Source organism: Shewanella schlegeliana (assembly GCF_016765635.1).
In the GTDB taxonomy this organism is placed as follows: domain Bacteria; phylum Pseudomonadota; class Gammaproteobacteria; order Enterobacterales; family Shewanellaceae; genus Shewanella; species Shewanella schlegeliana.
The window spans coordinates 57,672-173,014 of the sequence record NZ_JAESVD010000001.1 but is presented as its reverse complement, the minus strand read 5'-3'; the positions used below and the strand labels follow the sequence as shown (position 1 = coordinate 173,014).

The window sequence follows — 115,343 nt, the reverse complement described above, 5'->3', positions numbered from 1 at the left end:
CAATCACGTATCAGATCCGTAAATCTTACCCAGATCACACTATTGTTTGTGAAGAAAGCGGCGAGAACAAAGGAACAAATAAAGATTACGTTTGGATTGTTGACCCTCTGGATGGCACTAATAACTTCGTAAGAGGCATTCCTCATTTTGCTGTCTCAATTGCGATGCAATTCAAAGGCAAAACAGAAGTCGCTGTTGTTTACGATCCTATCCGTGACGAGCTATTCTCTGCAGTGCGCGGTAAATTCGCTAAGCTTAACGATTTCCGCATCCGTGTAGCGAACAAAGATCTAGGCGAAACTATCATTGCGACTGGATTCCCATTCAAGGCTAAGCAACACACTGAAACTTACATGAAGTTGTTCGCAACTGCATTCACTCAGTCTGCCGACGTACGTCGTGCCGGTTCTGCTGCACTTGATTTAGCATACCTTGCTGCTGGCCGTGTAGATGGTTTCTTCGAAATTGGTCTAAAGCCATGGGATATCGCTGCTGGCGATCTAATCGTGCGCGAAGCTGGCGGTACAGTAACTGACTTTACAGGTAACCATAACTACCTAGCATCAGGCAACATCGTTGCAGGCTCGCCAAAGGTTACTACTGCATTAGTTAAATCTTTCCGCCCATTATTGAGCGAAGCACTTAAGCGTTAATCTCGCTTAGTTGACTAAGAAACCGCCTTTTAGGCGGTTTTTTTATGCCTAAAATTCAAAACTGGCCAAAATGCTCTAAACTCTTAAAACCTAATTCAATTTTCTTAGGTATTACAAAGACAAATATCAAACACAATTGTGAATAGCGTCACACGGATAATGTCACAATTCTTCGATTTACTGGTACCATTTATCAAACGACTGCATTAGGGAGCATCATGGATAAAATGTATCGCAAATATGGCATTACCAGCATCAAAGCCATTGAACATCTAGTACTCATTATTATCGCAATCGCCACTGTAGTAGCGATTGGCCAAGAGATTAAACATATTTTTGAAGTTGGTGCAGTGGCCCTTGCGGATCTACTGTTACTATTTATCTATTTAGAAGTGCTGGCAATGGTGTCGCATTATGCCGAATCAGGCAAGCTGCCTATTCGCATGCCACTTTACATTGCTATCGTCGCTCTTGCGCGATATTTGATTTTAGATATGAAGGCGATGGATGACTGGCGAATTGTTGCGATTTCAATCTCTACGCTTGTCCTCGCTGCCACGGTTATTATAATTCGCTGGGGACAGCTAAAATTACCTTATCCCCGTCCCAAAGAAGACGAGCTATAAGATTTATCTAAAATAGCAAATGATAAGCACTCTGAGTGATACCTTCGAGTGCTTAGCTTCTCAGTATCATCTTCAGTTTATCCTTTGCCTTTAATACCCTATTAAAATCAACCAATCCCAGCCTAGGTCTTTAATTGCGGGCACAAGTGGTTTAAGCTCATATCTGTTTATGCAAAATAACTTGATATAATAGCGATCACATTAAATATGTGATCAACCAGCGGGAGTTCTGAGCCTTTAGACAATGCAGAGGATCGAAGCTAATCGTTATTCGATATCAAGAGCAACTTGCGCAGTATACAGGGCTTTGACCTGCTCACATGTTTAATATGATTGTATAAGGATAATCGGTATGGAAACCTCGCAACAAGAAAGGCGTAGCTCCCAAAGAGTCGATATGGAAGATGAGTCTGTTACTATCGCGATTCACAGTAATGCAGGCATACATTCGAAATCAGCCATCTGCTTGGATCTTTCTCGCCGAGGCGCACTACTAGAATACAATCAAGCATTAGCACTAGGCACCTTAATCGAGATAACCTTTAATCAAGGTTATGATAACGAGAATACCATCAAGGGCCAGGTTTGCCGTTGTACTAGCATCAGCGATACTCGTTGTCACATCGCATTACAACTCATTTAGTCATGCTATAAGCTGCATAAAAAAGCCTAACATCGTTAGGCTTTAATATATTCTTAGATGCTGTTAGTGGTTACAGATCCGATCAGCAGCGGTCTCTATACCGTTCTGCGAATGGATAAACTTCCCTTTTTTCTCAAGAAAAGCGATTAGCTCATCTGCATCCATCTCTTGTGCAGAGCAAGTGTGGTAACGTGCCTGCTCACCAAACTCTTTATGCATTAATGATTTTAACGCCTCTTTAGTTAAAGATTGCCCGTGCGCTAACATAAGCTCCATCACCTGATGGCCGTGAATAGAATCTGACATATTGCCTCTAATATTAAGCTGTATATATAAGGCACTTTATACGCTATCCCTATATTCAAAACTTTGATCTACTTTGCACTCGTATTAATAGTCATAAATTTTTGTATGAAATTAGTGTCAATGCACACTATATTAAGCATTTGATTTTGCTTAAACAGCCTAAGCTAAGCCACTCTTTCAAAGTGAGTCTTCCATGTCACTAATATTATTACTAACACAACAGATGAGCCTCTATATGATGATTGTCTACCTTGTTAGTAAAACCCCCCTTTTTAAAGTTTTTACCGAGGCCGCGACTCGCCTTCCCCACAAGGTTTATATCTACTTTATCTTCTCAGGCTTTTGCATTATGGCCACCTATTTTGGTGAACAGACCAATGATGCCATCGCCAATACTCGAGCCATGGGCGCCGTACTTGGAGGCTTACTCGGCGGGCCAGTTACGGGTTTCTTAGTCGGGCTCACAGGCGGGCTACACAGATACAGCATGGGCGGATTTACCGATCTGGCCTGCGCTATCTCGACTACCTTGGAGGGCTTATCTGCTGGAATGGTGAGTTATTACCTACGCCGTATCGGCCAACAAGAAATGCTCTATTCACCATTACTGGTGTGCGTGGTGACCTTTACAGCTGAAGTGATGCAGATGCTAATTATTCTAGCCGTTGCTAAACCTTTTGCTGATGCCTTTGCACTCGTGGAACAAATAGCGCTGCCAATGTTGTTGATCAACTCTATCGGTGCCGCACTATTTATGAGTATCATACGCGACCAAAAAGCCATGTATGACAAGATGTCGTCGGTATTCTCAACTCAGTCGTTAAGGATTGCTGAGCGCAGTGTAGGAATTTTGTCGACAGGTTTTAATGAAGAAACCAGTAAGCAGGTAGCACAAATTATCAAAGAGGAAACGCAGGTTGGCGCGGTAGCTATTACCGATACTGAAAAACTGCTGGCCTTTATCGGCATCGGCGATGACCACCATATTTCGGGTACGCCGATCTCTTCTAAAATAACTCAAGATGCTATAGATCAAGATAGAGTGATGTTCGCCGATGGCGTCAATGTGCCCTATGCATGCTCAATATCAGACAATTGTCAGCTGGGTTCCAGCTTAGTGATCCCGCTTAGATCTGATGCCGAAGTTATCGGAACCATCAAACTGTACGAGCCGAAGAAAAAGCTGTTTCTCAATATCAATAAAACCCTAGGCGAAGGTTTAGGACGACTGCTATCGAACCAAATTCTTTATGGTCGCTTTGCCGTTCAGCAAAACTTATTAGTTCAGTCTGAACTGAAGTTGTTACAAGCCCAAGTCAATCCACACTTTTTGTTTAATGCGCTAAATACCATCGCAGCGATTATCCGCCGCGACCCTAATACTGCACGGCAACTCATTCAAAACCTATCGCAGTTTTTACGGATCAACTTAAAACGCACCACGGGACTGGTCACTCTCGCCGATGAACTTGAACATATTGACTCATATCTGACTATCGAAAAGGCACGCTTTATCGATAAATTAACGGTCAATATTGATATTCCAGAGTCATTATTGCATTGCAAACTGCCCGCCTTTACCCTGCAGCCAATCATTGAGAATGCGGTGAAACACGGCACTTCAAACATGCTAAGTTCCGGCGTCATCACGGTTAAAGGCGAGCTATTGGCAGACGAGACACTACTACTGTCTGTCACCGACAATGCTGGCCTTTATAAGCCAAAAACCGACAGCGAAGGCTTAGGCATGAATATCGTCGACAAGCGGATCCAAAACATATTTGGCGCACAGTTTGGTATTGCAATAAACTTTGAACCAAACCAATACACTACAATTAGCATTCACCTACCAACAAAGGGATCTTAAGCCTTGATTAGCTGTATCATAATTGACGATGAACCTTATGCCAGAGACGAGCTTGCTATCTTGCTTGAGAACGACCCTGATTTTGAAGTGGTAGCCCAATGCAGTAACGCCGTTGAAGCGATGCAAGCCATCGCAAAGTATAAACCTGAGCTGATCTTCCTTGATATTCAGATGCCCAAAATATCCGGCCTTGAACTCGCGTCTATGTTAGACCCGGATAATCTCCCTAGGATCGTGTTTGTGACAGCATTTGATGAATACGCCATCACTGCATTTGAAAAACAGGCATTCGATTACCTATTGAAGCCGATTGATGACAATCGTTTCGCCTCGACATTAAACCGATTACGCAAAGACCTGACACCTAAGCAACTCGGCCCCATCGCCACTGAAAAGCTTGAGCATATCCCCTGCTTTTGCGGCAATAGGTTAAAGGTGGTGGCCACTGATGCCGTACAATTTATCTATAGTGATATGAGCGGCGTGCATGTTGCGACCGCCAACGAGCTTGTGCATACCCATATGACATTAAGAGTACTAGAGGAAAAAACCTCGCTTATCTATTGCCATCGGCAGTACTTAATCGCTCCTAAGGCCATTGCCGAAATCGAACTGCAAGAAGCGGGTGCAGAGGTCACAACTCGCTCTGGCGCTAAGGTGCCAGTATCTAGGCGCTACTTAAAGCAACTCAAACAACTTTTTGGGTTCCAATAGCAATAAAAAGTTCAACCGCTAAGGTCGCCATATTACCGCTGACCTTAGCTATCTGACCGCTTAGCTATTTGGAACTTTCTGACTCTATAAATAAGTTTACACTCCCAGCCATTCTATGTTTGGAGAGTTAATTAATATGACGTGGTTCTTGCTTTGCGTCGGTCTGTTGATCGGTGGCTATTTTATTTATGGTGCATTTGTCGAAAAGGTTTTTGGCATCAATACAAATCGTCAAACCCCTGCATTTACCAAGACTGACGGTGTCGATTATGTACCTATGTCTAAAGGTAAAGTTTACCTTATTCAGTTACTCAATATTGCTGGTGTAGGCCCAATCTTTGGTCCTATCCTCGGTGCACTTTATGGCCCAGCGGCCATGTTATGGATTGTGCTTGGCTGTGTATTTGCAGGTGCAGTACACGATTATTTCTCTGGCATGTTATCTGTTCGCAACAATGGTGAGTCGGTACCTAACCTTGCAGGTAAATACCTAGGCAAAGGTGCTAAGCACTTTATGAACGTGTTTGCCATCATTCTTCTGCTTCTAGTTGGGGTGGTATTTATCTCGGCTCCTGCTGGCCTTTTGGCTAAGCTAACAGGTTTGGACTTGAGCATTTTCGTTGGTATCATCTTCGTATACTACTTGATCGCAACCATCGTGCCTGTCGATAAGATTATCGGCCGCCTCTATCCGTTCTTCGGCGCTCTGCTAGTGTTTATGTCTGTTGGTCTGACTATCGCGTTAATCATCTCTAGTGAGCACACTTTATTACCAGGCGTTGAAGTCGGTGACTTCCTAACGAACTTAAACCCGAATGACATGCCTCTATGGCCTGCCCTATTCATCACGATTGCTTGTGGTGCTGTCTCAGGTTTCCACGCAACTCAGTCACCACTAATGGCGCGCTGTGTTGAGAATGAATCAAATGGTCGCTTTGTATTCTACGGCGCTATGATCGGTGAAGGTATTATTGCCCTTATCTGGTGTGCTATCGCACTGTCTTTCTTCGGCGGTGTTGAAGGGCTAAATGCGGGTATGGCGGGTAACCCTGCGAACGTCGTTTATGAAGCTTCAACAGGTCTTCTAGGCGCGGTAGGTGGTTTCCTAGCGGTACTAGGGGTTATCGTACTGCCTATCACCTCAGGTGATACAGCGTTCCGAAGCGCCCGTCTGATTTTAGCTGAGTTCTTCAAAATGCCACAAACAGAGCTGCCAAAGCGTCTAATGTTTGCTATCCCATTATTTGTTGCTGGTGCGGTATTAACTCAGGTTGATTTTGGTGTCATTTGGCGCTACTTCGGTGTTGCTAACCAGACAACTGCAGTAATGATGTTATGGACAGCATCTGCGTACCTTTTACGTCACAACAAACTGCATTGGATCTGTACGGTTCCGGCCATGTTTATGACAACGGTTGTAATTAGTTTCCTATTGAGCTCACACACGCTAGGAGCAGGCCTACCAATGACAATCTCAACAATTGCAGGCGTAGTATCGACCTTAGTGATCACTGGCCTAGTTATTGTTAAGACTAAAGGTAAAGGCGAAATTGAAATGGTAGCGGAAGAGTCTTAGTACTTCTGCGGTTCCGCCACAAAAAAGCCAGTCAAACGACTGGCTTTTTTACGTGCTAAAACTTCACTCTATACAAACAGTAACACCTTATCTGTCACCCTTGAGCAATTCAGGTTCAACCAACACGCTATTATCGTTATCAGAGATCCAGATCTGGCCTTCACAAATATTAAACTGCAAAGACATGTTGCGACCAACCAGCTGCCCCATCGCTTTCACAGCTTCTTCTGGAATATTCCAAATCGTTAAATTGCCGTAGCGCTCAAGCGTCGCTTCATTTTGCTTCCACCAAATAGGCACACTACGACCGCCGTAGGTAATGAGCTGTACTTGTTTAGCACGCCCACACGCTTTACGTAACCATTTCTCGTCACTCTGCCCAAACTCCACCCATAGGTTGATTTCATCGGACAATGACTTATCCCAAAGCTCAGGCTCATCATCGACACATAGTCCTTTGCTAAACGCCAAACTGTCACTGGCATTCATGGCAAAGGCAAGCAGTCTTACCATCATACGTTCATCGGTTTCTGAAGGATGCTGGGCTAGCGTTAACTGGTGATCTTGATAATAACCACGATCCATATCGGCGATTTGGATTGCGACTTTAAATACGGTTGCTTTAAGTGCCATGGGAGTATTCACAAATAAATTTGCGCCAAGTTTACCTCAAATTAAACAGCCAGCACACGATCAAGGCATTAAAAACAACACTGTTCTAGCCTCCTTGGTTAACGAATGTAAAACTTATCTATCTGATGAACTAAAAGGTGATGAGCTAAAAGCTGCCCGGTCTTAAATATCTGGCATCGACAAACTGCTCAGATAAACGCTGCATTTCAGCGGGGTCACCATAGACAAGGCATGACTCTCCGGTGGTTAACTGTTGCTCAATCATGTCATCATCGAACTCAGCCAAAAAACTAGCGTCTCGCCTTAACAACTCATTAAGTTCAAAAGGCACAGGAGAAGTGGCATAAGTCACTTCGATCTTTTGCAGGTAAGGCATGGCGCCAATAGGTAATAAGTCGGCTGGTGTTGAGGTATCGATCAACAACAACTCGCCTCTCGTTGTTTGCAGTGAAAAACAGGCCTGGTAATGTTCAGGCGTGTTTTCGTCAAAACGCTCAGCATTGCGCTTAAAAAAATGCTCCCAAAATACTCTTCTTTGTTTAAATACAGGCAAACGTTGCTGAACCTCTTTGCGGTGCTCGGCAATAAAATCAAATAAAGGATTGATCGAAAGAGGTAACCAAGACTCCAGTCGCGCTCTGAGTTCTCGTGCGTATACGGGTGCAGCACCAGCTGTGCTTATCGCAATCTGTAAGCGACCTCTATCGACAATGGAAGGAGTGATAAAGCGGCAATGCTTTGGATTATCTACCACATTAGCCCAAATCCCTTGCCGCTTGGCGATACTCGCTAGACGTTCATTGAGCTGCTTATCTGCGGTGCAAAGATAAATAAGATCGTAACCTGTGATATCAGAGTCACTAACTGGTCGTTGTTCAAGGGTTATGCGATTTTGATTGACATAGTTGAGGGTGTCTTGGCAAACATCAATTGCGATAACGCGAACACTCGCCTCAGTGCGACAAAGTAGGTCCAACTTGCGACTGGCGACATCGCCAGCCCCAATAATAAGCACCCTAAGAGCTTGGGTATCAACAAACAGCGGAAAGTATTGCATTTATGAGCTGCACCTATGCGATAGTTTACGACTTCTTTAGTCGTGTTCTATCGGCAATTGTCGCTCAAGCCAGGCTTTATAACCACCCGCTAACGATACCACTTTCGAATAACCCATAACCTGAAGATTATTTGCAGCCAGTGCAGAACGATAGCCGCCGCCACAATACAAAACCAATGGGCTTTGTTTATCGGGAAAACGTGTCTCGATATCTCTCTCAATAATACCTCTGCCTAAATGCTGCGCGTTAGGTAGGTGTCCCTGCAGCCACTCAGAGTCTTCTCTGACATCGAGTAAGTTCCAGTCTGTCATAGATTGGTACTGCTCAACTGTCACTTCGGTGATCTTAGGTAAAATACTTTCTACTAATGCTAAAAATGCAGGATTATGTTTCATTAACTGTACTTCTCACTTCGCTCAGCACTGCAATTCCAGCAGAGCTCAAAGCTGGATTCATTGATTTCATGGCAGTTAACACACTTCCATTGTGGACACTGTGCGTTTAACGATGCCATCTGTTTTTTTGCGATTTCGTATTGGCTTTCTGCCACCCAAAGTTCGACATTTTGAATGCCTGTTGGTAGCTCACCTACACCACCTAACAGTGCCTCACCTTTTAACTCAACCTGTATACCACTGGACTCCAGCATACCTTTCCAAGTATGAGCCTCTAGCAGATTCCCTGCTGCAACCAAACGTGTCTGCTCTTCCATGTTATTTCCTACTGCTATTGCTCTGTCGGCAAATTAAGGGACAAAACTTCAATAAGCTCACTTTAAAATAGGTTTACATGCTACAGCGAAATCGACAAGTCTGTCGAGTGCTCTGTTTTTAAACAACACAAAACACTTAGCCTAGGGGGAATAGGTGGGATTTATACTCACCTTTACAAAAATTAAAGATAATTATCATCGAATAGCGCATAAAAAAGCCACCTCAAGGGTGGCTTTTCTGTACTTATACCTATTAAGGCATTAGTGCATCTTGATCTGCACCTTCTTTCTCAACTTCAACAGGCATCATGTGTTCACGATTAATGCCTAGCTTGATAGCCAAGAAGCTCGCCACGTAGATTGACGAGAAGGTACCCACAAAAATACCCATCAACAATGCTGTCGCAAAGCCATGGATCATTGTGCCACCTTTGAGGAACAGAGCCACAACTACAACCAATGTTGTACCAGTCGTAATAATGGTACGACTCATGGTCTGAGTGATTGAAATATTCACCACTTCTTCAGGCGTACTCTTACGCAACTTTAGGAAGTTTTCACGAATACGGTCAAATACCACGATGGTATCGTTCAACGAGTAACCAACAACGGTCAGCAAACCTGCGAGTACAGTTAGGTCAAACTCAAGCTGTAGCAGCGAAAACACGCCTAAAGTAACGATAATATCGTGCGCAAGTGCCGCTACTGAACCCAGTGCTAAACGCCATTCAAATCGGAATGACACATAGATAAGAATACAGATTAGCGCGACTAAAACCGCTAATCCCCCCTGCTCTGCAAGTTCTTTACCTACCTGTGGTCCCACAAATTCGACACGCTTTTGAACAACCGATGAATCCAGTTTGGTTACGGCATCCATCACGTCGTTAACTTGATCTTCGCTCTTAAAGTCATCTTTCACAGGAAGGCGAATAAGCACGTCGCGGCTAGAACCAAAGTTCTGAACCACTGCGCCACCAACAGCCTCAGTAGAAAGATTTGTGCGAATCGCATTTAAGTCAGCTGGCTTAGAAAATTCAAGCTCTACAACTGTACCGCCGGTAAAGTCTAGGCCCCAGTTAATACCTTTTGTCGCTAAGGTAACAATTGAACCTAGCACTAACACAGCAGAGAAGATGCTGATTGGCAGTGCATGGCGCAGGAAGTTGACTGTGCCTTTAACATTTAAAATCTGTAACATTATCAACTTCCCCTTAAATAGACAGTTTCTTCACGCGTTTACCACCCCAAATCGCGTTCACGATTGAGCGTGTACCCACGATAGAAGTAAACATAGAAGTAGCGATACCGATCATTAGGGTTACCGCGAAGCCCTTCACCGCACCTGTACCCACGGCAAATAGAATAAGCGCCGTCATAAAGGTAGTGATGTTAGCATCGGCGATAGTTGAGAATGCGTTACCGTATCCTTCATGAATCGCTTGCTGTACGCTGCGGCCATTACGTAATTCTTCACGAATACGCTCGTAAATCAATACGTTACCATCAACTGCCATACCGACTGTTAACACCATACCGGCAATACCCGGCAGTGTTAGCACTGCTCCTGGGATCATAGACATCACGCCCACAACCATTACCAAGTTAGCCGTTAGTGCAAGGTTTGCGATTAGACCGAAACCACGGTAGTAAACCAACATGAAGATTAAGACGACAGCCATCCCCCAGATCATCGCTTGCATACCGTTTTGGATATTTTCAGCACCTAGGCTCGGACCAATGGTACGTTCCTCAACGATATAAACAGGAGCGATTAGCGCACCAGCACGTAGCAATAGCGCTAAGTTCTGTGCTTCTGCATGCTCAAGGCCTGTGATAACAAAGTTACGGCCAAGACGTGCTTGAATGGTAGCAACCGAAATCACTTCTTCAATCTTCTTCATCTTAACGCTACCGTCGGCATTCTTTTCACCGGTATCTTTATACTCGATAAATAGCGTTGCCATCGGGTTGCCGATGTTGTCTTTAGTGACATTCGAGAAGATTGAACCACCTTTAGCATCAAGGTTAATTGATACTTGTGGACGACTATATTCGTCGAAGCTTGGCTGCGCACCTTGAATATGATCACCGGTCAACATAACCGCTTTTTTCAAGACGACTGGACCACCGCTGCGGCGCTGATAAAGCTCAGAACCCGCTGGTACACGGCCACTCATTGCAGCTTGAACATCGGCTTTTTGGTCAACCATATGGAATTCAATCGATGCCGTCGCACTCAAAATTTCTTTTGCGCGAGCGGTATCTTGAACGCCTGGTAGCTCAACAATAATACGTTCAGCACCTTGACGTTGCACAACAGGCTCCGCCACACCTAACTCGTTTACACGGTTACGCAGTGTGGTGATGTTTTGCTGTAGTGCTTCTTCTTTAACCTGTTTTAAATAAGCTTCACTTGGATTAGCAACAAGGACATAGTCATCGCCAACAGTCTTGTCGACGAAGACCATGTCATTGCTGCGAGACTTAAGAAAGTTTTCGGCTTTCGCTAAAGTCTCTGCATCGCGAAACTTAATCTCGATGCCTTTGGCGCCATTACGAATACCCGCGTAGCGAATTTTCTCAGCTCGTAAATCAGTTCTGAAGTCTGCAACCTTGGCTTCGCTCATCTTACGAAGCGCTTCGCCCATATCCACTTCCATCAAGAAGTGAACACCACCACGCAAATCTAAACCTAGCTTCATAGGCGATCCGCCCATGGCCTCTAACCACTTTGGTGTAGCTGGTGCTAAGTTTAATGCTACGGTGTACTTGTCGCCTAACGCATCGCTAATGATTTCTTTAGCAACTAACTGCTCTTCACCATTATTTAAGCGTACTAACAACTGACCATTTTCAAGCTCGGAACGCTTAACAGCGATACCTTTGCTCTTTAATACTTCATTTACTGTCGACAGAGTCGACGCTGAGACCTCTGCTCCTCGAGTTGCAACCACTTGAACTGCGTGGTCTTCTCCGAAAAGGTTTGGTATCGCATAGAATCCACCTATGGCGATAATCAATATCACCATTAGGTTTTTCCACATCGGGTATTTATTTAACACGCCATCGCCCTCTTGGCTTAAAGTGACTTAATAGAGCCTTTTGGCAATACGGCCGCGATATAATCCTTCTTAATCGTGATTTCGCTTGTTTCGTTGATAGTCAACAAAACGTAGTCGTTTTCATCACTGATCTTAGCGATTTTACCTAGAATACCGCCACTTGTTAGCACTTCATCACCCTTGCTCAAAGAGCTCATCAGGTTCTTGTGCTCTTTAACGCGCTTAGATTGTGGACGGAAAATCATGAAGTAAAAAATTAGGCCAAAAATGACCAACATGAAAATCAATTCCATCGTGCCACCAGCGCCGCCAACAGGTGCATCAGCTGCATATGCGTTTGAAATAAACATAGTATTCTCTTCTTCTTGTCTGAGTTAAAATTAATCGGTTAATTCAGGTACTTCAGGTACTTCTCGACCTTGGCTGGTATAGAATTCCGTAACAAAGGCGTCTAATGTACCTGTCTCGATAGCGCCACGCAAACCTTCCATCAATCTTTGGTAATAACGAAGGTTATGAATGGTGTTTAATCGAGCACCCAAAATCTCATTACAACGATCTAAGTGGTATAGATATGCCCGAGAGTAGTTCTTACAGGTATAACAATCACACTTATCATCGAGTGGTGAAGTATCATCGCGATGACGCGCATTACGGATCTTGATAACACCTTCACTAGTAAACAGATGACCGTTTCGAGCATTTCGCGTTGGCATAACACAGTCAAACATGTCTACACCGCGACGTACGCCTTCAACTAAATCCTCAGGTTTACCTACTCCCATCAAATAACGTGGTTTATCAGCTGGAATTTTTGGACAAACATGCTCAAGAATACGGTGCATGTCTTCCTTTGGCTCGCCAACTGCTAAACCACCAACAGCGTACCCATCAAAACCAATATCGACTAGGCCGTTTAAGCTTTCGTCGCGTAGGTCCTCATAGACACCGCCTTGAATAATACCAAACAGAGAGTTCGGATTTTCAAGTCTGTCAAACTCATCGCGTGAACGCTGCGCCCAACGCAGTGACATCTGCATCGATTTACGTGCTTCATCTTCGGTTGCTGGGTACGGAGTACATTCGTCAAAAATCATTACCACATCGCTGCCTAATGAATCTTGAATTTGCATCGACTTCTCAGGATCTAAGAAAATCTTTTCACCGTTGATCGGTGAACGAAAATGCACACCTTCCTCAGTGATCTTACGGATATCACCCAAGCTAAACACTTGGAACCCGCCCGAATCAGTCAGGATTGGTCGTTGCCAGTTCATAAAGTCGTGTAGATCACCATGCTTACGCATGATCTCTTCACCTGGACGTAACCATAGGTGGAATGTATTACCAAGCAGGATATCGGCACCAGTAGCACGCACTTCTTCAGGTGTCATACCTTTAACGGTGCCGTAAGTACCTACAGGCATAAAAGCAGGTGTTTCAACCGTACCACGTTCAAAAATCAAACGACCACGACGAGCACGGCCTTGAGTTGTATCTAATTCAAATTTCATTTTTCACCTCGCCAGAGAAACAGTCTGACCTGAGTCGACTCAACCATTGAGCCTAAGATTATGACAAACATAAGGGCGAACAATTCAGTATCAACCCTAACTGCCAAAATATGCATTAAAAGTGCAGATAAAAAAATACCCACTTCATCTGAACTGGGTATTTTAAAGCAATTTGGATAATTAGTTCGCTTTTTTGGTCACAAACATGGCGTCGCCATAGCTAAAGAAGCGGTATTTTTGAGCGATCGCGTGCTGATAGGCGTTTTTTACCTCATCGAAGCCGGCAAAAGCACTTAGCAACATGATAAGGGTCGACTCCGGCAGGTGAAAGTTTGTCACCATGGCATCGACCACTTGGAACTGATATCCAGGATAAATAAAGATATCAGTATCACCACTAAATGCTTGTAACTGCTCAGGCGATGCTTTGGCTGCACTTTCGAGTGAACGAACCGATGTGGTACCAACGGCAATAACGCGATTGCCTCTGCTCTTTGTCTCGGCAATTAAATCAACCACATCTTGTGGTACTTCGGCCCATTCAGAATGCATTTTATGGTCGAGGATATTATCGACTCGTACAGGCTGGAAGGTACCAGCACCAACATGCAGAGTTACAAATGCAGTGTTGACGCCTTTTTCTTTTAATTTAGCAAGCATGGCATCATCAAAATGTAAGCCTGCAGTCGGTGCAGCGACAGCGCCTGGGTTTTGGTTGTAAACCGTTTGATAGCGCTCTTTATCCGCGTCTTCATCGGGTCTATCGATATAAGGCGGCAATGGCATATGCCCAACCTCTTCCAGCACTTCAAGTACGGTTTTGTCGCTCTGCAGTTCAAGCTCAAACAGTGCGTCGTGTCTTGCAACCATCTTCATCTCGTAGCCACCATCTAAACAGATAATCGCATCGACCTTCGGAGATTTAGAACAACGAACATGAGCTAAGACTCGCTTGTCATCAAGCATACGCTCAACCAAGATCTCGAGTTTACCGCCAGACTGCTTTTTACCGAACATACGCGCAGGAATGACTCGGGTATTGTTAAATACCATCAAATCACCAGGACTGACTTGCTCTAGAATATCGGTAAATTGCAGATCAGCTAGCTGACCACTATTACCGTCAAGCGATAACAGTCGGGATGCTGTCCGCTGAGCCGTTGGATAACGGGCAATTAACTCATCTGGGAGTTCAAAAGAAAAATCTGCAACGCGCATGGAAAGTCTCTACTGTATCTAAATCGGCCGCTAGTCTATGGCTAGAGCTACAGAAGATCAACAATCCAATCCTAAAAAACAGCCAAAACTGCCCGTTTAAGACAATAAACCGGAATATTAATTGAACGACTTAAACTTGCTAGACTGCTGTCTCGCCGCGTTATCGGGAGTTTTGCTATCCAAGTCTTCTATGCGATAGCGGTGTTGTTCGTAAGGAATATCAATTTCGACTTTTTTTCGTCTGACTTGAACGCCTCTGCCCAACTTTTGGGTTAACCAGTTCCACATCATCCTTGATCCTCAAACCGTTTAATTGATGGGTAAATTACAAATTATACGATGCACATCCTTTTAGAAGCCCTAGATCTTGAATTATTTCAAGAAAGAATTTCCTTCGCACCGTCCTGCATGATAACGTGAAGTACGCGAATCACCAAGTATAAAATATGAACTTTCTTGCACACCTGCACTTAGCAGATAATAGCCAAACCTCTCTGGCTGCCAATATTGCTGGCGATTTTGCTAAAGGCAGTATTGAACATTTCCCTAAACACCTTCAGCAAGGAATATGGCTCCACCGCCAAATAGATCAGCTCACTGACAGCCACGAGATCACCAAAGAGCTGTTGACAATATTTCCCAAGTCATTAACTCGTGCAGCCCCAATTATCATCGATCTGAGCTTTGATCATATGCTGGCAAAATACTGGGACGAATATCATCAGCAAAGCCTCGAAGATTTTGCTACCAAAGCCTATGACGCCATTGATGACTGTGAAGGACTTCCTGAGCAACTGGTATCGATAGCGCCTAAGATGCGTCAAGAAAACTGGCTAGTAGCGTATCAAACTCGTGAAGGCCTCAATCAAGCACTCGCCTCAGTTGCGAAACGCGTCTCTAAGCCAGAGATTTTTATTGGAGCACAAGAGTGTGTCAAAAAGCTGGATACTGAAATCGAAATTGCGTTTCGCACTTTTTATCCGCAGCTAATGGCCTATAGCCGCTTATGGACCCGCAATACCCCACCTGAATATCTGTAGTCGCTGTTGACTCAGTGAAACTTGCGCAAGGGATTAGCATCCCAAATAATTTGAGTCATTTTTTAACTTAAGATTAAGTCATCATGCTAAGTATTTGCTAGAATTGCGCCGCAATAGGAGAATTCATGCAAATATTTAGCTATCAGCCCCCCTGTATTCCTTGGTTAGATATCCGTTATATCGACCGAGATATTATCGTTATCAATAAGCCATCAGGCTTACTCTCTAATCCCGGTATCGCTGAATATACTCACGATTGTGCGTTGACGCGTCTACAGCAACGTTTTAAAGATTGTATTCTCGTACACCGCTTAGACTGCGCGACCTCAGGCATTATGGTATTTGCCCGCAACAAAAAGGCGGAGTCTAGCCTTAAAACCCAGTTTCAAAACAGGCAAACACAAAAAACTTATATCGCAGAAGTGGACGGTATACTGACACAACAAAGTGGTGTCATTGAGCTCGCCATTGGGGCTGATAAACTTAACCCTCCTAAACAGATGGTCAGCGAGTCAGGAAAGGCTGCTATAACCCATTTTAAAGTGTTACAGCAAAAAACTCACAGCACTCTAGTTGAACTAAAACCTGTCACAGGTAGGACGCACCAACTAAGGGTACATATGCTAGCGCTAGGGCACATTATTTTGGGCGATGATTTTTATGGTGATGAAAAAACTCTAAAAGCCGCTAAACGATTGCAGCTGCACGCCCAAGAGTTAAGCTTCACTCACCCCTATTCAGGTAAAACAATGCACTTTAAAAGCGCTCATTCGTTCTAATCAAAGCTTAAGTTTCAAGATCGAAAAAAGGGGCATCGGCCCCTTTTATACTTTAAGCGATTACAGCTAGCCCTTACTGGCAATGCAATGGGTATTAAGCCGCCTCAACATTTCTCTTTGCCGTGTAATAACAGTTAGTTGAGTTACAGAATTTAAGCTCATTCCCCGTAGTCAACATAAAGTATTCACCAAAAATATTACCGCCCTTATCTTCAAGCTTGATGCCCTCTTCAGTTTCCTCTGAAAGCATCTCATCTAGGCTATGGCAGCCGTCTAGGTACCAAGTTTCTAAATAATATTTACCCGCTTGTTTATAAAGGGTGATTTTATCACCGAGCAGCGGTCTTTCATCTGTCCAGCGACCCACGATTTCACGAGAGTTAAGCTCATCCTCTCGCCAAGACAGACGTCTACGCTTTTCAACTACTGACATTTCCATCTCCTTGAGTTTTGCTTCTCGCTCAATTTGAATAACTTCATTTGTCTTATCGCGCACAACTACCATCTGCTCGTTCCCTCTATTAAAAAGTATTTGTAATATTTTTGTTAACCAAACCAACTGTAAACAAAGAAAGCAATCACAACGATACCGCTACCTTTTACTAAAAAGTGTATCGCAATATAAAATTTAAAACGCGATATAAATCACTTTCTATGCATTACTTTAGTAAATCCGCATAAAAACACAAGCGCAACAAGCCAACATACCGTTTTTTAACCTTTATCTTATTAGATTTGATATAACTCTATGGCTGTTAAACTATTCTAATAATATAACGTGGGACTCTCGATGAAACTCAATCGCCGACACTTTTTAAAAACCGCCGGAATCTCAGCCGCAGGAATACTCACCTCACAGCTGCCGCTATCGTCCGCCGAAGCAGTACCGAGAAAGCCCGCTACAGGCCAATCGGTAATGGGCTTGATCGTGCCAAAAATGGAAACGGTGCGAGTCGGTTTTATCGGCGTTGGCCAGAGAGGCTCAGGACACGTAAAACATTTCTGTCACTTAGAGGGTGTCGAGATCAAGGCGATCTGCGATACCGACACGCAAGTTTTAGATAGATCGATTGATTTTGTTACCGCGCAAGGTCTAGCAAAACCAGCTCGATACACAGGTAGTGACCAAGCATACAAAGAATTACTTGAACGTGATGATATCGATATTGTGATTATCTCCACTCCTTGGGAGTGGCATGCGCCCATGGCTATCCATACAATGGAAAGTGGCAAACACGCCTTTGTCGAAGTGCCATTGGCTCTGACAGTCGAAGAGTGTTGGCAGATTGTCGACACCGCCGAGCGGACACAGAAGAACTGTATGATGATGGAGAACGTCAACTATGGTCGTGATGAGCTAATGGTGCTCAATATGGTTCGCCAAGGCTTATTGGGTGAGCTGTTACATGGGGAGGCAGCCTATATTCATGAGCTTCGCTGGCAGATGAAAGAGCTCGACAGTAAAACTGGCTCATGGCGTACCTACTGGCATACTAAACGAAATGGTAATCTGTACCCAACTCACGGTTTAGGCCCAGTGTCCCAATATATGAATATTAATCGTGGTGACAGATTCGATTACCTAACTTCAATGAGCTCCCCTGCTCTTGGGCGCGCCTTATACGCTAAACGTGAATTCCCGGCGGATCATGAGCGCAACCAGCTCAACTACATAAACGGCGATATCAATACCTCCCTTATAAAAACCGTAAAGGGTCGCACCATCATGGTTCAACACGATACCACTACGCCACGCCCCTATAGCCGTCATAACTTAATTCAAGGGACTAACGGCGTGTTTGCAGGTTTCCCAAACCGAATTGCCATCGAGCACGGCGGCTCAGGTAATTACCATCAATGGGATAGAGACATGCAAAAATGGTACGCTAAATACGATCATCCACTCTGGCTAAGGATGGGAGAAGAAGCTGAGCGTAATGGGGGGCACGGCGGTATGGACTTCTTGATGCTGTGGCGCATGGTCTATTGCTTAAGAAATGCCGAACCACTCGATCAAGACGTCTATGATGGCGCGGCGTGGTCTGTGGTGAATATTCTCAGTGAAGAATCGGTCAATAACCGCAGTAACTCGGTTAACTTCCCTGATTTTACTCGAGGTGCATGGAAAACCGGTAGGCCGCTAGGGATTGTTGGCGCCTAAAAGCATCAAGATTATCGGGTACAATAAACAAAAAACCCCGCTAATGATATTTAGCGGGGCTTTTATGCTAACGAGTATCTCAGTACCTTATTTCAAGGTCGCAATGATAGACTTAAGCGTTCTCTTTTCTTTCTGCCGCTTCACATGCCGCCGCAGTAAAGATAACGTCTGTAGAGCTATTTAAACCTGTTTCGGCTGAGTCTTGAATCACACCGATAATAAATCCAACCGCAACAACCTGCATCGCCACATCATTTGAAATACCAAACAAGCTACATGCTAATGGGATAAGTAGCAGTGAACCACCTGCGACACCCGACGCGCCACAAGCAGAAATACCAGCAACAACACTTAATAGAATCGCGGTAAGCATATCCACTTGGATGCCCATAGAGTTAGCTGCTGCAAGCGTTAAGATTGTAATCGTAATTGCCGCGCCGCCCATGTTAATGGTCGCACCTAATGGAATAGAAACTGAGTACGTGTCTTCATGTAGCTTTAACTTTTCACATAACGCCATATTCACCGGAATATTCGCAGCACTTGAGCGAGTGAAGAAGGCTGTGACACCACTTTCACGAAGACAAGTAAACACTAACGGATATGGATTGCGACGTATTTTAAAGTAAACAATCGCAGGGTTAATGATCAGTGCCATAATCGCCATTGCGCCAAGAAGCACCAATAATAGATGCATATAGCCAGCAATAGCACTAAAACCAGTGCTTGCGAATGTAGATGAAACTAGACCAAAAATACCAATCGGTGCCAAACGGATAATAAAGCGAACCATCTGAGATACGCCATGACTCACATCGGCGAATACTAGCTTAGTTGAATCGGTAGCATGATGTAGCGCTAAACCGAGACCGACACCCCAAGCTAAAATACCGATATAGTTGCCTGTCATAACCGCGTTAACTGGGTTATCAACTAACTGGAACAACAAGGTATGAACAACTTCGCCGATACCTTCTGGCGGGTTAGCCTGAGCCGCATCTAGCGTTAATGCTAGTGTGGTCGGAAACGCAAAACTCATCAATACAGCGGTAACCGCCGCAGAAAACGTACCAAATAGATATAGAATAACGATTGGACGCATATTGGTCTTGGCATTCTTCTTTTGGTTCGCTATCGATGCAGCAACAAGGATGAACACTAATATTGGTGCGATTGCTTTTAGGGCACCAACAAACAGTTCACCTAAGAAAGCCACACTCTCAGCACCGGTTTTTGATACGGTTGCTAATACAATACCAGCAATAATACCTACGAGAATTTGTAACACTAAACTGCCGTCTGCCAATCGGGCAAACAAAGATGGTTTTTGATTCATTTCTTAACCTGTCGTTTTTATAGTATGCAACTATTCTATTTAAGTTCACTATTAGGTGAACCTTAAATAAAATTAATCTCCCTTCGACACAGGTTGTATCGGATGTGGCAACTATTGTCTACCTTTACCAGACAAATAAGCTCGGTTATTACTCATGGTTAACATATTGCTAATAATGCCCTAAAAATTAGCCATCTCTGTTGCTTTTTCAGCCCCGCGTAACATAGCTTCAATCAACTCATGGGCATCAAATTTTGTCAGTGCTTCATTGGCACCAACTTGGTGAGCCTGACTAACACTGATCTCGCTGGAAAGAGAAGTATGCAGAATGATATAAGCAGAGGCGATTGCTGGGTTATTCTTAACTTCGAATGCCAGCTCATAACCATCTAACCCTGGCATTTCGATATCACTGACTAAAATATCAATCGCACGATGCTCCCGCTCAGCCTGCTCCATGATTGACAATGCTTCTTTGCCATCGGCGGTAACTTGATAAGGTATATTGATACTGTCCAGCGCATCACTCAGTTGTTTACGTGCAACCTTTGAGTCATCAACCAGCAGGATATTGAGTGGCTTTAGATATTCACGCTGCACATCGGTCAAGATGGCACGAGTGGTTTCAGGGCTAGCAGGGAACACTTTAGAAAGTAGTAACTCCACATCGAGTAGCTGTACCAATTTACCGTCGATTTTGGTCACGCCAGTAAGGTAAGCGTTCTTGCCCAAATTAGTCGGTGGTTTCTCAATATCACGCCAATTACATTCAATAATCTTATCGATAGCTCGTACTAGAAAGCCAATGACCATTCTTTGACAGTCAGTGATAATGATATAGCTATCTTTAAGCTCCTCATCGCTTATCGGTCGATAGCCAACTGCGGCAGCCATATCAACTATTGGGATCGTTGCGCCACGTATGCTTGCCGCCCCTAATATAGTGGGGTGAGAATGCGGTATGGCGCTCAATGGGGTATAGGGAACCAATTCGCGTATTTTTAGGGTGCCCAGTGCGAATAACTGTGTCAGAGAGAGTTTAAACAAGAGTAAACCTTGAGACTGGCTTGCCTTACTCTTCATCTTATTACCACTTATTGCATTCATCTTAATGGGCCGCTTACTACAAATATATTTGAGCAAACTCTAACTCAATCATACTAAGCAAACAATTAAAGCTGAGACTCAATCGGCAATAATGCGATGCAATCGACGAGAAATTTACGCCAAAGCCCTGCATCGGGTTCGCTATAGATAGTTCGTTGATGAAGATCATCGAACCAGACAAGTTCTCCCTCCTCTATGGCTAATCGATATGTATTTTTTGCTAAGCTGGCCTCGATTCCTTCGACCACTTCACTGGCCAATTCTTGATTATCAATAATCAAGCCCATCTCGGTATTTAACCACGCCGAACGAGGATCGAAATTAAAAGACCCAACAAAGATTGACTGCTTGTCAGTGACAAAGGTTTTAGCGTGTAAGCTACTCTTAGAGCTCCCTGTCCAGCTGCTGGTTTTCTTCTGCTCGGGGTTAGCTTTTACTTCATAGATCTTTACCCCTGCTTCCAATAGTGGCTGTCGGTACTGGCGGTATCCAGCATGAACGGCCAGCACATCGGTTGCGGCTAAACTATTAGTTAAAATGGTAATATCAATTCCAGCATTAGCGGTTTTTATAATATTCTGTGTCCCTTCCCGAGTTGGCACAAAATAGGGTGAAACAATAAAAACCTCTTTTTCCGCTTGTTGCAGAAATTCGCCAAGATCGGCCAAAATATTGTCGCTATCTAGCTGATGATTTTGTTTGTCAGGTTGATCATAAACCAGTTTTGCACTGCCCCAATACCAGTGCAAATCATGGTTTTGCATCTGCGTAATCAGCTCACTACTCATTAAGCGCGTTATATAGGGGTTCGTTTGATATGCAGCCTTCTCGGCCTCAACTAGTGCCAATGCCGTGTCGATTTCCTCCGCTGTCACACTATGAGAGGTCAGCTCTGCAACCTCAACGGTTAAAGGCGAATTCCAATAGAGATCAAATTGATCTGAAACTTCATCGACAGCATGACCTATTGTCATGAGATCAAAATCACCAAACTCAACATTGGTGTCATTTGAAAAGTACTCATTACCTATATTGCGCCCGCCCACAACGCTAATAGTATTATCTACGGTTAGTGACTTATTGTGCATGCGATGATTCAGCCGAGAAAAACCAGCAACAAAAGCAAGATTGCGAAAGTCTCTCTCAAATGATGGGTTATACAAGCGAACCTGAATATTTTTGTGTTCAGCTAACATCACTAGCGCTTCATCAGCATCTTTAACAGCCATATCATCGAGCAGAATACGAACTCTGACACCGCGCTGGGCAGCGTCGATTAAATGCCAGGTTAAAAGTCTACCGGTATCATCACCACGATAGATGTAATACTGCAGATCGATACTGGCGCTAGCCGCATTGACCAATGCTAAACGAGCGATAAAGGCATCTAGGCCATCGGTGAGAGGTAGCACACCAGTTTGCAGAGGGTGTGCCTTTACATCAGCCTGAACATATTGCACCAATGGCCAATCAGGCTGCACGGCCAATTTTGTCGTAATGACTTTATCGGGGTAGACGGGAGAGGATTGGCAGCCAACTAACGTTGTTATGACTGCCCAAAGCAAAACGATTCTTAAAAAGGTAAGTGACTGCAATCCATTTGCATTCATTATATTATTCTATTGCTGAGTCTTAGCTATTCTTGTAACGCATAAAGTACATCAAATGCAAATTGATCCCAACCTTCGGCGCTAAACGCGATATCGCGGATGGCCCTCACCTGACTCACCGCGTGCAGAGGTGCTGCGCCATTATCCATAAGGTAGTAAGCCATTATCAGGCCCGTTCTATCCTTACCCGAACGGCAATGAATAAGCACGGTTTTATTCTGCGCTTCACACTGTCGAATAAAGGCTAATGCTTGTGGTACTTGTTCTACGCAATATGCTAAATCTTCCGGCTTAGGGGGAATATTACGAGAAAAAGGCACGCATAAATAATCTAAACCAGCATCGGTGATTTCCGCTTCGATACAATCTTCACCGTTATTTACAGATAAGACGGCTTCGATCCCTGCACTCTTTAACTCCTGCAGATCCCAAGGATCTTTATTTGGCCCACTGCGTCCTGCAATTTGTCCCTCAACTAACCAAAATAGGTGCTGCATAGTATTTCCTAAAATAAATTTTGAGTTTCAAATAATCGCCAAGAGAATACATAAAGCCTAGATTCTGTGCTATCGCTTTATTGTTAGTAAGAGCAATACATGATGAAAAAAGGCGCTACCCCACAAAAATCGTATTAATTTGTACAAAAAAGGGCTCATTAAGAGCCCTGTTCATATTATTTCTCAGTACAAATTTATGCGTTTGAGATTAAGATTTCTTGCCCCAAACTTCAGCATTGACCTTTTTACGGTGCTTCTTGCCAGTACCAGCAGGTTTTGCCATCGGCTTTACCTCACGTGATGGGCAGTCTGCAGGCGCTTCAAGATCGGCTTCAAATCCTGGGATCTGTTCACGCTCTAATCTCAGTTTGTTTTTCTTCTCAATTAGCTTAAAGTGCTGATATTCATCGTGAGAAATCAAACTCATTGCTAAACCTGCCTCGCCAGCACGGCCGCTTCGGCCAATACGATGCATATAATCAGCTGGACTTCTTGGCAGCTCAAAGTTAATCACGATAGGTAACTTTTCAATATCGATACCACGAGCGGCAATATCCGTTGCAATTAATACACTGATCTCGCCTGACTTAAACCCTTCTAATACGCGATTACGTGCGCCTTGACCTTTATCGCTGTGGAATACTTCAGCGGTAATGCCTGCGTTCTCTAGCTTTTGAGCCAAACGATTACAGCTGTATTTAGCACTGGCAAAGATCAGCACCTGTTGCCATTGATTTTGTTTAATCAACTCGGCTAACAATGCGGTCTTGCGGTTACGGTTAACCGTAATAACACGCTGAACCAGTGTGCTTTCTTCACTACTTTGCAACTGAACTTCGACGGGATTGCTTAGCAGTGACTGGGTAAGTTCACGCACTTCTTCCGGAAACGTCGCCGAAAACAGTAATGTCTGCTTGGTCTTAGGCAGCTTTGCTAATAGCGCATTAAGCTCGTCAGTAAAGCCAAGACTTAGCATGCGATCGGCTTCATCCAATACTAACGTTGTGGTTTTATCCAGCTTCAGCGCATTGCTTGAGATCAGGTCGATTAAACGCCCTGGAGTTGCAACAACAATGTCTGCACCGCCGCGTAGACTTTGCATTTGCACGTTAGTAGACACACCGCCATATACCGCCAGTGTTTTAAGATTAGGTTTAATTAACTGTGAATAACGCATAAAGCTATCGCTAACTTGCTGCGCCAACTCACGGGTGGGTACCAGTACTAAACATGACACAAAGTTACTACCAGCTTTACGAGGCTCAGCTTGTGCCAACTTTTGGATAATAGGTAACGCAAACGCAGCCGTTTTACCCGAGCCCGTTTTTGCACCACCTAGAACATCACGACCTTCTAATACCGCTGGTATGATATGCGATTGAATCGCGGTTGGCGTGGTATAACTCAGCAGTTTTAGCGTCTCAAGCAACTCTGGAATTAACCCTAGTTGAGTAAAGTCACTGTGAGTTGTTGTAGTAGCTACAGCTTGCGTTGCAGCGTTGTCGGTTGAAGATACTGACTGAGTCATAATTTACAGGTAAACGCCTAATCAAAAATAAGGCGTATATTCTACGCTAATATCCGTTTAAATGCTTATCTTTGATCGGATTTAACACTCACTGAGCAAAACATTTTACTTAGCGCCACTACACAAGAATTCAGAAGTTGTTCCAACCTTCAAGTTTAAGCAGTTTCTGCTTAAGCATTATGCCGAATGCGTAACCAGTGAGCGTACCATTTTTACCTATGACCCTATGGCAAGGAACGATTATTGCGATAGGGTTAGCTCCATTAGCAGTCCCTACCGCCCTCACCGCTTTAGGCCGATTGATACGCTCTGCAATTTGAGCATAACTACAGCTAACGCCATAATCGAGTTCGGATAATGCCTGCCACACTTGACGTTGAAACTCGGTGCCGTTAGGGGCCAGCTTAACTTCGAACTGCCGTCTTAGGCCATTAAAGTATTCCTCTAACTCTCGACGAGCTTGCAACAGGTGTCGATTCGCCGTATCTAGAGCAAGGTTATCGTCAGCCGTTAAAATTGCTGCATCACTCACTTCTCTAGACAACCATTCGTCACCACTTTGGGGGATAATATTAAGGTGGCTTAAGCCGCTTTCGTTCGCGCACAAAGACAGCTCCCCAATCTCTGAAACAAAGTTTAACTTTGCTATTGGCTGTAAAGCTTTAGGTTTTAAACTCTTTTTCATGAAAGATTCCACAATTGAAACGTAAGGTAACTGCCCCAGGGAGCGACTTGCTCGGCAAGTGACTGAGTTAAACACTCATAGTCATCACTTTTAACCGCACCATTTGCTTGGTATAAACCCAACATCCGCTTTTTTACAACAAAGTCGCTACACAACAAGATATCAGGCTGACTCAAACCGCGCATTTTTGCATATGCCACGGTCCAAGGGCCTATTCCTTTTATCGATAGCCACTGTTCGAGTTCTGCATCAGGGTTATCCCGAACAAACTGCCCCAGCGCATTCAGTGCTCTTTTACGGACCCCGGGCATCTTAAGCTCGGTAAATTCGGCCTTTGCTATCACCTCGGGCGTTGGAAACAGAGTGACCTGTTTTGTACCAATTAAGCGCTTCTCACCGTAGGTAAGGACTAACTGATTAAGCAGCTTTGACGCTTGAATGATACTCACTTGCTGACCCAAGACAGCTCTACACCCAGCTTCAAATGTTGACCATACACCAGGCAACCGTAGCCCAGGGAGCATCGAGGGCGCCAAAGGCTCTATCAACGACAGCACATTGTCGATTTGGCAAATATTCGCATCGAGATCCAGCACTCGTCTTATGTTACTAATGATTGCATTTAACTGGCTGAGATCAGTATCCTTTTCCAAAACAATATCGACGTCAAACACATTTCTTGCCCCATTCAGCTTTGCATCGAAGTAACCACTTACCCCATTGAGGCTAAAACTACGACCATAACTTAGCTTGTTATCGAGCCACTCCATCGCATTTACAGCACGAACTTGATAAAAATCGAATTGTTGCGTCCAAGCAAAGGGAGGCCTGAAGCTAAGTTGCACCCTCAATGTAACTTGACCATATTGACTTAAGGGTTGAGGGCGGCTTAATTCAGAATCTCTAGGTTGATGCCTGTTTTTTCTCAAGGCTGTTGGTGTTAACTGCAGTTGTGCCTTAAACACTTCATTAAAACGCCGTATGCTGTTAAACCCTGAAGCAAAAGCTACCTGGGTGATGCTCAAATTTGTTTGATGTAATAATTGCTTGGCAAACATAAGTTGCCTGTATTGCGCATAGTGTTTAACTGAGGTACCCAGCTTTTGCGAAAACAACTTTCTTAAGTAACGGCTCGAGATCCCCAATCGAGTTGAAAGAGCCTCAATATTCTGCCCTTCCTGACCAGAAAGGGCTCCTGCATCGATTAATGCCTTTGCTCGTTCTAAAGTTGTCTGCGTCCCCTTCCAAGCATAAGAGAGGGGTGCACAGTCTGGTCGGCAACGCAGGCACGGTCTTAGTCCTGCATTTGCAGCCTGTATTGCAGTATCAAAATAGCGAACATTCGCTTCTTTAGGACTAACCGCAGGGCAAATTGGTCTGCAAAATATTTTAGTCGTATATACCCCGATAAAAAACTGGCCGTCAAATCTTGAGTCGCGAGCAAGCCTTGCCTTACGACAGGCCTCTTTCGAAATATGACACTCATGCTCAACCATTCAACTTACCAAATTACCTTTCTATGACCGCCATATTACGTAACTAACGACATAGTCACTAGCGGAAAACGGAACTGAATAGCTCTATCGATACAGTGTTTACACTTAAGCCGCTGTTTCCTATATGCTAGTGATTAATTACATTTTCCCAACATTAATAAAAACTGAGTAAATAGATGTTCAAACGATTTGAATCTTGGGTCAATCCTCTACCCGACGAGGAGCCTCAGCAACCACCTAAAGGGCTCTACGTATTTTGTCGCCATTATACCCGTGGCTTTGAAGTGCCTTTGATCATCATGTCAATTTTAACCGCCCTACTGGCCATCTTAGAAGTTTCGCTATTTGGTTTTATGGGTGATCTTGTTGACCTATTAGTAAACCATGAGCCAAAGACGCTATTTGAACAAGAAGGCATGCGGCTCTTAGGGATGACTCTACTCGTGTTAATTGTCATCCCCCTACTTACGCTACTGCATGCGCTAATTGTTTATCAAGGCCTACTCGGCAATTACCCAATGTCAATTCGATGGTTGGCTCACCGCTACCTGCTTAAACAAAGTGTGTCATTCTATCAAAATGACTTTGCAGGACGTGTGGCGACAAAAGTGATGCAAACCTCATTAGCCGTGCGTGAAACTGTTACTAAGCTATTAGATGTGCTGGTTTATATCTTGGTTTACTTCACTTCTATGGTGGTGATGATAGCGAAAGCCGATCTAAGGTTAATGTTGCCGATGCTAGTCTGGCTCACTATTTATGTTGCCTTACAGTTCAAGTTCTTACCTAAACTCAAGAAGGTTTCAACTGAGCAAGCCGATGCAAGATCTACCATGACAGGCCGCATAGTAGATAGCTACACCAACATCGCAACCGTTAAGCTGTTTTCACATACTCAACAAGAAGCTGAGTACGCAAAAGGCAGCATGAAAACCTTTCTCAGCACTGTCTATAAACAGATGCGTTTAGTGACTTGGATTAATGTGAGTGTGCAAGTGCTCAACTACATACTTGCTTTTTCAATTGCAGCGGTATCGATTTGGTTATGGCAGGCAGATGCTATTACAGTCGGTGCAATAGCTATCGCTATCAGTCTAGCACTGAGACTCAATGGTATGTCACAGTGGATTATGTGGGAGATAAGTTCGCTGTTTGAAAACATAGGTACCGTCGCTGATGGCATGAATACACTCTCAAAACCCACAGATATTGAGGATATTAAAGATGCGCCGCCGTTAGTCGTAACCGAAGGCGGAATTGACTTTAACGATATCAGTTTTCACTATGGAGAAAAGAGCGGCGTAATCGATGATCTTAAGCTACATATTAAACCGGGTGAAAAAGTGGGCTTAGTGGGCCGTTCTGGAGCGGGAAAATCTACCCTAGTAAACTTATTAATGCGCTTTCACGACGTTGAGTCGGGTAACATTACTATCGATCAGCAAGACATTGCTCGAGTTTTGCAAGACTCACTGCGAGCACATATTGGTATGGTGACCCAAGATACCTCGCTACTGCATCGTTCTATTCGAGAAAACATACTATATGGTAATCCTAATGCTAGCGATATCGAGCTAGAACAAGCCATACACAGTGCCCAAGCCCACGAGTTCATTCAAGGGCTAAGTGATGCTGAAGGTAATCATGGTTTAGATGCACAAGTTGGCGAGCGCGGTGTAAAGCTCTCTGGGGGGCAGCGTCAACGAATTGCGATTGCACGTGTTCTGCTCAAGAACGCTCCGATCCTTCTGTTGGACGAAGCTACATCTGCGCTCGATTCCGAAGTTGAAGCCGCAATTCAAGAAAGTCTGTATCAGTTGATGGAAGGCAAAACCGTTATTGCCATCGCACACAGACTATCAACCATTGCTGCAATGGATAGGTTGATTGTACTCGATGAGGGCAAAATCGTTGAGCAAGGGACCCATCAGCAGTTAATCAGCTCAGGTGGGATCTATGCACAGCTTTGGGCGCACCAAACTGGCGGCTTCCTTGGAGTAGACTAGTGATCTAATACCAATCAGTATAAGAAGTTGATCTACTCAGAGCGTTTTTTTGCAAACTCATTCAAGGCGAATAGCTGAAAGAATGGTTATTCCCTTGTGAAGCTTTTCAACGCAGAAGTAGGCAGCCAAAAACGCTCCAGAATGGCGAGTTTTAGCGGCTCTGATACTGCGTTAACGAGCTTAACCGTAGAATAACTATGCTATTACACTCGTTGCAAACCACATGGATGTGGTGAATGTCATTAATGCAGGAGCATTTAATGACCTTGTCTCAGTGCCGCTAAACTCTCGCTGAGCGACCAAATCTTTATACTGATTGATATAATATCCATGTTTACCGACAAACACTCAATATGCTCAAGCCACCTTTCTGCTGATTGGTATAACGATGGCTTTTTTGTTCATGCTATTAAGCAAATATTTCATACCTAATTAGCCCAATTAAATAGCCTGAAGAGTAAACTCTCCACCCTACTCACTTTAAACCAGCCTTAGTGTATTCGTCTCAACACTCAGGATCTTTATGCTCCACAACTCAAAACAATAGGTAAATTACAGGCATAAAAAAACCACCCTAAGGTGGTTTAATTACTTACCGCTATAAAGCGATAAAATGGTGGAGCCTAGCGGGATCGAACCGCTGACCTCAACACTGCCAGTGTTGCGCTCTCCCAGCTGAGCTAAGGCCCCATTTCTGGTAAACATTCACGTTATTTAGAACATGAATTTTTAAATAGTGGTATCCCCTAGGGGATTCGAACCCCTGTTACCGCCGTGAAAGGGCGGTGTCCTAGGCCTCTAGACGAAGGGGACCCGGACATATTGTTTTACTTCCAATATAACGAAGACCTATAAGTCACACTTTAGAAGGCTATTAAAGTGAAACCGCCGTGCTGCTTTTTAATAAAAATAGCGCGGTGTCCTAGGCGCTCTCTTCTTGGCGAAGGGGACCCGGGCTTACGTTTAGACTCCGTAAGGGAGTGAATACTCATTAAGTTCTGTAGGCTAAAACTTAACGCTTTATAAAATAGTGGTATCCCCTAGGGGATTCGAACCCCTGTTACCGCCGTGAAAGGGCGGTGTCCTAGGCCTCTAGACGAAGGGGACCCGGACTGGCGTTATACTCTACCAAAGAGTGAATACTCATTGAGTTCTGTAGGCTAAAACTCAACGCTTTATAAAATAGTGGTATCCCCTAGGGGATTCGAACCCCTGTTACCGCCGTGAAAGGGCGGTGTCCTAGGCCTCTAGACGAAGGGGACCCGGACTGGCGTTATACTCTACCAAAGAGTGAATACTCATTGAGTTCTGTAGGCTAAAACTCAACGCTTTATAAAATAGTGGTATCCCCTAGGGGATTCGAACCCCTGTTACCGCCGTGAAAGGGCGGTGTCCTAGGCCTCTAGACGAAGGGGACCCGGACTGGCGTTATACTCTACCAAAGAGTGAATACTCATTGAGTTCTGTAGGCTAAAACTCAACGCTTTATAAAATAGTGGTATCCCCTAGGGGATTCGAACCCCTGTTACCGCCGTGAAAGGGCGGTGTCCTAGGCCTCTAGACGAAGGGGACCCGGACTTACGTTTAGACTCCGTAAGGGAGTGAATACTCATTAAGTTCTGTAGGCTAAAACTTAACGCTTACTTTCAGTTAGATGGTGGAGCCTAGCGGGATCGAACCGCTGACCTCAACACTGCCAGTGTTGCGCTCTCCCAGCTGAGCTAAGGCCCCTCACTAACTAAATCACTTTTGAGTGCACCGCGAACTATTCGTTGCCTGTGTCTCAACTGCGTGGCGCATTCTATGCAGCGCACCCAAAAGAGTCAACCCGTTTTTTATGAATTTATTCTATTTGCTACAAATTCAATCGCTTTGGAGATTCTTTGCTCTGTACGGGCCTTTCCAACCAAGAATATGGTTAAATCAACAGCAGGAGACATACCCGCGCCAGTAACAGCTACGCGTAATGGCATACCAACTTTCCCCATACCGACTTCTAATTCAGCTGCTGTATCTTCAATTGCTTGATGAATAGCTTCTAAAGTCCACTCATTTAATCCAGCTAATTTAGTCTGGAACAAAGTTAGTGGCTCAAGAGCAACACCCCTTAGGTGCTTTTTAGCTGCAGTTTCATCAAACTCTTCGAAATCTTCAAAGAAGTAACGGCTAGATGCAGCAAGTTCTTTTAATGTCTTTGCTCGTTCAGACAATGCAGAAACCACTTCAGACAGTTTTGGACCATTGCTTGTATCAATGTTTTGATCAGCCATGTGCCACTCAAGGTGAGAAGCGACATATTCTGGATCAGATTCTTTAATATAGTGCTGGTTTAACCAAATCAGTTTATCAGTATTAAATGCTGAAGCCGCTTTGTTGATATCATCTAGGCTAAAGAACTGCTTCATCTCATCGATAGAGAACACTTCTTGATCGCCGTGAGACCAGCCTAGGCGAACTAGGTAGTTAAGTAGCGCTTCAGGTAAATAACCGTCATCACGATACTGCATCACCCCTACCGCACCATGACGTTTAGATAGCTTAGCGCCATCATCACCTAAGATCATCGATACGTGAGCATATTCTGGTACTGGTGCACCTAACGCTTTAAGGATGTTGATCTGACGTGGTGTATTGTTGATATGGTCTTCACCACGAACAACACAGGTAATTCCCATATCCCAATCGTCAACAACGACACAGAAGTTATAAGTAGGCGTACCTTCAGTACGTGCGATGATCAAATCATCTAATGTACTGTTAGCAAATTCAATGCGGCCACGTACGTGGTCGTCAAATACAACGCTACCTTCAGTTGGGTTTTTGAAACGCACAACAAATGGCTCATCTGTATCACGTGGTGCTTTATCGCGGCAGCAACCATCATACTTTTGTTGCTCACCTTTCGCAGCTTGCTCTTCACGCATTGTTTCAATGCGTTCACGGCTACAGTAACACTTATATGCAGTGCCCTGCTCTAGCATCTGTGCAATGATTTCGTTATAACGGTCAAATCGCTTGGTTTGGTAGTAAGGACCTTCGTCCCAATTCAAGTTAAGCCATTCCATGCCTTCTAAAATTGCGGCGCATGCTTCAGGAGTAGAGCGTTCAATATCGGTATCTTCAATACGTAGAACAAACTCACCTTGGTTTGCGCGTGCATGTAACCATGAATAAAGTGCTGTACGAGCACCACCAACGTGCAAAAAGCCAGTAGGGCTTGGAGCGAAACGCGTCTTAATTGTCATAATGGGACACTGACCTATGTAGAAAGTCTAAATAATAGACTGTACTAATGAATGTGGCGCATATTCTAACAGCCAAAAGAGCTAGGGAAAATAGATCTACTACTATATGGCACATTTTATAAGGGAAATCTGCCTTTCTTCAGTTTAGTCTCCCCTCATGTGCAAAATCAGGCTTATTGATGCCCCCCTGCTTCTTTAAAAAGATGCACCATAAACACAACAACTCAATGCATAGAGATGTTAGTAATATAATGAGGATGACAAATCGTTACATATAGATGGCGATGCTCATTGAAATCGTACATTCCAAGTGTATAGACCCACCTTAATTTCCTCTGGGCTTTAGATTGGCATTACCTAAAATGGAAGCTATCAAATCAAACTAAAACAACTTAGCTACCCATATAAAGAGCAAATAAACAGATAAAATTGAATAAATGCACTATAAAAAGAAATACACTAACTAATGTGAACACCTATCGCGTTAGAGTCAGTGTATATTTCTAAGCTAATTTTTAACCATTTTTTGCTATATCCGCTCAGCTCTGATTAACTATGCACCAACACGCGCAAAATTGAACCGTAGTCTTTATTTTATCTAAAAAAAGCGTTGACAGTGGATCGTTCCTCCCTATAATACGGCCCCACACAGCGAGGTCGATTAGCTCAGCTGGGAGAGCACCTCCCTTACAAGGAGGGGGTCACTGGTTCGAGCCCAGTATCGACCACCATTCTTTTCATAAAGAATTAAAACATTATGTAAATCCCAGGTCGATTAGCTCAGCTGGGAGAGCACCTCCCTTACAAGGAGGGGGTCACTGGTTCGAGCCCAGTATCGACCACCATTCTTTTCATAAAGAATTAAAACATTATGTAAATCCCAGGTCGATTAGCTCAGCTGGGAGAGCACCTCCCTTACAAGGAGGGGGTCACTGGTTCGAGCCCAGTATCGACCACCATTCTCTAAGTTCAAAACTCTCTCATTTTAAAAATACCCTAAATTAATTTTCCGTATCTTTGTCACTCAAGAACGTTCTCTACTATTCTTTTAGAATCACCTTTAGTTGGACAAATCTCATGGCAGATGTCAGTCAATCAGCTTCATTAGCAAGTATTGCGGCCTATTTAAAACTGACTTACCAATACGATCAAGACACCGCACTTGTGGAAGCAAAATCAGTTATGAAAAACCTAGTCAAAATGCGTCAGAAGGGTTTTATTACCGGTTGGTATTTTGATGAGAACGGTCATCTTGAGCTGTTACCTAGCGATCAAATTCTGCAACAGATAAACCCTAATAAATAGAAATAAGCTCAGAGAAAAAGGTCGGGCTCACGCCCTTCCCTAATACTGACTTACTTGTACAGCTATGACTCCATCACTAACGGTCCTGACGCTGATTTAGGCTGGATCAGTTTTAATACCACTAAGGCAAGCACAGACAACCCTAGCACCGAACCTAATACCACTCCTTGCCAGCCCCATAACAGCCAAAAAGGTAATAAGTAGGGGCCGCCTATAGCCGCACCTAAATAGTAGCTACATAGATAAAGCGCCGTCGCTTTTGCTCTGTGCTCCTTTGCACGATAGGCAACCCAAGCATTACAACTACTGTGAATCAGGAAAAAACCAAACGCCGAGAGTAAAAATCCAGCAAAGATAGTCGCTAAACTATCGAATAGGGTGAGCAAGGTTCCTGAAAATAACGCGAGTACAGAATAGATAAATACCCGCTTTAGCCCTAGCCCCCCAACCCATTTAGCCGAACGATAAGAGGCATAAGTTCCACTCAGGTAGCAAAGGAAAATAAGCGTGACTTCAAAACGTCCTAGGTTAAACGGACTTTCCATCAAATGAAGCTGAATATAGCTAAATTGATTTACCATCACCATAAAAGCCAACCCGCCGACAAGGTATATAAGCCGTAGCTTGGGATCGGCTAAATGGTGACAAAAGCCATTAAAGTCTGATCGTTTTAACGGCCACTTTCCTAATTCTATATCTGGCTTAACGAAGTGACTCTTTGGCAAAAGGTAGCTCACAATAAGTGTGCCGAACAAAGAAACTGCAGTTAATAAAGCCATCGCTTGCTGCCAGTCTAGATACTGTGCCATCCCCCCGCCTAGCAAACGTCCGGCTATACCTCCAACACTATTAGCCGCAATATAGATTGCGCCAGCTTTTAACAGTGCATTGTTCCCTAACTCATCTTTAAAGTAAGCCATTGCCATTGCTGGCACAGAAGCCAACAGTGCCCCCTGCAACATTCTCAGTAATATCAGCTGATTGAACTCAGTAATAAACAGAGCGCAAAAATCTAAGGCTACCAAGAGATAAAGACTAACTAAGATAGGTTTTTTCCGACCAACCCGATCAGAAAGCACAGCAAACAACAGCAGTGAAAAAGCCATGGTAAAGCTGGTTACCGACAGCAATAACGTTGCGTGGCTCTTAGTTACAGAAAAGGAGTCTGCGATCAGTGGCAACATGCCTTGGACTAGATATAAGTTGATAAAAATAATCATAGAAGCGAGAGATAAACTGATGATTAGGCGGATCTCGCTAGTATCTTGCCTCTGTTGACTGAGGGTGTTCATGGGTAAGTAACTCAAAGTATTTCATTACTAAATAGCATAGCAACGGTCTCACCATAAGAATAACAACTAAAAAATACAATAGTTATTGATTTTTGTTATGTCCATATTGGAGTATGCTCCTTATCAACGGTCCGGCATCCATGCTTTGTTAGTACAGGAAAGCCGCTCATCAAAAAATAGAAAGAGTCGACATGGACATTAGGCAATTAAAGTACTTAGATGCATTAATTACTGCTGGTAGCTTCACTAAAGCTGCCGAGCAGCTCAATATGGCCCAGCCAGCATTGAGCCAAAGTATTAAACGACTCGAGCAGGAGCTTGGTGTCACGCTAGTTGATAGAGGGGCTAACAAAAGCAGTAAATCACTTTCACTAACGGCCGAAGGTGACGCCCTGCACCAACATGCTAAGTTGATCATCAAGAAAATGGCGCAAGCTGAAGCACATATTAAATCGATGGCAAACCTCACTATGGGCGAAGTCAGGGTTGCCGTTCCAGGCATGCTAGGCTCATATTATCTTCCTAGGCGTTTAATGGCATTTCGTCATCAGCATTCGCAGCTTAAATTATCCCTGTTCGAAGGCGGAACCCGCGATACCCTCAGAATGCTACAAAATGAAGATGTCGATATCGCCATAATTACCGGCAACGATCTTACCGACGAATTTGACAGTCATCTGTTACTACAGGAGCAGATGGTGGTTGCTGTGGGAAAAGAGCACCCTTTAGCGGAATCAGACAGCGTTTCTCTTGAGGCATTTTTTCAGCATGAATTGGTATTCTTTAAACCCGGTTACTTCCACCGTGATTGGATGCTTGAGCAAGCGGAGAAATTAGGACTTAAGGCGAATATTGCATTTGAAACTAACCTGATTAATCTCATCAAACAGGTGGTAGCACAGGAATACGGTATCACCAGTGTGCTAGAGATGGTGATAGAAAAACATGACAATATTTGTGCAAAACCCTTCAATCCACCTATTTTTTTAGACTTGCATATCGCTTGGAAAAAGCAACGCCCTATAAGTCAGGCTGACAAAGCGTTCGTAGAGTTTCTAATGCATAACCGTTAGCAACACTATGGAATGCACATATACGCGTTCTCTATGTTAGCCAAGCTGACAAGGCATTCGTAGAGTTTCTCATGCATAACCGTTAGCAGCTCTATGCAATGCACATATACGCGTTCTCTATATTAGCCAAGCTGACAAGGCATTCGTAGAGTTTCTCATGCATAACCGTTAGCAGCTCTATGCAATGCACATATACGCGTTCTCTATGTTAGCCAAGCTGACAAGGCATTCATAGAGTTTCTCATGCATAACAGTTAGCAGCTCTATGCAATGCACATATACGCGTTCTCTATGTTAGCCAAGCTGACAAAGCGTTAGTAGAGTAGCTCATGCAAAATAGTTAGCTAGCATCCAACTGGTTCTCAGGTATGGCATCAATAAATGCTTGCTGAGTTAAGCAATGCGCGTTAATTCGATTAATATTTGGGTATGGTCTCATATCAAGCTTAAAGCGCTTCGCGTTATACACCTGAGGCACTAAACAGATGTCGGCAAGGGTTGGACTATCACCAAAGCAGAAAAGCCCACTATGTTGCGCTAATTGCTTTTCTAATGCGGTAAAGCCCTCTTTAACCCAATGATGATACCAAGCAGTTTTGCTTTCATCGGCAATATCAAGCTCACTTGCCAAATACTGCAAAACTTTTAAGTTATTTAACGGGTGAATTTCACAAGCTACTGTTAACGCCATAGCTCGAACGATAGACTTATCGAACGGGGCATTAGGCAGTAGCGCTGCCTTTGGATAAACCTCATCAAGATATTCAATAATAGCGAGTGATTGCGTTAATACGCGCTGCTGGCCATTGTCTTCAATCACTAGACTGGGCACTAACTCTTGGGCATTTAACTGTTGGTATTCATCCTGATGCTGCTCACCACCATCTTTAACCAGATGCACTGATATCTGCTCTGCTACTAGTGACTTTAGGTTCATCGCGATACGCACGCGATAAGCAGCGCTTGAGCGCCAATAACCATATAGTTTCATCTGAGTACTATCCTTCTCTATAAAAAAGGCTAACTCCTAAGAATTAGCCTTCTAAACAATATATTCAGCAACAGCCCTATCAGGCCTTATATTCCACCACTTGCTGATCAATTGAACCGAAGATGCTGTTATTGTCTTCGTCAAGCATTTCAATGCGCACGCGATCACCAAAGCCCATAAATGAAGTCGAAGGCTTACCCTCTGCTATGGTTTCAAGCATACGAGTCTCGGCAAGACAGCTAGAGCCTGCACTGCGGTCATAATTTGAGATAGTGCCAGAGCCGATAATGGCTCCCGCACCAATAGGACGGGTTTTAGCGACATGAGACACAAGTTGACTAAAGTTGAATGTCATATCCACACCAGCATTGGGACGACCAAATAATTCACCATTAAGATGAGTAATTAACGGCAGGTGGATCTTAGACTCCCGCCACTTATCTTCTAGTTCGTCAGGTGTAACTGCCACAGGTGAAAAACTACTCGATGGTTTTGACTGGAAGAAACCAAAACCCTTTGCAAGCTCACCCGGAATAAGGTTTCTTAGCGAAACGTCGTTGACTAGCATCAGCAATTTAATATGCTGTTCTGCATTTTCAGCTGATACGCCCATGGGGACATCATCGGTGATCACCGCGATTTCAGACTCGAAATCTATGCCCCACTCCTCGCTTGCTAGCGGGATATCAGCCTTAGGCGCAATAAAACAGTCTGAGCCCCCTTGGTATACTAAAGGATCTGTCCAGAATGTTTCTGGCATCTGGGCACCACGGGCTTTACGCACTAATTCAACATGGTTAACGTAGGCACTGCCATCGGCCCACTGATAGGCTCGTGGCAGTGGCGACAAACACTTAGACTGATCAAAATCTACCGCGTTATCCATCATGCCTTTGTTTAATGCATCGTATAGCTCTACTAACTGTGGATTCAGCAACTCCCATGCGTCCAGCAGTTGCTGCATCGTATGAGCAATAGCAGGTACGGCAACAGCTTTCGTCAAATCTTTACTAACCAACATCAGTTGACCGTCACGGCGTCCATTATCATAACTTGCTAACTTCATCCTCACTCCTAATAAATTGTAGCTTAGCTGCGATACGAGTTTTTGTTCTTTTGCGTTAACAGCGAGCTTTTACCTAAATCGAAACTTGCTCATAAATCGGAAACTTGGTCATAGAATGACATCAACTCACTAGTCAGTGGAATAGTGTGAACAAAATCACACTTAACCACTTTAACCTCGCCAATGTAAACTTATTGATACAATCCTTAAATATTAGGTTAATAGCGCTTGTTCTCGTCGGCCACTGCCTATCTACGCATTAGCCGACGGCAAACTATTTTTACACCTACCTCGGCTTGTTGATCTTATATTCCCGCAGCTTATTAGCGATTGCCGTATGTGAAACACCTAACTTCTTAGCCAACTGTCGTGTACTTGGATAGGCAGGGTAAAGCCTACGTAAAAGGCTTGCTTCAAACTGTTTCATCGCCTGCTCAAGACTCCCCTCAAATTGATGATCGAAATAACCAAAACCTTCTGCATACGAAGGTAACTTTAGTTGTTCAACGGTTAGCTCGGCATTGCCATCCCACATAGACACAGCCCTAAAGATCGCGTTTTTAAGTTGGCGAACATTACCCGGCCATGCGTACCCGAGCAAATGCTCTCTGCACTGTCCTGATATACGACGAATAGGTATAGAGAGTTGCTGACTATAATGCTCTAGGAACATCTCTGTAAGCGGAATAATATCGACTTTGCGCTCACGTAAAGCAGGCACGTGGAAGCTTAGTACATGGATGCGGTAATAAAGATCTTCTCTAAACTCGCCACTTTGACATAATTCAGCAAGATTCTTCTGAGTGGAGCAGATGATGCGCACATCGCTACGGATCTCTTCATCACCGCCTACTCGCCTAAAGGTGCCATCTTGTATAAATCGTAACAGCTTAACCTGTGCCGACTTTGACATCTCGGCGATCTCATCGAGAAAGATTGTTCCCCCCTTAGCCTCCTCGATAAAGCCACGCTTAACGATGTTGCCATTGCTAACAAAGCCAAAAAGCTCCTCTTCGGCCGCACTGTCAGGCATAGCAGCACAGTTAATGGCGATGAAAGGATGCTCGCGGCGCATACTGGCGTCGTGGCAGGCTCGAGACATCAACTCTTTACCTGTGCCAGTCTCTCCGGTGATCAATAAAGGCGCATCAAGCTGTGCCATGCGACGAGCTTGAACCAACACCTCTTTCATCTTATCGCTGGTCGCCAATACATTTTCAAAGCCACTCGATTGGTTCTGTAATGCATTAAACTGCTTACCTAATCGCGCAGGGGATTTTAGCGATACCACAGCCCCAGCTAAAATCGGGATTTCACTGCCGCTATCAGGTAGGTAGATTGGTAACATTTCAGCTAGGTATTCATTTTCACCTATGTTCACCCGTGTCGCCTGAGCTAGCACGGTCGACTCACTCAACCACCGGCTAAAGCTAAAACCGTGAACCCAATGATTTATCGGTTCATCGATCACTTCATGCTCGGCCATTCCCACCGTATGCAGCGCCGATTCATTCACAATACGGATCCGCCCTTTTACATCGAGAGAAAACACCGAATCTGGTAGGGTTTTTAATAGGGTTTTTAAGGCGTAGTGCTCCTGCTCTGACGGCATAAAGGATACTGTACGCACATCATGTACACCTTCAACTTTTCGAATTAGGGGTAATAATTCACTGAGTGTATCAAAACTGACTTCAGCAAATTGTAGATAAAGAAAACCTTGGTTACTTGCATCAATCGCAAACAAGTTGATCCCATAGTCTTCCATGATCAATAAGATATCTTTGGCAAGACCGACACGGTCCAAACAGCTGACTTCCAAGCGCATATTATTGCAGTTCCCTTTTAAAATACTCGTTATTGGGATAACACTACTATCAGAAGTGAATAGGCTCGGTCTGTGAAGCAGCCTTATAGCAACATGCACTCCTGTAATCGTTCTATACGTTAGAAGTTTATCTGTGCTGTGGCAAGACTTGTTTACAGCGGATTTGTAACATTCTACAAATAACAGCCAATAAGCTCTCGACACTGGATTATCAAACACTTCACTGTTAGGTCATGGCTTGCCACAGAGGATGGGCTTCGCCCTTCTTCACAATCAAAATCAAAAGGTAACGAGGGCTGGAGCGAAGTGACGCTCTATCGATGACAGCGTCACAGCTCGTCTTTGCTATATGCTGCTAAGTAAGCCAGTCACGGACGGTTTGGCTTATGATGTTAAGCATTATTCAGAAGCAGCGCATCGGTCTTAGCCGCCATGATAAAGTCATTCTTATGTAGGCCCTTTATTGAATGGGACCACCAAGTGACAGTCACCTTCCCCCACTCAGTCAAAATACCTGGATGATGAAAATCGGCTTCGGCTAAATCGGCCAATTTATTGGTAAACTCCATCGCCAACTTAAAATTCTTAAACTTGTAAACGCGTTCTAATTGCATGATACCGTCACGAACCTCAACACCCCAGTCAGGGATTTTTGCGATCAACTGTGCGAGCTCTTCATCTGTTACTTTAGGTGCATCGGCTTGGCAGGCTTCACACTTCATTTGCGCTAATTCAGTCATTTTACTTCCTTAATCAATTCATTATTTTCTTATTCAGCATTCAATATTTTAAGGACACTCTTTTACTTAACCCGCTTTAGCCGGGAATGTCGGTTTAAACAGCCCTAATTGTTGTGCCTTTTTAACTGCAGCCATAATATCCATCTCGGCTATCACACCTAAATCACTGATATTCTCGATGGCGTAATAAATTGGCTGCATAATATCAATACGGTAAGGGGTGCGTAGTACATCGACTAGATCAAACGGCCTGATCTCAGGCTGCCCGCCCATAACGTATATGGTCTCACCAGGAGAGCTTAAAATCCCTCCACCGTAGATCCGCAGCTCATCGCTCTTAGAGCGTAATAGTCCAAACTCAACCGTAAACCAGTAAAGCCTCGCTAAGAAAACACGTTCCTCTTTACTCGCAGCAAGCCCTAATTGTCCGTATTGGTGAGAGAAATGGGCAAAAGAAGAATTCGTGAGTAACGGACAATGTCCAAAAACCTCATGAAAAATATCCGGCTCTTGCAAGTAATCAAATTCCTCTCGGCTACGAATAAAGGTCGCCACTGGAAATGACTTATTCGCCAAAAGCTCGAAGAACTTACCAAATGAAATCAGTGCAGGCACTGCAGCCGTTTTCCAGCCTGTCGCTTGCTGTAAGACTGTGTCAATTTCTGCTAACTGCGGGATCCTATCTATAGCGAGCCCGAGCGTATCTAAACCCTCTAGGTATTCTTTACAGGCTCGTCCAGGCAGATTGATGCTTTGCCTTTGATATAGCTCAGACCAAATCTCATGTTCTGTTTGAGGGTAATCAATATATCCATTCGCATCTGGTAAGCGCGCAGTATAATTTTGCTGTTTACTCATAGTTATTTACTCATTTTGCTAGCCACAAGCTAAAACAAATCGTTCCTGCTTGTGCTTAACTAGCTGATGATAGAGTGCCTACCTCATATTTAACTAAAGTTGAATTTTTGTTAACCCGTTCACTATTTATTCTTCACTGACAAAGCCCTGTCCAGTGTAACAATAATGTTACACGCAGAGCCGTTACCGACTCAAAATATCAGTCTATTCGCACGAGATCCGTATATAAAAATTGACAACCAAGTTAACCCCCCTTCAGGAAAACGGTGAATTCCGCCAAAATCACATCACCAATTTTGCTGCCAAGCTTTAACTGCTTACCCCCTATTAACGGTACAACTTTTATGGCCATACAGCCCACAAAACGATCAACACATCCACTAATATAGTAAATAAATTTAATATATTGCTCACTTTCAGCAATTCTTCACCAATCACTTTTTATTTCGGTATAGAATGTAGGTTTGTATGGCAACTCCTGATTTAGAATAGATAGGACTAGAATGAAACAACATCAAATTCGCAAGGCAGTCATCCCTGTAGCAGGTCTTGGAACGCGTATGCTTCCAGCCACTAAAGCTATTCCGAAAGAGATGCTGCCGGTTATGGACAAACCACTGATCCAGTATGTTGTCAACGAAGCTATTGCCGCAGGCATAAAAGAAATTGTCCTAGTGACCCATGCCAGTAAAAACTCCATTGAGAACCATTTCGATACCAGTTTTGAGTTAGAGACTCAGCTTGAGCGCCGCGTAAAACGTCAACTTCTTGCCGAAGTACAAGCTATTTGCCCAAGTGATGTCACCATTATCAGTGTGCGCCAGTCACAAGCGAAAGGCTTAGGACACGCGATTTTATGTGCCAAGAGTATTATCGGTGATGCACCATTTGCCGTACTATTACCCGATGTACTTATCGATGACGCAAGTAGTGACTTAAGCAAAGAAAACCTCGCCGACATGGTTGCTCTTTATAATAAAACTGAAGTTGGTCAAATCATGGTTGAAGGCGTGCCTCATGAGCTGGTTAACCAGTATGGTATTGCAGATATCAATGGCGAAAAGCTTCAGCCAGGTCAGTCACTGCCGCTAACTCAACTGGTAGAGAAACCAAGTGTAGAAGATGCACCATCTAACCTAGCTGTTGTTGGCCGTTATGTATTACCTGCTGAGATCTGGACTTATCTAGCTAAGACTCCTGCAGGGGCTGGTGATGAAATTCAGCTAACTGACGCCATTGCAATGCTGATGGAAAAGCAAACGGTTAACGCTTATTACATGCAAGGTAAGAGTCATGACTGCGGTAATAAACTGGGCTATATGCAAGCCAACGTAGAGCATGCGCTGCGTCACAAGGAAATTGGCTCTGAGTTCGCTGAGTATTTAAAGGCTATCGTTAAGACACTTTAGTAATAGATGTTTTGAACTAGCTATTTAACTAACATTGAACATCAGCCAAGATGAAAGGATTTTAAATAATGACAATTTTAGTGACCGGCGGTGCCGGTTATATTGGTACTCATACCGTTGTTGAGCTACTCAATAGCGGCAATAACGTTGTTATCTTAGATAACCTCAGCAACTCGAGTGTTACCGCACTTGAGCGAGTTGAGCAGATCACTGGAAAAGCGGTGACATTTTATCAAGGCGATGTTCTCAACAGAGCTTTCTTACAAAAACTGTTTACAGACCATGATATTAAGTCGGTGATTCACTTTGCAGGTCTAAAGGCGGTAGGAGAGTCAGTGGCGCAGCCACTACGTTACTATGAAAATAACGTCACAGGCACAATTGTGTTATGTGAAGTGATGGCTGAGTTTAACGTTAAAAACCTCGTATTTAGTTCATCGGCTACCGTGTATGGTGACCCTGCGAGTTTACCTATCACCGAGGACTTCCCTACTGGGGCGACCAACCCCTACGGTCAATCTAAACTGATGGTTGAGCATATACTTGCCGATCTTTATCACTCAGATAACAGTTGGAATATCGCCTTATTAAGATACTTCAATCCAGTTGGCGCCCATGAAAGCGGCTTAATTGGTGAAGATCCCAATGACATTCCTAATAACTTGATGCCGTTTATCACTCAAGTTGCAGTCGGTAAACGTGAGCAATTAAGCGTATTCGGTAGCGATTACGATACTGTCGATGGCACAGGTGTACGTGATTACATCCATGTTGTTGATCTCGCTATCGGCCACTTACGAGCTCTTGATAAGCTACAAACCCAATCTGGATTAGTTACCTACAACTTAGGTACAGGGCAAGGCTACAGTGTACTAGAGATGGTTAAAGCGTTCGAGAAAGCAAGTGGCACAAGGATAAAATATCAGCTAGTAGAACGTAGACCTGGTGACATTGCTGCTTGCTATGCCAACCCAGATAAGGCTCATCAAGAGTTAAACTGGCAAGCTACTCATAGTATCGATGATATGGCGCAAAGCAGCTGGCACTGGCAGTCGACGAATCCTAATGGGTATGCGACTGAAGGGTAAGAAGGTTCTAGGTTCTAGGTTCTAGGTTCTAGGTTCTAGGTTCTAGGTTCTAGGTTCTAGGTTCTAGGTTTGGTAAAATAGATAGAAAGCTAAACTGATACTAGCTTTTGATTTAGCTTTTCCTAGGATCTTGAAGCGCAGCGGCCTCGCAGTGAGCCTGCGAACGTCCTAGAGCCTAAAGTCCCTGTAAGCCAACAAACGTACAATCTTAATACCTTCTAAAAATGAGCCAATAGATGAGCAGCATTAACCAAAGCAGAAGAAGACTTTTCAGCCGGAAAAAGACCGATGCCGTTCGTCCTCCTTGGGTAAAGCAGACTATCGAGTTTACAGATGAATGTACCCGCTGTGATAAGTGTATTCCCGTTTGTGAAACTCAAATTATTGTCAAAGGCGAAGGCGGCTTCCCTGAGATAGACTTTAAAATTGATGAGTGCACATTTTGCCAACAATGTGTCAATGCCTGCCCTGAAGCCATTTTTGAAAATACAGACATCACTCCTTGGCAAATAAAAGCCACTATTCAAGATAGCTGTATGGCTTATCAAGGGATTTGGTGTCAAAGCTGCAAAGATGCCTGTGATCAGCGTGCGATCAGCTTCTCCTTGGCCATCGGAAAAGCCCCACTTCCAAAAATCGATATAGAAGCATGCACCGGCTGCGGCGCTTGCGTAGCCCCCTGCCCATCGACAGCAATTCTGGTTCGCCACGTGTAAAAACAGCCAAAAATATGACGTATAAGCGCCAAATTTAAGTGGTTTTGTTTCCTCAAATTTCAAGGTAACATCTAAGCAACTTAGACTGACTGTGGCATGATTATGTTTAGAAAAAAAAGAAGCGGCGGGTTAACATTTATCGCTCAAGGAACCCAGTTTACCGGTGAAACTGAGTTTGCAGCCGAGGCTCTTATTGCGGGTGAAATCTTCGGAAAGGTACGCTCCAGTGGCAATATCACCATTGAACAAGGTGGACTAGTCGATGGAAAACTTCACTGCTCAGAACTGAGAGTATCGGGCACCTTTCGAGGCAAGTTAACCTGTGAAAAACTGAATATAACCAGCACAGGCCTAGTTGATGGTGAAGTTAACTGCCAGTCGATGGAAATTTTTGAAGGTGGCCAATTTATCGGTATGCGCGTAAGAGACGATATAGCCTTCCTACCTTCTAAATCAACGCCAAAGCAAGATCACAATAAACCTCCCCAAGAAGAGACCATTGAAGATGCAGAGTTAAGTATTAACTAAGCATTCATTAAATCTTTGCCTGCTTCCCTGCTCATTAAACATACTCAAAGCTCTGCGCTACAAAAGCTCAGAGCTTTTCTGCTTATAGTCTCTGAGTAGCCTAAGAAACTCATCTGCAGGCCTGTCTATCGTATCTGTTGAGATGAATAGATGATAACCCAAGTGTGAATCTAATATCCGGCAGCGATGGCCAAACATCGCTAACACGCCTTTATAACGATCATTATTTTCAATAAAAGGCGTAAACTCAGCACACATCTGACTCTCTAATGCCGATAGATCTTCATCTTGAGCAGAAGCCGTGATCAATAGAGGCCGCTGCTCGGTTAATAACCCAGCTGCCAACCGTAATGAAATACACTCTAAAATCGGACTGACCTGTTTAAGCTTGATTCCAATATAGGGTAAAGTCAGAGTATCGAGTCCCTGTGAAACTCGTGGTTGGTCAACCCGTTGGATATTTTGCCATTCAATAAAAAGCTGCCCACGCCGATGAAAATAGGTCACTCCCTCTTCAGATAACTTAACGGTAACCTCTGGCTCCACCAGCTTAGCGCCTCCCAAAACCAGCGCAATAATGCCCGATGCAAAACAAACGATTCCCGGTGCAAATAGATGGCTACCCGATAAGAAGAGAGTTAACCCTATGATTAAACCTAAACCTCCAGCAAGGGTCAATGTTAGCCCATTACGTTTATTACTGGGTCTTATTAGCACAGCTTCATCTATCAACTTCTACATCTCTTATAATTAGGGTGTTTATCCCGGAGCCTAGCAGGTTACAAAAGAAGGTTCTAGCTTTGAAAGAAGGTTCTAGGGCGTTCGCAAGCTCACTTCGAGGACGCCTACGGCCTGCTAGGAAAATCAACAGCAAAAGCAGCGTAAACTTTGCCTGTAATTCCCTGCTTTTGCTTCCTCGTCTCAGCTTTTACCTAGAAGTCGCAACGCGGCGCCCTAGAAGCGCAGCGCCCTTCTTAGCTTTCCCTAGGACCTAGGTATCTTCTTTTTCGTTGTTTTCATGTTTCAGCTTAAACCAGAGTATCCCCATGTATTCATGAATAGCACGCTGGGAATTTAATAAACTCTGCGCATCGAAATGCCACCAATAAGTCTCTCTTTGAGCAAAATCGGTCGGCGCAGCTGAAACATTTAACTTTGCATCGGTAAAAATCGCCATCGCTCTAGGCATATGGCTAGCCGAAGTGACTAGCCTGAAAGGTGCATCAGCCACCTCCCACTTCATGAATTGCGCTTCTTCAATGGTATCCTTCGCCAAAGGAAATTTAATTATAGAATGAGCAGAGACCCCTAGCTCAACGGCGGCATCAAACATCACCTCAGCATGGGCACGCGATGAAAGGCCACCGCTCCAGCCGCTAACCACCAGCTTACAGTCTTGACCCAAAGAGAGTTGACGTACCCCCTCACTCAATCTAGCCAAAGCGGTATTTGAGAGTTGTTGCACCGCGGGTAGATTAGCATTCTCCTCATGACCGCTGCCGAGCACCATCACCAAGCAGCCATTTCCTATCGGCTGATTGTTAACCGAATATTGCTCTTCCAATGGCGCTAGTAGCCAATTACTGCCCCAACTACTACTCAAAGTGATTAGTATTGTTGCCGCTACAGCCAATAGCGCTTTTGAAAACTGGCGATTGCGCATGACGAAGTAGGCAAGCACAATTAATAACAGTACTAAGGGAACTGGCATAAAAAGCTGCGAAATAATCTTTTTTACCCAAAACATAAAGCAATAGCCAACAATAGATGAAAAATATTAATGAAGTGTAGCATGTTATTATAATCATTAATGTTATCCGCTGTAATTCAGTACTAGATAACAAGACCTTCTCTATGAAGCATCGGCTTCACTCACAATTTTCACTCGCCTATTAAAGCCATGCGGCACCACGCACTCCCGATGCACTGCCATACATATTTTGCACCACAGGAGTTCGGCACTCACCGCCCAATACATATCGAGGTAAAACATCGGGTAGTAGCACATAGATAGCATCAATATTTGATACCCCACCACCGAGTACAATAATGTCAGGATCTAGCACATTAATAACGTGAGCGAGCGAACGGGCAAGTCTGTCGATATAACGATCAAATGCAGCAGTTGCTTGTGCATCACCTTGTTGCATTAGCGAAACTATTTCGGCACCATTTGTCGCTCGACCTCCAGCAAGTTGATAGTCCCGAACAAAACCCGTGCCTGAGATAAATGTCTCTATGCAATCTCTATTGCCACAAAAGCAGTTAGTTGAATTAAACTCTTCGGCAGTCATCCAAGGCAAGGGATTATGGCCCCATTCGCCACCAATTCCATTTCCACCGCCATGCACTTTACCGTTAATAGCAATCCCCGCACCGCAACCTGTACCAATTATCACCCCAAATACCATGTTCTTTCCGGCAGCTGCGCCGTCTATAGCCTCCGAGACCGCAAAACAGTTGGCATCATTTGCCACTTTCACTTCTCTGCCTAAACGCTTAGCTAAATCTATATCGAGGGGGTGACCGTTAATCCAAGTCGAATTGGCATTTTTAACCAGGCCTGAAAAAGGAGAGATAACACCGGGGATCCCAACGCCAACACTGCCTTTTTGCCCAAGATGAGCTTCGGCTTCATTAACTAATGCCTCAATTGTATCTAAAGTTGAATTGTATTCTCTTGGCGTAGCAACTCGCTTACGAAACAACTCTTCACCTTGATCGTTCAGTGCTACGACCTCTATCTTTGTACCACCTAGATCAACGCCAATCCGCATGTGTCCCTCCACAGGTGTTATTCATTCTTGCTTTAAATTATTAAAATACAGCCCGTTACCTAAGATGAGATGGCTTTCATCAAGCCACTCCCTAATCCCAATGGGGGGCGTAGGCGATAAAGTACGGATTCAATATGTCAGGCTTTTGATTGTAATTCAGACGAACATGAGTGTCATACTGCAATACGCGTCCACCAGCGCTTTCCAATACCGCTTGCGCTGCTGCGGTATCCCACTCACTGGTTAACCCTAGACGAGGATAAACCTCCGCTTCACCTTCAGCCAGTAAACAAAACTTAAGCGAACTTCCAACACTTTTCATCTCATGTTCGCCGATCTCTTGCAGATAGGTTTCTAAGCCAGGGCTTGCGTGAGAGCGACTACCAACGATTCGAGGAACAAGCGGTTTCTTGATTTTCGCTTTGGGTAATTCTATTTGATTCCCAGCATGCTTTAACCAGGCTCCACAGCCTAGTTCACCATAAAAGCATTTATCAAGTACTGGTGCATACACAACACCAGCCACAGCCTTATCCCCCTCGATAAACGCAATATTCACCGTGAACTCGCCATTGCGCTTAATAAACTCTTTGGTACCATCGAGTGGGTCAATCAGCCAATAGGATTGCCAATGGCGCCTCTGCTGCCAATCTATATCTGTCGACTCCTCAGACATCACAGGAATATTGGGGGTCAACTGTGCTAGTCTTGCAACAATCACCCTATGACTAGCTAGATCGGCGGCTGTTACAGGGCTGTCATCGGCTTTAGTCACAACCCCGAGATCCTCTTTGGCATAGATAGCCATAATGGCATTACCCGCTTCAGTCGCAATATCGACCAGTGGCGCTAACCACTCTTGTTTAAATGTCTGGCTCAAGTGAGTTATCTCTATAATTTATTTAAGGTAATGATCCTATTATGCCAGTTTTAAACGATAACAATTAATAACCAAAAAATCATTCTTGGTTTAAAAGGTTCTAGAGCGCTTCGAGTCCGTTCGCAAGCTCACGATGAGGACAGCCTACTAAAACAAGTGAAAGTGAACAGCAGCACTTTTGAGCTTAATTTAACTATGCAGATCTTGTTTGTTCTTTATTGCTTTCCCTAGAACCTAGGGCCTTCTTTGCTTTACCACCTTTCAACCTGTCACAGTTTGTGACTAACGCTCGATTCACCTTTCTTAATACTACCAGTCAGCAGTTAATTCCTCTAAAATGCGCTCCATTAACAAAAGGGATCCCAATGAAACTCAAATTATTATCTGGATTGTTACTGCTTGGCTGCAGCTCAGTGCAAGCGGCATGGTGGGTTGAACCGACTGATTTACCGCTAAGAGCCGATATTCAATTGCTGTCTGATACTGGCGTGATTGTTCAGCCAATCACCACTTACCCACTAATGTGGGACGGTATTAAGCAGGATATGGACAAGGCGGATCAGGCTGCTCTGTCTAGCTCACAACGTGATGCATTCGAGAGAGTAATTCGAGCATACGATCATGACCATCGCGGTATGAGCAGTAAAATTGAGCTTGCAGGCGGTTCTGACACCACACGTTTTATCGGCTTTGGCCAAGATTATCGTGATAAAGCCGAAGCGGCTGTTTCAGCCGAAGTCACCAAAGATTGGTTTAGTGGTCGCTTAGCTGCGAGTTATCACTACGAACCAATAGACGGTAACAGCACTCGCTTAGATAACAGTTTCGCTGCCGTGATGTTGGGCAACTGGATTGTCAGTGCAGGCGCACAGCAAAAGTATTGGGGACCAGGCTGGGATAGCGGCCTAATTCAAACCACTAACGCACGGCCTATGCCTGGCATGACGTTTAGCCGTAATAACAGTCAAGCATTTGAAACACCATGGCTTAACTGGATTGGCCCTTGGACCTTTACCACCTCATTTAGCCAGATGGAAAGTGACCGATATGTACCAGATGCCAAACATTGGGGGGCTCGCGGTACCTTAAGGCCGATCTCCAAACTTGAAGTGGGCTTCTCATGGACCATGCAATGGGGCGGTGAAGGCTATGGCAATAGCTTAGGCGACTGGTGGGACGGCTTATTTAATGGTGGCATGAGTGAAGGAGAAGTCACAAACGGCCAAGAGAATATGCTCGCTGGCTATGATTTCCGCTGGTCTGATACTGCTTTCGGCATCCCCTACGGTATCTACTATGAGCGCATTCACGAAGACTATCATAACGGTAAGAACAAGCTGATCAACTCAGCTAACATGGGCGGCGTAGACTTCTTCTTAGCTGACATCAATACCCGCATATTTGTTGAATACTCTGACACCCAAGTGGCCTGCGGCGTCGATTCTAACGCTTACAACTGCCTCTATGAGCATGGATTCTATAAAAATGGTTACCGTTACTATGGCCGCAGCCTAGGTAGCACCTATGACAACGATGCCACAACCTTGGTCATTGGCGGTATTACTCAGCTTGGCGGCGGGCAAAACATCAGTAACAAATTCCGCTGGTTACGACTCAACACTGATGGAACAGATTCAAATGTCGGTATTGGCGGCAACCCAGTATCACCTGGCGAGTATGAGCGTGTATACCAGTTAGATACCAGTTACCACAGACCTTTCTACCAAGGTACCTTAAAGGTCGGTGGCACTGTGGGTTACAGTCAATATGTCACCTCTGGTGGAAACGACTGGGATACGACGATTTACGCTGGCTGGGAAAGAAGTTTTTAGTTTCAAAGAAGGTCCTAGGTCTAAAAGAAGATCCTAGGACGTTCGCAAGCTCACTGCTAGGGCGGACTACGCCCTGCTAGGAAAAGCAAAAAACAAAGCACCGTATCGTCCGCTTCTTTGTTTTCCTGCTTTTCCTGCTTTTCCGGCGTTTTCGTCTTAGCTCATTCCTAGAACCTGCTTTTTCTAGGTACTAAGACAGTCTCAGCTTTTAACCATCAGCGAAGCGTTCCGTAAGTGAGCCAGCGAACGTTCCGTATACCGTAAGGCCACAGGCCATTCTGTTCTTCCGTCTCAGCTTTAACCTGCTTTTCCCATCTCAGCTTGCTCCGGCTTTTTCTCGTCTTTGCTTTAACCTAGAATCTGCTTTTCCTAGCACCTATAACCTTCTTAGCTTCAACCTTCTTAGCCTTGAGCCTTTTGATATTCAATCATGGCCTTTAGTTGTTGCTGCCAGTTTGCACGAATGAGACTTTCCGGCTTAATACTGAGTTGGTTACACACCTTCTCAGCATTCAACACACTTTGCTTTGGCCGAGGTGCTAAACGTTTTTCATGTAACCCTTGCCAAGCTTGAGTCGTAATAGGCTGAATTAAACAATCAACTATTTTAGGTGTAGACTCTGTCATCGCTAATGTCTGGCGCTGGATCTCACGTGCAAGCTCATACCAAGAAGTAATAGAGCCACCAGCGTAATGGTATAAATGAGCCATACCTTGAGCCGTTCGTGGTTCCAATGTCCCTTTGTCATTTAAGTTCGTCAGCTGAGTTTTCTTAACGAGCATAAAAATAACAACAGCTAAGGCTTCGCACCATGTAGGGCTGCCATATTGATCATTAATAACCGATAAGCTCTGCTTTACTTTAAATAACCCTTGCATGGTTTTGACAAAGTTATTCCCCCAACAGCTGTATAGCCAAGAGGTACGTATAATCGTTGCCTTGGCTCCTAAAATCTCATTCAAGCAACGCTCGCCTTCAAGCTTAGTTCGGCCATAAGCAGACAGTGGAGCTGGAGCATCTTGCTCTGTGTAGGGCTGCTGTAACAGACCATCGAACACAAAATCTGTTGAGATATGCACGAGTCTAATATTTCGATGCAAACACTCTTCGGCGAGTAACTTTGGCCCAATCACATTAACCGCCATTGCCCTATCGAGATCGGTCTCAGCGTTATCGACTGCGTTATAGGCGGCGCAATTAATCACTATATCTGGCTGAAAGGTATCAAAGGCCACTCGAATAGAATGAACATGACAAATATCCAACTGCTGATGAGACAAGCTAATCACTTCATCGGTGCTTGCTATGCACTCTAAGGCCTCGGGCAACGAGGCCACCAGCATTTGCTGAGCAGCTGTTAGCTCTGAACTATTAATCTGGGATGCTTGGGTAACCTGTAAAACTTGGGTAACTCGAGCAAGCTCTACAATAGACAGTAACGCCTGCGCCAATTGGCCTGCGCCACCAGTAATAACAATTCGCATCTTGTTTTAACTATCTCTTCTAGCTTTAGTTTAGTTTGAGTCTTCAAGCAACACCGAGTACTCATCTAGCGAGCCATGGCCTCGCGATGATAGAAAAGCGAGTAAGGCTTCAGGACTGCGATTCAATAACCTATCTAGAGGAAACTCTGCTTGCTCAACAATCTGCTCTGCCAGGGTAAAGTCTCCTAGGCTGTAGGCTACATGAGAATCTGAGCCCATCACCAACAACCCACCCGCCTCTTTAACCGCCTTGGCTATCGCAATGCAGTTGTGCTCGCTACCTTTTCTGGAGACTAAAAAAGAAGAGTTATTGATCTCAAGGGCGACATTATTCTCTGCAGCAGCCTTAGCAACAGCATCAATATCAATTGGATAGGCGGGGTTACCAGGGTGTGTAATAATGTCGACATGGCCACTGTTGATACAATTAATCATTGCTGCGGTATGGATTTCTTTATTGCTTGGCGCAAATACTGGCTCATGAAACCCTGCTAAAACAATGTCTAACTCTTCTAGGTAATCGCCAAAAAAGTCGATCTCTCCGACTTCATTCTTAATATTGGCTTCGATGCCACGTAAAATACCGACACCATCGACCACTCGCGGTAATACTCGTAGGTTCACAAAATGCCAAAAGTGGGGAGCGTCGGCCATATCGGGACCATGATCTGTGGTAGCAAATAGCTTCACCCCTTTGTGTTTAGCCATCGCAATATATTCTTGTAACGTACTATAAGCATGAGTTGAAGCAATCGTATGGGTATGGGTATCAACAAGATATTTCATGGTGGTCTCATTGTGTTAAACAAAAAGGAGTAGATGTTTAGTCTACTCCTTTCACTAACATAGCTCTATCGATAACATTAATAACCTATGAGATTTGCGGCCGACAGCTTAGTCACTTAAGCTCTTTTCTAACTCATCCCACGTCTGTCGTTTACGATAAATGGTAGAAGCGCTGATATCTAATAACGCCGCTGCTTTAGGCACATTACCGTCACACTGTGCAATAGCATGTTCAATAGTCTGCTTCTCAGTCAGCCATAGTGGCACGATATCATCGTTTTTTTCCTCGGCAGCTTTCGATGCATACTGCTCTGCACCTGAAAAAGCCGCTCGCTCAATACCGTCAAGAAAGGAAGGGCCGCCTGACTCTGCCGAGTTCTGCCCTCTATCTTGCTGTGAATGAGATTGCGCCATGCTTTCATTAACAGTGCCTTTATGAATAGTGGCTTCGGGTTTTACGGAGGAGGCTGCAGTTAGCTGCATCGGCAACATATCGAGTTCAACTAACTCGCTATCGTTTAATACCACTATCTGTCTAATGACATTTTGCAACTGCCTAACGTTACCGGGCCATTGATAGCTTTTTAAACATTGTTTAGCGTCTCGGCTAAAGCCTTTAAACTTCTTACCCTCTTCTTTGTTGTACTCTTTGAGTAAACTAGACGCCAGCAATAAGATATCTTTGCCACGCATTCTTAACGGTGGCAGTTCGATGGGGATCACATGTAAGCGGTAAAACAAATCCTCCCGAAATCGCCCGGCTTTAACTTCATCCCATGGCATTCGATTGGTTGCACTAACAAAGCGCACATCGACTTTTTCCTCTTTAGTGCCACCAACACGCTGAAACACCCCGGTTTGGATAAAGCGCAGCAGCTTACTCTGTAGCTCAAGATCCATCTCGCAGATCTCATCGAGAAAGAGCGTACCGTTATGTGCGCGGGTCGCAGCGCCATCTCTATTGGCTACGGCGCCGGTAAATGCCCCTTTAGTGTGACCAAAGATCTCACTCTCAATGAGATCTTTAGGAATAGAGGCACAGTTTAATGCCACAAAAGGACCGTCCCGACGGTTACCCGCATTATGTATCGCATGAGCGCACACCTCTTTACCTGTGCCACTCTCACCAATAATGAATGCCGAGGCTTTACTGTTAGCCACACAATCTATGGTTTTATACACGGTTTGCATTGCAAGAGACTCGCCCACAAAGCCCATATAGTGAGGTTTAGGTAGGCAACTCTCATATTTTGCGACAAGATCAACAAGTTGGCGCTGTTTCAAAGCGTTACGAACGGTTATGGAGAGGCGTTTAGCGTCGAAAGGTTTGACTAGAAAATCAAACGCGCCCGAGCGCATTGCATCGACGGCAATATCGATACTGCCATGAGCAGTGATCATGATGACGGTGACATCTGGGTAGTCGGCCTGCACAGTTTCTAAAATATCCATGCCCGACATATCTGGCAGCTGAATATCGAGCACTAACAGATCCGGTTGCCAGCGTTTAAGCTCGCTTAGCGCATCAATCCCATGGTTAACATGGGTTACTCGAGCCCCCTCCGTGCGCAGGTATTCAGTATACAGCGCCCCGAGAGACATGCTGTCTTCTACGAGCAATGTGGTAAATGAGCTTGTTACATCCATATAAAGTCAGCCTATTAATAATGAAACAACGTTAGACGACAACTTGCTTAATATCAAAAAGTTAAGCTCGCCTTTTCCACATGAACATATCGTTAAGTCTAGCAGCAATTACTCTTGGTGTGTTGATTCAAAGCGTTGCTGGTATAAGTTAACTGTTAACTCTGCTGTCGCAATGACTTCATCGAGTAATAGCGGGATCCGAGCCACCTCTTTAGCTTTGGCGCTTAACTCTAGCTTTTTCGCCGCAACACACAGTGCAGCCGCTCCAAAGCTACCAGAGCTGCTTTTAAGCGTGTGAGCCTGTAGATCGATTTCAGCTAAGTCGAGTCCATTTCCGTTTTGGTACTCTAAAAGTAGCAAGCGCAATATATTCAATCGCTCCTGCGCCTCGGTTAAAAAAACCGACATCATCCGACTTATCGCTTGCTCACCTAACATAGCCGTTAGCTCATTAAGTACTGCCTCATCAATAATGGTCATCTGTTCCTCATCGCTTTGAGGGCCGACTTGTAACCGCGCCCCCGTGTCACTTTTACCGCTATCGTTACTGATTCTATTAACTCGGTCAAACGGGACCACTTTAGCGCCTTCAATAATAGCTCTTTCGTTATGATCCACCGCATGATTGTCCACCACATGCAAATGAGCGCTCTGTCTATCGGCTTCTGAGGTAACTATAGTCTCTTCTTTAGCCGATACAATCCATTGATTTACAACATTAACAAGATTCACTCGGTTAACAGGCTTAGGCACGAAATCTTTCATGCCTGCATTCATGCACAGCTCTACATCCTCTTTTTGTACATTAGCCGTCATGGCAATAACAACCTGTGATGGATTGCGTTGCAATATTTTTTGGGTAGCTTCGATGCCATCCATCTCTGGCATTCTCATATCCATTAAAATCAAACCATATTCGTTATTACTGGCCATTTCTAAGGCTTCAACACCATTATTAGCTATCTCAACCTTAAAGCCAGCCTTACTCAGCAAAGCACTGGCAACAATTTGATTTGCGGGGCTGTCCTCAGCCAAAAGAATGGGGAGGTGCTGCCTTTGCTTACTGGATATTTCGGGCAAATCTTGTGTCTGCTCTACTGATGATTCGCATTCGCCTCGAAGCACTCCTAGCATCATGTCACGGCTCAGCGGTTTATTAATCACCTGCTCTAAGCCAATCTTCCTAAGTAACGCTGACGCCTCAGATTGGACTACAGCCATTAATGCCGCCATCACGCCTTCATCGAGCAGATGATTTCGTTTGATGCTATTAACCTGTTCAACATTCAGTTCGAATAGGCAATGCTCATCGATAAGCACGAGGTTAAAACGACCTTGTACCTGTGAACAATTAAATATTGCCTCAACACTGTCGACACAGACCGCTGTCACACCATACTGACTGTATTGCCTGCGAATGACATCACGATAACTCTCGTTTGCATGCACTAAAAGTACACGAGAGTGACTAGGGAGAGGAGCAAAATTAGCGTTCGCAGCTTCATCTCGTTTCAGTAATAGATCAAAGCTAAAGCAGCTTCCTTTACCTTGCTGACTTTTAACTCCTATATGGCCTCCCATCAGAGCAATAAGCTCCGCACAGATAGCCAAGCCTAGCCCTGTACCACTGTAGTTTGTATTATGGCTATCATGGACTTGGCTAAACTCTTCAAATAGTGTCGCCTGAGCCTGCTCACAAATCCCAATGCCTTGGTCTGAGATCTTGCAACACAGGCGAGTCTCATCGGTATCGGCTAAGCACATCTCAATGGTAACGCAGCCACCAAAAGAAAACTTAATCGCATTATCGACCAAGTTATGCAGTACCTGTCTTAACCTTTGACCGTCACCAATTAATGTCTCTGGAACATTGCGATTAACAAAAATAGCCAACACAATCCCCTTATCCTGCGCCTTAGGTGACAACACCTGTAACACTTGTGTGGCAAGTTTAGCTGGAGAGAAAACACTCTCTTCTAGTACTATTTGTCCCGCTTCAATCTTAGAAAAATCCAAAATATCATTAATAGTGCTGAGCAATGTGGTTCCGGCCTCCTTGGCGGTATTAGCATAGATACGCTGCTCTTTATTCAATCCTGAGTCCAATATTAAGTCAACGCTTCCCAGTACCGCATTAAGCGGTGAGCGGATTTCATGACTCATAGTGGCTAAAAATCGAGATTTAGCCTCACTGCCCTGCTCGGCTTGATCTTTGGCTAATTTAAGTTGAGTTTCATACTCCATGCGGCGGGAAATATCTCGAATAAAGGCGGTGAGCAAGGTCTCATTACCAAGCTGTACTGGAATAAGCGTTAACTCAATAGCAACGGATTCACCTGTAGACCGGCTAGCCTGCATCTGCGTTGAATGCTTAATCGCCACGCTTTCTCCCGTGACTCGATACTCATCTAAAATAGCGTGAAAACGCAGCTTCTCCTCTGCGCTAAAGATCATATCTTCCAAATGCTCGCCAATCATCTGCCCAGAATGAAACTTAAACAACAAACATGCCGCGTCATTCACTTCTTGGATCTCACCAGACATATCAATCGTCACCAGCGCGTCTTTGCTGCCCTCTAAGGTCGCTAACAATATCGATTCGGTTCTTTGGGCTGCGACTTGAGCACGTTTCACATCACTTAAGTCTTTCACTAAGCCTAAGAAGAGCACTTCATCATCGATACACATTTTTGAGATAGACAGTTCAATCGAGAAAAGGCAGCCATCTTTTTTCTGCGCTAACAGCTCACGTCCCTTGCCTACCGTCTTATCATCTGAACTTGTTAGATAGTGTTGGATATATTCATCATCAATATTGCGCTCATTCGATGGCATCAATAATGAAACATTTTGCCCTATTAGCTCTGATGAGCTATATCCAAACAAGCGACTTACCGCGGGATTTACCTCCTCAATAACTCCTTTAGTATCAACTATCACAAACCCATCTACAGCTGTCTGCAATATGGCATTCAGCCTAACATTAGCGCTCTCTAATGCCTGATTTTTATCTTCAACTTTATTTACCATCTGATTAAAAGCAAGCATGGTTTGGCCAATTTCGTCCCTACTGCTAACTGGGATCTGAACGTTCGACTCTCCCTGCAAAATCCGCTGAGACGCACTCTTAAGCAGTGCTAAATTACGGGTCAAGTAGTGGCCTAACAGCCAGGAAAACAGTGCCACTAAGAACATCTCAATACCAGCAATGGTCAAGAAACGGGTTCTGGCATCGATAATAAAGCTCTCTAACTGGCCCGTGTCAAAGCCCAGCTCAACCTTTCCATAACTAAATCCTGATTCTTCAATACCTCTTTCAATGTCTAAGCTCCCATCATCAACATTAACAATTCCGCTGTCTAATGAGGCTGTTGAGTCGCCGTTGTGACTCCCTACACTAACCAGTAATCGATTTTGGTCATAAATGTTGACATAGAGGACTTGAGAGGTGGTGAGCAACTCATTAGCAAGCACATTCAACGTAGAGAGATCACTGCTGATCACTGCATCCTTTGCGGCAGCAGCAAATAGAGACGCGGTAGAGCTGGCACGCTTTTCAATCTCTGTTTGATTCGAGGTTTTCAGATAATCGACACTGGTGTAGACCAGCAGCATCAATAACAGACCTTCGATTATGGCGATCCCTAGAATCGTTTTTATTCGAAATGACACTAGTGACTCCCCTTTAGTGGCTCGTTAAGCTCACTCAGTGACAGTGCCCGAACATCATCCCAATCACTACTTTGCGCAGCCTCCATAGCTCTAAAGCCTAAACCCTTTAATAAAGCGCGCCCCTTACTCGTGGCTGAGAGAGCCTGCAACTGAAGCAACAACTGCTCTCGACTCTGCTTTGAGACTCTCGGATGAGTCGCGATAGCGTGAGGAGTATACCCAGGGGTTTTCCAAAGCACCTTTAGCTGCTTAGTGACATCACTGTCCATATTTTTAAATGTACGGCCTACACCACCGCCCGCATCAACAAGACCTTGAGCCACAGCAAGATAAACTGAGTCATGGGAGCCGACATACTTGGTACTGTGAACAATGCCCTGTTGTTTTAAAATCGCACGAGGGATCACACTAGCCGCAAAGGCTGCTGGAGCAGGAAAGGCTAATGATTTGCCATTAAGATCGCTAAGTTTAGATATAGGAGAGTCTTTTCTTACAACGATAAGGCCTTTGAGGTATTTATCTTGCTCTTTCGCCAATGCGATATAACCCGGAGATTCATGAAATACGGTAAAGTGATAAGGGTTCATATAGGCGATGTCATACTCTCCCTTGGCTAAACGCATTTCAAAGGTAGGAATGTCCGGCGCCGTTGCAAATTGCAAATTAAGATTCGCATTTTGCGATAACTCCGCCAACACTGGAGACCAGCCTTTTGCCAAGGTGCTCGCCGCCTGCTGTGGCACGACTCCAAACGTCAGCACCTTAGGCTCTATGCTGCCTGTAGCCGTTGCCGAGCTATAGTTGGGCATGAACATAAACCAATATAAAACAGCAACTTTAGTCAATGATTTAAAGGTAGACATCGCATTAGATCTCAATTCTGTTTAAGGCTATTAGTTACTCAGAGCAATCCCTATGCCACAGTGAAAAGACTTTGCATATCGACCAGCTTAACAAACAGACCTAGTCACAAAAAACTTTTTAAATCAATACTTTAAAGTCAATCCCTGATAAACAACAGGCCTTATCAAACTCACTTACTCCATTACATGGCTTGATGTTCACCCAGTTCAACAAACTTCTTAATACACAGCCATTACCATCGTTCACTGTCTGGCATGGAGCTTGCTTTATTACACATACCCATGAAGAGAGCAGGTTGAGAGGAAGACAATGACAACGCCTTTATCTTTACAGCATGTCAGGCAATATAAGATTATCCTGGTGGAAGACAGCGATAGTGAACGCTGTTTACTGCTAAATCTACTCGACTCCATGGGATTTTGCGCTCAAGGCTTTTCAAATGCTCAAGAGGCCATCAAACACCTTCAACATGAACATGTGGATATGGTGATCACCGATTGGATGATGCCAAAAATCAGTGGCATCGAGTTATGTCAAACCATAAAATCAATGCCTTGCTCGCCATATACCATACTGCTTACTGGCAATAACCAGAACTCGCATATCGTTGAAGGTATCGAGTCTGGTGCCGACGACTTTATCGCAAAACCTTTTCACAGCGGCGTGCTGAAGGTGAGAATTCTCGCCGGGCTGCGCATCATAGAGATGCAACAAAAGCTAACCAGTCACAATAAAGCACTCAACCAGATGCTAGTAAAAGAGCAAGATTACCTCAATTGCCTTAAACAGGATCTTTCTCTCGCCGCTCAACTGCAACGCGCCCTACTCCCCAAAAACTCAGACTTAAGTGAAGGCTGGCGCGTCACCACCGAATTTAAGCCAGCACAAGATCTCGCCGGCGATCTGTTTCAATGCTTCAATATCGACCAACAACACATTGGCTTTTATCTATTGGACGTCAGTGGACACGGTACGGCTGCATCGATGCTGAGCTTTACCCTAGCGCATCATTTATCTAGCAGCCAAAAAGCCTGGCAGTCACTTGATTTAGTCGGGATAACTAACAAGCTTAATCGAGAGTTTGATGACCCCGAGCAGTGCGGCCGCTTTGCAACACTACTTATCGGGATCGCCAATACTAAAACAGGAGAGGTCGAAATCATCAATGCTGGCCACCCATCACCTATCATCGTCAGCCCCTTGGGAGCCAAGTTTATTGATGATAGCTACACCGAGTCACAACTGCCTATAGGCATAGATAAACAACACAGTTATCAGAGTCAGCACTTCAGCCTAAAGAAACAGGAGCAGTTGCTGCTCTACTCCGATGGGATCTATGAGTGCAGGCACAGTAAATTTGGAAGTTTTGGACTGACAAAACTGCTGAAGAACGTGAGTGATGCCAGAGCGTTACCGGCAGAAAAACTGCTCCATTACCTCAGCTATAGCACTGAGCTTTGGCAAGAAAAGCAAGCCCAGGACGATATCTCACTAATGCTCATTTCAGCCACAAACAACTTGCCTCATTGTGGTTATCAAATGTAAGGAAACGCTATGAATAGCCTACAGTTTAATCTAAATCGAAATATTTTTGCCAACCACTCCATAAGCAGAGAGATAGAGCAATTCATGCTACAAAATCAGGTATCCGACACTAAGCGCTTCAAAGTGATCACCTGCGTCCTTGAAGCGGTCTCTAATGTATTTACTCATGCAGCGCCAAAAATAAACTCTTTAATCATCGTTTTGCACTGCGACCATCAGCAGATAGTTATCGATCTGCTGGATAACTCTCAGATGCAGCCATTGACGCCTCCAACAGATTGCCCACCAGCAGACGCCGTTTCAGGAAGAGGCCTTTGGATCATCAAAAGTTGGATGGATAGCGTTCGCATTCAAGAGACCGTCGCCGGTACTCATCTGCAGTTTAGTATCGCGGTTTAATTAAAAGTAGGAGCTAGGACCTAGGGCGCTTCGCTTAGAGGACGGACTGAATAAACAAGGTTCTAGGACGCTTCGCTACTAGGAAATCAAAAGCGAGGCAGGCACTACCTTTGAGCTTGCTGTTCTTCCCTACGGTCGCTTATTCGTCTTTGTTGTTTTCAGCTTTTCCGTCTCAGCTTGTTCCGCCATAGCTTGTTCCGACTTTTAATTGTCTTTGCTTTTACCTAGCACCTGCTTTTCCTAGGATCTAGGACCTTCTCAGCTTTTACCGTCTCCGCTTTTCCTAAGTCCTAGGTCCTAGGTCCTAGAGCCTAGAAGTCGCAACGCGACGCTCTCGAAGTGACATCGTCACGCTCTATAAGCGAAGCGCCCTTCTCAGCCAGTTCCCATTTTGCATCGCAAATAAAGATCCCAGATTTAAATTAGCCAAAGAGAGCTTAAATTTAACAGTAAAAGCAATAAATACATACAGATAGGTTTTGGCACTGGGTTTGCATTATTAGTAAGCAAAGAGTTAATAAACTCTATGCCTGTTTGATAACCCACGCAAAATGCCAAACGCATTTTTAAGGATGGCGATATGACTTTCTCTCAATTACCACAAAACAATGCATGCAAGATCACTCTGCCTGTTGAAGTGATAATGACGCAAACGCCGACACTCAGAGCTGCAATATTACAGCAAATAGACGCAGGAATGACCCAGCTAGTGATTGACCTGCATAAGGTGGAATATATCGACTCAAGCGGCCTATCAGTACTGATCTCCGCCTTAAAACGTGTAGAGCAAGAAGATGGTGAGATTGTCCTGCTGTCACCTACCGCTGGTGTGCGTTCGCTCATTGAGCTCACTCGTTTACATCAGATTTTCACTATCTATGAAGATGAAGCGGCGGCAGTCGATTATATCTGTAATGAGCTTAGCAAAAGCCAAGCAGCGCATTAAGAGGGCACTGTTATGAGTCTAAATCAAGCCATTGTTACTAAGCACAAAAAAATGCAGCAAGCGAAGAGCACTCTCGGGTTTATCAGTAGTCTCTCTATACTGCTACTTACCGCTTGCGTTACGCCTCATCACCCTGAAGAGGCTGCTATCTGCAACGGTAATAACAATGACAATATGACTCAGTGCCACTTTTATGATCGTAACACTCCCTACATGCGCAGTAAAAACGGCGCCAAAGCCGCTAGCTTCAACACAGCAAGAACCGATAGCACAATGGGCAACACTTGGTTAATGCATGCAGGCCAGTCACAGCAACCACTGCATCTGCCTCAAAATATCCGCTTATCGGTAGGTGATAGACTTAAGATCAGAGTACTCAATGGCGAGGAGTTTAGCGGCGATGTCGAAGTCAATAACGATGGCTATATCTACCTGCCTTACCTAGAGCCTATCCATGCCAAGGGGCTTGATATTGCACAGCTAACAAGCTCAATTCAGCAATACCTAGTCGATGAGGAGTTTATGCTTAAGAACAGCGTGCGTATAAGCATTACTCCCCTGAAGTGGGCACCGGTTGAAATCACGGTATCGGGAGGCGTATTTGAACCTGGTCAGCACCAAGTCAATAAAAAATCTGACCTTGAGATTATCGATGATGATGGTGACCACAGTGGCGATCAAGCAGCTAAACGTACTATTGCATCGGCGCTACGAGCATCGGGCGGAGTGCGTCCCGATGCTAATATCTCTGCAATTACAGTGTTCAGAGGCCAACATAGCTTTACTTTAGATCTATCCGGTGTGATCCATGGATACCCGGTACCCAAGTTCACCTTGATGTCGGGAGATCATATTCATGTACCACAACATGACTATTTTGATGATGTGCTCGCCCGCCCGTCACAAATTACTGCACCGGGTATTCGAGTCTTTATATCTAACCTAACGCAGCCAGCATCCAGTAACGCACAGTCTGCTGTCGACACCGATGCGACTAGATTCCCATACGGTACTCGACTGTTAAGCGGTGCCATCGCAGCTAACTGCGTTGGTGGCGCACAGTCAACCAATGCGAGTCGCTATTTACTACTGATAACCAAGAACCCGTTAACCGCCCAAGTCGATGTTGTAGAACGCTCAATGGATAGCTTAATCAGACACTCTTGGGAAACGGGTATGAACCCTATCTTAATGCCGGGTGATGGGATCGCTTGTTATGACTCACGCGTGACCAATATTCGAGAAATTGCGCGTTCAATCACCGAAGTACTCGTACCAGCTACTCTGCTAGAGTTGCTGTAATAGAAGCGCTACAAGGAGGTTATGATGAAAACTCAACACTCCTACAGACCTCTTTTATGGTTAAAGCACTACTTTGTAAACGGTAGTCAACTGTCAGCTCAAAAGAGAAAGCGTGCCTATCTCATCGTCACCTCGCTACTACTGCTTAGCATCTGGTTTTTGGTGCTGTTATTTACAGTTTTGAGCCCAAGCCGTTACGTCAGTCAATGGACGCTTATTTTGCCCGGAGCAGGTGCTGGGGCCTTAGTTAGCCTAGATAGTGTGGGGCAAGCTAATAGCTCTACCAACTCTCCTTATGCAAGTAGCGCAATCGATCCTAGGGTCAATTACAAGTCTATTGCAACGAGTAAAACGCTAGTTAATGCCGCTGCAAAAACACTGCACCTTAAAAGCAGTGAATATGGCATGCCAAAATTAAAACTCCCTAACCAAACCGGGATCATGCAGTTCAGTATCAAAGGCTCAACGGCCAAGGGCGCACAACAAAAAGCCTGGGCCCACTATCACAGCCTACAGGCACTGTTAGCTGAACTTCGTCGGGATGAAATTGAGCAGCGAGAAGATGCTATCCGAGTTGGCATGGCAACCTTTGCCAATAAAGTGAATTTAACTCAGGAAAAGTTACTCGAGTTTCAATCGATACACGGATTAGTGTCACTGGATCAATTCAAAGAGCTAGCCTTAACCATGGAGAGACTGAGACATAACAAAGTCAATTTAGTCTCTGAGCTACAAGGCGTAAAAGCCAGCCAAAAAATGTTGGAGATCCACCTAAGCTTAACGCCAAAACAGGCGGCGGGATTACTAACCTTGAAAAATGATCAGCTTTTTCAACAACTACTCATCAGCTATACCAATGTCACTGCGACGCTTGCCGAGTACAGCAGCCGCTTTGGCAAGCGTCACCCGAAAGTCGTGACCTATAAAAATGAGCAATCCTCAATTCTTAGCGCGCTGAGTAAACGCTGTAAAATTCTGCTTGGCTATAACGATAAACGTCTGATGCTGATGCTATCGGCTGATGATTTAGACGGTCGTGCTCAGCTTATGCAAGAGTTACTCTCGCTCAATACTAAAGCCGAAGGTCTTAGACATAGAATTGATGCCCTATCCGAGCAAATCCATGATTGGGATCATCGGTTCAACGACAGCAATGACGATGCAGCCAAACTCGAAGGCCTGCAGCGAGAACATCAAGTCGCAACGGCGGTGTTTACTTCCGCACTGGCAAAAATGGACTTAGGTAAAGCCGATATCTACGCAGCCTATCCGTTACTGCAACTAATGGCGTCTCCGACATTAGCAGAAAAGCCCGATAACTTGCGCTCGCTATTGGCCATTGTTGGTGGCGTGGCGGCTTCAATTTCATTGATTGCAGGGATGGGAATGCTATGGATCCGCAAACCTATACTCCAGAAAATTCTGACGAAGTAATCATCTGGCGTGCGATTACTGGCACCTATCTGTTCTGGGTTTTAGGTGCTATGTATCTCGTCGCCCCGGTTATTGCCTGGATACTACTGCTACGCATGGTAAAGCGAGTATTGTTAGATAAAAAAAGCTATAGCATCAGCAAAACACAAGTCTGTTGGATTATCGCTATGGGTGTCATGTTACTCGCTCTAGTGATAGGCCATCTAACCCATGATTTAGGCCTAGCCAAACTGATTAAATCCAGTATCGGCTGGGCAAAAGGTTGGGCACTGTTGGCCATATTTCCACTCTTGGGCAGCCTGCAGATTCGCCCTGAACTTATTTACCGCGCCTGTTGTATCGTCTGCAAACATACACTGATATTGCTGCCAATCTTCATACTCGCTTGGATAATTAAGCTCCCAAGCACTCTATACACCTCGCCATTAAGCATTATTGGTGGCCCTGGACCTGAGTTTTTCAATGTCAGCCTATATGAGATAGACCCAGCTAGTGGCCTACCTAGATGGAGACTATTTACCCCTTGGGCGCCGGCCTTAGGTATGATCGGTAATCTTTTTTTTACGTTTGCTATTCAAGAGAAATCCAAACGATTTAAGTTTTATGGCTTTGCTGGCAGTTTTTGTATGGTCTTGTTGTCGCAGTCTCGTTTAGCCTTAGTGTGTTATCTACTACTCATCGGCTTTTTTATGTTTATCCGCTGGTATCGTTCCCCATGGATTTACCTTATTGCCAGCCCACTATTACTAGGGCTTGGCGGCTCTGGCCTTTATGTTGTCGAGAAGATGCAACAGAGCGTAGAAGCCTTTAAAGCCGCTCGAGCAGGCTCAACCAGAGTACGGCAAGAGCTTGCTAATATTGCCCTCGAGCGCTGGGCAAATGAGGCGGTAGTCTGGGGGCACGGCATTGTTGAGCGCGGCCCACACCTAGTGGAGTATATGCCGATAGGCTCGCACCACACTTGGTATGGTTTACTGTTTGTTAAAGGTATTGTGGGCGCTATCGCCTTAGCCGTTCCGCTACTTATAAGCCTGTTGGCTCTACTTAAAACCCTTTTTCATTCGGCACTGAGCGCAGTCGCTGTCTCGGTCATCTTTCAGTTGTTTTTATATACCTTCGGAGAGAATCTAGAGATCCTGGCCTATCTATTCTGGCCAGGACTCGTCATTGTCGGCGCTGCTTTAAAAGAAGGTTCTAGGGGATAGGTTCTAGGTTCTAGGCTCTAGGACGTTCGCAAGCTCACTATGAGGACGCTTTGCTGCTAGGAAATCAAAAGCGAGACAGGCGATACCTTTGATCTTTCATCTACTCCAAGTTCTTTCTCTTTCATTCATGCTTTCCCTCTTAGCTTTTACCGTCAGCGAAGCGTTCCGTGAGTGAGCCCACGAACGTTCCGTCCACCGTAAGGCCGCAGGCCATTCCGCTTTTCCGTCTCAGCTTGTACTGTCTTTGCTTTAACCTAGAAGCGCAGCGTCCTCGAAGTGGCGAAGCCACGCCCTAGCATCCTAGAAGCGCAGCGCCCTTCTTAGCTCCCAACCGTCAGCGAAGCGTTCCGTGAGTGAGCCTGCGAACGTTCCGTAAGACCTCAGGCCGTTCTGTCTTAGCTTGTCCATCTCTGCTTGTTTCGGCTTTTAATCGTCTTTGCTTTTAGCGTCAGCGAAGCGTTCCGTGAGTGAGCCCACGAACGTTCCGTCCACCGTAAGGCCGCAGGCCATTCCGCTTTTCCGTCTTAGCTTGTACTGTCTTTGCTTTAACCTAGAAGCGCAGCGTCCTCGAAGTGGCGAAGCCACGCCCTAGCATCCTAGAAGCGCAGCGCCCTTCTTAGCTCCCAACCGTCAGCGAAGCGTTCCGTGAGTGAGCCTGCGAACGTTCCGTAAGGCCACAGGCCGTTCTGTCTTAGCTCGTCCGTCTTAGCTTGTCCATCTCTGCTTGTTTCGGCTTTTAATCGTCTTAGCTTTTACCTAGAACCTGCTTTTCCTAGGGCCTAGGACCTTCTCAGCTTTAACCTGTTCTTCCCTTCTCTTTTTCTGATTCGCAATATGCGAATAAACTGATGTCATTTCACCGCACAGAAAAAAGCTACATTTCAATCAAATAAACACCACTTTAAATCTCATTAAAAATCAATAGGTTTAATGAAAAACCTCTAATAACCACCTAATCAATAAAGATTGGCATGAACCCTGTATTAAAGATAAGAACTATTGGCTAACGCCATCATCACTCGAACAGCAGTTATTCGATGTTTCTCTGCAACAGGTGCTCTTATGCAAAGTGAATCGACCTACCAAAGCTCTCTATCGACAGTGTTAAACGGGGCACTGGCCAAAGGTTTATTCTGGCTAGGATCGGCTCAAGTGCTTGGTCGCATCGTTCGCCTCGGTTCCAGCATTATCATTGCGCGATTACTCACCCCCGAAATTTTCGGTCAGGTTGCCATCATACTGACCTGCTTTGAGCTTATCTGTACACCAACCCGCCGCATCTCTAGCGCTGCATTGATAAAAATGGATGATAGCCAACTTAAACACTCTCTATCTGCGGCTAACCGAGTTAACTGGTTAGCCGCTATCACCGCCTTCGTTGCCATGAGCTTACTCAGCTGGCCGCTTGCAATCTACTATGATGACTTGCAGCTAATTCTTCCCATGATACTCATGGCAACAAGCTATTTACTGCTGCCTTTTGGCATGCTCTACGCCGCTATCAATCTACGCTTAAACCGAATGCGAGTCGTAGGTAGGGCTGTACTGTGGCAGACGGTATTTGATGCAATACTCACTGGTAGTTTCGCTTTACTCGGGCTTGGGATTTGGGCCATCATTTTGCCCAAAATCATTGTGGTATTTATATGGATTGGGGTTCATAGATATCACAATCCCTTGCCGGAGACTTTAGCTTCCCCCGCCTCAGAACCTCGATGGCAACTATTACCTGCAAACTCCAAAGCGATACTTAAGTTCGGCCTACAAGTTGGACTTGGAGATCTCGCTATCGCGTTAAGACAAAATATTGATTACATCTTAGTCGGCTATTTTCTCGGCATCGAGGCGTTGGGAGTCTACTTCTTTGCCTTCAATGCCAGTTTAGGGATTAGCTTAGGACTAGTGCAAAGCTATGGCACCGCGCTTTACTCCTACCTTTGTCAAAAAGGTAAAGAAACAGATCCCAAACAGCTGACAGTAGAACAAAAATACTTTCAATCCCTTAAGTTCATCATGCTACTGACGCTGCCGATTATCAGCTTGCAAGCCCTATTAGCACCGCTGTATGTCCCTTGGGTCTACGGCCAGAAATGGTTAGATGCTGGAGCCCTTCCTATCTTCATTCTACTTTGCCTAAGCGGTTTAGTTAGGCCTCTGGGTGAAGCCGCCAGTCAGTATTTAATTAGTTCAGGTAGAGGTCAGCTTAACCTGTTATATAACGGCGCATTCACTGCTATCTTAGCCGTCACGATTGCACTGTCGAGCCTATGGGGACTGCAAGGCGTAGCATTAGGGATCTTACTGTCACATCTTTTGGTAATGCCAAGTTTCACCCTCTATTTAAAGCTAACTCAACCGATAACCAACACCTCTCACTGTCGCTCGGAGGCATTTTATGACTGCTAATTTCACCAAGCAAAAAACTACACCGTTAAAGGTTTCGGTGGTGATGCCTATCTATAATGTTGAGGCTTTTGTTGAAGATGCGATTAACTCAGTGCTCGCTCAGAGCTTTAGCCACTTTGAGTTGCTGCTCATTAATGATTGCTCACCGGATAACAGCTTGGCTATCTGCAAACGATTTAATGATCCTAGAATCAAAATTATTGAACACGAATATAACCAAGGTCTCGCAGCAGCGCGAAATACAGGTATTCGCCACGCCACAGGGCAATACGTGGCATTTATCGATTCAGACGACATGTGGCACAGCGAAAAGCTTGAGCAACACATCACCCATCTCGACAATGCCCCCGAAGTGGGAATTAGCTTTTCACGCTCGCTGTTTATGGACTATCAAGGCCAAAAGATTAATGTCTATCAAATGCCTCAACTCAGCAATATTCAGGCAAAAGACTTACTCTGCCGCAACCCTGTAGGTAATGGCTCTGCGCCTGTTATTCGTCGTGAAACCCTAACGGATATTCGCTATCAAGCATTCAATAAGAGCCAACCCCATAGCTGCTACTTCGATGAAAACTTTCGACAATCTGAAGATATCGAATGCTGGCTAAGAATAGTGACCACCACCCACTGGAAAATAGAGGGGATCCCTGCCCCCTTAACCTTCTACCGCTTAAATGATCTAGGACTATCCGCGGATCTCAATAAGCAGTATGCCTCTTGGGAAAATATGATCAATAAAGCCAAAGGCTATGCGCCCGAACTCTTAGCACAACATGAGGAGAAAGCACGAGCCTACCAGCTCAGATACATAGCGAGACAAGCCATTCGAAATAAAGATGGAAAAGAGGCGGTTAAATACCTGCACCTTGCCCTTAAAACCGCCCCCGAAATCATTCAGGCGGAAACCGGACGTACCTTAGCAACAATGGCGGCAGCCTACCTATTGAAACTACTACCACTAAGATTCTATAAGCTTTGCGAAAATCTGGCCCAACGCTTACTCGGGCGTATTCAGGCCGCGAAGATCAACCGAGATGGCGTGAGCCCTGCACTGTTAAAGTAACCCCAACTCCTCTCTCCTAAGCCATTTGCAGCCTGCCTTGCAAGATGCAAATGGCCTAACCACTTCAAGTTTAGCAACCCAACTCATCACGTAACCAGTTGAATATTAAACAGATAAATTATGGCCTAGTATATGCAAGATCTAGATTAAGTATTAACACTATACGCTAGAAGGGACTCAATAATGGACAATACCAACTTGAATACCGACTCAAAAATAGAGTTAAAAATTGAGTCTAATCCCGAGTCGACTTCTCAAGGTGCTCACCTAGGCCAATCTCGTTTCAGCATTCGCTGTTTCGATTCTTTCGTCGCTTTAGTGATGTTACTACTGAGTTCACCGTTTATGTTGTATGGCTACCTTAAGAGCGCTTTCAGTCAGAACAGTGCATTTGAAACTGTGTATATTCACGGCATTAACCATAAGAGCATAGGCTTAAAACAGTTCTCCTACTCGGGATGGTTTAAGAAGCTGCCGATATTATTCCAGCTGCTGAGCGGGGAGCTTTCCGTTTTAGGTACAGAGCAGCAGTTCGCATTGTTAAAGCAAGATGAGCATGCTGACAGCTGTGCAGATAACTTAGCTAATTCTGCAAAAAAAACAAAATTCTCGAAGAAAACCTACCCCATTAAGCCAGGTCTTACCTCTATCGAACAGATGAACGCCGCAACGGGTCTACGTTTTGAGGCTGCTCCTCGCTCGCTTGATAAGGCTCATAGCAGCCTAGGCCGCTACCTGCTCGCGCTACTAAGACTTGTGATTGTATTGACTGTCACCCGCATCGTTTTTAGCAAACCCAGTAGAAATAACCCTCAGATCTCTGTATTTGGTATCACACTTGATAACTGGACTATGGCACAACTATTAAATGAAGTGCTACAGCAATGCCAGCGCAAGCCACAATCAATGCAGCAATATGCCTTTGTTAATGCTGACTGCCTCAACATTAGTACTCAAGACGAGTCATATCGTCAGTGTTTACAGCAGACTAAGCATATTTTTGCCGATGGCATTGGGGTACGACTAGCCTGCCTCAGTAAAGCGAAAGCGCTGCAAGATAACCTCAATGGCACCGACATGTTTCCACGCCTGTGTAAGCTCGCCGCAGCAAATAATCTGTCGATTTATTTATTAGGTGGTCGCTCAGGTGTTGCAAAGGCAGCAGCCAATAACATGCAGCAGCGGTATCCCAAACTCAATATTGCTGGCTGTCACTCAGGCTATTTCAATAGCGAGTCAAACAGTGATGATAATCAACGCGTTATAGACACAATCAACCAGTCTAATGCCGATATTCTGCTCGTGGCAATGGGTGCGCCAAAGCAAGAGTTATGGCTTGCAGCTAATAAGCAGCAGCTGACCTGTTCGATTGGAATCGGCGTCGGCGGCCTTTTTGATTTTTATGCCAATCGCATTAAACGCGCCCCCTTATGGCTAAGACAGATAGGGTTTGAATGGAGTTACCGTTTACTTCAAGAGCCTAAGAGAATGTGGAAACGCTATATTATTGGCAATCCAAGCTTTTTATATCGTGTGTGGCGGGAAAACCGTCAGCTAAAGAAGCTGCACACTCATCCACAAACATCTTGGACAAATAGAAAGCCCAGTGCAACTTCGGGAACGAACCTAACAAAGCAGCAGCTTCAAACAGAGCTTAATAAGGCGAACAGTAAAAACCAAAAAATGCCACAATTTGATGTTAAGCGCGCAAACCTACGCCGTGCCGTGTTTAATCTAAACCGGCATGTCGGTCGCAGCGCTAAGCGCTCACTCGATATCTTGGTTTCAGCCAGTCTGCTCGTCCTGCTATCACCGTTTTTAATCTGCATCGCACTCCTTATTCGCAGTGAGTCTAAAGGCGCAGTGCTATTTAGTCAGCCTAGAGCGGGACTGAATAACCAGCCATTTACCATGTGGAAGTTTCGCTCTATGTACCAAGATGCAGAGCAAAGGCTGGCGACACTAAACCAAAGCAACGAAATGGATGGCGGCATTATTTTTAAGATAAAGAATGATCCAAGGATCACCTTAGTTGGACGCGTGATCCGTAAGACCTCAATCGATGAGTTGCCCCAGCTATGGAATGTACTTAAAGGTGACATGTCGTTAGTCGGCCCCCGCCCAGCACTGGTTAGCGAGGTAAAGCAGTACAAGTTGCACCATAGAAACCGCTTGATGATAAAGCCAGGGATCACCTGTATTTGGCAAGTCTCTGGCCGTTCAACAATCCCATTCGAGCAACAGGTTGAGCTCGACATAGATTATATCTATCAACAGTCGTTTAGCGCTGATCTGCTGTTACTGCTGAAAACGATCCCCGCTGTTATTCTTGCCCGTGGCGCGTATTAAGGAGTTGCATATGCAAGCAATTATTTTTGCAAACCGGAATGGCAGTGAGCTGGCACCACTGAATAATTATTATTGCCCGGCCCTATTACCGATCAGTAATAAGAGCGTTATCGAGTACACATTAGAAGATCTTGCCGAGGCGGGAGTGAAACGAGTAAAGCTTGTTGTCTCCCCCCAGGTTAACGAAATAAAAGCCTTGGTTGGTAAGGGCGAGCTTTGGGGGTTAGAGGTCGACTACTTTCTGAGTAAAGAGCAGGAGGATGTCTCCAAAATCATCCCAAGGCTGTCACTGGATAAAACAGAGTCTGTCTTGCTTGCCCGCGGTGACATGCTCAGAAGCCCTTGTATCAACTCATTTCTACAATTTAGCAAACAGATGAGCCAAAGCTTTGTTATTGCAAAACTCGACAACCAAAATGCGGGTTTGATGATGCTACCCGCCGCCATAAAGCATACAGAGGAGCTCAACTGGCCTCTATCTAATGACCATGCTCAGCATCAAGACCAGATTCAAGAGAAAATTAGAAATAGCAGTATGGGTAACACAGTGACACAGGTGCTGCATGGCGACTGTTTTATGCTCAACTCACTCGATGAGTATATGCAGGCCAATCAAGCCATGGCACTGAAAAAAATCGTCGGTGCCACCCCAAAAGGCCGCTACTGCAGTAGCGCAGATGAAGCCAACGGCTTCTATATCGGCAGCAAAACCAAGACCGGACAACTAAGAATGCAAAATGCTTGGGGAGTCATTGGCGACAACAGCTGGATAGATGAAAGCGTTAACATGCAGCAAAGCGTGATTGTGGGTAAGAACTGCCTTATTGAGGCTAAATGCAGCCTAAAAAATTGCATTATTTTAGATGACTCTTACGTTGGCCAAGGGCTTAACGTGAGCAGTGCGATTATCTGCAAAGACATGTTGTTAACGCCACAAAGTGGCGCGGCTATCAAGCTTAACGATGACAGTATCATAGCGAGAAACCATAACGAATCGTCAAATAACAGAGTAAAGAAACTAGATAGATTATGTGCTTTGTTTCTGTTTATGCTAGGTCTGCTGCTATCCCCCGCCCTGCTGCTTATAAGCCTGACCGGCTCGAGTAAAAGCTGGCGGATAAAAGAGAGCGTTGAGCTAAATAACAGAGTCTACTCCTGCTGGCGCTGGGATCTTAAGCCGCTCTTTATTAGCAGACTACCTCAGCTCTACCTCGTAATAACAGGGCAACTAAAGCTGTTTGGGCGCACGCCATTTTTAAAGCAACAGCAATTAACCAGTAGCGAATACGGACTTTACGGGCCATTGCAACTACTGCCTTTTAGTGTTCCCGACGAGGAAAAAACACTAATCGAAACCGAGTTCATACTATCAAAGCAAAAGAGCAGGTATTGCAAGCTCATCAAGCAATCATTTAGTTACGCTAAACATCAACAGATACAAACACATTCAGAGTTAACAAGAGATTAGGAAGCCCCATGCCTTAGCGACATTCAGCAAGTTCCTTTAGAGGAGAGTAATTATGAAAACAATTATCACCTATGGTACGTTCGATCTGTTTCACTACGGCCATGTACGCTTATTTAAGCGCTTAAAAGCCCTAGGCGACAAACTGATTGTTGCGGTATCGACCGATGAGTTTAATGCCTTGAAGGGCAAGGCAGCATTTTTTAGCTACTTTCAACGGGCTGAAATTGTTGAAGCCTGCAAATACGTAGACATGGTTGTGCCTGAGACCCACTGGAATCAAAAGGCGAAGGATATCTGCAAATATGATGTCAGTATCTTTGGTATGGGAGATGATTGGAAAGGCGAATTTGACGAACTCTCTATCCTGTGTGAGGTTATCTATTTAGATAGAACCGGCGAGATCTCGACCACCGAGATCAAGAGTAATTTAGCACACCCCAAGGCAGGTGCTAGCAATGACCCTAGCGCAAATCGTTCAGTATTGACCAAGAAGATAAATAAGTAATGCAGCACGCTATTTTTGACTGGATAAAGGCGATTATCAGAAAGCTGATATTTACACTCTCGGCTCTCTCCCCGCGCAGCTCAAACAAGGCACTGTTTGGTAGCTACAAGGAAAGGTTTTGCGACAACAGTAAATACTTGTATTTACATTGGCAGCAAACAAAATTTATCCGTTGTATCTGGATTAGCGGCAATCAAGATGTGATTAAACAGCTACAGAGTCAAAACTTGGAGGTTTATTATCGCTGGTCGATGAAGGGGATTTTTCACGCCCTAACCGCCAAATACTACTTCTATAATAGTTATATCGGCGATATTAATCAGTGGCTTGCAAATGGTGCGCTGAAGGTGAATCTATGGCATGGATTGCCGATGAAAAAAATTGAGTTCGACATTAACGCAGGGCCTCTGGCGCACGTGTTTAACCCAAAAGGAAGCTTAGCGTTATATAAGCAATGGCTATTCGCCCACCAGCAACGCATCACTCCCGATTTAATGCTAAGCCCAAGCCCACTTATCGACTCTCTGTTTAGCAGCGCATTTAGGCTTAATAGTTCACAGCTTATACGCGCAACCAATCCAAGAACCGATTACTACCAGCTTCACCCAAGTCAACGCAAAAAAATCAGTGAAAGTACAGTTCAGAGTACAGGCCCAAATGCTCATCAGCTTCAAGCTGTTCAGCCTAGCATCATTTTGTATGCTCCCTCATGGCGCGATAGCCACAAGCAGGCTAACCCATACAATAGCGCTTTTGACTGGCAACGATTGTCAGCTCATTTAGTTGCCAAAAACCAGCTATTTCTATTAAGGCTACACCCAAATGAAGCAAGCTTGGCAGATGAACTTACCAGTTATGCCAATATAATCAATATCTCTCAATTTGAAGATGTATATGGCTTCTTGCAAGATGTCGATCTACTTATCACCGACTATTCCTCACTGTTTATTGATGCTCTGCCACTAAAAACGCCTATCTGTTTCTACCGCTTCGATGAGGCGCATTACCAACAAGATTGCCGAGATATGTACGAATACGCCGCAAAGCTCCCAGATATTGCGCCTAAATGCACAAACTTTGAAGAGTTATTAGAGCAATTAGCCCCAGAGGCTATAACCGAGCAAAAACATAAGGAGATTAAGGAGATAGAGAGTAACAATGAAGATTATAGAAATAGCGATATAAACAATTACCAAGCAGTAACTGAGCTATTTTGGGGACAGGATACACCAAACGCGTTTACAGCTTTAGAGGCAAGAATAGGCGATAGATCCTAGAGCGTTCGCAAGCTCACTGAATAAACAAGGTTCTAGGACCTAGGACGCTCCGCTTCGAGGGCGGCCTCCGGCCTGCTAGGGAAATCAAAAGCAAAACAGCACTGCCCTTAATCTTTCTTGCTCTCCCAGCTTTTGCTTATCCGTCTTTGTTTTAACCTAGAAGCGCAGCGTCCTTCTTAGCTCCCAACCGTCAGCAAAGCGTTCCGTAAGTGAGCCTGCGAACGTTCCGTCAACTCTAAGGCCACAGGCCGTTCCACTTTTCCGTCTCAGCTTGTACCGCCTTTGCTTTAACCTACAAGCGCAGCGCCCTTCGTAGCTCCCAACCGTCAGCGAAGCGTTCCGTAAGTGAGCCTGCGAACGTTCCGTCAACCGTAGGCCACAGGCCGTTCTGCTTTTCCGTCTCAGCTTGTACCGTCTTTGTTTTAACCTAGAAGCGCAGCGTCCCCGAAGTGGCGAAGCCACGTTCTAGCATCCTAGAAGCATAGCGCCCTTCTCAGCTTTTTTATCCTTCTCCGATAAAACCGGCTCTACGCCCTCTTCTAACGGCCATTGGATATTTAATTGAGGATCATTCCAGGCAATAACTCTTTCAAACTCTGGCGTATAGTAATCAGTGCATTTGTAGATAATGTCAGCGTATTCACTTAAGGTAAAAAATCCATGGGCAAAGCCAGGAGGGATATACATTTGCAGTCTATTTTCAGCAGATAAAACTTGCCCAAACCATTGGCCAAAGGTCTTTGAATCATTTCGAATATCGACCGCAACATCGAAAATGCTACCAGCAGTTACGCGAATAAGCTTTCCTTGGGGATGTACTTCTTGATAATGCAAACCTCGCAGCACATGCTTTTGCGATCGGCTCATATTCTCTTGCACAAAGCTCGGACACATCATGCCGACTTCGGCAAACAACGCCTCAAAATCAGATTGGCGAAAGGTTTCCATGAAGAAACCACGTTCGTCACCAAAGACTTTAGGCTCAAAAAGCAACACATCAGTAATTGAAGTCGGAATTAGTTTCATCGTGTTTTCTTGAATAAAATTGGAGTTTAAAAAGGTTCTAGAGTTAAAAGAAGGTCCTAGATTCTAGGGTTAAAGAAGAGCCTAGAGCGCTTCGCTTCGAGAATGGCCTTCGGCCTGCTAGGAAATCAAAAGCAAAACAGCACAGCCCTTAATCTTTCTTGCTCTCCCAGCTTTTGCTTATCCGTCTTTGCTTTAACCTAGAAGCGCAGCGTCCTCGAAGTGGCGAAGCCACGCCCTAGCATCCTAGAAGCGCAGCGCCCTTCTTAGCTCCCAACCGTCAGCGAAACGTTCCGTCAACCGTAGGCCACAGACCGTTCTGCTTTTCTGTCTCAGCTTATACCTTCTTCGCATTTACCTAGAGTCTAGAAGTCGCAACGCGACGATCTCGAAGTGACGGAGTCACGCCCTAGAAGCGCAGCGCCCTTCTTAGCCCTTCATGTAATACTCTTTATACCATTCAACAAACTTCTGTACGCCCTCTTCGACGCTAGTTTGTGGCTTGTAACCTACAGTTTTGAATAGATCTTCGGTATCTGCCCAAGTTGAATGCACGTCGCCAGGTTGCATATCCATCATGTTTTTAATAGCTTCGATACCCAATGACTTCTCAAGTGCAGAGATGTAATCCATCAATTTAACAGGGCTACCATTACCAATATTAAATACACGATACGGTGCAGAGCTAGTCGCAGGAGTTGCTGATTCGGCAGACCACTCAGGGTTTGCAACTGGAACACTGTCTTGAATACGAATAATGCCTTCGACAATATCATCGATATAGGTGAAATCGCGGCTCAAATTACCGTGGTTATAAACATCAATCGCTTCCCCCTTCACAATTTTATTAGTGAACTTAAGCAGCGCCATATCAGGGCGTCCCCAAGGACCATAAACGGTAAAGAAACGCAGACCAGTAGTTGGTACGCCATAAAGGTGCGAGTAGGTGTGTGACATCAGCTCATTAGCTTTCTTAGTCGCAGCATATAGAGAGATTGGGTGATCAACACTGTCATCTGTCGAGAAAGGCATTTTTGAATTAAGGCCATAAACAGAGCTAGATGACGCATATACCAGATGCTGAATCTTATGGTGACGACAGCCTTCTAAAATAGTCAGATGCCCTACTAAGTTACTATCGGCATAAGCCATTGGGTTATCAATCGAGTAGCGAACCCCAGCTTGCGCCGCCAAGTGAATCACTCTATCGAAACCTTGCTCAGCAAACAGAGCTGCAATGCCTTCTCTATCGGCTAAGTCTAACTTCTTAAATGAAAAAAGAGCCTGAGGCTCCAAATTTTTAAGACGGTCCAATTTTAAGTTCACGTCATAGTAATCATTGATATTGTCGATACCAACCACTTCATGACCTGCAGCACATAAGCGCTCACTTACTTTTGAGCCAATAAAACCTGCAGCACCAGTTACTAAATATTTCATAAAAATCTCTTTTGTTAAAGAAGGCTCTAGGAGCTAGGACGCTTCGCTTCGAGGACGGACTGCGTCCGACTAAGAAAGTCAAAAAACCAAAGGCGCCCCAGTAATCTTTCTTACTATCTTCTAATTCTGCTTATTCGTCTTCGCTATTTCCGACTCTTCTGAAGTTTAGCCGTCTTACCCTGTACCTAGAATCTTCTTTTCTTTCCTTACTTTATTTTCTTTGCTCTAACCTAGAAGCGAAGCGTTCTCGAAGTGGCGAAGCCACGCCCTAACATCCTAGAAACGTAGCGCCCTTCTCAGCGTTTCCTCAATCCGAGCCAAACAGATCGCGGGTATAAACTTTGCCTGCGACATCAGCTAATTCATCAACCATTCGGTTTGATACTATGACATCTGAGAGCTGTTTAAATTCATTCAAATCTTGCATTACACGAGAGTTAAAGAACTCTGGCTCATTTAGCACAGGCTCATAGACTACGACCTCGATACCCTTGGCTTTAATTCGCTTCATAATGCCTTGGATAGAAGATGCGCGGAAGTTATCTGACCCTGATTTCATAATTAGGCGGTAGATACCAACAACTTTTGGCTGCTTCTTAATAATTGAGTCAGCAATAAAGTCTTTACGGGTAGAGTTAGCATCAACAATTGCACTAATCAGGCTATTTGGTACATCGGCATAATTAGCGCGAAGCTGTTTAGTGTCCTTTGGTAGGCAGTAACCACCGTAACCAAAAGATGGATTATTGTAGTGATTACCAATACGAGGGTCCAATCCAACCCCCTCAATAATTTGACGTGAATCTAAACCATGGGACTCGGCGTAGCTGTCTAGCTCATTAAAATATGCAACACGCATTGCAAGGTAAGTATTTGAGAAAAGCTTAACCGCTTCGGCTTCAGTCGAGTCGGTATAAAGAATATCAATGTTTTCTTTAATCGCAGCGCTTGCAAGTAAGTTTGCAAATACTTCTGCGCGAACAGAGCGCTCACCAATAATAATACGCGATGGGTGCAAGTTATCGTAAAGGGCTCTGCCTTCACGTAAAAACTCCGGTGAGAAGATGATATTTTGTGTATTGAATTTTTGCTTTATTGACTCGGTATATCCTACTGGAACAGTTGATTTAATCACCATCACCGCATTTGGATTAATGGCTAACACATCTTGAATTACCGCCTCAACAGATGCGGTATTAAAGTAATTTGATTCAGTGTCATAATCGGTCGGTGTAGCAACAACTACATAGTCTGCGTCTTGATAGGCCAATTGCTTATCAAGCGTAGCGGTCAAATCAAGCTTATGATTTTTTAGGTAATCTTCTATCTCGACATCTGCTATAGGCGACAGCCCTTGGTTAATCATCTCAACTTTTTCAGCAACAATATCAACAGCCATTACGGTGTTTTTTTGTGCCAACAATACCGCGTTTGACAGACCGACATAGCCTGTCCCTGCTATAGCAATTTTCATTTTAAAACCTTTAAAAAAAATATCCGCGTAAAATAGCACTCCAAGCAAGAAAAGTCTTGTTTTTGGCTCACATTTGTAAAAGCTAATCAGGTTCTAGAGCCTAGAACGTTCGCAGGCTCACTGCTAGAGCGGCCTTCGCCCTGCTAGGAAAGCAGAAAACAAGGCCCTTTAACGTCCACTTATTTGCTTTCTTGCTTTACCGGCTTTTAATCGTCTTAGCTTTCTCTAGAACTTTCTTTATGTAGGTTAGCTTCGCTTTCCCTAAAGCCTAGAAGGAGCTTAGTGACGTTCTCGCTGTGACGAAGTCACGCCCTAGAAGCGCAGCGCCCTTATTCACGTGTACCATCAGCAAAGTGTTACGTAAGTGAGCCTGTGAACGTTCCGTATACCGTCAGGCCGAAGGCCGTTCCGCTTTTAAGTCTTAGCTTTAACTTTTCGATCGTATAGAATCTAGCAGGAGCATAGCAACGCTCTCGTCGTGGCGGAGCCACACTCTAGTTTCTGCGCTTAAAACTACGATAAGGAAATCAAATATGAAAATTATCCATCACGGTGCCGTTAATGGAGTCACAGGCTCATGCCATCAATTAGATATTAATGAGCAATCTAGTATTCTAATCGACTGTGGACTATTTCAAGGCGATGAAGCAACAAGTGACTCTTCAACTAATCAACTTCAAATAGAGTTTGATTTAAGCCAAATAACCGCACTCATTGTTACCCACTGCCACATAGACCATGTAGGCAGGATCCCTTATCTATTGGCAGCAGGTTTTAATGGCCCAGTATATGCCACAACAGCAACCGCGGCATTACTACCGTTAGTCATAGAAGATGCGCTAAAGGTCGGCGTCACTAAAAATCAGCGATTAATTAGCCTATATTTAAAACGCTTACAGCAGTTAATTAAGCCAATTGATTATGACCAATGGTTTACCTTAGAGGTGAATAATTGTGACAGTGGATACCAACAAGCCAAAGCGCGGTTTAATGTCGCGGGCCATATACTAGGTTCCGCTTACGTAGAAATAGAGTTAAGTCAACTATCACAAACTGACAAGAATAGTAACGCTCTGACAAGCCTTAACGGTGACTCAAGCAACAGACAAGATAAGCACATCATCGTTTTCTCAGGCGACCTAGGCGCAACGAATACACCGTTACTACCAAGCCCTAAAAGCCCATTACGTGCCGACACCTTAGTGGTTGAATCTACCTATGGCGATAAAAACCACCTTCAGCGTGAATATAGGGCCGAAAGCCTACGTCAGGTCATAGAGAAATCAGTCAGCGACAACGGCGTAGTACTCATTCCAGCCTTTAGTATTGGTCGTACCCAAGAGTTACTGTATGAGTTAGAGCAAATTATCTTTAACCAACAACACAACCCTATGTGGCAGAGTATAGAGATAGTTGTCGACTCACCTATGGCGGCGAACTTTACCAAGCAATACATAAAATATAAAAAGCTATGGGATAACGAGGCTAAATCGGTATTAATGCACCGACGTCACCCTCTGGACTTTAGTCAGCTTTACACCATAGATAATCACCAAGATCACCTAGCAGTAATAAACTACCTATCCAGCAGACAAAAGCCTGCTGTTGTAATAGCTGCAAGCGGTATGTGTACAGGCGGACGAATCATTAACTATCTACAGCGCTTTTTACCTGAACCGACTGCAGATATTTTATTTGTGGGTTACCAAGCACAAGGTACTACTGGGCGGGATATTCAGACATATGGGCCAACGGGTGGCTACGTCTATATTGAAGGGGAGAAAATCGATATAAAGGCAGGCATACACACCATCAGCGGCTACTCAGCCCATGCGGATCAACAGAACCTGATAGATTTTGTCAAAGGCATTGAGCACAAACCGAAACACATCCGCATCGTCCACGGTGATAACGAGGCCAAACAAGCGTTAGCAAGAAAATTGAAAGAACTAATACCACAGTGCGAAATGATTATCCCAACAGGCTAGAACTTAACTTCTTCTTTTAATTGCAGTTTAAAACGGGAGGATTACCGTAGCCACACATTTTGCGTAGGTTGGGATTTAGCCTATAAATATTTCATTTTAATATAAAAAATTGACGGCATAAATGCCGACCTACAACAGTTAAGACGCTTTCGTTTTGCCCTAAGCAAAGCGCCTGTAAACGCTCCGTAAGGCCACAGGCCGTTTCGGCTTCTCCGTCCTAGCCTTTATCGGATTTCAACCGTCTTTGCTTTTTCCGCCGCCTTTACATACCACTCTACGGTTTTCCTTAACCCAGATTCAAAAGACTCTACAGGACTCCAGCCAAGTTCTCTCTGAATCTTACTTGAGTCAATCGCATAGCGAACGTCATGCCCAAGCCTATCTTCAACAAAAGTAATTAATCCCTTAAATCCAAATGTATTACTGCTTAGCTTCAATGAATTTTGATTATCTGGAGCGAACTCCTCAAGAAGTTCGCAGATCATATTAACCACGTCGATATTACGCTTTTCACAGTTACCGCCTACGTTGTAGGTTTCACCGACTTTACCTTCACTCAAAACGGTATAGATCGCTCTCACATGGTCTTCAACATATAACCAATCTCTGACTTGTAAGCCGTCACCGTAAATGGGGATTGGTTTACCATCTAGCGCATTGGTGATAGTCAGCGGAATTAATTTTTCAGCGTGCTGAAAAGGTCCATAATTATTAGAGCAATTTGTCACGACAACGGGTAAACCGTAGGTTCTATGCCAAGCCCGAACTAAATGATCGGATGCCGCTTTGCTGGCCGAATACGGAGAGCTAGGGTCATACCTTGTAGTTTCGGTAAACAAGTCACCCTCAGCCAGATCACCATACACCTCATCGGTGGATACGTGATGAAAGCGAAACTCATCCCTTTTATTCCCTTGGAGTGAAGCATAATATTCACGGCACGCCTCAAGCAAGGTATAGGTACCTATGATGTTAGTTTGCATAAACTCAGCCGGTCCATCGATTGAGCGGTCTACATGACTTTCAGCGGCTAAGTGAATAATGACATCAGCTTTATACTGTATAAGTAGCTTATCAACCAAAGTCCTATCACAAATATCACCCTGCACAAATGCATAGCGACTAGATAATTCAATTTCAGCTAAAGACCCCGGATCACAGGCATAAGTCAATTTATCCAAGTTAATCACCGTATGCTCAGTGTGATTAATAAGAAAGTGTACTAATGCAGAACCGATAAACCCTGAGCCACCAGTGACTAATATGACCTTACTCATCCAACAACCCTATTACCTATCTTGTATCAAATTAAGCAAGTATTGCCCGTAGCTATTATGTGTCATTGATTGTGCTATTCGGACAATTTTTTCATCCGACAGCCAGCCACTTCGCCAGCCTATCTCTTCTAAACAAGCAACCTTCAATCCTTGCACCGTTTCAATGGTTTGTACAAAAGAGGAAGCTTGCTGCAAACTATCAAACGTGCCAGTGTCTAACCATGCAAAGCCGCGTCCCAGCCTTTCTACCTGTAATTCTCCTTGCATTAAATAAGCTTGGTTAATATCGGTGATCTCTAGCTCATGCCGTTCAGATGGCGTTAAGTTTTTAGCGATATTGACGACTCTATTATCATAAAAATAGAGTCCGGTTACCGCCCAATTAGATTTAGGCTGAGTTGGCTTTTCTTCGATAGATACAGCCTTTAATGAGTGATCAAACTCTACTACACCGAATCGCTCGGCTTGCTGTGCCTGATACGCAAAAATAGTGGCGCCAGATGGCTTATTAGCCGCGGCTTTTAAAGACTCACTAAACCCTTGACCATAAAAAACATTGTCACCAAGCACTAAGCAAACGCCATCATCACCAATGAAGTCTTCTGCAATCAAAAATGCCTGTGCAATGCCTTCGGGCTTTGTTTGAACTGCAAAAGACAAATCTAGACCAAAATCACTCCCATCACCGAGTAAACGCTGAAACAGCATCTGCTCCTCTGGTGTAGTAATAATTAGCACATCACGGATTCCAGCAAGCATTAACACCGAAAGAGGATAATAGATCATCGGCTTATCGTAAACGGGAAGCAGCTGCTTAGACACCCCACGCGTAATAGGGTGAAGGCGAGACCCTGTCCCACCAGCTAAAACTATCCCTTTCATAATCGCTTGGCTATTAGTGGCACTTTTCAAGGTTATTTCCCGTAATGAAACACATTATAAAAAACATGATTGGGCCTGTATTCTTACGATAGGTCAAAATAGACAAAAACAATTTTCAATCTGTATTATAACTAAACAGCTCTCGGCGCTTAAATCGCTTCACCAAAAACAAAAAAGCCAACTCAATGAGCTGGCTTTCCGATATTTAGCCGTTGCGTCTAATCCACGTTAGAATCTGCCAAACATGTGCTAATGCCCAGTTATATGCAGCAAAAATAACTAAAAACCCAACAAACATGATAGCTTCTGGAACCGCTAGCAATTCGCCTAAAATACCTATCATTGCAAGTATTGCAGACAACAATGTAATTCGAGCTAAAGTTTGTTTACGGCTATAACCTGCACGTTCAAAGATATGGTGTAAATGATCTCTATCAGGTTTAAAAGGAGAGTGGCCTTTTTTTAACCTACGATACATAATTGCAGTCATATCCATCAAGGGTATAGCAATCAGATATAGTGCGATAACAGGTGAAAATGCCTTGTTAATAGACTCTGTCCCAGTCACTAGCAACCATACTACGGTTAAACCAATCAACATACTGCCTGCGTCGCCCATGAACACTTTTTGAACTGAAGCAAATGGCCAGCGTAAATTGAAACAAAGGTAAGCCATGATTGCTGCGATAAACAATATTGGCAATATAAACCAAGGATTACCAACTTGATAGAATAAAAATGCTAGTGATGTAAAAGTTACTATGCTCAACATACCTGCTAAGCCATCGATACCATCAACCATGTTAAACGCATTGATAGAGCCGATGACGGCTAATACTGTCACCAATACCCCTAAGTAGCCAAGTTTAATCTCGACAAAATAAAAAATATTTCCAAGTGAAGTCAAATAGGATTCGGCACCAAATATAAGAATTGAAGCTATAATTACTTGCGCGATAATACGCAGTCTAACAGAAAGGTCATAACGGTCATCTAGTACGCCAATAAACAATATCAACGCAGAAGAGATTATGTAGAGATTCAGAATCCTGCTGTACTCGATAAAAAGAGTTGAAGCCATCATTACGCTAAAAAAAATACCCACTCCACCAATTAATGGAACAGCACCATCATGCAACTTCCGAGCATTTGGTAAATCTACCAATCCAACTTTCGCAGCATATGGCGCTGCAAACTTTATAGCAAAAAAACTCAGAAAGAAACCGGTGATAAATGGCACTAAAAAAATCATACTATCTTCCCTAAATTAGCCCGTAAACAAAACATCTATTAACGCGGTATAACATAATCACGCAACAATTAGTAACATCTTTATCGCCAATTTTATTGAGGAACCGACAAAGAAATAGAAAATATTTTAGCTAGTAAGCATTAAACATTCAAACGTATTACATTATTAATATTAAAAAATACTTTTGACTGTAAATTCACTTAACAATTGCGCTAATTAAGGATGTCATCAATTGCAAGTAAGTACCTATTTATTACTAATTTTTCATCGAATTCCGTTTCCATTTTTAGCCTACTAGCACGGCCCATAGCCAAGCGCTCGTCATGTGTTAACTTAAACATTTTATCCAAGCTGGAAACTAAGCTTTTAGTTGACCTAGGCTGACAAATAAAACCATTTACAGAATCGTCAACAGTTTCACGACACCCAACATTATCGGTAGTAATGATTGGTTTCCCCATAGCCCCCGCCTCTAGAAGTGACTTGGGAACACCCTCTCTATAAAACGAAGGTAAAACTACGCAATCTACTTTAGATATTTCAGTCTCAACTGAATCAGAAGTACCTAGATAGTCAACGATTCCTTCGTCGACCCAAGCTTGCATTTCCTTTCTAGATACTGCAGATGGATTATCTACATCTAAAAAACCCAATAGTCTAAAATCAATCTGTCCTTGATATTTAAACTTCAACTCTCTCGCAGCCTCTATATAATGCATAATTCCTTTATCATAAAGCATACGAGCGATCAGTAAAAAGCTAACGACACCATCATCTTTTGAGATAGAAAGCTTAAAACGAGAAAGATCTGCACCTGAACCAGGTAGTCGCTCAGTTATTTCTACAGGAGTAATTTTATTTTCAATAAATAAGGCACGGTCATCTTCGTTTTGAAAAAATACTTTCTTTGCAAATTTTTGACTTAATTTATAAAGTTGCCTTGCGATCTTGGAAGAGTATGTTTCATCGATAAATAAAACGCCTAGACCAGCAATATTATTAATCGCTTTAGCCCCACAAACATGCGACGCGAGGGTGCTATATATGTTATTCTTTGGAGTGAAATTAAGAACTACATCACACCTCAAGCCTTTATAAATCCTGTAAAAAGAAAACAAAGTAAATATATCTCGAAATGGGTTTGTTCCCCCTTTATCTATAGAGATATGTACAAAATCTGCTCCCATTTTTTTTATATTACATGAATACTCGTCTTGCGGGGCAACTGCTATAACATCGTGTCCAGCATGAATCAAGGATAATATTGTATTCTTCCTAAAATTATACAAATACCAACTAGTATTGGCAGTAATTACAATCTTAGCCATTTCTTGTCCTTTTAATCATTTACTCTTTTAACTAGAGCAAAACCTATATAAATGATGGGAATAACTTTGCACATCCTGGATCAAACGGTCCTTCTTTAACTTCAAGCATTAGCGCTTTGTCACTTATGCACTCTACGCTATGAATATCTCCAGGCTCAAGATGCACTAAATTACTTTGCTGTTCATCGCCTACTAACACCGACTTAATTACATTCCCTTCAAAATCGTATGTCTTAACTTGAATTACACCTTGAATAACCAGAAACATTTCCCATTGCCAACAGAGTTCATGATAATGAGGTTCAACATAGCTACCAGACAAAAGAGCAATTAATAAACGCTGAACTTTTTCTGAATAATCAGAGTGTAAGTTAAGGTGTGCTCTTTTTCTTTTAGAGTCTTTCGCAATACTAAATAATTTATCTGTATCTGACTGTTCTATTAGTTTCACTAAACTCACCTTTTAAAAACCCATCAACAATGACAACCAAAGAAATTTACTTTAATGTCCACTTCAAAAAATGAACAACTTTTCTAATTTCAAATTAAGACCAAACATAATCAATCAAGACATTTAAAATAACCTATAAACGGATATAAATTAACTGTAACTTTGAACCCAATGACTACCGAATAGAATATCATAACTCAAGTCAGGAAACTTTTCATAACCAGCACCAGGGTAAACGGTTAACTCCCCAAAAGTAACTTTTTCTTGATAGAAATACAAATCAACTCTTATGAAGTCAAAGTATTTACCAATACTTTCTGCTATTTCGATCATATCCTCCAAAAATAAAGGCCTATTAGGACTAGGTGTCTTTTGTGGGTGGGAAAAGTTAATATTTAAGTCATTCCAATCACTATCAAATATATTCCTACAATGGTCGCTAAATCGGTCACTATCTAATTGAACATATTTAACTTTACCGTGGAAAACAAAAAACTTATAGTCATCAGGGGCTTGGCCTTCAAAATCTAAAAACTCTTCTATAAACACTCTACGTGGTATGTTTTTATAAGCCCACTCACCAAGACTTCCTGATTGATCGTGTTTCAACCAATCATTAGCTAATACTTTCATTTTAATCGGTTCTAAATGTCTACCATCCCTTATAATCTTTATAGTTTGACTAGTATGATTTGCTTTAAAAACATAATTTTCAGGAAGATGTTTGATATCCAAAGAGTCAATATCGGAAACACTTTCACCTACCCATATTGTCTTTGGTATATAAAGACCTTGATGAATAGACTTTACAAACTCTTTTGATGCTAACTTATCAGCTGCAACAGTCAAAAGTTTGTCCCGATCATAAAGTTTCCTAACTTGAAGCTTTTCGTTAAAAGTATTTGGGCTTTTTAAATTTGCAAACCTACCAAACCTTCTAAAAAAAAGAACATTAATCCTTAGTTTTAAAGGTAAAATTGAAATAACTCTAGAAAACAACCGATATTGAATACTCGCCATACTCCCCCCCTTAACGTAACTTTGATGAAAATACTTTCTTATACATATATGAATTATAACGACGAGTTATCACTCTAATAAAGGTATATGGAGAAATCCTGGCAATAAGCCAACGAAAATCTCTTCTTGAATTTCTACTTTTGATGCTATCGACAATTTCCCTTACCCTATTCTCGTTGTAGGTTGTAACATCATCGAACTTGAGCTCATTAATAGGAGTCTTTGAAAAACCTAAGCTATCAACACCTTGATAAATAGCTCTCTCTCCACTTGAAATTGAAGTACCGTCAATAAAAAAGGTTTTTATTAAACCAACTTTATTCTCCTCTGACTGACAAACTAAAACATCATTAGTTCTTGCATCATAGATTTCGTCAAAGCAAAAATTCCCTAAACTATAAGAAATATAACTTCCATTAATTGTCTCAATCGGCTGCATAACATGAGGGTGGTGACCTATATATATATAATCATCTATTTTTGACAAGTTACGCGCAAAAACAATATCATCAACACTAGGTGTTGTAACATTTTCAATGCCTGAATGATTACAAACAACATTCACCAAACCTAGCTTTTTATATTCGCAAAACTTCTCAATCACCTTTTCATAATCTAACGATGCAACACCACTATTAGTGGAACTTAGCCCTATAGGGTTAGTATTATAAGAGCAATAACCATGAAGCGCTAAATTCAGCTTACTAATTACTATATCCCTTCCATAAACACCAAACCAATCTATGCCGTTACTCTCTAAAGTTTTTATTGTTTCATTTAGCCCATCCAAACCGAAATCCAGAATATGGTTATTAGCTAAACAAACAATATTGACATTCAAATATTTCAAAATCTCAATATTTTTTGGGTTAGAGGATATATTTGCCGACTTATTAGCTCCATTACTTAATGTCCTAGCAAAAGGAGCCTCTAGGTTAGCTACTACATAGTCAAAGTCTGCAAGATATATAGACATTTCTTGAAAGTATTTATAAACACTCTCATTCTCAATGCTATACTTACCAAACAAAGCTGTATCACCTAAAAATGCAATTTTCATTTCATTACCATGCGCTGTCACTTATAGCCCAAGAATACCTTCATTTCATCAACGTAATTTTCAGGTCTAAAACTATTATCTTTAAGGCATTCCATCTTCATAACAGTAAGTTTCCCTTCATCCATAAGTATAGCTTCTTTAAGTGTTTCAATTTGGGTGATCGAATCAGAAGGCTTGCTAATCAAAGCTGTTTTTTTATTTATTAGATAAAGATTAACATCTCCAACATCACTTACGATTACAGGAATTCCGTTAATAATACTCTCAGCAACTTTACTTGGAAAACCTGCAACACTGTCTCTTTTCTCATCTCTAAACAAAATTGTAAAATCAGAATCTCTAAGTTTTGTGACTAGTAAATCATTACATACTGCGCCATTAAACCTTATATTATCACCAAGATAATCAATATAAGCTGAGATATAAGGAAGGCTAGATTTAATTTCTGTAACGGTCAAGCCATAAACGTCAAAAATAAAGTTGTCGCAACCCTCCTTTTTTAACTGATAAAGGTATTTTATAGTTAAGTCAACTCTATCTTTCATTGCATTTACATCATTAACCTTCATGTCATTACGGAACGGATTTCCAGCATAAAATAAGCGCTTTACTTCATCTACTCTCCCCTTACTAGAGCTAATATTATCCGCAAGTACTGGAGGGATGACAACTCTATTACTTATATCTGAACTATAGAGTCTATCAAGATAACTGCTAATGCAAATAGATTTATCAAACTTCTTATTTAAGATTGCCTTCTGATAGTAATCATCAGATTTTTTAACAATATCTCTCACTGGATTTTTTGTTTTAACAGTAAGCCAGTCAACAACGTCACAAACAACGCATACTTGATTCCGTTTAAAGTGTGAAATAACTGGTAATGAAAATGTTGAGATTCTTGGGCTTCCGTAAAACACTGCAGCTTCAGCCTTCGGGTATTCATCAATCTTTCTAATTAATTCAGTCTGAAGCCTAGAAGTTCGAAACCAGTCAGCAAGAGATTTAGGGTACGGCATGGAATAGCAAGTTACCGTTTCGTTAGAATTTTTTGCATCCAATTCTATTAAATTATATCCTGAGCAATCTTCTCGCCTCGTATCAAATATTACAATATGATATCCCAGCAATGCGAAAATTTTCGTTATCCCTGCAACTCTCTTTCCTGCAGCATTTCCATTTGGATAATGAAAGTTACCAATATAAAATATAACTTTACTTTTCATTATACATTCGCCCTTAATATTCTTTCCAAACTACGCGCTTTACGTAGTCCGTATAAGAATGAATGATTCTTACTATTTTTTCGGAAACATTAGGCATACTATAGTCATAAACTGGACGTAATAAACGCTCGGTTCCACTAGGCTGAGACTCTAACACTTGCAATGCCTGCATAACTCTTTCGACACATAGCCCTACCATCATCACTGAAGCTTCTTCCATTCCCTCTGGACGCTCGTGCGCCTCACGTAGATTCAAAGCAGGGAAGTTCATGATTGATGATTCTTCATTAATCGTACCACTGTCGGATAAAACGACTTTAGCCATTTTCTGTAAGTGGTTATAATCATGAAAACCTAGAGGTTTAAGTAATTGAATATTTTTATGAAATTTAACACCTTGTTCTTCAATTCGATTACGTGTTCTTGGGTGCGTTGATACAATCACTGGTAGATCATAATGAGCAGCAACAGCATTGAGTGTTTTTGCCAGTTTAGCGAGTTGTTTAGGTGAATCTACATTCTCTTCACGATGGGCGCTAACGACAAAAAACTGCCCTTTCTGTAACTCTAAACGAGTCAATACATCAGAGTTATCAATTTGAGGCATATAATGGTTTAATACCTCAAACATTGGACTACCAGTTTTGATAACACGATCGGCTGGCAAGCCTTCTGCTAATAGGTAATCCCGTGCAATAGAGCTGTACGTCAAATTAATATCTGCAGTGTGATCAACAATGCGTCGGTTCGTCTCCTCAGGCACACGTTGATCGAAACAGCGATTACCAGCTTCCATATGAAAAATCGGTACTTTGCGACGTTTCGCAGGAATTGCAGACAAACATGAATTAGTGTCACCCAAAATTAACATGGCATCAGGCTGAATCTCTTCTAATGCATCATCAACATTAATAATTACTCGCCCAATTGTTTCTGCGGCATTTTTGCCTGCTGCATTTAAAAAGTAGTCAGGTTTGCGTACACCTAAATCATTAAAAAATACTTCATTTAATTCAAAATCATAATTTTGTCCCGTGTGTACTAATATATGCTCACAGTGTTCATCTAGTTTAGCTAGAACTCTAGATAAGCGAATAATTTCAGGGCGTGTACCTACGACTGACATTACTTTTAATTTTTTCATCTTCACCCCAGTAGTGGCATAGCAAAAGTATCGGGCTTTTTTCTATCAAAAATTTCATTTGCCCAAAGCATAACTATAAGTTCACAATCTCCAATATTGGTCACATCGTGCGTCCAACCAGGAACAGTTTCAACAACTCGATAATCATCCCCGGAAACATCTAATGCATAGCTGTCTCCAGTGGCAATATGTTTAAACTTAAATTTAGCCAGTCCTTTTATTACCAAGAATTTCTCATTCTTCGTATGATGATAATGACCACCACGGGTAATACCGGGATGAGCAGTAAAGAAAGAAAATTGGCCAGCTTCTTTGGTTTTTAATAATTCACAAAAAGAGCCACGAGGGTCTGTATACGACGGTACAGTGTATGAAAACTGCTCAGGTGTATAATAACTAATGTAAGTAGAGTAAAGAGCGCGCAAAAGCCCTGTACCTACGTTTTCAGTAACTAATGAAGTTTTACTCTCTTTGAATGATTCAAGAGCGTTAGCAATATAGCCTACTGTGGTTGGGTAAATAGGCTTAATTGATTGTTCTCCACTTGGTTCATCATTACTTAAATGATGAATAAAGTGTTCACAGACAGTATCAATATAAACTAGGTTCACTTTTGCTTCGGGATCGTTAATGACTAATGGCAGTTCGTTGGCAACATTATAACAAAAGGTTGCAACTACAGAGTTGTAATTGGGGCGACACCACTTACCAAACACATTGGGTAAACGGTAGATATAAACTTTCGCGTTTGCTCCCTTGGCATACTGATTCACCGACTCTTCTGCAAGCGCTTTACTTACACCATAAGGGTTTGATTGTTCTGCTTGAATTGACGATGTCAAAAGGATAGGAGTTTGACGATTAAGCACTTGTAGCTTAGAAACTATATATGATGTTAAATCTGCATTACCATGTTTAAACTCATCTTCATTTTTGGGGCGATTAATTCCCGCTAAATGATAAATAAAGTCTACACTCTCTAATGCAGTATCTAATTCTTGATTTGAGTTTTCACGATCAATTTTTACAATATCAGTAAAGCCTTGCTCCTCGAGTTGAAAGCATAAATTTTTACCAATAAATCCGTTGGCACCCGTCACTAATATTTTCATTAAACCCCCTCAGGAACGACTAAACTGCCCGCTTCTATATCAGCAATGAAGTCTAATTTGTGTAGCAGTTTGATCATCCCCTCAACATCTAAACGCTCTGTATTATGTGAGTTATAATCTTCAATAGAACTTAAATCTTGCTCACCTTCTTCAACATATTGAGAATAATTTAAGTCTCTATTGTCAGAGGGAATTCGATAGTAACCGCCTTGATCTTCAGCAACAAACATCTCCTCTCGGCTACACAAAGCTTCATACAATTTTTCACCATGGCGCGTACCAATAACGTTCACTTGATGATCCGGTTTTGATGTAATTGTTTTTAGCGCTTTAACTAATACATCAATCGTCGCTGCAGGGGCTTTTTGAACAAATATATCGCCATTTACACCATGAGTGAATGCATGTAAAACTAGGTCTACCGCATCATTTAGGGTCATCATGAAACGAGTCATATTAGGATCGGTTATTGTTATCGCGTCACCATTAATTATTTGTCGTAAAAACAAAGGAATGACAGAGCCTCGAGATGCCATAACATTTCCGTAGCGAGTAGCGCTAATTACGGTTTTTGTAGGATCAACATTTCGAGACTTAGCAACGATAACTTTCTCCATCATTGCTTTTGAAATTCCCATCGCATTGATAGGATAAACAGCTTTGTCGGTGCTTAAGCAAACAACTCTCGAAACCTCATTCGCAATACAAGCTTCTAATACGTTTTCAGTCCCTAGCACATTAGTTTTAACAGCCTCCATCGGATGAAATTCACAAGATGGTACTTGCTTTAATGCAGCAGCATGATAAACAAAATCTACACCACGAGATGCAGATAAGATAGAGTTGTAGTCTCTAACATCACCTATATAGAACTTAAGTTTTGGTGAATTATACTTTTTACGCATGTCATCTTGTTTTTTCTCGTCACGAGAAAATATTCTTATTTCTTTAATATCTGTTTGTAAAAATCTGTCTAGAACAGCATTTCCAAACGAACCAGTACCACCCGTAATTAACAATACTTTATTATCAAACATAATACTTTCCTAAATTAATTTTACTATACAAACAATAGACCTGCAGAAATAAGCATGGTATTAAGCAAAGGGATGTTACTAGAACAATTCCTGACCAACTTTCAATTCCAAGACTAAAACATAATACAACTTTCAAAATAAAAGCGATAAAAAGGCCGAAAACTTGATATTTTAACATTCCAAATGAATTAGTAAAAACCGCAGTCAAATTCAGCAGAACAATTATAACAACATAAAAAGCCATATATAAACTATCGGAAGATGAATACAAGTTATCAACATCACCAATCCAAATTGTGAATATGTTATCATCGAACAAGACGAGTAATAAAGCCAGAAGAACTGAGACAAACAAAGATAATAAAACATACTTAGTATATTTTATCATTTTTATTTTATCATTTTCTAGATATGACTTCCTTAGATACCCCCAAAAAGGTATACATAAAGTACTAAAAAAAACTAAAACTATTGAATAGAGTTTATAATAAACCTGATAGTTAACAACGGCCTCACCATCTAAAAATTTTAATATGAAAAACTCGTTACTACCTGTAACTAACAAAAGTAAAATTTGAATACAAAAAAAAACCAATCCAGGAGCAATGACTGACTCATAAAACCCTATAGTGCGACTCTTACTTTGCTGTCCATTCATACTACTTGAAAACAAATATAATACATAAATCAGCGATGGTATTAACGGTAGAATGAGAGCAAAAGAGAAACAAATAGATAAGAACAAAAACTTATTATTTCCAATTAAATCACTAAAGGTATATAGAAATATAATAACTAACACTTGAGTCAATAACATAGGAAGGTTAGAGATTGCACTTTTTTGAAAAGAGAGTAGACCTGCTAATCCTAGCTTCAAGGGTAACTGAATAAATACTGAAACCAAAAGAATTAACAATGAACAATAAAATTCTCTTGAAGATAAACCAAACTCACTTCCAATACCAACTGAAAAAAGATAAGAAACTATAATCACACTACTAAAGATACATAGTAGACTAAGCCCACCTAATGTGTAAAAAGATTTAATAAAAATCTTTTTGGCATAAGCAAAATCTCCGAGTGATATTAGACGTATAAGTTCATTTTTCAACCCATTACTTATACCTAAGTCAAAAAACATAATCCAAGTTAAGAGAGCAAGTATAGCAAACCACACTCCCAAAACTTCATTGTTTGAAAAATAATTAATATACAAGGGAACACTAAGCAACCCTACTAGCATTGATATAAACTTAAAAACAAGAGACAATATCAAATTATACTTCATTTACTTATATTCCTTCACATTTTTTAGACTCCAATAGAAAATAAGTATATATGTAAAGCAAAAAAACATATGTGGCTCTTTGTTCAGAATAATTAGCATCATAATAAATGCTATAATCCCATTAAAATTATCAAATTTTTCAAACTTAGTAAAAACAGTTCCCGCTAACAACATGATTGTGTAGAACGCTCCTAGGACTCCAAACGCACCAAAGTAGTAAGTCATTGTAGAGGACTGAGCATAATCTCCTTTTTCCAAATAAATCTGATTTAGTTCATTTAAACCTACACCAAACATAGGATTATTAAGAAAAGCCTGAAGATTTATTATTGGGGATTGAACTCTATCAATTATTGATGCGGATTCACTAACAAAGAATTTATTTGTCACTTCAGGGAAGTAAGCTCTTGTAAACTCTATAACCTCAGAGGACATTAGATAAATAAATATAATGGAGAAAAATGTAAATAATAGTATAAAGACCTTAGTTTTGAAACCTGATGAAAACTTAGCTAGAAGAGCCAGCAATAATAAAATATAACCAGCAGTAGAGTAGGTGGAGAATACAGCCAAAGACAATATCACTGTAATCAACAAGTCACGTTTCAAACTTACATGTTTAGTTAAAAGAATAGCAAGAGTTAAATATGAAGAGAAAATCCCTGGCTCCCAAAAAAAACCAGTATTTCTATATTGAATATACTCAGAAGAGAAAATAAAAAACACAAAACCGTTATAATATCCCATATCATTTTCATTATAAATGATAGGTAGATATGAATGAATGTTAAAATCAAAAAAATTAACTAAAGTATATAAAACTAAAGAAACTATAGAAACAATTAACATGAATGTTATATACAAACTGACAAATCGCTCATATTTAACAGTACTAACAACTACAAAGGAAAATAGAACAACAATTTGCAATTTAATCACAGCAGTAAGATTGCCTATAGATTGAATACTTGTTATACAACCTATAAAAAATACGACAAATAAAAAAACTGATATTAGAAAATTCGTTCTTACTACTCTTAAATTAGTGCAAATAAAAAGTGTAGCAATAGCAACTGTCAATAAAATATAAGATGGATAAATAGGCATCAATGCATAGCCACTAGAGAGCCCGGCTACAAAAACATAAAAGCCTTGCGCTATCTTACTTCTTTCATTCATTTTTTATTAAATTTACTTTTTATAAATAGAGTTAAACTTTCATCTCTATCAACACCAAATACCGGTTTGATAAATGAGGCCAATCTCATTAACAACCTATCGGTCAGAGGTAGCAATATAACCTTTTCGGTTTCTAACTCATATTTTACATTTAGTGTAATATCGACTGGATGTTTTATTGGGAAACTGATTTTATTAGTCTCCAGCTCACAAAAGCGTTTAGTCATAGTCTTTTTGAGGCTATTACCACCATGAGTAGATAACTCATCAACTCCTATATTTCTGATTTGATTTTTAACTGGTGAGACACCATATATATCAAAATATCTTAAAGAAAAGGCTACTTGTCTATCCCAGGATGACTTTTTTCTATCAACACTTAACAACCTTTTTGTTTTACAAAAGTTATCAAAATCTTGTTCAAAAAGCGCATTACTACTATATCTACTCTTCAACTCAATTTTATTATTAGGGTCGAAATGCTTCAATTCCCCGTCATAAAATCGTTTAAATTTATGAGACCAAGATGCCCATCCACAAGGTAACATATGCTGAGTAAAAACATAATCAAATTCACTTTGAAAACCTTTCAAATAGTTAGTACCACAGATCCAAAGTACTTTTTCTTCTTCTTTATATTTATATAACAGCTCTTCACAAAATTCAAAAAAACCATCCTCGGGGAGATTATCGTCCTCGAGAAAAATTGCGGAATCTTCCCTATCAAAAACCCAGTTTGCTCCACCACCAATATTTTCATATACTCCGCGGTTCTCTGGTGAATAGTTTTTTATAATCTGACAATCCCAGTCGATCAGTTGTTCTACCTTATTTCTTGTATAATCAACTAGCTTTTTTTCTTCATCATTTCGATGACCATCTGCTATTAAATATATTTTATCAGGACGGTAATCCCTGATCTTTGAAAAAATACGCTCCAGAGTTTCACTTCTCTTAAATATAAATAATGCAACAGGAACTTTACTCATTAAGACCTCTTAAAACTGGATAACATAAATACTTTTATTGATTTTTTAGTCAGCAATTATAAATACAATGTTCGCTTTAAAATCACTAAATAGAAAACCAAGTGTAAACTTCGGCTAGTAAGCTAAATTGGTTTTACTTGAAACAATACAACAACTAAGCACTTAATAAGATAATTTACGCTTTATTGACAACATTAACATTCTGGATAAAACTTCTAATAAAAACAATACCTATAGCACATAACGCGCCAAAAAATGTACCAAGAATACATATCAGTGCTCGTTTAGGGCCTACCTTTTTTTCTGGGATTAGAGCTGGATCAATAGTTTTAAAAACATATTCATCTCTTACTTCTGCAAACATGATAGTTTTTGCTTGCTCTTCAATTAACTTATACAAAATTGAACGGATATCAGCGACATTAGTTAGTGCTATTTGTTTGTTTAAAAACTCACTACTACGAATGGCTTCAGCAACATCACGCTCTTTCATCACCTTGTTAATATCTTCAATCAACCAAGTGACCCACTGCTGGGCAATACTAGGCGATAGATGTTCAATAGATATTGTAACCATGCCTGTATCCTTCGAAAAGTTAACCTTAAATACTTCACTAAATTCTTTATAAGCCTCTTGCATTGAGGGTTCAGGCTTAAACGGTGCTTTAACCTCACGTACCCATGATTTCGTTTTCGGGATATAAATCTCGTCATCATAAACAACCATATTAGTTGTCATATCCCACCTCTCCCCAGCCATCAGGTCAGGGAGGATATTGTGATTTTGAATAAATTGGCTAGTAAACTGGCGTGACCTCATCACTTCAATTGCCAATTGTGTTTTATCAACCCCTCCGCCTGCAGCAAGGTTTATTCCAGCCATACTCGCTAAGCCACCAAACTGACCAGCTAATGCGCTTAGTCCACCGCCTTGCTCTTCGCTTGCTGGGGCTAATAGAGCCTCAGATTTGTACGTATTTGGCAGCATAAGTGCGAAGATCACAGAGCCAACGGCAAATACTGCTGTGATAGCGATGATTAGCCATTTGCCTTTCCAGATAACAGAGAATAGTTCTCGCAGATCGATCTCATCGTCGGCCGGCGAAGCCGATGCAAACTGGTGATCTTGTGTATATTTATTAATTTCGTTGGACATTTAAAACTTATCTCATTGTTTAAGTTTTCGAATACGGTTGACGGAACGCTTTGCTCACAGAGCACTTCGTTTACGGTTCCAAGCTAAGAGCTGAACGGTCTGCGACCTTAAGCTAAGACGAACGCTCGCAAGTTCGTTTACGGATAACAGAACGCTTCGATTACGGTAAGAACTTAAAGCCAAAGCGAACGCTTCACTAAACGTTATTGCGAACTTGTATACTCTTTATCAATCCAGCAAGCATCGCCGATACTCTCTCTGATTTTGTAAGTAGCTCATCCACAAATTCAGCTTCTAGATATCCTATATCTTTACCTATCATGGCCTGTGTCATAACTTCGGCTAGCGATGCTTTAGCAATATATAAAAACTGCACTTGCTCTTTTGCCCCCTGACGTTCAACTCCCTCAGCTATGTTTGAAGGTACAGATAGACCTGAGCGCGTAATTTGGTCTTTGAATCCCCAATCACGTAACTCTTTAGCCTCTATGTATATTGAACATGAGAGTTGATAGCTTAACTGCCACACTTCAAGCTTTTGAAACTTCATAACCATCCTTGGTTTTAAGTGCAGTGACGAACGCTGGCTTACCGAATACGGTTAACGGAACGTTCGTAAGCTCACTGACGAATAGCTTAGCCATTAGAATCAGTAAGGCCAAAGGCCGTTCCGTAGCCCTTTCGGCGTTCCGTTAGCATAGCGTTCTCTAGTCGCTTCGCGACGTTCGTATAAGCACCTAGGGTGCTTTAAAGATTTGCGACTGTGGCGAATGCGACTGCGCTGTTGTAGATGATTTGAGTCACTTGCGTCCAAAGCGTTAGGTTGTCTTTGTACTCAGTGTCTAGCGGTACGATAATGGTGTCGCCAGGTTGTAAGCTTGACTCATTGCTAAACCATAATGAACGATTTGGTAGCATTACAGAACCATCGGCCTTGATAACGTAAGTTCTATCATCGTCGGCACGTTCTCTTGCGCCACCAGACATTGCTAGATATTGATCAATGGTTTGGCCTTCTTTAAATCTGTGAGTCGCGGCATGTTGCACTTCGCCCATGACAGCAATTGTTTGCTTAGTTGATGGGACATAAAGTACGTCATGATCTTCTAATTGAAGGTCGGCTTGTTTTATACCGATCGATATTGCAGAAAGATCCACGACCAAACGACCGACAGCTTTAATCGTCTCCAAGTCAGTTAGCATCAACTGTGCATCGGCATAATTAACTACGTTACCGTCTTTCGAGACACCGCGAGTAGCAATATCACGACGCATTTGGTCGGCAAGCTTTTTAATCTCTAATTGCTCTTGCTGACGCACTGACTCACGTACAAATACTGCTGATGGCAGGTAAGCATATTGGGTAAAACCACCGGCACGTTTTAATACATCTGCCAAAGTTTCACCGCGGCGAATGTTGTAAGTACCTGGGAATTTAACCTCTCCGCGGATCTCTACTGATTTGTTCTCTTGCCAATCAGGCGTTGTCATCACAGTTAAGATATCGCGGCCTTTCAATGCGATATTCTGGGTGGCATCACCTTGAAGTGCAGCTTCTAGTGCAATATTTGTATGCTTGATTGCAGAACCATCTACTGTTGTATAAGTACTGGTTAATTCTGCACGTGGAGTATATGCGCCCTCTTCAAGACCGCCTGCCGCTGCAACTAAGTCTTTAATGCGAGCATTAACAGCTAACGGATAGATACCAGGGTTATTTACTCGGCCGTTGATAGCAACAGCTTGCACGCCTTTACCAGCTCGGCCTTGGCTATTTAGCTTCATGATGACAGGGTAAAGAAGCTCGCCCCTATTCATCTCACCACTTAACTTAATAAGATCGCTATCTTCAAAAAGGTTAATCAACATCTTGTTGACTTCGCCTTTAATCGCTTTGGCTGTTGGGTCCTCTTCAGCACCTTGGCTGTTAATTGCTACGCCGCCAAGTTCAGAGCGGTCAGCAAACTTCTGTTGCTTTAGCTGTGAGAATCCCGCCTCAAACAGGTCATTACCAATTAATGAGTTACCAGCAAGTGACTGAACTTTTTGTACACGCTCTTTTACTAGCTTATTGAGTTCATAACGATTTTGGCTTAAATCACTAAAGTTGAAGAAAATAACTTTATCACGAGCCTGTAGGGTTAAGTCTTGCGAAGCAACTTTGCCATTAATCGCTTTTGCAGGTGAGAATTGATAAACCTGAATATCACCTTGCTTATTAATTTCACGTACTATAATAGCGTATTCAAGATCTGCAGATACAGAAAGATCACCCCAGATAGATGGTACTAAGTCACTCACTTTTTGACCGTGATACCACTGATATTTGCCAGGGCGAACCGCGGCCCCGACAACCGTAATAGCATCTTCATATTGAGTGGTCGCACTCTTTACGCGAATCACATCGCCAGCGAGGACTTTAGTTGCTTTACCTTTGTTTGATGTTAAATCGACATTTAAAATAGATTTAAGGCTGTTAGCATTGAAACGCTCAACACTACTGCGTCTTGGATAGGCTCCTGGTTTAATACCAGCGGCCATCTCAATCACTTGCGCCATGGTTTCATTCTTTTTAAGCTCATAGATAGCAGGGCGACGAACTTCACCCGTTACGCTAACTAAGCCACCTACAGCAGGAATAAAGACTACGTCACCAGAGCGCAGGTTAATGTCGCCCGATGCATCACCACGAAGCAGTAGATCATAGAGATCCATACTACCTACAAGCTTGCCGTTACGTTTTACTTGAATATTACGCAGCGAGCCGATTTCATTAACGCCACCGGCAACGAACAATGCCTGTGTAATGGTTGAAAGACTAGAAACCGTATAAGAGCCAGGGCTGTATGCGTCACCGGCAACGAAGATACGGATTGAGCGTAATTCGCCCATAGTAATATTTGACTGAATACCAATCATCTGTTGGCTGATACGCTCAGATAAGCTTTCACGTAACTCGCTAAATGTTAAGCCTGCGACAGTGATTGGACCTAGCTCTGGAAACTGGATAACCCCTTCACGATTGATAACAAGGTCATACTCTTTATTGTCTTTACCAAAAAGCTGAACTTTAATGTTGTCACCAGGGCCAACTAAATATTCACTCGGCACAGGCACATCAGAAACGGGGGCAAAAGTCGTTGGTTCACCGGCAAAGAGGTCATAACCAAAGCGTTGTAGTTCTTTCTTATTGTTATCTTGCTCGAAATCCAATTCATTGTTAGCGGTTGAGGACTGATCGACAACAACATTTGTGTTAACGCGCTCGTTAACCACTGGAGGATTTTCAACTTGCGGCTGAGAACTCCCCGCACCACCTAGCATCGATGGGTCAACACCATACTGCTTGGCTAAGCGTTGCTGCTCAGATGCCGGAAGATTTTTAAATTGCTCTATCATTTGCGGAGAAGGCGTGATTGCACTCGCCTGCCCTGACAGTAGTATCAGCGCTGACATGCCAGCTATGATGAGTTTTTTAGTCTTGTTAAGCACCAGTGTTCTCCGAGAGAGGTTTAAAAAATAGGTTAAAAGCTGAGACGGTTTAAAGCCGAAACAAACAAAGACGGTAAAACAAAGAAGGACGCTACGCTGCTAGGGCGTGACTATTTGTTTCAATTGAATGTCACTGCGAGAGCGTCGCGTTGCTCCTTCTAGGTTCTAGGTTCTAGGTTCTAGGAGAAGCATAAGTCAAAAGCGGTTGTCTTTAGCTATTAGATTTTCCTAACAGCGAAGCGTCCTAGAAGTGAGCTTGCGAACGTCCTAGTACCTAGGTCATTCTTAGCTTTTAGACACGCTACCGCCCATGGATTACGGCTTCCAAAGTGCCCATCCGCAGTGCGGACATACCTGATTTAGTGTCATTTATTTCAAATTAACTTAAGGTAAAACCAGCAGCGGACTGTAACCGTTTGCCCTGAGTTCTACATTAAATTAATTCATTTTCAATCGTTTTTGCTCATTTCTTGCTAACCTCTGAATTCTCTCCTATAACCTAGTAATGAATATTCAAAATTCATTGATTAAATAGATAGATAGTTCTTAAGCGCAGATTTAAATGCATTCTCCTTTCTGCAAGCCAAATTAGCCCAACCAGCAAATTAAAGCAGCGCGCAATTATACACTACTCTTCTCTTCAGAGCAGTAACGCACGGGCAACATATTGTTTAGATGGTGATACTTTGTACACGAGCGATAACTACGTTTTCGATTAGAGCTTGATGACTTAGGTCGAACCAACTAGCTTCAACTTCTCTCTCGTGTCGTTTTATCCGATCCCCTTCACTTAATTAACAGGCTATCTTAACTAACGACCACACGCTAACTATACACACACAAACTATCATATCTTCCCTTTTAACAGGCTTTGCCGATCCGTTTTAATAAGTTCTTATTTGGTTCTAAGGCCGTTGACTTATCCACGATAATTTTCAATCTTTGACCATAGCTATGGCGAATGTCTCACAAAGTTAGTGGCAAAAGTGGAATTTTGAACGATTACTCCAATCTTCAAAGTGGACAAAAATCCCACAACCTAAACTCTTAGCAATAGCTAAAGCACATTTAACAACTTGGTCTTAACAGGTTGAATGGTATCTTTATCTACTATCACTCGTTGTTGTTTCCCCATTAACTCAAACAATACAAAACAGCGCTTTTCACCGTTTACCTCGTCAAAAATCCCTTCAAGCTCTACAAAGGGCCCTTTGGTAAAGCACACCTTATCTCCTGATTTCATTTCAGGTATTGCTCGGGATTCTTCCGGCATTAATTTTGAGAGTAACTTATGCTCGCGCATTTTTATTGCGTGAATGACACTATCATCAATGGCGGTCATCAGCTCTTTACAGCCGACAAGCCTGATAACACCGCGGGTATTATGTATTTTGGCAACACTGGTAACTTCGGGGTCAAAGTTAATAAACAAGTAACTTGGGAAAAGCGATACACGTCGCACGGTTGCTTGTCCTTTTACTAACTTCTCTTCTGGATAGGTAGGCAGATAAGTTTCAATTTGCTGAAGAGCCAGATTTTGCTGCGCTCGGGCCTCGCCTCGAGATTTGCAATATAATAGATACCAAGCCTTCATTTACTTCTCTCACCTTTAATTCAACAGCTATTCACAATCAGTGACGTCCTATTCACGGCATGAATACTAACAAACATGCGCCCCCCATTGGAAGTCCAAGACGAAGCAAAGACAAGCCAGGTCGCAGTTTTGATATTTCTCTGCAGCGTCAACTTTTAAGAGGTCAATATGTGGTCAGTCACATTTTCAAAATTGACTTTTGCCGCTCATAAAGGGTATATAAGGTAGGCTTTATCGCATTTGGCGCTATTTTTAGTGGCAAATAATAAAAATTAGAATACAAGCCAACAATAAAGCAGTCAAACACGCTACAAAACAAGTTATTATTTAACACTTTTAACTGACTTTGTTTGTGAATGGCTGGAATAATTTAAGTAAATCAATTTTCTGTGGTGAAAATTATGCTACAGGCAATCACAAGTGAAGGTGGAAGAATACATGAGCGCAGCAAAACCCCAGGGGACGATGCTCGGGCATCCTAAGGGACTGTTCCTGTTGTTTACAACAGAGTTATGGGAACGTTTCAGTTATTATGCAATGCGTGCGATCTTGGTTTTATACCTAGTAGACGCAGTGCAATCTCAAGGTGGTCACGGCATGGGCTGGACCCAAGCTGACGCACTTTCTCTTTATGGTACATTTACTGGTTTAGTTTATTTAACACCACTTATCGGTGGCTGGTTAGCTGATACTTACCTAGGTCAACGAAGAGCGATTATGATTGGTGGCGCATTAATGGCCGCTGGTCAATTTATTCTTGGTACACCTCATGCTTGGGTACAGGGCATGGAAACCGAAGTGTTTTATATCGGTTTAGGTGTTTTGATCCTTGGTAACGGTCTCTTTAAGCCGAATATCTCAACTATGGTTGGTGATCTATATGAAGAAGGCGATCACCGTCGTGACGGCGCGTTTACTATCTTCTATATGGGTATCAACGTTGGTGCTTTCTTATCAGGTATTATCGTAGGTGCAGTTGTAGCCTATTACGATGGTAACTTCCAAGCAGGCTTTATCTGTGCCGGTATTGGTATGATTTTGTCACTAATCATCCAATTCATGTTTGCTCAGAAGCTACTTGGTGATATTGGCCGAGTGCCTGCTGCACAGCTAGAAAAAGAAAAAGCTGCAGCGGCTGGGGAAGTTCGTAAAGAACCACTAACTAAAATCGAACGTGACCGCATTAAAGTGATTATGATCATGGGTCTATTCACAATCATCTTCTGGGCTGGCTTTGAGCAGGCAGGTGGTTTAATGAATATCTTCACTAACGATTTCACCGACCGTATGATTGGCGGCTGGGAAGTACCAACGACTTGGTTCCAGTCACTAAACGCCATGTTTATTGTTATTTTTGCCCCTGTGATCGCTTCTATTTGGATCCGCTTAGGTAAGAATGAGCCAAACTCACCAGTTAAGTTCGCACTAGGTCTAATTCTACTTGGTATTGGTTTCCTATTTATGATCGGTGCTGTTTTAGAGATGGGTGGTGACGCAAACGCTAAATCAAGCATGTGGTGGTTAGTGGGTGCATACTTCTTCCATACTATGGGTGAGCTATGTCTATCTCCTATTGGCCTATCTATGGTAACTAAACTTGCTCCTCTGCGTATTGCCTCTTTAATGATGGGTGCATGGTTCCTATTTATCGCTGCAGCAAATAAGATTGGCGGCATCGTTGGCTCGTTAATTGGTCACGGTGGTGGCAAAGAAGAGCAACTTGCCAATGCAATGTCTATCTTTGCTGGTATCGCTATTACAGCAGCTGTATCTGGTATCATCCTGTACTTCATGGCTGACAAGCTTGTTGACTGGATGCACGGTGCAGAAGACAGTACTCACCACTCTGAAGAAGAAGCTCTAGAAGAAGAGATTGCTGTTACAGCAGAACATGAAGCGATTAGAAGATAGGTTCTAGGTTCTAGGTTCTAGGTTCTAGGTTCTAGGTTCTAGGTTCTAGGTTCTAGGTTCTAGGTTCTAGGTTCTAGGTTCTAGGTTCTAGGTTCTAGGTTCTAGGTTCTAGGTTCTAGGTTCTGCAAAACAATAAAAATGCTTCGTAGTAATACGAAGCATTTTTTGTTTATGGCACCGTTAGTTTATAAAGAGTCTTTTCTTATCAAAATTAATGCCGCTAGCATTGATGATATTTGCTTGGCTTCATCTATCAAAACTAAAGCTTTTTCCTTATCCACTAACCCTACCTCTATTGCTATATATAGTTGAGTAACTAACTCACCCGCGGATCCCTTGGAATAATACATAAAGCGTGCAGACTCTTTGGCTGTTTGCCTTTCTTCACCTTCTGCAATATTTGAAGGGATCGAAATGGCTGCTCTTGTTACTTGATCTTTAAATCCGAAATCATTACAGCTTTTAAATAAATGGTAGATATTGCAGCTAAGCCTCGATGCCCTCTTCCAAACATCCAAGTTTTCAAAATTCAGTGTTTTCATATATTCATCCTTGAATAAACAAAGTCCTTAGTCATTATAGTTAATGTTCACACTTTGTTTTAACGCACTTCCTAGAACCTATTGCCTTTTTCTTCTAGTACCTATTTCAATGACAATTGCATATACCCGCCTGGTTTAGAGTCGGGCTTATGGACTAAACCGTGAAACTGATTGTTGAGAAGTTGCTGTTTATGTTCATTGACTACTGTGGAAATACATAACTTCTCGCCAAATTGTAAGGTTCTAAATTGTAGGCTTGGCTTACTCCAATTTGCCATGCCAAGCTGTAAAGATCCTGCCAGTGCAATGGGAGACAACCCCTCACTATTTTTCAGGTAACAGCGAAACTCGCTGCCAGCCTGAGCAATGGCGGCTCGATAATGCGTCAATTCAACCACGATGTAGGTCATATCGGCAACAATGCCTAGCCCTGATTTACTCATACGGTCGTTAAGGTAGATCAACATATTAAAGGGCTCTGTTATCGACTGAGATATTCCATTTCGATAGAGCTTGAGCTTGTGATTAACAAAGCTCTTTAATAACACTGATGCAAAAGCTGCACGATTGTCGTGGGGATGGAAATGTGCCATATACATCATCACATGATTTTCATCTATCATGGCGGTATCGATGAAGTGGGCACTCACCTCATCTGTATTAAATAGGCTATAGTCGATGACTACACCACTATACTCAATGCGACTAGGTGGAAATAACTGCTGCTGAACGCTCTTGGCCGCTTCACCGCATTGCTCTAGCAGTGCAAGATTCTCGTTCAACTCTAAGTAAGATAGTGACTCCTGTTCATCAAAGTTCAAAGAGTCCTCAAGCGAGTCATTTACGCATTCACGGATGGCGTTTTCAATTAGATAAAGATCGGATACAGGCTTAACCAGATAATCACATGCGCCATGGCGTAATGCTTCTATCACGTCAGACATGGCTTGATTACCGGAAATGATGATTGAAGGAGTCCCTGGACGATATTGATTCATCGCCTTTAGCATATCTAAGCCTCCTAGCTTAGGCATACTCAAATCGGCAATCACAAGATCAAAACGTTCTGCTTTAAAGCTGTTTAGTCCTTGCTCACCATCATCAGCTTCAACAACCTTTGCACCGCGACTGATAAGGTAAGACGTGACTAATTTACGGAACACGGGATCGTCTTCCACAAATAGTATGGTTAACTCGTTTAGCGCCATAAGCTGCCCTTTGACAACAGCGTAAACAAACATCCGTGTTACTTCTGTTTGCGCCTTAAGCGGAGCTTTTATTCTTATCTGTCCACTTAACTAATGTTACTCTAATTCCTGCATGTACTCATCAAGCAACTCGTCATCGTCGTCACTTTGAGGAATGTCTCCGTCATATACCTTGTAGTCCATATGCTGAAAGTAGGCATCCTTTACAAAAGTATATGGGTCGAGCGCATTATCAACCAATCGTTCCTGATCGATTGCAGCTGCTCGAGTATGCAAGTTTTTAAGACCCCATTTTAAAACTGTCTGCCAGAAAGTCAGCTCAGACAGAGGGAAGTATAGATCATCAACCCAATCAGACGCGAGTTCACGAGTAACATAGGGACCGAAAAATGGAGCCATGAAATAAGGGCCATTTGGCACACCGTAATAGCCAAGCACTTCATTGAAAGCATCTTGTTTACGTTCCATCCCCATCATCTCGGCAACATCAATCACCCCAAGCAGGCCCAATGTGGTGTTGACCGTAAAGCGCCCGCCAGCATTCGCAGCCCAGCCCCACTTTCCTTGCAACGTATTGTTTACGAGGCTTGATGGTTCCTCAAGATTAAGTACAAAGTTGTTAATACCGCTTTTAACTGGATGGGGAACATAGTCATTGTAACCGTGAGCAACTGGGCGATAGAAATACCTATCCATAAACAGATAGTTAAAGTCCCACATAGCACGGTTAAAGCCTTCAATAGGATCACGGGGGTCATTGTAAGTTACCGTCACTTGTTGACGAGTATCCGTACTGATATCTTCGGCCGCTTCTATCGATGGTATTGCAATTATCGTCAGAGAAAGCACAATCCATTTAAACTTCATAATTGTCTCTTTGAAAAAGATTTTACTCTATTACTTATAAACACTTACCCTTCCTTGGCTATCAGCTCACACTTCAACCAACTCAAGATTGCGTCAACTCAATATAATTAGCAATCTGTTTATCTTGCAAAAAATCTTTCGATTCAATGCAATGGATAAACAGAGGCACATAAATCATTATTCACGCTAAAGTCGTAGGCCTTTAGTGTCGATACAGTTCATATGACCGTAGATTTAACCAAAAAACAACATAACCAGCTAAATATATGCATTTTGATCTGAAGGACGACTTAGGATACTGGGTTGCCACATAAGATCAATTTTAAATTTGTTAATAAGTATATAGCGTTAGTTGTTTAAGCCATTTAACAATCACACTAAACTTCCATAGTTTTACAGTAATAAAAGAGTTAAATTTTGGACCCTTTAACGAGCCAACACATAATCAATACTCCTCTTAAAGAGACCGGATTCTCTTCAGGAAAAAGTGCTCATGCATTCGTGCCAGTTTCTGTCACTGTCACTAGCTCCGGTGTTAAACTTAGCCTTTCTGGTAAGCAGTACGGTGTAAAAAGCGCTACTCCACTGCCTCTAACACATCTTCTTAAAGCTCAACGTTTCCTGTTAAATATAGTTCAAGTTAATAGTATTATTTCGCAATCTAGTTTAATTGCTCTAGGCCCCTCTCATAACCAAGCTTTACCGCAAGCACTGCTTTCGGTAATAGGTCGTCACCCAAATCAAGAAAAAAAGCTACAACAGCTTGCAAAGCGTAGAGAGGGGTATCCACTACCAAACGCAAAAATTGAAGCCAATCAAATTCTGTTCGACAAAACGCCAGCAATAAAATTAGAGCAATCTAACACGCTAGTAAAAGGCACCTATGCAGCCTGTATAAAGACCCAAGGTGATGAATTACAACTGTGCCTCTCTCCGATTCAATTTAATGCGCAGATCTCATTAACTGACTTAGATACGGGAGCAGTGGCTCTGCAAGCGACTGAAACGCCGCAGTCAGAAGGTAAACAATCTTCACCTTTAATCGATATTAACACCGAGTATCAAACGTTTTTAAAGCGTCTAGGAGCGATATCTACGGCGCATATTTTAAAAGACAACGAACTGCCTAAGGAGTCTCAACACACTAATGCCCCTGTAGAAAGTACAGAAATAGTACCCGACATGAACAAGCGCTTTCTTGCTGGAGCATTACGTAAAGCGGGAGGTTTACCAACAACGTCTTCAGCAAGAGAAGCTGTCGAACAAAACCTAGCAACGGCGCTGCAGCGGATCCTACCAAACCTTATTCCTGAACCTTTAGCGGATTTAACTCATCCACAGCGACTAAAACAGGCGATAGAAACGATGCTACAGCTATCTGCTTCATCATCAATCGAAATACCAAGTGCTGCAAGTTCACATACCGAAATCATTCACCTGCTATTTCTACTGCTTTTAGGCCGAAAGAACTCTCAAACAGTGTCACCAGAGCTAGCGAACAAGCTTAAAAATCTACAACAACAGCTTGGGTTGCCCGATCCCTTAATGAAACTACTCGAAGCTTCTGCCAGCCAATCATCTATTGGTAAACTAATAAGTAACTTAAATCTGTATCAACAAGCTTGCAGCAAGAATGAGCAAACTACTGAATACTACTTTGCTCTTCCCTACTCTATTAATCACTATCAAGAGCAACTAGAAGGTCAAATACAAAAGCAACCTTCTAATGACGGACAAAAATCGATTTGCTGGAACCTAAAGTTAAAGTTCAATTTGGCCAGCGGCGCAGTTTTAGTGACGGCTAAGATGCTACAGCACGCTAAATCACAGCATATGTATCCGCAAACAGACACTCTCTCTCTTAGGTTTTCAAGTAATAATGAGTCTCTGCTTAATAAGATCAAGCTGTTACAACATTCCTTGTCTCAAAAAATTGAAGCTATTGGCTTTTCAACAGTGTCAATTAACACCGAACTGAAAAGTGTTCCGGCAAGTTTACTACCGGGGGAGCATTATCTGGTAAAGGTTGAGGTTTAAATTCGTTATCGCCAAGAGAGTCACTGAAAGAGAAAGAGAAAGAGAAAGAGGAAGACAATGCCTGACGAAGAAAAACTAACTAAAGCGGTCGCGATAAGTTATCAACAAGGTCACGCGCCTAAAATCAGTGCAAAAGGCGAATCGGCTCTTGCAGAAGAAATCATTGCCTTGGCGCAGGAGTCGGGGGTCTATATTCATCAAGATGAGCATCTGTGTGACTTTTTACAACGCTTAGAGGTCGGTGATGAGATCCCTAAAGAGCTTTACCTGGTCATCGCAGAGCTTATTGCCTTTGTATACGTACTCGATGGTAAGTTTCCAGAGAAATGGAACAACATGCACCAGAAGATCATGGAAGAGATTTAAAGCGAAGAAAGGTCCTAGGAAAAGCAGGTTCTAGGTACATCAATAAACAATGAGACTAAGACGAACGGCCTGCGGCCTTACAGCACGTGGCTTCGCCACTACGGAACGCTTCGCTTACGGAAACAGGAAAAGGACGTCGCGCAGCGACTTCTAGGTTCTAGGAAAACAAAAAAGATTAAAGCGAAAGAAATATAAAAATCCTGAAGTCTCTGCATAAACGATCTTAGCTTGAACCGTCTTAGCTTGAACCGTCAGCGCAGCGTTCTGTGAGTGAACCTGCGAACGTTCCGTTATCCGTAAGCGAAGCGTTCGTCTCAGCTTTTCCTAGGACCTCGAAGTGAGCCTGCGAACGCCCTAGAATCTTCTATTTCCCATGTAATCGGATCAATAATTCGGCTTCGGCTTTCGGTAGCTCACACTCTTCAATAAGCTCTTCAACGCCAGCGCCTAAGGCTACCATCTTCATCGCTCGGGAATATAATCTAGCCTGAGGGTCTTGCTGACTACTCTCTTCGAGTTTAGCGTCTTGCTTCGAGAGTTTATTTTCTAGCTCTAACATACGGCGACCGACACCTATGGTGCCACTACGCAGTTCTTGCAGTTCACGCTTCACCGCTTCTCGCTGCTTATCCCCCTCTTTCACGAGTAGCGTTAACGCATCGACTTTTGCACGCAGCTTTGCTGTTTGCTTTTGCAAATAAAGCACTAATGCTAAACAAGCTACAACAAAAACGAGTGCAGCAGCGATTAAGATTTCTTCGGCTATCATTAATAACTCTTCTTGAAAAAGGTTCTAGGTTCTAGGTTCTAGGTTCTAGGTTCTAGGTTCTAGGTTCTAGGTTCTAGGTTCTAGGTTCTAGGTTCTAGGTTCTAGGTTCTAGGTTCTAGGTTCTAGGTTCTAGGTTCTAGGTTCTAGGTTCAGCAAAATAAATCGAAACCAAAGCGTTACAAGCTTATGCATTTGCTTTTCCTAGAACCTAGCAGGACGAAGTCCGCCCTATAAGCGAAGCGCCCTACTACCTTCTAATACTTTAGATCTGCGTTAGCTCTATCCACTCTTCGTCTGAGAGTAGTTTATCTAAATCGACCAAAATGAGAAGCTCGCTGTCACGATTGCTTACGCCTTGAATAAACTTAGCGCTCTCCTCGGTACCCACATTGGGAGCATTATCGATTTCAGAGCCACGTAGATAGACCACTTCAGCTACGCTATCGACTAAAATACCGATCACCTGCTTCTCGGCTTCGATAATCACAACACGTGTCGAGTCATTTACCTCTGCAGATGCAAGACCAAAACGTGAACGGGTATCAATCACCGTCACCACATTGCCACGCAAGTTAATAATCCCTAACACGTAATGAGGCGCTCCAGGTACAGGAGCAATCTCGCTATAACGCAATACTTCTTGAACCTGCATTACATTAATACCGTAGGTTTCGTTATCAAGCTTAAATGTTACCCACTGCAATACTGCATCTTCGCTACCTGCGGCAACCTTTACACTGTTTGAACTTGTCATAATGGCCTCAATCCATAGCCCGTTGGCTATCTGTTAAACTATTCTTTTAATGTTCGTTTTCTATTTTTCTTTTCTATTTGCTTAGTGTGTGATTTTAGTGCTCTATTCCCACTCAGCATAAGCATAGCTATCAATACGAGTAGATCCAATAGACTTTTGTCGTCTACTCGCTATATCGGCCAATCGTCCACTTTCTTTATAATACCGTCACGAGTCTGGATTCGTCATAATACAGCTATGATTGAATCACATCTTGGCATCCCATGCCTGCCCCCAGCATCTGTACTAAGGCTTCGACATTTAATATGCCGCACATCTGCTCTTTTACCACTCCGGCAAGCCAAGGGCGCTTACCCGCTTGACTACGCCAATTTACCTCGGACTTTTTAATGTTTATCGTGTTGATTAACGACTCACAGCCAAGCCCCCAGTGACTGTCTTCAAGCACGACCACATATTGGTAGCTCACTTTTTGTGCCAGCGCCGCATCATACTTTTCTGGCATGACCCAAGCGCAAGTATCCACAACATTTAGCTGCGCATCGCGATATTGCTGTACCCCCAGATACCAATCAGGGCGTCCAATTAAAGAGGTCACTTTTTCCAAATTAACAATACCACCAAGACTAACTAAGGGGACTGCTAGAGTGAGCCCTGCCACATTAAAGAACAGGACTTGAAACTCCTCATCAAGCTTATCGAGTAACGTCTGCGTCGAACTAATCTGAGTCGCTGTCAGAGCGGCTGTCTTAGGCGGGTTTATAACGTCCGGTGTTGCGCTTAAGCTCTCCTTGACCTCTTCAGCACTATCATTAGTGACAGGCTCAATAACTAGTTGTAACAGTGCAGTTGAAGACTTCTCTTCACTTTCGGTTATACCGACTTGAGACTTAGAAACAGTAACAGCCTCACTCAATGCAGGCACAAGGTTAGCATCGCAAGAAACCTGCGTTGAGGCTTGCGGTTTGATATTTTCGCTGGACGCTTCGGTTTTAGCCTTAGCAAACAGTAGCTCTAACGCTTGTCGACTGAGTCTTTCATCGACAGACTCTTTTTCAGGTCTATTCGCTTTGACAACCTCAGCTTTCGCTAGCTCGGCTTTGGGTTCGCTCAATAACAGCGAAAAGTAATCGCATACCGCATCATCAACTGATTTTGACATGGCATAGATCCTTCGCAAGCAGATCATCAAGTAATCTATTGTAGGCCTTCACACCACGGCTACTTGGCGCGTAATGGGAAGCGGGTAAATGGCTCAAACTGGCATCTCTAAATTTTGTATCGACAGGAATAACTTCCTGCCATAACTCTTCGTTATAATCTTCATTAAGTTGTTTCAAGGCTGCTGAGGCTGCGCGAGTGCGTTTATCGTACATGGTCGGCACTATGGTGTAGCTGTAGTTAATTTTTTTTGACCGCCCCATAAGCAGCATGGTTTTGACCATACGATCTAGCCCTTTAATAGCGAGAAACTCTGTTTGCACTGGCACAATAATATGTTCACTGGCCGCAAGCGCATTGACCATCAACACCCCAAGTACTGGCGGACAATCAATAAGCACGACATCGTACTCGCCCTCGATAAGCTTCAATGCCTTTTTTAAGATCAGCCCCATCCCCTCTTCATGGCCAAGGCTGCGATCTAGCGTCGCAAGCGCCATGGTTGAGGGCATCAGATCTAACCCCTGCACATTGGTTGGTACAATATGCGTCTTGACCGTATCCACTGTTAGGCTCTTATGGCCTAAAAAAAGATCATACAGTGAGCAAGGTAATTGTTCACAGTCTATCCCTAAGTAATAACCCAAGGACGCATGAGGATCGGTATCAACCATTAACACCCGCTGACCACGTTTTACAAACGCCCCAGCAAGACTGGCAACAGTTGTTGTTTTACCCACTCCGCCTTTTTGGTTTGCAATGGTCCAGATCTTCAAAAAACCTCCTCAGGTTTTCACTGCTAATTGAGTCGTGCTTAAAACTTAGCTTTTTATGAAACTCTATATCTCATTGATACACAGGGCTTAGCCCTGCCAAATTTATCAAGCGAATGATATACCTGTTAATCAACGAGCTAGAAGCATAATTACTTATCAGGCTCTCTAGTTGTTACTCTGATCCCACCGTGAGGTAAACTGATAAGCTTCACACCATCTGCGGTTTCAGTCAGTGTGACTGACTTCTGAGGGAGCCTATTACTTGTATTTGTGACCACTTTAGAGATAGATTTTGTCTGCTCTGGTTTGCTATTCGTCATTGCCTTGTTATTTTGCATAGGCTCTGACTGGCTCTTATGTATTGTGCTTTTTTGCGACAACGTCCCTGTAGGGGCTGAGTTAACTTTCGCGCCACTCAACTGAGCACGACTTTCAGGCTCTGACTCCGGATCGAGCTCATCGCTAGAGTCAGACATCTGCAAATGATTGCCCTTTGCACTCTGGCTCTGATTCGTCGGCGTTTGCTGAATGCCGGGGCCAATAGGCAAGACGGTCGACTCTCCCTGCTTAGCCTTATCGACAAAAGACTGTACAAAGTGGGGATTATTGGCCATCCAATTAGCCATCACCTCAGCTTGCTCGTCTGGCACCATAAGTAAAACCTGGCTATCTTTAAGCTGTTTCACTTCTGCAGAAAGTGACTTAATCTTGTGTAGCTGTTCAAAATACAGTGAGCCAAAGGTAAATGTGGCAATACTTAACAGAAACATCACCAGCAAGGATAGCGTGTTCATTGCGCCACGTTGCTGACTCAATCTAAGCTTAAGCTTGCCATTAGCCATTCATTGTCTCTTTTAGTATCGACTCGGCCATATGCTCTAAGGCAATAGATTTTGAAGCGATACCTGCCGCAGCGACGGCTTGTGGCATACCGTAAACCACACAGCTAGCTTCATCTTGCGCCCAAATTGTCGCGCCAATACTCTTTAGCATCCTAGCGCCTTCTCGACCATCGGCTCCCATACCTGTCAATACGACGGCTAAGACATCTCCACCAATCACTTTTGAAGCCGAAGCAAATGAGATATCGACACAGGGCTTGTAGTTCATATCAGGCTTACCAGCAAGCACTTTAATTTTGCCATGAGCGCCACCTCGCTCTAACATCATCTGCATACCGCCTGGGGCAAGATAAGCACAACCCGGCTTTAATAACTCTCCAGTTTCAGCTTCTTTTACCTCTATTTTGCACAAGCCATTCAATCTTGCGGCAAACGTCGGTGTAAACGCTGCAGGCATATGTTGAATAAGCAAAATAGGGTGTGGATAGTTAGCTGGAAATTGCGTTAGCACCTTTTGCAGTGCAACTGGGCCACCGGTAGAGGTACCTATCAATAGCGCCTTGTATTTTTTACCGCTACCCCTTGTCACCACGCTACTGCGCGCCGACGGTTTGTCACTCGCCCCTGCAGCATGACTGGTTGTTGCAGGCGCATTAACAGAGGTTCGAGAGAAACTAGAAGTAGGACGAGCCCGTTCGCTGCTAGGCAGGACTTTGTCATGTACTGGTACTGAGCGGGCTATCGGCCTAAAGAGACGTCGACGCCCCAAGGCTCGAATTCGCTGCTGCAGTAGTGCTATCGCATCATCTTTATTGCTAGCGATATCCTCAAAACGTTTTGGCAGGAAATCTAACGCTCCAGCATCCAACGCTTCCAATGTCGCTTTGGCACCGTCGTGGGTCAGTGAAGAAAACATCAAGATCGGAATAGGCTTGCTCGCCATGATCTCCTTAACTGCAGTGATCCCATCCATGACTGGCATCTCAATATCCATGGTGATCACTTGCGGATTAAGCTCTGCCGCCATCTTAACGGCCTCAGCACCATTTGCTGCGGTGCCTATCACTTCAAGCTCAGGGTCTCGATTGACAATCTCACTTACCCGTCGTCTAAAAAAGCTCGAATCGTCAACAACTAAAACTTTAATGGCCATTCAAATTCCTATACTGCATCTCAGGCTGGTTCAATGCTGTATCTAAATAGGGAATAACAAGTGTGACTCCGTTATTCCCTCGCTAATCCTGTTAGCTCTTGTTACGTGCGTAATGCTTTAGTAGACCCGGAACGTCTAGAATCAATGCGATGCCACCATCAGAAGTAATAGTTGCACCGGCCATTCCTGGCGTACCATGTAAAAGCGTGCCTAGCGGCTTAATAACCACCTCTTCTTGACCAATCAGTGAGTCAACCACGAAGCCAATCTGCATGGTACCTAACTGGACAATGACCACATGACCGTGTTGTTTATCACCGTGACTAAAGCCTGACTCTTTACGAGATAACCACTTCTCTAGATAGAACAAGGGTACCGCTTTATCACGTACAATAACGGTTAACTGGCCATCGACCACATTGGTCTTAGTCAGATCGAGATGGAAAATTTCGTTAACACTGGACAATGGCAAGGCAAATACTTGCTCGGCAACCTCAACCATCAAGGTCGGCATAATCGCTAGCGTCAGTGGTACCTTGATCTCAAGACGAGTGCCTTTACCCTGCTGCGAGTCGATATAAACCGAGCCGTTAAGCTGAGTAATGCGAGTCTTAACCACGTCCATGCCGACACCTCGACCTGAAATATCAGAGATCTCTACCTTAGTTGAGAAGCCCGGTGCAAAAATCAGGTTATAAGCCTCTTCATCACTCATGCGAGCGGCGGCATCCTCA

General features: G+C 43.1%; 99 protein-coding genes and 10 tRNA genes (2 of these 109 cut by a window edge). 36 read left to right on the top strand and 73 right to left on the bottom strand.

Annotation, left to right across the window (positions count from 1 at the left end; translation table 11 throughout):
* From suhB to JMA39_RS00835, 3 genes are all read left to right on the top strand, one after another.
* On the top strand, positions 1–653 hold the 3' portion of the coding sequence (gene suhB, locus JMA39_RS00845; RefSeq protein WP_202719947.1) for an inositol-1-monophosphatase. Its footprint begins 148 nt before the window's first position; the window shows 653 of its 801 coding nt (coding positions 149–801); its start codon lies off the left edge, out of view; its stop codon occupies positions 651–653.
* Between the two features lie 218 nt (positions 654–871).
* Positions 872–1,279: a phosphate-starvation-inducible protein PsiE gene (locus JMA39_RS00840; protein ID WP_202719946.1), complete on the top strand. Its 408-nt coding sequence runs from the start codon at positions 872–874 to the stop codon at positions 1,277–1,279.
* A gap of 352 nt (positions 1,280–1,631) precedes the next feature.
* Positions 1,632–1,922 (top strand): PilZ domain-containing protein, encoded by a 291-nt coding sequence (locus JMA39_RS00835; protein ID WP_202719945.1) that lies wholly within the window; start codon positions 1,632–1,634, stop codon positions 1,920–1,922.
* Positions 1,923–1,985: 63 nt separating this feature from the next.
* Here JMA39_RS00835 and JMA39_RS00830 read toward each other — a convergent pair whose 3' ends face one another.
* Entirely contained in the window at positions 1,986–2,228 is a 243-nt protein-coding gene (locus JMA39_RS00830) for a YecH family metal-binding protein (protein WP_202719944.1), read from the bottom strand.
* Positions 2,229–2,421: 193 nt separating this feature from the next.
* Between JMA39_RS00830 and JMA39_RS00825 the strand changes: the two genes are divergently transcribed.
* The 3 genes from JMA39_RS00825 to JMA39_RS00815 all read left to right on the top strand — a co-directional run bounded on the left by JMA39_RS00825 (position 2,422) and on the right by JMA39_RS00815 (position 6,385).
* Positions 2,422–4,095: a sensor histidine kinase gene (locus tag JMA39_RS00825; RefSeq protein WP_202719943.1), complete on the top strand. Its 1,674-nt coding sequence runs from the start codon at positions 2,422–2,424 to the stop codon at positions 4,093–4,095.
* A gap of 3 nt (positions 4,096–4,098) precedes the next feature.
* Positions 4,099–4,809: a two-component system response regulator BtsR gene (gene btsR, locus JMA39_RS00820; protein WP_202719942.1), complete on the top strand. Its 711-nt coding sequence runs from the start codon at positions 4,099–4,101 to the stop codon at positions 4,807–4,809.
* Between the two features lie 136 nt (positions 4,810–4,945).
* Positions 4,946–6,385, top strand: a complete 1,440-nt coding sequence (locus JMA39_RS00815; RefSeq protein WP_202719941.1) for a carbon starvation CstA family protein — start codon at positions 4,946–4,948, stop codon at positions 6,383–6,385.
* Positions 6,386–6,472: 87 nt separating this feature from the next.
* Here the strand turns inward: JMA39_RS00815 and JMA39_RS00810 are convergent, their stop codons facing one another.
* The 10 genes from JMA39_RS00810 to JMA39_RS00765 all read right to left on the bottom strand — a co-directional run bounded on the left by JMA39_RS00810 (position 6,473) and on the right by JMA39_RS00765 (position 14,876).
* Positions 6,473–7,018: a YaeQ family protein gene (locus JMA39_RS00810; protein WP_202719940.1), complete on the bottom strand. Its 546-nt coding sequence runs from the start codon at positions 7,016–7,018 to the stop codon at positions 6,473–6,475.
* A gap of 145 nt (positions 7,019–7,163) precedes the next feature.
* Positions 7,164–8,075: a precorrin-2 dehydrogenase/sirohydrochlorin ferrochelatase family protein gene (locus JMA39_RS00805; protein WP_202719939.1), complete on the bottom strand. Its 912-nt coding sequence runs from the start codon at positions 8,073–8,075 to the stop codon at positions 7,164–7,166.
* A gap of 36 nt (positions 8,076–8,111) precedes the next feature.
* Positions 8,112–8,471: a rhodanese-like domain-containing protein gene (locus tag JMA39_RS00800; RefSeq protein ID WP_202719938.1), complete on the bottom strand. Its 360-nt coding sequence runs from the start codon at positions 8,469–8,471 to the stop codon at positions 8,112–8,114.
* Positions 8,471–8,788, bottom strand: a complete 318-nt coding sequence (locus JMA39_RS00795; RefSeq protein WP_202719937.1) for a putative signal transducing protein — start codon at positions 8,786–8,788, stop codon at positions 8,471–8,473. Before JMA39_RS00795 ends, JMA39_RS00800 begins: the two co-directional genes overlap by 1 nt.
* 253 nt (positions 8,789–9,041) lie before the next feature.
* Positions 9,042–9,989 carry a protein translocase subunit SecF gene (secF, locus tag JMA39_RS00790; RefSeq protein WP_202719936.1) on the bottom strand — a complete coding sequence of 316 codons (948 nt, stop codon included), beginning with the start codon at positions 9,987–9,989 and terminating at the stop codon, positions 9,042–9,044.
* Between the two features lie 13 nt (positions 9,990–10,002).
* Positions 10,003–11,853: a protein translocase subunit SecD gene (gene secD, locus JMA39_RS00785; protein WP_202719935.1), complete on the bottom strand. Its 1,851-nt coding sequence runs from the start codon at positions 11,851–11,853 to the stop codon at positions 10,003–10,005.
* 17 nt (positions 11,854–11,870) lie between these two features.
* Positions 11,871–12,203 (bottom strand): preprotein translocase subunit YajC, encoded by a 333-nt coding sequence (yajC, locus tag JMA39_RS00780; protein ID WP_012154722.1) that lies wholly within the window; start codon positions 12,201–12,203, stop codon positions 11,871–11,873.
* A gap of 30 nt (positions 12,204–12,233) precedes the next feature.
* The gene (gene tgt / locus JMA39_RS00775) at positions 12,234–13,367 is read right to left on the bottom strand and encodes a tRNA guanosine(34) transglycosylase Tgt (protein WP_012276660.1); all 1,134 of its coding nucleotides are present in this window, start codon (positions 13,365–13,367) and stop codon (positions 12,234–12,236) included.
* A gap of 180 nt (positions 13,368–13,547) precedes the next feature.
* Positions 13,548–14,585 (bottom strand): tRNA preQ1(34) S-adenosylmethionine ribosyltransferase-isomerase QueA, encoded by a 1,038-nt coding sequence (gene queA, locus JMA39_RS00770; protein WP_202719934.1) that lies wholly within the window; start codon positions 14,583–14,585, stop codon positions 13,548–13,550.
* 117 nt (positions 14,586–14,702) lie between these two features.
* Positions 14,703–14,876: a hypothetical protein gene (locus JMA39_RS00765; RefSeq protein ID WP_202719933.1), complete on the bottom strand. Its 174-nt coding sequence runs from the start codon at positions 14,874–14,876 to the stop codon at positions 14,703–14,705.
* Between the two features lie 155 nt (positions 14,877–15,031).
* On the opposite strand from JMA39_RS00765, the gene JMA39_RS00760 reads away from it, so the two are divergent.
* Together JMA39_RS00760 and JMA39_RS00755 are read left to right on the top strand one after the other, a co-directional pair.
* Positions 15,032–15,625 carry an acyl carrier protein phosphodiesterase gene (locus JMA39_RS00760; RefSeq protein ID WP_202719932.1) on the top strand — a complete coding sequence of 198 codons (594 nt, stop codon included), beginning with the start codon at positions 15,032–15,034 and terminating at the stop codon, positions 15,623–15,625.
* A 125-nt stretch (positions 15,626–15,750) separates the two neighbouring features.
* Positions 15,751–16,404, top strand: coding sequence for an RluA family pseudouridine synthase (locus JMA39_RS00755; protein ID WP_202719931.1), 654 nt, complete (start codon positions 15,751–15,753; stop codon positions 16,402–16,404).
* Between the two features lie 94 nt (positions 16,405–16,498).
* Here JMA39_RS00755 and JMA39_RS00750 read toward each other — a convergent pair whose 3' ends face one another.
* Positions 16,499–16,909: a hypothetical protein gene (locus JMA39_RS00750; RefSeq protein WP_202719930.1), complete on the bottom strand. Its 411-nt coding sequence runs from the start codon at positions 16,907–16,909 to the stop codon at positions 16,499–16,501.
* Positions 16,910–17,194: 285 nt separating this feature from the next.
* On the opposite strand from JMA39_RS00750, the gene JMA39_RS00745 reads away from it, so the two are divergent.
* Complete coding sequence (locus JMA39_RS00745; RefSeq protein WP_202719929.1) at positions 17,195–18,565, top strand: Gfo/Idh/MocA family protein; 1,371 nt, start codon at positions 17,195–17,197, stop codon at positions 18,563–18,565.
* Between the two features lie 112 nt (positions 18,566–18,677).
* On the opposite strand, the gene sstT is transcribed toward JMA39_RS00745, so the two are convergent.
* The 7 genes from sstT to JMA39_RS00710 form a co-directional block, all read right to left on the bottom strand.
* The gene (gene sstT, locus JMA39_RS00740) at positions 18,678–19,901 is read right to left on the bottom strand and encodes a serine/threonine transporter SstT (RefSeq protein ID WP_202719928.1); all 1,224 of its coding nucleotides are present in this window, start codon (positions 19,899–19,901) and stop codon (positions 18,678–18,680) included.
* 180 nt (positions 19,902–20,081) lie between these two features.
* On the bottom strand, positions 20,082–20,984 hold the full coding sequence (locus tag JMA39_RS00735; protein WP_202720347.1) for a chemotaxis protein CheV: 903 nt from the start codon (positions 20,982–20,984) through the stop codon (positions 20,082–20,084).
* Positions 20,985–21,073: 89 nt separating this feature from the next.
* A complete protein-coding gene (locus JMA39_RS00730) occupies positions 21,074–22,618 on the bottom strand; it encodes a phospholipase D family protein (RefSeq protein ID WP_202719927.1) in 1,545 nt (514 codons plus the stop codon).
* 26 nt (positions 22,619–22,644) lie between these two features.
* The gene (locus tag JMA39_RS00725; protein WP_202719926.1) at positions 22,645–23,115 is read right to left on the bottom strand and encodes a dual specificity protein phosphatase family protein; all 471 of its coding nucleotides are present in this window, start codon (positions 23,113–23,115) and stop codon (positions 22,645–22,647) included.
* Between the two features lie 208 nt (positions 23,116–23,323).
* The gene (locus JMA39_RS00720; protein ID WP_202719925.1) at positions 23,324–24,643 is read right to left on the bottom strand and encodes a DEAD/DEAH box helicase; all 1,320 of its coding nucleotides are present in this window, start codon (positions 24,641–24,643) and stop codon (positions 23,324–23,326) included.
* 130 nt (positions 24,644–24,773) lie between these two features.
* Entirely contained in the window at positions 24,774–25,328 is a 555-nt protein-coding gene (locus tag JMA39_RS00715) for a methylated-DNA--[protein]-cysteine S-methyltransferase (protein WP_202719924.1), read from the bottom strand.
* Positions 25,325–26,824, bottom strand: a complete 1,500-nt coding sequence (locus tag JMA39_RS00710) for a DNA-3-methyladenine glycosylase 2 family protein (protein WP_202719923.1) — start codon at positions 26,822–26,824, stop codon at positions 25,325–25,327. Before JMA39_RS00710 ends, JMA39_RS00715 begins: the two co-directional genes overlap by 4 nt.
* A 176-nt stretch (positions 26,825–27,000) precedes the next feature.
* Between JMA39_RS00710 and JMA39_RS00705 the strand changes: the two genes are divergently transcribed.
* Positions 27,001–28,830 (top strand): ABC transporter ATP-binding protein, encoded by a 1,830-nt coding sequence (locus JMA39_RS00705; RefSeq protein ID WP_202719922.1) that lies wholly within the window; start codon positions 27,001–27,003, stop codon positions 28,828–28,830.
* Positions 28,831–29,444: 614 nt separating this feature from the next.
* Here JMA39_RS00705 and JMA39_RS00700 read toward each other — a convergent pair.
* The 8 genes from JMA39_RS00700 to gltX all read right to left on the bottom strand — a co-directional run bounded on the left by JMA39_RS00700 (position 29,445) and on the right by gltX (position 32,075).
* Positions 29,445–29,520: transfer RNA gene (locus tag JMA39_RS00700), tRNA-Ala, on the bottom strand.
* Between the two features lie 47 nt (positions 29,521–29,567).
* A tRNA-Glu gene (locus tag JMA39_RS00695) sits at positions 29,568–29,643 on the bottom strand.
* Between the two features lie 218 nt (positions 29,644–29,861).
* Positions 29,862–29,937 (bottom strand) — tRNA-Glu (locus JMA39_RS00690).
* A 79-nt stretch (positions 29,938–30,016) separates the two neighbouring features.
* Positions 30,017–30,092, bottom strand: a tRNA-Glu gene (locus JMA39_RS00685).
* 79 nt (positions 30,093–30,171) lie between these two features.
* Positions 30,172–30,247: transfer RNA gene (locus JMA39_RS00680), tRNA-Glu, on the bottom strand.
* 79 nt (positions 30,248–30,326) lie between these two features.
* Positions 30,327–30,402: transfer RNA gene (locus JMA39_RS00675), tRNA-Glu, on the bottom strand.
* Between the two features lie 83 nt (positions 30,403–30,485).
* Positions 30,486–30,561 (bottom strand) — tRNA-Ala (locus JMA39_RS00670).
* A gap of 104 nt (positions 30,562–30,665) precedes the next feature.
* The gene (gene gltX / locus JMA39_RS00665) at positions 30,666–32,075 is read right to left on the bottom strand and encodes a glutamate--tRNA ligase (RefSeq protein WP_202719921.1); all 1,410 of its coding nucleotides are present in this window, start codon (positions 32,073–32,075) and stop codon (positions 30,666–30,668) included.
* 655 nt (positions 32,076–32,730) lie between these two features.
* Between gltX and JMA39_RS00660 the strand changes: the two genes are divergently transcribed.
* The 4 genes from JMA39_RS00660 (at position 32,731) to JMA39_RS00645 (ending at position 33,380) form a co-directional block, all read left to right on the top strand.
* A tRNA-Val gene (locus JMA39_RS00660) sits at positions 32,731–32,806 on the top strand.
* A 38-nt stretch (positions 32,807–32,844) separates the two neighbouring features.
* A tRNA-Val gene (locus JMA39_RS00655) sits at positions 32,845–32,920 on the top strand.
* A 38-nt stretch (positions 32,921–32,958) separates the two neighbouring features.
* A tRNA-Val gene (locus JMA39_RS00650) sits at positions 32,959–33,034 on the top strand.
* Positions 33,035–33,152: 118 nt separating this feature from the next.
* Positions 33,153–33,380, top strand: coding sequence for a hypothetical protein (locus tag JMA39_RS00645; RefSeq protein WP_202719920.1), 228 nt, complete (start codon positions 33,153–33,155; stop codon positions 33,378–33,380).
* 62 nt (positions 33,381–33,442) lie between these two features.
* Here the strand turns inward: JMA39_RS00645 and JMA39_RS00640 are convergent, their stop codons facing one another.
* The gene (locus tag JMA39_RS00640; RefSeq protein WP_202719919.1) at positions 33,443–34,672 is read right to left on the bottom strand and encodes an MFS transporter; all 1,230 of its coding nucleotides are present in this window, start codon (positions 34,670–34,672) and stop codon (positions 33,443–33,445) included.
* A 191-nt stretch (positions 34,673–34,863) separates the two neighbouring features.
* Between JMA39_RS00640 and JMA39_RS00635 the strand changes: the two genes are divergently transcribed.
* Positions 34,864–35,745, top strand: a complete 882-nt coding sequence (locus tag JMA39_RS00635) for a LysR family transcriptional regulator (RefSeq protein ID WP_202719918.1) — start codon at positions 34,864–34,866, stop codon at positions 35,743–35,745.
* 340 nt (positions 35,746–36,085) lie between these two features.
* On the opposite strand, the gene maiA is transcribed toward JMA39_RS00635, so the two are convergent.
* From maiA to phhA, 5 genes are all read right to left on the bottom strand, one after another.
* Positions 36,086–36,736, bottom strand: a complete 651-nt coding sequence (maiA, locus tag JMA39_RS00630; RefSeq protein ID WP_202719917.1) for a maleylacetoacetate isomerase — start codon at positions 36,734–36,736, stop codon at positions 36,086–36,088.
* A 79-nt stretch (positions 36,737–36,815) separates the two neighbouring features.
* The gene (locus JMA39_RS00625) at positions 36,816–37,802 is read right to left on the bottom strand and encodes a fumarylacetoacetate hydrolase family protein (RefSeq protein WP_202719916.1); all 987 of its coding nucleotides are present in this window, start codon (positions 37,800–37,802) and stop codon (positions 36,816–36,818) included.
* Between the two features lie 286 nt (positions 37,803–38,088).
* A complete protein-coding gene (gene tyrR, locus JMA39_RS00620; RefSeq protein WP_202719915.1) occupies positions 38,089–39,630 on the bottom strand; it encodes a transcriptional regulator TyrR in 1,542 nt (513 codons plus the stop codon).
* A 392-nt stretch (positions 39,631–40,022) separates the two neighbouring features.
* Positions 40,023–40,370 (bottom strand): 4a-hydroxytetrahydrobiopterin dehydratase, encoded by a 348-nt coding sequence (locus JMA39_RS00615; RefSeq protein ID WP_202719914.1) that lies wholly within the window; start codon positions 40,368–40,370, stop codon positions 40,023–40,025.
* 66 nt (positions 40,371–40,436) lie between these two features.
* Positions 40,437–41,228, bottom strand: coding sequence for a phenylalanine 4-monooxygenase (gene phhA, locus JMA39_RS00610; protein ID WP_202719913.1), 792 nt, complete (start codon positions 41,226–41,228; stop codon positions 40,437–40,439).
* 503 nt (positions 41,229–41,731) lie between these two features.
* Between phhA and galU the strand changes: the two genes are divergently transcribed.
* From galU to JMA39_RS00590, 4 genes are all read left to right on the top strand, one after another.
* Complete coding sequence (gene galU, locus JMA39_RS00605; protein ID WP_202719912.1) at positions 41,732–42,637, top strand: UTP--glucose-1-phosphate uridylyltransferase GalU; 906 nt, start codon at positions 41,732–41,734, stop codon at positions 42,635–42,637.
* A gap of 68 nt (positions 42,638–42,705) precedes the next feature.
* Positions 42,706–43,725 (top strand): UDP-glucose 4-epimerase GalE, encoded by a 1,020-nt coding sequence (gene galE / locus JMA39_RS00600; protein ID WP_202719911.1) that lies wholly within the window; start codon positions 42,706–42,708, stop codon positions 43,723–43,725.
* 236 nt (positions 43,726–43,961) lie between these two features.
* Positions 43,962–44,441 (top strand): ferredoxin-type protein NapF, encoded by a 480-nt coding sequence (napF, locus tag JMA39_RS00595; protein ID WP_202719910.1) that lies wholly within the window; start codon positions 43,962–43,964, stop codon positions 44,439–44,441.
* Between the two features lie 102 nt (positions 44,442–44,543).
* Positions 44,544–44,969: a bactofilin family protein gene (locus JMA39_RS00590; RefSeq protein WP_202719909.1), complete on the top strand. Its 426-nt coding sequence runs from the start codon at positions 44,544–44,546 to the stop codon at positions 44,967–44,969.
* A gap of 57 nt (positions 44,970–45,026) precedes the next feature.
* Here JMA39_RS00590 and JMA39_RS00585 read toward each other — a convergent pair whose 3' ends face one another.
* From JMA39_RS00585 to cysQ, 4 genes are all read right to left on the bottom strand, one after another.
* The gene (locus JMA39_RS00585; RefSeq protein WP_373316361.1) at positions 45,027–45,686 is read right to left on the bottom strand and encodes a DUF2982 domain-containing protein; all 660 of its coding nucleotides are present in this window, start codon (positions 45,684–45,686) and stop codon (positions 45,027–45,029) included.
* Positions 45,687–45,960: 274 nt separating this feature from the next.
* Complete coding sequence (locus JMA39_RS00580; RefSeq protein ID WP_202719907.1) at positions 45,961–46,716, bottom strand: YdcF family protein; 756 nt, start codon at positions 46,714–46,716, stop codon at positions 45,961–45,963.
* A 145-nt stretch (positions 46,717–46,861) separates the two neighbouring features.
* Positions 46,862–47,746 (bottom strand): fructokinase, encoded by an 885-nt coding sequence (gene mak, locus JMA39_RS00575; protein WP_202719906.1) that lies wholly within the window; start codon positions 47,744–47,746, stop codon positions 46,862–46,864.
* A gap of 91 nt (positions 47,747–47,837) precedes the next feature.
* Entirely contained in the window at positions 47,838–48,644 is an 807-nt protein-coding gene (gene cysQ / locus JMA39_RS00570; protein ID WP_202720346.1) for a 3'(2'),5'-bisphosphate nucleotidase CysQ, read from the bottom strand.
* 347 nt (positions 48,645–48,991) lie between these two features.
* Here cysQ and JMA39_RS00565 point away from each other — a divergent pair, with 347 nt between their 5' ends.
* A complete protein-coding gene (locus JMA39_RS00565; RefSeq protein WP_202719905.1) occupies positions 48,992–50,458 on the top strand; it encodes a capsule assembly Wzi family protein in 1,467 nt (488 codons plus the stop codon).
* 402 nt (positions 50,459–50,860) lie between these two features.
* On the opposite strand, the gene rfbD is transcribed toward JMA39_RS00565, so the two are convergent.
* The 5 genes from rfbD to JMA39_RS00540 form a co-directional block, all read right to left on the bottom strand.
* Positions 50,861–51,943 carry a dTDP-4-dehydrorhamnose reductase gene (rfbD, locus tag JMA39_RS00560; protein WP_202719904.1) on the bottom strand — a complete coding sequence of 361 codons (1,083 nt, stop codon included), beginning with the start codon at positions 51,941–51,943 and terminating at the stop codon, positions 50,861–50,863.
* A 30-nt stretch (positions 51,944–51,973) separates the two neighbouring features.
* Complete coding sequence (locus JMA39_RS00555) at positions 51,974–52,729, bottom strand: phosphatase (RefSeq protein ID WP_202719903.1); 756 nt, start codon at positions 52,727–52,729, stop codon at positions 51,974–51,976.
* A gap of 108 nt (positions 52,730–52,837) precedes the next feature.
* Positions 52,838–54,376 (bottom strand): sigma-54-dependent transcriptional regulator, encoded by a 1,539-nt coding sequence (locus tag JMA39_RS00550; protein ID WP_202719902.1) that lies wholly within the window; start codon positions 54,374–54,376, stop codon positions 52,838–52,840.
* A 108-nt stretch (positions 54,377–54,484) separates the two neighbouring features.
* Positions 54,485–58,048, bottom strand: a complete 3,564-nt coding sequence (locus JMA39_RS00545) for a PAS domain S-box protein (protein WP_202719901.1) — start codon at positions 58,046–58,048, stop codon at positions 54,485–54,487.
* Positions 58,048–58,857 carry a phosphate/phosphite/phosphonate ABC transporter substrate-binding protein gene (locus JMA39_RS00540; RefSeq protein WP_237732515.1) on the bottom strand — a complete coding sequence of 270 codons (810 nt, stop codon included), beginning with the start codon at positions 58,855–58,857 and terminating at the stop codon, positions 58,048–58,050. The genes JMA39_RS00545 and JMA39_RS00540 overlap by 1 nt, the downstream gene beginning before the upstream one ends.
* A 364-nt stretch (positions 58,858–59,221) precedes the next feature.
* On the opposite strand from JMA39_RS00540, the gene JMA39_RS00535 reads away from it, so the two are divergent.
* From JMA39_RS00535 to JMA39_RS00480, 12 genes are all read left to right on the top strand, one after another.
* The gene (locus JMA39_RS00535; protein WP_202719899.1) at positions 59,222–60,457 is read left to right on the top strand and encodes a SpoIIE family protein phosphatase; all 1,236 of its coding nucleotides are present in this window, start codon (positions 59,222–59,224) and stop codon (positions 60,455–60,457) included.
* Between the two features lie 9 nt (positions 60,458–60,466).
* A complete protein-coding gene (locus tag JMA39_RS00530; protein ID WP_202719898.1) occupies positions 60,467–60,856 on the top strand; it encodes an ATP-binding protein in 390 nt (129 codons plus the stop codon).
* 580 nt (positions 60,857–61,436) lie between these two features.
* Positions 61,437–61,802 (top strand): STAS domain-containing protein, encoded by a 366-nt coding sequence (locus JMA39_RS00525; protein ID WP_202719897.1) that lies wholly within the window; start codon positions 61,437–61,439, stop codon positions 61,800–61,802.
* A 12-nt stretch (positions 61,803–61,814) separates the two neighbouring features.
* On the top strand, positions 61,815–63,104 hold the full coding sequence (locus JMA39_RS00520) for a polysaccharide biosynthesis/export family protein (RefSeq protein WP_202719896.1): 1,290 nt from the start codon (positions 61,815–61,817) through the stop codon (positions 63,102–63,104).
* A gap of 21 nt (positions 63,105–63,125) precedes the next feature.
* Positions 63,126–64,538 (top strand): GumC family protein, encoded by a 1,413-nt coding sequence (locus JMA39_RS00515; protein WP_331253364.1) that lies wholly within the window; start codon positions 63,126–63,128, stop codon positions 64,536–64,538.
* Positions 64,496–65,743 (top strand): O-antigen ligase family protein, encoded by a 1,248-nt coding sequence (locus JMA39_RS00510; protein ID WP_202719895.1) that lies wholly within the window; start codon positions 64,496–64,498, stop codon positions 65,741–65,743. The genes JMA39_RS00515 and JMA39_RS00510 overlap by 43 nt, the downstream gene beginning before the upstream one ends.
* Before the next feature lie 1,062 nt (positions 65,744–66,805).
* Entirely contained in the window at positions 66,806–68,149 is a 1,344-nt protein-coding gene (locus JMA39_RS00505; RefSeq protein WP_202719894.1) for an oligosaccharide flippase family protein, read from the top strand.
* Positions 68,139–69,212 (top strand): glycosyltransferase family 2 protein, encoded by a 1,074-nt coding sequence (locus JMA39_RS00500; protein ID WP_202719893.1) that lies wholly within the window; start codon positions 68,139–68,141, stop codon positions 69,210–69,212. Before JMA39_RS00505 ends, JMA39_RS00500 begins: the two co-directional genes overlap by 11 nt.
* Before the next feature lie 183 nt (positions 69,213–69,395).
* The gene (locus tag JMA39_RS00495; RefSeq protein WP_202719892.1) at positions 69,396–71,561 is read left to right on the top strand and encodes a WecB/TagA/CpsF family glycosyltransferase; all 2,166 of its coding nucleotides are present in this window, start codon (positions 69,396–69,398) and stop codon (positions 71,559–71,561) included.
* A 10-nt stretch (positions 71,562–71,571) separates the two neighbouring features.
* A complete protein-coding gene (locus tag JMA39_RS00490; RefSeq protein ID WP_202719891.1) occupies positions 71,572–73,029 on the top strand; it encodes a sugar phosphate nucleotidyltransferase in 1,458 nt (485 codons plus the stop codon).
* A 52-nt stretch (positions 73,030–73,081) separates the two neighbouring features.
* Positions 73,082–73,534 (top strand): adenylyltransferase/cytidyltransferase family protein, encoded by a 453-nt coding sequence (locus tag JMA39_RS00485; protein WP_202719890.1) that lies wholly within the window; start codon positions 73,082–73,084, stop codon positions 73,532–73,534.
* Positions 73,534–74,811 carry a CDP-glycerol glycerophosphotransferase family protein gene (locus JMA39_RS00480; RefSeq protein WP_202719889.1) on the top strand — a complete coding sequence of 426 codons (1,278 nt, stop codon included), beginning with the start codon at positions 73,534–73,536 and terminating at the stop codon, positions 74,809–74,811. Before JMA39_RS00485 ends, JMA39_RS00480 begins: the two co-directional genes overlap by 1 nt.
* A gap of 465 nt (positions 74,812–75,276) precedes the next feature.
* Here the strand turns inward: JMA39_RS00480 and rfbC are convergent, their stop codons facing one another.
* The 3 genes from rfbC to JMA39_RS00465 form a co-directional block, all read right to left on the bottom strand.
* Complete coding sequence (gene rfbC / locus JMA39_RS00475; protein WP_202719888.1) at positions 75,277–75,837, bottom strand: dTDP-4-dehydrorhamnose 3,5-epimerase; 561 nt, start codon at positions 75,835–75,837, stop codon at positions 75,277–75,279.
* 426 nt (positions 75,838–76,263) lie between these two features.
* The gene (locus tag JMA39_RS00470) at positions 76,264–77,274 is read right to left on the bottom strand and encodes an NAD-dependent epimerase (protein WP_202719887.1); all 1,011 of its coding nucleotides are present in this window, start codon (positions 77,272–77,274) and stop codon (positions 76,264–76,266) included.
* A 307-nt stretch (positions 77,275–77,581) separates the two neighbouring features.
* Positions 77,582–78,748, bottom strand: a complete 1,167-nt coding sequence (locus tag JMA39_RS00465; protein WP_202719886.1) for a nucleotide sugar dehydrogenase — start codon at positions 78,746–78,748, stop codon at positions 77,582–77,584.
* 533 nt (positions 78,749–79,281) lie between these two features.
* Between JMA39_RS00465 and JMA39_RS00460 the strand changes: the two genes are divergently transcribed.
* Entirely contained in the window at positions 79,282–80,736 is a 1,455-nt protein-coding gene (locus JMA39_RS00460) for an MBL fold metallo-hydrolase RNA specificity domain-containing protein (protein WP_202719885.1), read from the top strand.
* 224 nt (positions 80,737–80,960) lie between these two features.
* On the opposite strand, the gene rfbB is transcribed toward JMA39_RS00460, so the two are convergent.
* From rfbB to rfaH, 18 genes are all read right to left on the bottom strand, one after another.
* Positions 80,961–82,013 (bottom strand): dTDP-glucose 4,6-dehydratase, encoded by a 1,053-nt coding sequence (rfbB, locus tag JMA39_RS00455; RefSeq protein WP_202719884.1) that lies wholly within the window; start codon positions 82,011–82,013, stop codon positions 80,961–80,963.
* Positions 82,014–82,025: 12 nt separating this feature from the next.
* The gene (rfbA, locus tag JMA39_RS00450; protein ID WP_202720344.1) at positions 82,026–82,895 is read right to left on the bottom strand and encodes a glucose-1-phosphate thymidylyltransferase RfbA; all 870 of its coding nucleotides are present in this window, start codon (positions 82,893–82,895) and stop codon (positions 82,026–82,028) included.
* A 205-nt stretch (positions 82,896–83,100) separates the two neighbouring features.
* Complete coding sequence (gene wecA, locus JMA39_RS00445; protein WP_202719883.1) at positions 83,101–84,147, bottom strand: UDP-N-acetylglucosamine--undecaprenyl-phosphate N-acetylglucosaminephosphotransferase; 1,047 nt, start codon at positions 84,145–84,147, stop codon at positions 83,101–83,103.
* A 212-nt stretch (positions 84,148–84,359) separates the two neighbouring features.
* Positions 84,360–85,475, bottom strand: coding sequence for a glycosyltransferase family 4 protein (locus tag JMA39_RS00440; RefSeq protein ID WP_202719882.1), 1,116 nt, complete (start codon positions 85,473–85,475; stop codon positions 84,360–84,362).
* Positions 85,476–85,518: 43 nt separating this feature from the next.
* A complete protein-coding gene (locus JMA39_RS00435) occupies positions 85,519–85,926 on the bottom strand; it encodes a WbuC family cupin fold metalloprotein (RefSeq protein WP_202719881.1) in 408 nt (135 codons plus the stop codon).
* Between the two features lie 150 nt (positions 85,927–86,076).
* Positions 86,077–86,946, bottom strand: coding sequence for an ATP-grasp fold amidoligase family protein (locus JMA39_RS00430; protein ID WP_202719880.1), 870 nt, complete (start codon positions 86,944–86,946; stop codon positions 86,077–86,079).
* Between the two features lie 10 nt (positions 86,947–86,956).
* Positions 86,957–88,006, bottom strand: coding sequence for a CapA family protein (locus JMA39_RS00425; protein ID WP_202719879.1), 1,050 nt, complete (start codon positions 88,004–88,006; stop codon positions 86,957–86,959).
* Positions 88,007–88,023: 17 nt separating this feature from the next.
* Positions 88,024–89,232 carry a glycosyltransferase gene (locus tag JMA39_RS00420; RefSeq protein WP_202719878.1) on the bottom strand — a complete coding sequence of 403 codons (1,209 nt, stop codon included), beginning with the start codon at positions 89,230–89,232 and terminating at the stop codon, positions 88,024–88,026.
* Between the two features lie 13 nt (positions 89,233–89,245).
* Entirely contained in the window at positions 89,246–90,376 is a 1,131-nt protein-coding gene (gene wecB, locus JMA39_RS00415) for a non-hydrolyzing UDP-N-acetylglucosamine 2-epimerase (RefSeq protein WP_202719877.1), read from the bottom strand.
* Between the two features lie 2 nt (positions 90,377–90,378).
* Positions 90,379–91,488: a UDP-2-acetamido-2,6-beta-L-arabino-hexul-4-ose reductase gene (gene wbjC, locus JMA39_RS00410; RefSeq protein ID WP_202719876.1), complete on the bottom strand. Its 1,110-nt coding sequence runs from the start codon at positions 91,486–91,488 to the stop codon at positions 90,379–90,381.
* Complete coding sequence (locus JMA39_RS00405; protein ID WP_202719875.1) at positions 91,488–92,525, bottom strand: polysaccharide biosynthesis protein; 1,038 nt, start codon at positions 92,523–92,525, stop codon at positions 91,488–91,490. The genes wbjC and JMA39_RS00405 overlap by 1 nt, the downstream gene beginning before the upstream one ends.
* On the bottom strand, positions 92,518–93,813 hold the full coding sequence (locus JMA39_RS00400) for an MATE family efflux transporter (RefSeq protein WP_202719874.1): 1,296 nt from the start codon (positions 93,811–93,813) through the stop codon (positions 92,518–92,520). The genes JMA39_RS00405 and JMA39_RS00400 overlap by 8 nt, the downstream gene beginning before the upstream one ends.
* Positions 93,814–94,992 carry an O-antigen ligase family protein gene (locus tag JMA39_RS00395; protein WP_202719873.1) on the bottom strand — a complete coding sequence of 393 codons (1,179 nt, stop codon included), beginning with the start codon at positions 94,990–94,992 and terminating at the stop codon, positions 93,814–93,816. It abuts the gene before it with no gap.
* Entirely contained in the window at positions 94,989–95,981 is a 993-nt protein-coding gene (locus tag JMA39_RS00390; protein ID WP_202719872.1) for a glycosyltransferase family A protein, read from the bottom strand. The genes JMA39_RS00395 and JMA39_RS00390 overlap by 4 nt, the downstream gene beginning before the upstream one ends.
* A gap of 175 nt (positions 95,982–96,156) precedes the next feature.
* Positions 96,157–97,137 carry a Wzz/FepE/Etk N-terminal domain-containing protein gene (locus JMA39_RS00385; protein ID WP_202719871.1) on the bottom strand — a complete coding sequence of 327 codons (981 nt, stop codon included), beginning with the start codon at positions 97,135–97,137 and terminating at the stop codon, positions 96,157–96,159.
* Positions 97,138–97,333: 196 nt separating this feature from the next.
* Positions 97,334–97,687: a four helix bundle protein gene (locus JMA39_RS00380; protein WP_202719870.1), complete on the bottom strand. Its 354-nt coding sequence runs from the start codon at positions 97,685–97,687 to the stop codon at positions 97,334–97,336.
* A gap of 197 nt (positions 97,688–97,884) precedes the next feature.
* A complete protein-coding gene (locus JMA39_RS00375; RefSeq protein WP_202719869.1) occupies positions 97,885–100,629 on the bottom strand; it encodes an SLBB domain-containing protein in 2,745 nt (914 codons plus the stop codon).
* A gap of 1,057 nt (positions 100,630–101,686) precedes the next feature.
* The gene (rfaH, locus tag JMA39_RS00370) at positions 101,687–102,223 is read right to left on the bottom strand and encodes a transcription/translation regulatory transformer protein RfaH (protein WP_202719868.1); all 537 of its coding nucleotides are present in this window, start codon (positions 102,221–102,223) and stop codon (positions 101,687–101,689) included.
* A gap of 438 nt (positions 102,224–102,661) precedes the next feature.
* Here rfaH and JMA39_RS00365 point away from each other — a divergent pair, with 438 nt between their 5' ends.
* On the top strand, positions 102,662–104,134 hold the full coding sequence (locus tag JMA39_RS00365) for a peptide MFS transporter (RefSeq protein WP_202719867.1): 1,473 nt from the start codon (positions 102,662–102,664) through the stop codon (positions 104,132–104,134).
* Between the two features lie 185 nt (positions 104,135–104,319).
* Here JMA39_RS00365 and JMA39_RS00360 read toward each other — a convergent pair whose 3' ends face one another.
* The 3 genes from JMA39_RS00360 to JMA39_RS00350 form a co-directional block, all read right to left on the bottom strand.
* Complete coding sequence (locus JMA39_RS00360) at positions 104,320–104,667, bottom strand: four helix bundle protein (RefSeq protein WP_237732552.1); 348 nt, start codon at positions 104,665–104,667, stop codon at positions 104,320–104,322.
* Positions 104,668–104,777: 110 nt separating this feature from the next.
* Positions 104,778–105,884, bottom strand: coding sequence for a response regulator (locus tag JMA39_RS00355; RefSeq protein WP_202719865.1), 1,107 nt, complete (start codon positions 105,882–105,884; stop codon positions 104,778–104,780).
* Positions 105,885–105,980: 96 nt separating this feature from the next.
* Entirely contained in the window at positions 105,981–106,751 is a 771-nt protein-coding gene (locus JMA39_RS00350; protein WP_202719864.1) for an MlaA family lipoprotein, read from the bottom strand.
* A 417-nt stretch (positions 106,752–107,168) separates the two neighbouring features.
* Here JMA39_RS00350 and JMA39_RS00345 point away from each other — a divergent pair, with 417 nt between their 5' ends.
* Positions 107,169–108,788: a hypothetical protein gene (locus JMA39_RS00345; protein ID WP_202719863.1), complete on the top strand. Its 1,620-nt coding sequence runs from the start codon at positions 107,169–107,171 to the stop codon at positions 108,786–108,788.
* Between the two features lie 57 nt (positions 108,789–108,845).
* Positions 108,846–109,154, top strand: a complete 309-nt coding sequence (locus JMA39_RS00340; RefSeq protein ID WP_202719862.1) for an EscU/YscU/HrcU family type III secretion system export apparatus switch protein — start codon at positions 108,846–108,848, stop codon at positions 109,152–109,154.
* A gap of 364 nt (positions 109,155–109,518) precedes the next feature.
* Here the strand turns inward: JMA39_RS00340 and JMA39_RS00335 are convergent, their stop codons facing one another.
* From JMA39_RS00335 to JMA39_RS00305, 7 genes are all read right to left on the bottom strand, one after another.
* Positions 109,519–109,923 carry a DUF2802 domain-containing protein gene (locus tag JMA39_RS00335; RefSeq protein WP_202719861.1) on the bottom strand — a complete coding sequence of 135 codons (405 nt, stop codon included), beginning with the start codon at positions 109,921–109,923 and terminating at the stop codon, positions 109,519–109,521.
* A gap of 262 nt (positions 109,924–110,185) precedes the next feature.
* The gene (locus JMA39_RS00330; protein WP_202719860.1) at positions 110,186–110,677 is read right to left on the bottom strand and encodes a chemotaxis protein CheW; all 492 of its coding nucleotides are present in this window, start codon (positions 110,675–110,677) and stop codon (positions 110,186–110,188) included.
* Positions 110,678–110,912: 235 nt separating this feature from the next.
* A complete protein-coding gene (locus JMA39_RS00325; protein ID WP_202719859.1) occupies positions 110,913–111,839 on the bottom strand; it encodes a chemotaxis protein CheW in 927 nt (308 codons plus the stop codon).
* On the bottom strand, positions 111,823–112,614 hold the full coding sequence (locus JMA39_RS00320) for a ParA family protein (RefSeq protein ID WP_202719858.1): 792 nt from the start codon (positions 112,612–112,614) through the stop codon (positions 111,823–111,825). Before JMA39_RS00320 ends, JMA39_RS00325 begins: the two co-directional genes overlap by 17 nt.
* Before the next feature lie 149 nt (positions 112,615–112,763).
* On the bottom strand, positions 112,764–113,456 hold the full coding sequence (locus tag JMA39_RS00315; RefSeq protein WP_202719857.1) for a hypothetical protein: 693 nt from the start codon (positions 113,454–113,456) through the stop codon (positions 112,764–112,766).
* Positions 113,449–114,609, bottom strand: a complete 1,161-nt coding sequence (locus JMA39_RS00310) for a protein-glutamate methylesterase/protein-glutamine glutaminase (RefSeq protein ID WP_202719856.1) — start codon at positions 114,607–114,609, stop codon at positions 113,449–113,451. Before JMA39_RS00310 ends, JMA39_RS00315 begins: the two co-directional genes overlap by 8 nt.
* A 91-nt stretch (positions 114,610–114,700) precedes the next feature.
* A protein-coding gene (locus tag JMA39_RS00305; RefSeq protein ID WP_202719855.1) for a chemotaxis protein CheA crosses the window boundary here: on the bottom strand, positions 114,701–115,343 show its 3' end. The gene runs 1,619 nt beyond the window's last position; only the last 643 of its 2,262 coding nucleotides appear in the window; the start codon falls outside the window, past its right edge — the gene reads right to left on this strand; it ends in the stop codon at positions 114,701–114,703.

Bases quoted from the DNA above. Each gene is read 5' to 3' on its own strand.
- JMA39_RS00840 (WP_202719946.1), top strand. From the start codon at position 872: ATGGATAAAATGTATCGCAAATATGGCATTACCAGCATCAAAGCCATT.
- JMA39_RS00835 (WP_202719945.1), top strand. From the start codon at position 1,632: ATGGAAACCTCGCAACAAGAAAGGCGTAGCTCCCAAAGAGTCGATATG.
- JMA39_RS00830 (WP_202719944.1), bottom strand. From the start codon at position 2,228: ATGTCAGATTCTATTCACGGCCATCAGGTGATGGAGCTTATGTTAGCG.
- JMA39_RS00825 (WP_202719943.1), top strand. From the start codon at position 2,422: ATGTCACTAATATTATTACTAACACAACAGATGAGCCTCTATATGATG.
- JMA39_RS00815 (WP_202719941.1), top strand. From the start codon at position 4,946: ATGACGTGGTTCTTGCTTTGCGTCGGTCTGTTGATCGGTGGCTATTTT.
- JMA39_RS00810 (WP_202719940.1), bottom strand. From the start codon at position 7,018: ATGGCACTTAAAGCAACCGTATTTAAAGTCGCAATCCAAATCGCCGAT.
- JMA39_RS00805 (WP_202719939.1), bottom strand. From the start codon at position 8,075: ATGCAATACTTTCCGCTGTTTGTTGATACCCAAGCTCTTAGGGTGCTT.
- JMA39_RS00800 (WP_202719938.1), bottom strand. From the start codon at position 8,471: ATGAAACATAATCCTGCATTTTTAGCATTAGTAGAAAGTATTTTACCT.
- JMA39_RS00795 (WP_202719937.1), bottom strand. From the start codon at position 8,788: ATGGAAGAGCAGACACGTTTGGTTGCAGCAGGGAATCTGCTAGAGGCT.
- secF (WP_202719936.1), bottom strand. From the start codon at position 9,989: ATGTTACAGATTTTAAATGTTAAAGGCACAGTCAACTTCCTGCGCCAT.
- yajC (WP_012154722.1), bottom strand. From the start codon at position 12,203: ATGTTTATTTCAAACGCATATGCAGCTGATGCACCTGTTGGCGGCGCT.
- tgt (WP_012276660.1), bottom strand. From the start codon at position 13,367: ATGAAATTTGAATTAGATACAACTCAAGGCCGTGCTCGTCGTGGTCGT.
- queA (WP_202719934.1), bottom strand. From the start codon at position 14,585: ATGCGCGTTGCAGATTTTTCTTTTGAACTCCCAGATGAGTTAATTGCC.
- JMA39_RS00765 (WP_202719933.1), bottom strand. From the start codon at position 14,876: ATGATGTGGAACTGGTTAACCCAAAAGTTGGGCAGAGGCGTTCAAGTC.
- JMA39_RS00760 (WP_202719932.1), top strand. From the start codon at position 15,032: ATGAACTTTCTTGCACACCTGCACTTAGCAGATAATAGCCAAACCTCT.
- JMA39_RS00755 (WP_202719931.1), top strand. From the start codon at position 15,751: ATGCAAATATTTAGCTATCAGCCCCCCTGTATTCCTTGGTTAGATATC.
- JMA39_RS00750 (WP_202719930.1), bottom strand. From the start codon at position 16,909: ATGGTAGTTGTGCGCGATAAGACAAATGAAGTTATTCAAATTGAGCGA.
- JMA39_RS00745 (WP_202719929.1), top strand. From the start codon at position 17,195: ATGAAACTCAATCGCCGACACTTTTTAAAAACCGCCGGAATCTCAGCC.
- sstT (WP_202719928.1), bottom strand. From the start codon at position 19,901: ATGAATCAAAAACCATCTTTGTTTGCCCGATTGGCAGACGGCAGTTTA.
- JMA39_RS00735 (WP_202720347.1), bottom strand. From the start codon at position 20,984: ATGAAGAGTAAGGCAAGCCAGTCTCAAGGTTTACTCTTGTTTAAACTC.
- JMA39_RS00730 (WP_202719927.1), bottom strand. From the start codon at position 22,618: ATGAATGCAAATGGATTGCAGTCACTTACCTTTTTAAGAATCGTTTTG.
- JMA39_RS00725 (WP_202719926.1), bottom strand. From the start codon at position 23,115: ATGCAGCACCTATTTTGGTTAGTTGAGGGACAAATTGCAGGACGCAGT.
- JMA39_RS00720 (WP_202719925.1), bottom strand. From the start codon at position 24,643: ATGACTCAGTCAGTATCTTCAACCGACAACGCTGCAACGCAAGCTGTA.
- JMA39_RS00715 (WP_202719924.1), bottom strand. From the start codon at position 25,328: ATGAAAAAGAGTTTAAAACCTAAAGCTTTACAGCCAATAGCAAAGTTA.
- JMA39_RS00710 (WP_202719923.1), bottom strand. From the start codon at position 26,824: ATGGTTGAGCATGAGTGTCATATTTCGAAAGAGGCCTGTCGTAAGGCA.
- JMA39_RS00705 (WP_202719922.1), top strand. From the start codon at position 27,001: ATGTTCAAACGATTTGAATCTTGGGTCAATCCTCTACCCGACGAGGAG.
- gltX (WP_202719921.1), bottom strand. From the start codon at position 32,075: ATGACAATTAAGACGCGTTTCGCTCCAAGCCCTACTGGCTTTTTGCAC.
- JMA39_RS00645 (WP_202719920.1), top strand. From the start codon at position 33,153: ATGGCAGATGTCAGTCAATCAGCTTCATTAGCAAGTATTGCGGCCTAT.
- JMA39_RS00640 (WP_202719919.1), bottom strand. From the start codon at position 34,672: ATGAACACCCTCAGTCAACAGAGGCAAGATACTAGCGAGATCCGCCTA.
- JMA39_RS00635 (WP_202719918.1), top strand. From the start codon at position 34,864: ATGGACATTAGGCAATTAAAGTACTTAGATGCATTAATTACTGCTGGT.
- maiA (WP_202719917.1), bottom strand. From the start codon at position 36,736: ATGAAACTATATGGTTATTGGCGCTCAAGCGCTGCTTATCGCGTGCGT.
- JMA39_RS00625 (WP_202719916.1), bottom strand. From the start codon at position 37,802: ATGAAGTTAGCAAGTTATGATAATGGACGCCGTGACGGTCAACTGATG.
- tyrR (WP_202719915.1), bottom strand. From the start codon at position 39,630: ATGCGCTTGGAAGTCAGCTGTTTGGACCGTGTCGGTCTTGCCAAAGAT.
- JMA39_RS00615 (WP_202719914.1), bottom strand. From the start codon at position 40,370: ATGACTGAATTAGCGCAAATGAAGTGTGAAGCCTGCCAAGCCGATGCA.
- phhA (WP_202719913.1), bottom strand. From the start codon at position 41,228: ATGAGTAAACAGCAAAATTATACTGCGCGCTTACCAGATGCGAATGGA.
- galU (WP_202719912.1), top strand. From the start codon at position 41,732: ATGAAACAACATCAAATTCGCAAGGCAGTCATCCCTGTAGCAGGTCTT.
- galE (WP_202719911.1), top strand. From the start codon at position 42,706: ATGACAATTTTAGTGACCGGCGGTGCCGGTTATATTGGTACTCATACC.
- napF (WP_202719910.1), top strand. From the start codon at position 43,962: ATGAGCAGCATTAACCAAAGCAGAAGAAGACTTTTCAGCCGGAAAAAG.
- JMA39_RS00590 (WP_202719909.1), top strand. From the start codon at position 44,544: ATGTTTAGAAAAAAAAGAAGCGGCGGGTTAACATTTATCGCTCAAGGA.
- JMA39_RS00580 (WP_202719907.1), bottom strand. From the start codon at position 46,716: ATGTTTTGGGTAAAAAAGATTATTTCGCAGCTTTTTATGCCAGTTCCC.
- mak (WP_202719906.1), bottom strand. From the start codon at position 47,746: ATGCGGATTGGCGTTGATCTAGGTGGTACAAAGATAGAGGTCGTAGCA.
- JMA39_RS00565 (WP_202719905.1), top strand. From the start codon at position 48,992: ATGAAACTCAAATTATTATCTGGATTGTTACTGCTTGGCTGCAGCTCA.
- rfbD (WP_202719904.1), bottom strand. From the start codon at position 51,943: ATGCGAATTGTTATTACTGGTGGCGCAGGCCAATTGGCGCAGGCGTTA.
- JMA39_RS00555 (WP_202719903.1), bottom strand. From the start codon at position 52,729: ATGAAATATCTTGTTGATACCCATACCCATACGATTGCTTCAACTCAT.
- JMA39_RS00550 (WP_202719902.1), bottom strand. From the start codon at position 54,376: ATGGATGTAACAAGCTCATTTACCACATTGCTCGTAGAAGACAGCATG.
- JMA39_RS00540 (WP_237732515.1), bottom strand. From the start codon at position 58,857: ATGCCCAACTATAGCTCGGCAACGGCTACAGGCAGCATAGAGCCTAAG.
- JMA39_RS00535 (WP_202719899.1), top strand. From the start codon at position 59,222: ATGACAACGCCTTTATCTTTACAGCATGTCAGGCAATATAAGATTATC.
- JMA39_RS00530 (WP_202719898.1), top strand. From the start codon at position 60,467: ATGAATAGCCTACAGTTTAATCTAAATCGAAATATTTTTGCCAACCAC.
- JMA39_RS00525 (WP_202719897.1), top strand. From the start codon at position 61,437: ATGACTTTCTCTCAATTACCACAAAACAATGCATGCAAGATCACTCTG.
- JMA39_RS00520 (WP_202719896.1), top strand. From the start codon at position 61,815: ATGAGTCTAAATCAAGCCATTGTTACTAAGCACAAAAAAATGCAGCAA.
- JMA39_RS00515 (WP_331253364.1), top strand. From the start codon at position 63,126: ATGATGAAAACTCAACACTCCTACAGACCTCTTTTATGGTTAAAGCAC.
- JMA39_RS00510 (WP_202719895.1), top strand. From the start codon at position 64,496: ATGGATCCGCAAACCTATACTCCAGAAAATTCTGACGAAGTAATCATC.
- JMA39_RS00505 (WP_202719894.1), top strand. From the start codon at position 66,806: ATGCAAAGTGAATCGACCTACCAAAGCTCTCTATCGACAGTGTTAAAC.
- JMA39_RS00500 (WP_202719893.1), top strand. From the start codon at position 68,139: ATGACTGCTAATTTCACCAAGCAAAAAACTACACCGTTAAAGGTTTCG.
- JMA39_RS00495 (WP_202719892.1), top strand. From the start codon at position 69,396: ATGGACAATACCAACTTGAATACCGACTCAAAAATAGAGTTAAAAATT.
- JMA39_RS00490 (WP_202719891.1), top strand. From the start codon at position 71,572: ATGCAAGCAATTATTTTTGCAAACCGGAATGGCAGTGAGCTGGCACCA.
- JMA39_RS00485 (WP_202719890.1), top strand. From the start codon at position 73,082: ATGAAAACAATTATCACCTATGGTACGTTCGATCTGTTTCACTACGGC.
- JMA39_RS00480 (WP_202719889.1), top strand. From the start codon at position 73,534: ATGCAGCACGCTATTTTTGACTGGATAAAGGCGATTATCAGAAAGCTG.
- rfbC (WP_202719888.1), bottom strand. From the start codon at position 75,837: ATGAAACTAATTCCGACTTCAATTACTGATGTGTTGCTTTTTGAGCCT.
- JMA39_RS00470 (WP_202719887.1), bottom strand. From the start codon at position 77,274: ATGAAATATTTAGTAACTGGTGCTGCAGGTTTTATTGGCTCAAAAGTA.
- JMA39_RS00465 (WP_202719886.1), bottom strand. From the start codon at position 78,748: ATGAAAATTGCTATAGCAGGGACAGGCTATGTCGGTCTGTCAAACGCG.
- JMA39_RS00460 (WP_202719885.1), top strand. From the start codon at position 79,282: ATGAAAATTATCCATCACGGTGCCGTTAATGGAGTCACAGGCTCATGC.
- rfbB (WP_202719884.1), bottom strand. From the start codon at position 82,013: ATGAGTAAGGTCATATTAGTCACTGGTGGCTCAGGGTTTATCGGTTCT.
- rfbA (WP_202720344.1), bottom strand. From the start codon at position 82,895: ATGAAAGGGATAGTTTTAGCTGGTGGGACAGGGTCTCGCCTTCACCCT.
- wecA (WP_202719883.1), bottom strand. From the start codon at position 84,147: ATGATTTTTTTAGTGCCATTTATCACCGGTTTCTTTCTGAGTTTTTTT.
- JMA39_RS00440 (WP_202719882.1), bottom strand. From the start codon at position 85,475: ATGGCTAAGATTGTAATTACTGCCAATACTAGTTGGTATTTGTATAAT.
- JMA39_RS00430 (WP_202719880.1), bottom strand. From the start codon at position 86,946: ATGGCGAGTATTCAATATCGGTTGTTTTCTAGAGTTATTTCAATTTTA.
- JMA39_RS00425 (WP_202719879.1), bottom strand. From the start codon at position 88,006: ATGAAAATTGCATTTTTAGGTGATACAGCTTTGTTTGGTAAGTATAGC.
- JMA39_RS00420 (WP_202719878.1), bottom strand. From the start codon at position 89,232: ATGAAAAGTAAAGTTATATTTTATATTGGTAACTTTCATTATCCAAAT.
- wecB (WP_202719877.1), bottom strand. From the start codon at position 90,376: ATGAAAAAATTAAAAGTAATGTCAGTCGTAGGTACACGCCCTGAAATT.
- wbjC (WP_202719876.1), bottom strand. From the start codon at position 91,488: ATGAAAATATTAGTGACGGGTGCCAACGGATTTATTGGTAAAAATTTA.
- JMA39_RS00405 (WP_202719875.1), bottom strand. From the start codon at position 92,525: ATGTTTGATAATAAAGTATTGTTAATTACGGGTGGTACTGGTTCGTTT.
- JMA39_RS00400 (WP_202719874.1), bottom strand. From the start codon at position 93,813: ATGAAGTATAATTTGATATTGTCTCTTGTTTTTAAGTTTATATCAATG.
- JMA39_RS00395 (WP_202719873.1), bottom strand. From the start codon at position 94,992: ATGAATGAAAGAAGTAAGATAGCGCAAGGCTTTTATGTTTTTGTAGCC.
- JMA39_RS00390 (WP_202719872.1), bottom strand. From the start codon at position 95,981: ATGAGTAAAGTTCCTGTTGCATTATTTATATTTAAGAGAAGTGAAACT.
- JMA39_RS00385 (WP_202719871.1), bottom strand. From the start codon at position 97,137: ATGTCCAACGAAATTAATAAATATACACAAGATCACCAGTTTGCATCG.
- JMA39_RS00380 (WP_202719870.1), bottom strand. From the start codon at position 97,687: ATGAAGTTTCAAAAGCTTGAAGTGTGGCAGTTAAGCTATCAACTCTCA.
- rfaH (WP_202719868.1), bottom strand. From the start codon at position 102,223: ATGAAGGCTTGGTATCTATTATATTGCAAATCTCGAGGCGAGGCCCGA.
- JMA39_RS00365 (WP_202719867.1), top strand. From the start codon at position 102,662: ATGAGCGCAGCAAAACCCCAGGGGACGATGCTCGGGCATCCTAAGGGA.
- JMA39_RS00355 (WP_202719865.1), bottom strand. From the start codon at position 105,884: ATGGCGCTAAACGAGTTAACCATACTATTTGTGGAAGACGATCCCGTG.
- JMA39_RS00350 (WP_202719864.1), bottom strand. From the start codon at position 106,751: ATGAAGTTTAAATGGATTGTGCTTTCTCTGACGATAATTGCAATACCA.
- JMA39_RS00340 (WP_202719862.1), top strand. From the start codon at position 108,846: ATGCCTGACGAAGAAAAACTAACTAAAGCGGTCGCGATAAGTTATCAA.
- JMA39_RS00335 (WP_202719861.1), bottom strand. From the start codon at position 109,923: ATGATAGCCGAAGAAATCTTAATCGCTGCTGCACTCGTTTTTGTTGTA.
- JMA39_RS00330 (WP_202719860.1), bottom strand. From the start codon at position 110,677: ATGACAAGTTCAAACAGTGTAAAGGTTGCCGCAGGTAGCGAAGATGCA.
- JMA39_RS00325 (WP_202719859.1), bottom strand. From the start codon at position 111,839: ATGTCAAAATCAGTTGATGATGCGGTATGCGATTACTTTTCGCTGTTA.
- JMA39_RS00315 (WP_202719857.1), bottom strand. From the start codon at position 113,456: ATGGCTAATGGCAAGCTTAAGCTTAGATTGAGTCAGCAACGTGGCGCA.
- JMA39_RS00310 (WP_202719856.1), bottom strand. From the start codon at position 114,609: ATGGCCATTAAAGTTTTAGTTGTTGACGATTCGAGCTTTTTTAGACGA.